This is a genomic window from Pacificispira sp. (genome assembly GCF_965228185.1).
GTDB lineage: Bacteria > Pseudomonadota > Alphaproteobacteria > UBA8366 > Aestuariispiraceae > Pacificispira.
The window spans coordinates 230,687-346,029 of sequence record NZ_CBDDHE010000003.1 but is presented as its reverse complement, the minus strand read 5'-3'; the positions used below and the strand labels follow the sequence as shown (position 1 = coordinate 346,029).

The following is a 115,343-nucleotide window of genomic DNA, read 5'->3' as shown; positions in this document are numbered from 1 at the left end:
GCGACGTCCAGGCGCAGCCCCGCCGCCAGCCCCTTGACCCACAGCAGCAGGTCACTGTCGGCGATCGACACCCAGAACCGGTCTTCGGCCAGTTTCAGGGTGACGGGGTCGTTCAGCATGCCGCCCGTCTCATCCACCATCGGCGTATAGAAACACTGCCCCACCGGCATGTTTGACAGGTCGCGCGGGGTCAGCAGTTGGACCAGGCGCGCGGAATCCGGGCCGCGGATTTCGACCTGGCGTTCACAGGCGACATCCCAGATCTGCACCGCTTCGCGCAGATGCCAATAATCCTCCTCCAGCGACCGGAAGACTGTCGGCAACAGCATATGGTTATAGACCGTGTAAGCCCGGACACCGGCAGCTTCAACGCGTCGGGTAAACGGGGTCGATCGGGTGCGGCGGGAAATGGAAAGCAGCGGTGCGCTCATGAAACCTCCGTGGCGGGACTGGGTTGCCGTCGGGCGGTAATGAACACGGGATCGCGCCGGGATTCCATCCGATAAAATTCACCGAATGGTCAATTCTAGAAACCGGACTCGCGGACCAGTACGGCCCCGACCGCACGCCAGAGACGCGCTGCCAGGCTTTCCGGCGGCGCGTCGATGTGAACCGTTCCCCGCAGGGGCCGATCCAGCGTCACCGCATCTTCCAGTGCCATTTCGATGCGATAGACGGCATTCAGGGGAACCCACCGCTTATCCTGGGCGCCTTGACGCGCCGCGACGCCGCCGCCGTGAGAGGCAGCAAAATGGGGGCTGGAGAGTTGGTCCGCGCCCAGCCCGTCAATCTTGCGGACGGTCCCCTCGACGGCGTCGCGGGTCGGATCCTCCGGAACGAAACGGACCCGCGCGCCTTCATGAATCCGCGGCAGATCGGCCTGGTCGGCATAAGCAAGCATGCGGCGCGTCGGCGCAACGACCCGGCCCACGGGCGTTCCCGCCGCGATCCACTGGCCTGGCGCCAGATCGGGGGGCATGTCCCGCAGAATGCCATCCAGAGGTGCCGCGACGACCAGCCTGTTCATTCGCGCTTCGATCCGCATACGGCTCGACTGCAGACCACGCAGGTCTTCCTCCAGGCGCGCGACATCGCCCCGGTCCAGATCGCTGAGCCGGGCGCGTGCCAGTTTCAGTTCGACCGTTCGTTGTCGCATTGCATTGCCTGCCAGCGCCGACCGCAGCGCAGGCGCATCCAAATGCAGAAGCGGCTGACCGGCGGTGACATCCTGACCCGGTTGGGCGACCACGGCCGTCACGCGTGCCGGCAAGGCGCTCATCACGACCGATTCCGCCTTGGCGTCGATCAGCGCCGGCGCGGTGACCCGGGTCTGCCATGGCGTCAAAAACAACCACACCGACAGGCCGAGCACCGTCAGCGTTACCGCCAAATTGACGGTCGGGCGGGCATGGCGGCGCAATTCACCCCAGGCCCGGATTTCCTTCAGCACCGGCAGCAGGATGAAGTACAGAATTTCAATCACGAACAGCAGGATGCCGAGCGCCTTGAAGAACAGGTGATAGACCAAAAGCGCGATGCCGAGGAACAGGAAGAACCGGTAGATCCAGGTGCCTATGCTGTAGACGATCAACAATCGGCGTGTCGCCGGATCGAAATGTTCCGGTGCCGGAAGGCCGAACCCGAAAAGGGTTTCGCGCATCCACCACCGCGTCAGGGCGAAGGCGCGCGGCTGAAGGTTCGGCATGTCCAACCAGTCGGACAGGATGTAATAGCCGTCGAACCGCAGGAAGGGACTGAGATTGATCAGCAGCGTCGATATCCAGGTCGCGCTGGCCAATAGGAACACCGCTCCGCGCACCGGTCCGTCCGGCAGGAAAGACCACAGAAACGTCGCCAACAGCGCAATCGCCAGTTCGACCCTGATCCCCGCGGTTCCGATCGCCAGACGCGCCCGGCGCGATGTCATGCGCCAGGCGTCCGACGTGTCGGTATAGAGAACCGGATAGAGCACCAGAAAGGCGACCCCCATGGTCGGAACCCGACCGCCATACCGGGTGGTCGTATAGGCATGTCCCAATTCATGCAGGATCTTGGTCAGGGTCAGGGTGATTGCGACCGCAACCGCCCCCTGCCAGTTCAAGTATCCGATGAAGGTCGCGGTAAAGGCGTCCCACTGACGGCTGACCAAAAACAGTCCGATCACGCCCAGGCAAAGAATCATGTACCGGACCGGGGCACTGGCCAGAATGTCCGCAATGGGCTGCGTCGCCCGCAGGAAGGCCGTTGGACGGACCAGAGGAATGCGGATGAACAGGTAATTGTGAACCGCCTGCTTGTACCAGGCTTGCTTCCCGGCGTCCTTGATTCGGCCGAATGACTCCGTTGCCTCCGAATCCGCCCGTTCCAGCAGCGCATTGCTTTGCAGAAATGAAATCAGGCCCGTTATCGCGCCGGGATCGGGCTGATAGACGGATTGCGATCGGACCGCCGCGACCAGCCGCGCGACACTGCCGGCGGACCAGCGAATCAGACACTCGAACGTTTCCGGCCCGATCTGAAAGTACCGGTTCCGGACCGGATCGAAGATCGTCCAGGACGGCTGCCCTGTCCGGTCCGGAGCGGCCGGTAATAGTTTCAGGTCGCGCCGCAATGCCGGCAGCGGCACATCGGTGCCACCCGTCGATCCTGCATTCGCGTCGATCGCCGTCATCGCCTAGATTCCAAGAAACTGCCGCACGGCCGACAAGGGCTTTCGGAACAAGTACAGGCCCAGGGGCACCGGGTCGCCGAATATCCGTGCCGTGCCATGCAGGCCGATGCGGGGCACCGTCTCACCCGGCTCCAAACCTGCCGACGCGCGATAAGCCAGCACCCCGTCGCGGGTTTCCTCCGCCCCATAGGCCGCATGTTCAAGGCGCGCCGAAAGCGGGTTCAGCGGATCAATGTCAAGGAAGACCGCAACTTCCGCCCCGTCCGCCATAGCGACCGCGTCGCCGACCGGGACGTCGATTTCCACCCGTACGGACTGCGGGTCGGCGATCTGCATGATATGCATGCCGGTCTGAACAGGCCGCCCGCGCCAAGCGGACGGATCGCCGAAGATCGCGACTCCCGCCGAGTCGGCCCGCACTTCGACCTGCGATACCAGATAGCGGCCATAGTCGCGTTCGACCTCTTTCAGCGCCAGCTCCGCCTCCTTCAGGGCGACATCGGCCTTGCTGCGCGGGTCTGCGAAGGCCTGCTGCCGGGCGCGCCGCAGATCCGCTTCCGCCGCATCCACGGCACGGTCGGCGATCGCCAGGCTGGCGTCCAACTCCGCCGACACATAGCGCAGCAGTACATCGCCGGGCAGAACCGCCTGATTGGGTTCGACGGTCACCCGTTCGATGACACCGTCCATTGGCGCAGCGATGACGGCCGGATCGCGCGGGACGATCCGGGCCGGCGCGATAACCGATTGCGGGACCGGAATGGCCAGCGCCGCTAAAGCGGCAGCACTCAGGACCCAACCGACGACGCGCCGGATCGAGCGGCCCTTGCCCGCATTGCCGCGTATCCTGCCCAGCACGTCCCACGCATGGGCATGGCAATCGGCAAGGCTGTCCAGCAACAGGCGCTCCGGGTCGGACCAGGTGGGCGACGGCCGGCATACCAGCATGCCGCCGATCCGACGGCCCTCACGGGTCCAAGGCACCCACAAAACCTGACCGGTGAGAAACTCGGTCAATCCGGCCCGGTCCTTGGGATCAAAATCCTCCGCTGACAGCGGCCGGGGATTGTCCCCCGCAGCCTCAGACTCCCGCAGCCGGCGCATCGCCCGCTCGACCCAATCGACGAAAGGGGCATTTCGGTCGATAACAGCGACATTCGAAACCGCTTGAACCCGCATCTTGCGGCCTCCGCCGACCAGCAGAATTGCTTGATCGTAGGCAACGAGCGTACGCGTACGGTTCACCGCAACGAAGGCCAAAGTGTCGTGTTTCGGCGCGGCCCGCGCCTCCTTCTCCAGTTGCAGCAAGAGGGCGGTCGTCCGCGCTGCATTGCTGCCCGCCGCCTGTTTGCTTTCAGTGCCGGATGAGACGCTCATGCCGCCCTAACTACCCTCTTGGTCGATGCTTGTAACCCTCCGCTCGGACGGAAACCGGCGTCCTGGCGCGGTCACTGGCCTTGCGGAAAGATCGCGGTTCCGCTCATCCCCGGCAGCAGATCCTGAGGGGCACTGTCGAATCCCGCGCGGATCGCTACGGTCTGGCTGACCGGGTCTACCTCGGCGCCCAGCTTGGTCACCTTGGCCTCGTAACGATTGCCGGTCTCGTCGATGGCCACCGCGAAAGACAGATCCGGCGCCAGCCACGACAGCCAGGACGACGGCACGATCATTTCGATTTCAAGATTGCCGGCCGCCACGATTTCCACCAGGTCGTCGCCCGGATTGGCGACTTCATGCGGATTGGCATGCCAGGCCACCACCCGCCCATCAAAAGGCGCGCCGATCGTGCAGCGATTGACATCCGATTGGAACAGACGCTGCTGCGCCTCCGTCTTGGCTAATTGCGCGGCTGCGATCTCGACCTCCAATTGGCCGGCCGCGTTCAGGCTGCGCAGTTTCTCAACCGATTGCAGACTTTTCTGCGCGGCCTCGACATCGGCGGCCCCGACGTCGCGTTGGGCGACGAAGCGGCTGCAATCGAAGCGGACCAGCCGGTCGCCCTTAACGAAACGATCGCCCGGACGCGACGGCATCTCTGCGATACGCGCCGCGATTTCGGCCGACAGAACAGCCCGGTCCCGCGATACGACCAGCGCCCGAACCAGGGGGCCGTCGACCACGTCTGTATGAGAATTGTCAGACTGCGCCGCCGCATCCATGCCGGCGGACAGGACCGACAGCGCGACGAAACAGGCGGCGAGGCGCGCCATCAGGACGCCTCATCTTCTCCGGACCAACGGGCGGGCGCCTTGAACTCGCCATTTTCCCATTCCTGCAGCGCCCGTCCGACCGCCCCGGCCAGCACCATCAGACCGTCTTGCTCCGACACGCCATCAAGCTGCGGATCCGCCCCTGACGCCGCGATCAGCCGGCCATAGGCCGCCTGGAGTTCGGCATAGGCCAAATTTCGGCGCAGGTCGGTCAAGGCGGCCAGGACATCGGCCTGAATGACTTCCTGCCCGCTGCCGGTCGCGGCCTGCTGCGAATTGGCGACCTGAGTCTGGATGCTGCCCTGCACGGTGGCAATGTCATTGGCCAGTTCGTAATCGCGCTTGGCCGAAACGAAGCGCAACTGGGCAACATTGACCTGTGCGATCACGGCCATGCTGAGCGCCAGCCGCCGGACCTTGGACATCTCCTGCTTGGTTTCCGCCAGTTCGATATTGGCTGGCCCTTGGAACAGGCTCATCACGTTCCAGGCCAAGGCCATGCTGGCATCGTACCAACGCTGATTGGCCTTATAACTGTCGGAGGTATAGTTGATGCCGGCACTGAAATTCAGACCCGGGATCATCTGCAGCATCGCGACCCGCGCTTCTTGGCGATTGATGCGCAGTTGATACGCTTCCGACCGCAGCTCCGACCGATTGGTCAGTGCCGCCAACTCCAACTCCTCGGGATCGAAGGAGAAAGTCAGGACATGACTGGGCAGTGGCCCTTCGGCGTCGGAAATCGTGAATTCCGAATCCGGATGCACATTCATTAGGACGGCAAGTTCCGCGCGCGCCGCCTGCATATCGTGGCGCAGCCCTTCCAACTGGCGCAGGGTCTCCAGCAAAGTGCGCTTGTAGACCAGCCCTTCCATCAGATTGACCTGCGCGGCGACCTGGGCCTCGACGTCGTCCAGCGCCTTCTGAACCCGCTCCATCAGCGGGCCGAAGGACCGCAGCGCCCGTTCCGCCGCCGCGGCGCGCCAATAGGCCTCGCGCGTGTCCTGTAGGATATTGTGAATGACCTGGCGGCGGCGTTCTTCAACGATCAAGGCCAAATCGGCCTGCTGTTTGGCACGAATATAGCCGATGCCGAAATCCAGGACGTTCCAGGAAATTGACAAATCCGCCGTCTTGACGCGCTTGTCCGACGTCGTCGATGTGGACGTCCGAGCCTCGTTGAAGGTCGTGTCCGCGTGCGACCGTGCGTCATAACCGGCATTGGCCGCGACCGACGGCAGAAGATTCATCCGTGCCACGTCTAGCTCGCGGACACCGACCGCTCGCTCCATCAGCTTCAGGCGATGGTCGAGGTTGTAGGTCAAGGCACGAGCGACTGCCTCTTCCAGCATGATCGGGCCGGAAATCCGTTCCTGATCCGCGAAAAGAGCGTTCAGATCAGATTCGACGCGGGCCGCGTTCTCCTCCTGGGTGAACGGCTTCAGGTCGACAGAACAGCCAGCTACGGCCAAGCTGCATACCAACGCAACCGAACCGACAAATCCATTCGGAACAAAACTCATAAATCCACCCCTGTCGCTCCCATCCGTCGGACCACCCCCACCCGGATGACATCACCGAATTCAACTAAACCGCGATTTTGTATACGCGTACGATTCCCAAGGTTTGGCCAAACTTATGCCGCCGGCGGCAGGTATTCGTCCAGCGCTTTTGCAAAATCGTCCAGCACCGTACCTTCGCCCGCAGCCAGCAACAACTCGCCAAAAAAGTCCGTCACCGCCATTGTCTCTTCCGCGGCGCCTTCGCCTTCCTGGGCACCCCGACCGTCGGCGGCCGCAACGATCAAACCGTCATCCGCGACAGCCCCTTCGTTGCCGGTCGAGGATGCCTGATCGCCCGATCCGGTCCCGCCTTGCGGATCCGCGCCGGGCACACCAAGCCCGCCGTCCAGCCCATTGGAGGGGCCCGTTCCGGGGGTCCCGCCATCGAGGCCACCGCCGAGGCCGCCCCCAGTGCCGCCGCCTAAGCCGCCACCGGCACCTCCGCCAAGGCCGCCTCCGCCGAATCCGCCGCCACCCAGACCACCGCCTAGGCCGCCGCCTGCTCCACCGAATCCACCGGCATTTCCGCCGCCGCCCAGACCGCCATTGGTTCCGCCGCCCAAACCGGCCCCGGCATTGGCGACAAGACCGTTTCCGGTACCGACGACCGAAACACGGACGGGCGTTCCGGTATTCTCAATTGCACTCTGCGACCCCAGGGTTCCGCGGATGGCACTTTCCGCGCCGCCATTGTTTTGCGCCGGACCGCCCGGATTGGATCCGTTGCTCGACCCATCGCGCACCGGCGTGCTCGGCGGCGGCGGGGGCAGCGGCGGGGCCGTCGCGAGAGGCGGCGGGGCCGGCGGCGGGTTCGAATTGGTCGGCGGCGGGACGAAATCGTCGACCGGCGCCGGCGGCCGCAAGGTCGCCGTCAGTGTCTGGGCCGTGCCGCCAACCGTGCCGTCATTGGGGGTCAACTCAATCGTGACCGGCGATGTCGGCGTCGCCGCGTTCGTCGCATAGGTGACGTTCTGCAGCACTTCATTGACCAGCGCCGTTGTCGCCGTGGTCCCGTTACCGCTGGTGAAGGTGATGACCAAACGTCCGGCCGTCGTGGTGTTCAGCGTTGCGATGGTGTTGCCGCCGACCTGCGCATTGCCGCCGACAATGGTCACATTCGCGCTGGACCGCACGGCGAACAGATCGGTCGCGTCGGCCCCGCCGGACCGTTGGATTTGAACCGAGAAGCCATTGTAATTGTTGGCCGCCGTCAGTTCCGGATCCGACACTGTCATGTTGGAATCGAGCACGACCGGCGTGCCCCCCGATGGGTCAAACACAACCGGATTGTCGACGCCGACCAGCCCAGGCGCGTCATTCACGCCGGTGGAGTTGATATTCACCGTTCCCAGGGTCGGGGTCACCGTGCCGTCGCCGGCGGTGATCGTAATCGTCGCCACCGCGTTACCATCGGCATTCGCCGCCGTCGTATAGCGGATATTGGTGGCGGTATCGAGATAGGTGCTGATATCGGCCGCACTGCCGACCAGCGTGATCGTCGTCGCGTTAACCAGGGTCTCGGTAACCCCGGCCCCGACCGCGGCCCCGTCGCCCGGCGTGGCGAAGGTTCCGGCCGATGCCGTCAGGGTCACCGTCAGCGTATCGCCATCGACCTCCGTGAAGGTAATGGCCGACAGGTCGACATTGCTGAGCGTGTCTTCCGTCACCGTGACAGCGGCGGGAATCCCCGTCGCTGCCGGTGCGTCGTTGACCGCCGTCGCGTTGATTTGAACCGTGCCCAGCGTCGGATTGACCGTACCGTCATTCGCGGCAATCGTGATCGTCGCAACGCCGTTCCCCGCCGCGTTCGCCGCGGTGGTGTAGCGAATATTCGTCGTGGTGTCCAAATAGGTGGCGATGTCCGCCGCGCTGCCGACCAGCGTGATCGTCGTCGCATTCACCAGTGTTTCGGTCACCCCGGCCCCGACCGCGGCCCCGTCGCCCGGTGTGGCGAATGTCCCCGCCGACGCGGTCAGCGTGACAGTCAGATTGTTGCCGTCCAAATCGGCGAAACTGACGGCCGACAAGTCGATATTGCTCAATACGTCTTCCGTGACCGTCACCGAGGCCGGAATACCGGACGCCGTCGGCGCATCGTTCACCGGCGTGATCGTCACCGTGACGGAATCGTTGCTGTCCGACCCGGCGCCGCCGGACCCTTGCGCGCCCGAATTGCCGTCGTTGAAAACATAGTTGATCTGAACATTGGCCGGGGGCGTGTCGCTGGTATTCGTATAGGTAATCTGCTGGATCGCGCTGTTGACCAGGGCGGTGGTCGCGTTCGCATTGAAGGTCAGGAGCAGCGTACCGGCCGAATTCGTCGTGACCGTCCCGATCGTCGTCGCCCCGACCGTCAGATTGCCGCCCTGCGTCAGCGCAGCCAGCGTTCCCGTGTGGGCAAATTGGTCTTGTGCATTCGCGCCGCCATTGCGCGACAGGGTCAAGGTCGCCCCGTTATAGTTACCGGCGCCGCCGTTCAGGGCGTCCAGTTCCGCATCCGCGATCGTGGCGTTGGAGTCCAGCACCGTCGCCGTCTGTTCATTGACCGTGGGCGTGCCATCCAGCCCCGTGAAGACCGGCGCGTCATTGACCGCCGAGACCGCGACGGACACGGTGCTGGCCGCACTGGTCAGCCCGTCATTATCGGTCAGGGTTGTCGATACTGTCCGGGTGGCCGTGTTTGGCACCTCGCTGGCATTATCATAGGCAATCGCCTGCACCAAGGTCTGAACCCGGGTCAGGGTCGCATTGGCATTGAAATTGACGACGAGGTTGTTCCCGGCCGCGATATTATTCGCCAGTGTGCCGATGACCGTACCGCCGACGGAGACGTTCGATCCCGCCGTCGTTCCCGCCAGCGCGACGGCCCCTGCCGTGTTGAAAGTCAGGATGTCTTCCGCAGCCGCGGCGTTGGCCGAGACGGTGACTGTCAGATTGCCGCCCCCATAATTGGCCGGGTTGTCCGCATCGGTAACCGTAGCGTTGCCGCCGCTGTCGAGCACGACGGCGCCGCCATTCTCGGTAAAGGTCACACTGTCGCCGCTGAGATTGCTGATCACCGGCAGATTGCCGATGGTCATGGTGAAGTTTGCTGTCGTCGACTGCGCACCGCCATTTGCGGTGCCGTCGGCATCGTTCAATGTCACGGTGAAGGTCTGCGCCCCGGTGCCGGCGGCCGCGCCCCAGCGGATGTTCTGCAGCAGAGTCTGCACCCGAGCATCGGTGGCATTGGAGTTGAAACTGATTTCCAGCGACCGCCCGGCTTGACCGTCATTTGTCGCGCTTACCGTGCCAATATTGACGCCACCGACCGAGATCGACTCGCCCGCCGAAATCGTGCCGTCGCCGCCGGCCGTCACATTGGTGCCGTCGACCGTGAAATTGCCGTTGGCGGTATTGTTGCCGCCATTGTCGGAAATAATCAGCGACCCACCGTTGTAGTCGGCGGCATCCGGGTTGGTGACGGTGACATTGCCGCCATTGTCGATATTGGCGGCGCTGCCCACCTGCAGACTGGTGCTGTCGCCGTTCATATTGCCGATGACCGGCGCATCGTTCACCGCGGTCAGGGACACGGTACTTGTCAGGTTCGGCGCGGCCACGTTACTGCCGCCATTGGCCGTGCCGCCATTATCCGTAATCCCGGTTATGGTGATCACCCGGTTCCCCGCCGTCGTCGGATTGTCCGACGTGTTGCGGTAGGTCATGCCGTCGACCAGAGTCTGGAATTGCGCGGCGGACAGTGTCGCGCCGGAAAAACTGACGGTCGCGGTGCTGCCGGTTACGGAAACCGAAACGCTGAGACCATTGGTCGCCGTCGTGACGTTTGTCCCGTTGGTCAGGGCGACATCCGATCCGTCGAAGCCGAGAATTTCGCTGGCCCCGTCGGATAGGTTGGTGACGGTCAAAGTCATCGACGATATGCGATCGCCTAGTTCGACCGTGCTGGCCGTCACGCCACTGTATAGATCTGCCCCACCGGCGCCCTCGACATAAGTCGGGTTCTGCCCGGTCCCGGTCAGGGTCGGCGCGTCGTTCACATTGGTGATCGACACGGTCGTGGAACCGGTGGCCGTGCCCGGATTGTCGCCTGTCCCCTGGGCATCGGCGCTGTTGCCGTCCGAGAAGGTCCAGTTCAATTGCGCCGTGGCGGGCGGATCGTTCGACGTGGTGGTGTAGCGGATCGCCTGCATCACCTCGTTGACCAGCGCGGTCGTCGGGATCGTGCCGTTGTTCTGGAAGGTGATGGTCACCTGACCGGCCGACGAGGTATCGAAACTGGCGATGACATTGCCGCCGGCAGAGATGTTGCTGCCCGCGACGGTCAGATTGCCGCCGGTCACGATAGAGTAGGTATCGGTCGCATCGGCGCCACCGTTGCGCACGATGACCAGGCTGGCCCCGGCAAAATTGCCGTTCCCGCCGTTCAGAGAACCCAGTTCGACATCCGTGACAGTCACGTTGCTGTCCAATACGACCGCGGCGCCGCCTTCAGTAAAGCTTGGCGTGCCGTCCAGCCCGGCGAGGGCCGGCGCATCGTTCACCGCCGTCACATTGACCTGAACCGTTCCGGCCGCGACATTCCCGCTGCCCTGCCCGTCATTCACCGTAACAGTGATGGTCGCCGCACTGTTGCCGCTGACATTGGACGCCGGTGTGTACCGAATGTTCGACGCCGTATCGAGATAGGTGTTGATGTCCGCCGCCGTGCCGACCAGCGTAATCGTTGTCGCGTTGACCAGGGTCTCCGTAACCCCGCCGCCAACGCCTGCGCCGTCTGCAGGGGTTGCGAAAGTCCCGGCCGAGGCGGTCAGGGTGACAGTGACCGTGTCGCCGTCGACATCGGCGAAGCTTGCGGCCGACAGATCGACATTGCTCAGCGTGTCCTCGGTCACGGTCACGCTGCCCGGGACGGATCCGGTCGGATTGTCGTTCACCGCGGTGATGTTCACATTGACCGTGCCCAGCGCAACGTTACCCGACCCGTCGCCGTCATTCGCCGTGACTGTGATCGTCGCTGCTGCCGCGCCGTTCACATTGGACGCCGGCGTGTAGCGGATGTTCGATGCCGTATCCAGATAGGTGTTGATATCGGCCGGTGAGCCGACCAGCGTGATCGTCGTCGCATTGACCAGGGTTTCGGTCACGCCGCCGCCGACACCGGCCCCGTCCGCCGGGGTCGCGAAGGTTCCCGCCGACGCGGTCAGCGTCACGGTGATCGACGCGCTGTCGACATCCGCGAAACTGGCGGCCGACAGATCGACATTGCTCAACGTGTCCTCGGTCACGGTCACACTGGCCGGAAGCGACCCGGTCGGATTGTCGTTCACGGCGGTGACGTTCACATTGACCGTGCCCAGCGCGACATTGCCCGACCCGTTGCCGTCATTCGCCGTGACCGTAATCGTCGCCGCTGCCGCACCGTTTACGTTGGACGCGGGCGTGTAGCGAATGCTCGACGCCGCATCCAGATAGGTGTTGATATCGGCCGCCGAGCCCACCAGCGTGATCGTCGTCGCATTGACCAGGGTTTCGGTCACACCGCCGCCGACGCCGGCCCCGTTCGCCGGGGTCGCGAAGGTTCCGGCGGATGCCGTTAGGGTGACCGTGATCGTGTCGCCGTCGACATCCGCGAAGCTGGCGTCCGACAGATCGACATTGCTCAACGTGTCCTCGGTCACGGTCACGCTGGCCGGCAGCGACGCGGTCGGATTGTCGTTCGCCGGCGTCACGTTGATTGTCACGGTATCGGCGGTTCCGTTCACGGTCCCGTCGTTCGGTGTAACCGTCAGGGTCGCGGAGGCGGTGCTGTTCAGCGCGGTCGTGTAGCGGATCTTGGTCGTATCGTTCAGATAGGTATTCAGATTGCCGGCCGTACCCTGCAGCGTCATCGACCCGGTGCCGGAATTCGCGATGGTCACCCCGGACGTCGTGCCGTTCCCGTCGATTGACGCGATGGTGCCGGCATCCACCGCCAGCGTGAGGGTGATCGTGTCGCCATCGCCATCCGACACATTGTAGGCGGACAGATCAATCGCCGTCGCGACATCCTCCGTTACCGTCGCGTCAGCAGGCGTTCCGCCGAGGGCTGGCGCCGCATTGGAGACGGCAACAGTGAAGTTGATCGTATCGAAGACCGGTATGAAACTTGTCCCGGAAAGGGAGCCGTTGGCCGTGATCGTAAAACTGGTAACGCCCGTCCAGTTCAGGTCCACATCGGAACCGTTATTGTAGTCTGTGGATGACTGCGTCCGCGTCGCATTCCCCGACCCATCCGACACGGCATAAAGGATATCCAGGGAGGTAGTACCTGAAAGGCGACCAACACGCATTGTGGTCAGATCGACCGCGCTGGAGAAGGTCACAGTGAAAAAACCCTGATAACCGCTATTCTCGAATGCGATAATGCCGTCGGTGCCCTTTAGGCCGCCACCATCCGAGACCGCCAAGCTGCCGCCGGTGATCGTTATCGTAACACCCGAGACAGTCTGGGTCGCAACGCCGTTGTTGGAAGCGCCCGTCGTCCAGTCAAAAACGGCAAGGGTGTGTGCGTAACTTTCCTGGGCCGCGTCGGATATCGCGACGCCGGTTTCAATTGTTCCGATGCTTTCTTCCAGTACCCAGTCGCCACCCAGCGCAGCGGCACCGGTTTCGTCCGACGAAGCGGCGACATCGGCGCCGGTAGCATCCGCGAAGGCGCTAAGAAAATCACCACCGGCACCGTCCGCGCCTATATTGCAGCCATAGAGCAGAATGTCGCCATCCGCCGACAGTGCGTTCCCAATCGTGCGCAGCGCATCGGCATTGGCGTCCAGGGTGTCGAGTGACAGAATCTCACCGCCGAGATTGAGCGAGCCTATGCCGCCATGGCTGATCAGGTGTACGGCATCGATGCCGTTACGGCCTTCAAGCGCCGCGGCGATATCCTCAACCGTCGCGCCTTCCGAAAGAATGATGACCTCAATATTGGGATCCATGCCGGCCAGCAGATCCTGATAGGAAGCGACGCTGGGGTCGACGATCACAACTTCCTTGCGATTCTCTGCGGGGACATGACCGCTGATCGCATCCGCAACCGCGTCGGTATTGGCACCCGCTCCCGCATTTGGGGAATTTTCGGCGGCCGCCTCGGCCTCGGCGGCGGCGTCTTGTGCCGCATCTACGCCCGTTGCCGCACCGGCGGCGTCGAACATGAAGCGCGGCTCCAGCGCCATCGGCGCCTTAAATGCAGGGCGATGCCGAATCTGCGGGCGGGCGGTCGAGGTCATCAATATCTGCCGAATGAATTGCACAACCGCACCTCTAGATTTTCATCGCCATTTCGGGGCTCACGAGCAAAGCACCGCACAACCGGGCGCCGATATTGCTTGCTACATTAAAGCAGCGCAACTCTTCCGCCAGGATCGTACGGAGGTTGATTACAATATACAATGCATTTTAGCTAAATATCTCAAACTTCCCACCCATCGACGCGCAGATACCCTAATTCATTAGTCTCTACATTGGCATAGCAGTGTTAACTTTTCGTAAAAGGTTGATAGAAAATGACCCCTCTAAGCTGCAGCGATAGCGTAACAAAAATTCATGGTCGTTTATCTGAAAACGCTGTTATGCTCGCATTGGGATAAACACTTTCAACACCAAACCGAAACGGTCGCCCGAAAGGAGCAGATCCCGGAGCTCGTTCGGTTTCTTGGAACCAATGCTACAGTTCCGCCGCACCGACCGAGAGTTCGACAACGCATCTTTTCTTCGCAGCCGGCCTCAGAGAACCGAGGCATTCGGGGAGTCACATGGCGACAGAGAAACTATTGAATCCGGCCAACGCCACGGTCGACACCTTAAAGCCCCATATCGGCGGCAACTTCCAGACCACTCTCTTGGCGGGTGCCCGTGAAGATAGGACCGAACCCAATTGGGTAACGGTCGAACTCGAACTGGTCTATTGCGAAAACCAGGGAAAATCCAATGCCCGCAAAGTCAGGATAGCGACGAGATGCCGACCCGCAAGCGGCTTAGCGTGGTGTTTTCCGTACCGGAGAGTTTCCCATCCGTCGATGGTGTCCCTCAGCCGCATCACGACGAGTTGGGGGAAGTTTCCGTCATCGCGCTCAGCCAGGACGCGACAAAGACTGCGGGGTTTACCTTTTTGACCTCGAGTTTTTCCTGATGCCCGGCCGAGTACCTGACTGATTTCAAACCGACGTTATATTTTGGGGGAGAGTAATATGGACGCCTTCACGGGCATGATCGCCGCTTTCGGCTTCGCCTTCGCACCTCAGGACTGGGGCCTCTGCACCGGCCAATTGGTCTCGGTCGAGCAGTACACTGTTCTATACTCCCTGATCGGTACCTTTTTCGGCGGCGATGGGCGGGTGAGTTTTGGCTATCCGGACCTACGTTCCCGCATGGCGGCCGGATCCAGTACGATGGGAGTGGCACCCGGACTCGATTCGTTCCCGCTGGGAAGCATGTACGGCGTGCAGTCCGTCCGGCTGACCGTACTCGAACTGCCGGCGCATTATCATACGGCGACCTTCACTGGGACAGATCAGAACGGTCCGACACTGACTTTCGCCGCCTCGACCAGCGCGGCAGACCTGCGCGCTCCCAACATCGGTGACTATCTCGCCAGCCAACCGACTAGCGGCACATTCTCGGATATGTATGTCGACCACACGTCGCCGGGAACTCTCGTGCCTCTGGGCGGCCTTGAATGGAGCGTGGGCGAACACACCGGTACTGTGTCGCTCCACGAGACCGGCGCGAGCGAGCCCGTTTCAGTTTTGAACCCGTTTCTGGCCGTGAATTTTTGCATCTGCGAGGCTGGAACTTATCCGTCCAGAAACTGATCGAGATAGCGTCCGCCCCCGGGGGCAATGGCACTACTATCCAATAAGGGAGCAGTAAAATGGAAGCCTATTGCGGCATGATTGCCAGCTTTGGATTTAGCTTCGCACCTCATAAATGGGCATTTTGCAGCGGTCAGATCGTTGCCATCTCGCAGAACCCCACGCTGAATTCGTTAATCTCAAACCTCTATGGAGGTGATGGCAGGACGACCTTCGGCTATCCGGATCTTCGCTCACGGGTACCGGTAGGCGCGACTCTAATTGGGACGTTGCCAGGGTTAATGCCCTTTGCGATCGGCACGAAAAACGGCCTCCAGTACCACACGCTGACCGAGGCCCAAATGCCGACACATAGCCACATCGCCAGGTTCACGCCTGGCGAGCCAGCGCCCCTTGACGTAACCGTGAAAGCATCAACCAGTTCCGCGTCCAAACGCGCGCCGTCAGCGGGCGACTATATTGGCAGCCAGCCAGCAATCGGAACCTTCCCGAACATGTATGTTGCCGGTGCAACGCCCGGGACGACCGTCCAGTTGGGCGGCGTGACGGCATCCGGCGGCAAAGGCAGCGGGACGGTAAACGTCGAACCGACCGGCAACAGCGTATCGTTTCCATTGCTGAATCCGTTTCAGGCCATCAACTATTGCATTTGCGAGGATGGCATCTACCCATCCAGAAACTAGCGCCGCTTTCGGCGCGGGCGTACCGGGTTTGGGCGAACGGTGTGGGACAAAAGGGGGGGCCGCGCCGTTCCTTATTCATGATAGCAAGAACATCAGGTTGAGCTGGAACGGAGTGGAACGATGGCGGATAACGAATTGGAAATGGGCGCTGTCCAGGCGCACACTTTCGAACCGCATGTGGGCGAGACCTTCCGGGTCTACAATGACGACGGGGAAATCGAGGCGCGTCTTGTCCAAGTCCGGATTTCAAGCGGGCCAATCCCGGGGCTGCGCGAACGCTCTGCCTTCGCCGCGATCTTCATGACCGACCATGTCCCACCGACGGGCGAATCCATCTGCGTGAATCTGGAGAACGAGAATTTCGGGCTTTTGAAGGGAGTCATGATCACCCCCAACAGCGGCATTCCCGAACCCGAATGGGGTGACGGTCAGCGTTGGTCCGTGATTTTCGCCTGAGCGGCGCGTAGAGCGGCATGCGTTCAGGTGGTTCCATCTGAACGCATGCCGCTCTAAACCGATCCTTCCCCCGAAGAAGACGCCTGCGCCAGCGCGCCCGGCTGTCCGGCCATGGCGTCGCGGCCCGGATACCACACCAGCATGTGATGCGATCCGCTTTCCGGCGCCTGGGTCACCGTAAATCCCTGCGCCAACAGCCACTGATAAAGTGCCGGATTGTTCAGTGCGACGGAAACCGCCAAGGGGCATTTCGACGAACCGCAGGCAGCGATGAGCGCCATCAGGACTGATTGCCCGAAGCCTTTCCCGCGCGCCTTTTTCACGAAGGCCAAATCGACGACGCGGGCCTCTGTACCGCCCCAATCGAGCGTCAGCTTGCCGACGGCATCACCGGTCTTCTCGATCACGAAGTACAGGGCTTCCGGAAACGCTCCGCCATAGCCCAGGGTCTGCGCCCGAAGCTGCATATCCAGAAGTTCTTCGATATAGGCACGGTCGGCGTCGACCATTTTCAGGTCTTCGCGCTGATCGCGATGTAGTTTTTCCAGGAAAGCTTTGTCCCCCGGCCTGGCCGGGCGAATGGACAGGCCGTTCGGCAGATTGGCCAAGCCTTGCAACATCGGGATATTCCTCCGGTAACCGAAAACACTCGCCAGAGTATAAAATCTCCGGAGGCACGATCTCCAGATTATTTTCCCATGCGACGGCGGTTCAGCCGCCCAGCCCTTTCGGACGCCCGACAATGACAAAGAGAAGTCCCTGGGGATCCAGCAAATCGGCTGCCAAGGCGTCGACCGCTTCCTGCGTCACCGCCTCTACCTGGGCATTGCGCGTCTGGAAATAGTCGATCGGAAAACCGTGATACTGCATCGCGTCCAATTGCGACGCGATCTGGGACGAACTGGTGAACCGCAACGGGAACGACCCGGTCAGATAGGTCTTCGCATCCTCGACCTTATCCGCCGCGACGCCATTCTCGCGGATATCCGTCAGAACCTGACGCACGAGGTCGACTGTTTCTCCGGCCCGCGCATTCTGGGTGGCCGCTCCACCGCGCAGCAAAGCCGCATGGTCCATCGGGTGGAGGAAGGAATAGACCGAATAGGCGAGCCCCCGCTTGACCCGGATTTCGTCCGTCAGGACGGAGTTGAACGACCCGCCGCCCAGAACGTAGTTCAAGACCATGCCGGCATAATAGCGCGGGTCGTCAATCGCCATGCCACGCTGTGCGAACAGGATCGTGCTTTGCGGCACGTCCATGTCCAGAACGATGCTGCCGCCGGCGATCCGGGGCTCGATATCGGGTGTCGGGTCGGCACGGCCCGTTTCCGGCAGGTCCCCGAAGACGCGGTCCAACATGGCGCCCAGGGTGTCAGGCTCGATATCGCCGACGACCCCGATGGTCAGACGGTCCTGGGTCAAAGCCTCCTTCACATAGGCGCGCAAATCGTCGACCGTCACCGCCGCCAGACTGGCCTCGGTCCCGTTCACCGGTTCGGCATAAGGATGGTCCCCGAACACCGCCTCGCGCAGGGCTTTCGCGCCGACACTTTCCGGATCGCTTTCCGATTGGCGGATCCCGACCATGATCTGACCGCGGATCCGCTCCACCGGTTCGGAGTCGAAACGCGGTTGCGTCAGAGCCAGCCGCAGAAGTTCCAACGCCTCGTCGCGATAGCGGTTCAGCGTATAGAAACTGCCGGACAGGGCGTCGCGCCCGGCATTGAAGGAAATGCGGATGGACCGGTCCGCCAGTTTCTGCTGGAAGGCCTGACTGTCATAGGGGCCCGCACCTTCGTCGATGGTTGATGCGGCCAGATTGGCGGTGCCTTCGCGCCCATCGGGATCCAGACCAGCCCCACCATCCTTGAAGGTGAATTCAATTGCGGTGACCGGCACGGTTTCGTCGCGCACCAGCCAGGCCTTAATGCCGCCGGGGCTTACGACCTCTTCGACCTCCACTTCCGCCAAGGCGGGCCGTGTCAGCACCAGGGTCAGCGCGACCAGGATCAAAGGCAGCAATCGGGTTCCGCGCGGGATCATTGTCCGGCTCCTTTCTCGCCACCTTCCGGCAACAACCGGCTCACAACCTCGCCCGGCGCCGACAGGTATTTGCGCGCCGCCGCGTTCACCTGATCCACCGTCACCGCCCCAATCCGGTCTGGCCATTCCTCAACATCCTCCAACGTCCGACCGGTCGACAGCGCGCGCCCGATTGTCATCGCCGGGCCGCTCAGACTGTCCCGCGCCGTCGCGGCCGCGTCCTGCAGGCGGATGACCGCACGTTCGACATCGAACTCGGTGACGCCTTTGGTGAGAAGTTTGGCGATTTCCTCGCGCAACGCCGCTTCGGCCTGATCCAGGGAAACACCATCGGCCGGACTGATATAGAAACCGATCGTGCCGGGTCCCCGCCCGTCCCCGTCGTACCAGCCGCCGGCATTGACGGCGACACCCCGGTCGATAACCAAGGACCGATAGAAGGTCGATGTGCTGCCACCGCCGATGATCTGGGACAGCACGTCCAGAGCGTAGGTTTCGGACCGATCCTCTATCGTATTCCAGGACGGGGCCAACTTGCGCACGGTCACGCTAGGCTGGCGGACGCGCGGATCGTAGTAAACGACCTCGGTCTCGACGGTCATCGGCGGCTCACGGTAGTCCGGACGCTCGGGGATTTCACTTGGATCCAGGACACCGAAATACTTCTCGGCCATCGCGAAGACCTCGTTGGCGTCCACATCGCCGGACACCACCAGGATCGCATTGTTCGGCGCGTAGTATGTCCGATAGAAATCCACGGCGTCGTCGATGGACAACGTCTCAATCTCATGCGCCCAGCCGATCACCGGATTGCGGTAGGGATGGTTTCGGTACAAGGACGCCGATACCTGTTCCGACAGGATTGATGCAGGCTCGCTGTCGACGCGTTGGCGCCGTTCTTCCAAGACAACGCGCCGTTCGAGCTCGAACTGTTCCTCGGCGATGTTGAGATTGACCATCCGGTCGGCTTCCAACTCCATCACCAGATCCAGCCGGTCGCTGGAAACGGACTGAAAATACGCCGTATAGTCCTGCGACGTGAAGGCGTTCTCCTGTCCGCCATTGCGCGCGACGATGGCCGAGAACTCTCCCGGTTCCAGCGAATCGGTGCCCTTGAACATCATGTGTTCCAAGAAATGTGCGATGCCGGATCGGCCGGGCGGTTCGTCCATCGCCCCGACCTTGTACCAGACCATCTGCGTCACCACGGGCGCGCGGTGATTTTCCACCACAACGATCCGCATGCCATTGTCCAGAACGGTTTCCTTGGCGCCGAAAACCTCGGCGAGCGCGGGGACAGCCCCGGACATCAGCAAAAAGGTTGCCGCTCCGAGGGCGATGTTCAAGGACCGCATCCCTACCCCTTCTTATCGATGGTCAAAGTTTGACGATAGGCAGATAGGCACAAACGCGGCGGCGTCCAGCGACCGGCACAAATTCTTTTGGAAAAGTGATCGAACGCGATCGATTACCGCGGGACGCTTGAAGGCGAGCCGTCAGAAAGGCCACTCGAACCAGGACTTTTCGCCCTCGCGCGTGATGATCGGCGTTTGGCCTTCGGTGACCGGGACGCCCAGCGCGGAGTTCCCCTGCAGGCGCCGCGTTTCTTCATTGGCGTCGATCACGTCGCCCGCCTTCTCCGAGTCACGCCAGAAAACCAGATCGTCGACGAAGGAGTCCTGCTCCGCCGCCAGCGCCGCGGTTTCTTCATCTACAACCAATCTGATTTCGGGACTGGCCTCGATCGCGCCGGTCCGGTCGAGCAACGTCATCTCACCCTGACTGACCCCCGCGCGGCGCAGTTGGGCTTCCGTATCCAGCCGGCGCTGAATGGCTTCGTCGCCAAACACCGCGCGCTGCGCGTCCAATTGGGGTTTCAGATCCTGATAACGCTGACCGTTGGGATCGGGCGGCCGCAGGCCGTAATCGGGGGGAAGGGACAGGGGCGCGCGCGACACAACGGCGAATTCGTCCGGCGTGGTCTTTTCCAGGCCCAGGATCTTGCCCGTATCGGCCGAACACGCGGCGACAAGCAGCGACCCCGCAAGCATGCCGAAAGTCAGTACTTTTCCACCCAGTTTACGCGGTCCCGTCATTGTCGGTCCCATACCCGTTCGTTTTTGGAACGCCTTGATTGGCCGGCAGTATATCATACTTCCGGGCACCCCTCATCATGTAAGGGGTTTCGCCTTGCCGAACAAGCCGTCAGCGGCGATCAGAACCGCGCCGACCACAATCGCGCAATCGGCAATGTTGAAAGCCGGCCAGTGATATCCGGCGACATGGAAATCCAGGAAATCCACGACGCCGCCATAAAGCAGCCGGTCCAGCGCATTGCCGAACGCGCCGCCGATGATAAGTCCGCAGGCAATCGCCATCAGGCGGGCGCCGGCCTTGCGCAGCAGGAACCACCAGATGCCGAGCGCGATGGCGACCGCCAATCCGGCCAGAATGAACGGTCCGGACGTCGAATCGTTGCTCAACAGGCCGAAACTGACACCGCGATTGTAAACCAGAACCAGGTTGAAGAACGACGTCACCTCAACCGGCCGTGCGCCGCCCTCGAAGACAGACAGAATCCAGGGTTTGGATATCTGATCCGCCGCGAAGACGGCCGCCGCAATCGCAAGTCCCAGACGCTGCATCATTCGGCCGCTTGAACCGTTCCGGCCACGGCGTCGGCGCATCGGCCGCAAGCGCCGGGCGCTTCGGGCCGGCTGCCGACATCCGGCAGGACCTTCCAGCACCGCTCGCATTTCGCGCCCTCCGCCCGGCGGAAGACGACCGCGACACCCGGCACGTCCGACAAGGTGAAAGCCCCGTCCGGCGCCTCGGCCGTCGTGATCTCCGCATCCGACGTGATCAGGATATCCGCCAGGTCCAACCCGTCGAAGGCCGCCTTGATCGCGGCATCCGCGTGGATCACCGGGGCGGCTTCCAGATTGGCGCGGATTTCCTTTTCATTCCGCTTCTGCTCCAGCGCCGTCAGCACGGTGCGGCGCACGCGGCGCACCTTGGTCCAGCGCGCGGCCTCGGCTTCCGGCAGCGTCCAATCGGCAGGCACATCCGGCAGCTGACGCAGATGCACCGAATTCTCCGGCGCGGTTCCGGTTCGGGCCAGCCAGGCCTCTTCCGTCGTGAAGCTCAGGATCGGGGCCAGCCAGGCCGTCAGGCTCTCGAACAGGATGTCGAGTACCGTCAGGGACGCCAAACGGCGCGGGCTGTCCGGTGCGTCGCAATACAGCGCGTCCTTGCGGATATCGAAATAGAAGGCCGACAGATCGACCGCGCAGAACTCATGCAACTCGCGGAAGATCAGGGTGAAATCGTAGGTCTCGATCCCCTTGCGGACGACCTTGTCCAGTTCCGCGATGCGGTGCAGGACCCAGCGCTCCAGTTCCGGCATGTCCTTCGGCTCGACCCGCTTGGACGGATCGTAATGGGCCAGCGACCCCAGCAGCCAGCGCAGCGTGTTACGGAAGCGGCGGTAGTAATCCGTCAATTGCTTCAGCATGCTTTCGCCGATGCGCAGATCGCCGGAATAGTCTTCCGACACGACCCAGAGCCGCAGAATCTCGGCGCCGTACTTCTCGTTCACTTCCGCCGGAACGACGACATTGCCCAGCGACTTCGACATCTTGCGGCCGTCCTCCGCCATGACGAAACCGTGGGTCAGAACGGCGTCATAGGGCGCACGGCCGCGCGTGCCGCAGCTTTCCAACAACGAGGAATGGAACCAGCCGCGATGCTGATCCGATCCTTCCAGATACAGCGATGCCGGCCATTGCAGATCTTCGCGCTGCTCCAGGCAGAAGGCATGGGTCGACCCGCTGTCGAACCAGACATCGACAACATCGCGGACCTGCTCGTAATCGTCGGCCTTGTAATCGTTGCCCAGGAAACGCGACGGATCGCTGGAGAACCAGGCATCGGCCCCTTCCTCGCGGAAGGCCGCGACGATACGGTCGACGACCGCCTGGTCGCGCAGCGGCTCGCCGCTTTCCTTGTGCACGAAGACAGGGATCGGCACGCCCCAGGCGCGCTGACGGCTGATGCACCAGTCCGGGCGCTCCTTGATCATCGAATGCAGGCGCGTCTTGCCCTGTTTCGGATAGAAGGCGGTGTCCTCGATCGCTTGCAGGGCGACGTCGCGCAGGCCGTGGCTTTCCATCGAGATGAACCACTGCGCCGTGTTGCGGAAGATCAGCGGCGCCTTCGACCGCCAGCTATGCGGATACTGGTGGCGCAGCGATCCCTTGGCCAGCAGCTTTCCGGCAATGGCAAGTTCGCGCAGGACCGACGGGTTGGCGTCGCCTTCCTTGCCGTCCTGGGTAATGACGACCTTGCCCGCCATGACGGGCACGAAATCGTAGAAGCTGCCGTCCTCACCGACGGTCTGGGGGATCTCGATCCCGTGCTTGCGGCCCAGATGCCAGTCATCCGCGCCATGGCCCGGCGCGATATGGACGAAGCCCGTGCCGGATTCGTCCGTGACGTAATCGGCATGATAGACGGTGACGTCGAAATCGTAATGGCCGTCCGCCTCGGCATGACCGCGCCAGGGATGGGCACACACCGTGCCCTGCACCGCCGCGCCTTTCAGCTCGGCGACGATCTTGTGGCCGGTGATCTTCGCCTGCTCGCAGGTCGCGTCGACCAGCGCCTTGGCGACCGCCAGTTTTTCACCGACTGCCGCGCCCTTGGCGCCCTCGCCCAGTTCCGTCACTTCCAGGACGACATAGTCGAACTCTTCATGACAGGCGATGGCCCGGTTGCCGGGGATCGTCCAGGGGGTCGTCGTCCAGATGACCACGGACGCGCCGTCCAGCTCCGGACTGGCAGCGGTGACGACCGGGAACTTCACCCAGATCGTCGTCGACTTGTGCTCCATATATTCGGCTTCGGCCTCGGCCAGCGCGGTCTTTTCGACCGCCGACCACCAGACCGGGCGCGCGCCCTTGTAAAGGCTGCCCTGCATCAGGAATTTGCCAATCTCGGCAGCGATCTGCGCCTCTGCGCCATAGGACATGGTCAGATAGGGATTGTCCCAATCGCCCAACACACCCAGCCGCTTGAATTCCTCGCGCTGGATGTCGATCCATTTGTCGGCGAAGTCGCGGCATTCCTTGCGGAATTCGGCAACCGGGACGGCGTCCTTGTCCTGACCTTCGGCGCGGTATTTCTCTTCGATCTTCCATTCGATCGGCAGGCCGTGACAATCCCAGCCCGGCACATAGCAGGCGTCATAGCCGGTCATCTGGCGCGACCGGTTGATGATGTCCTTCAGGATCTTGTTCAGCGCATGACCGATATGCAGATGGCCATTCGCATAGGGCGGACCGTCATGCAGGATGAACTTTTCGCGGCCCTTCGCATCCGCGCGCAGACGGGACCACAGGTCGGTCTCGGCCCAGCGCTGCAGGATTTCCGGCTCGCGCTGCGGAAGGCCCGCGCGCATCGGGAAATCGGTCTGGGGCAGGTTGATCGTGTCTTTGTAATCGACGGATTGCGTCGTATCGGCGCTCATAGGTCAGCTTCCAGTCACATGAAAATCAAGAATCCGGATCGGGGCGGCGCCCAGCACGGCCCAACTGGCCGAACCGACACCGGTCTTATCCCGACACCCGCGCGCCCCGGCCCGCAGGGGTCGGGCCGATAATTCGTATGGGCGCCGCGAAGCACGCCTGGACTTGGGTCATACCGGGTTTCATAGCGGCGCGACTTTATGGTCAGGAAGCGCTTGAATCAAGCTCGCCTTGGCCGGATCGACGGCGGGAACGTCCCGTATCCAAAATTCAGGTCGCGGCGGGATCAGCCAGGTCTTCCGCGACATTCATCGCGGCTCGGATATTGGCCAGGCGGCGGCGCGCCTCCAGACAGACGACGGCGTAGCGTACGGTCAGGTCCGCCCCGGCGATCTTGACCTTTCGCAACCCCGCGTCGCGGCCGAATTCGCTTTCGAAGACCACGCCGACGCCCAGACCGGCGGCAACCGCTTCGCGCACCGCCTCGCGGCTGCCGATTTCCATGCTGGGGCGGAAGATCAGCCGCCGTGCGGCAGCGGCGGTTTCCAGGACGTCGCGGGTGACCGAACCGGTCTCCCGGATGATCAGCGGCCGCTCCAGCAGCAGGGAAAGCGGCACAGGTCCCTCCTCCGCCTCATCGCCGACAGGGACGATGGCGACAAGCCGATCGCGACGAAACGGGACGATCTTCAGGTCCGATGCTTCCGGCGGGTTGGACAGGACCGCGACGTCGCAACGATAGTCCCGCAGATCGCGCAGCACCGACGCCGCACTGCCGACCGAAACGGACAGGGTCAGGCCACCGTGCCCAGCTTTCAATCCTGCCAACAGCGTCATTGCGTGATGCGGGGAATCCGCGCCGATCGTCAACGCACCGCGCGCCGGGTCGCGGATCCCGGCCAGCAGAGCCTCCGCCTCCTCCTCCAACGCAAATATCTGTTCGGTGATTGCCAGAAGATCCTGGCCCAGCGGTGTCAGGGCGATCCGCCGCCCGCGCCGGTCGAACAGCCGGACGCCGAAGCTTTCCTCCAGCGCCTTCACCTGGGCGGACAGGGTCGGCTGAGACACGCGTAGCGCCCGTGCCGCGCGGGTGAAACTGCCCTCGCTGGCGACCCTGTGGAACGCGCGCAACTGGCTGTGGTTCATGACCACCCCCAACTTTCCCCCAAGGCAGTCTGTCACATAATTAAAATCTATCTAGCAGATAATTAGTATGGATTGGACGCCATAAAACGCCCGGCGCTAGAACCACCGCGTCGCATTGCCTACCCGCCTTGGAGGATAACCCATGTCTCTGCCCCGCGCGAAAAGCGAAACCGGCGATCCGTTGCTATTGACGCCCGGTCCGCTGACCACGTCGAAATCCGTCAAACAGGCGATGCTGCATGATTGGGGATCGCGCGATCCGGCCTTTATTGCCCTGAACCGGCGCGTGCTTGAGGGCCTGGCGGAAATCGCAGGCGGCGACGGGCTGGTCACCGTTCCGATGCAGGGCAGCGGCACCTTTGCGGTGGAAGCCATGATCGGCACTTTCGTGCCGCGCGACGGCAAGATTCTGATCCTGATCAACGGCGCCTATGGCCAGCGGGCGGGCAGGATCGCAGACCGCGCGCGGCGCGCCTGGACCGCCCTGGAAACGGCGGAAGACACCCCGCCGGACCTTGCCGCCCTGACCGCCGCGCTGGATGTCGACCCCGCGATAACCCACGTCTTCGCGGTTCATTGCGAGACCACCAGCGGCATCCTGAACCCGATCGCGGACATTGCCGATACCGTCGCGGCGAAGGGCCGCCGCCTGTTGGTCGACAGTATGAGCGCCTTCGGCGCGTTGGAGATCGACGCCGCAGAAGTGCGCTATGACGCCCTGGCCGCATCGTCCAACAAATGCCTGGAAGGGGTGCCCGGACTGGGCTTCGTTCTGTGCAGAGAGGACGCTTTGCGCGCGGCGGAGGGTAATGCCCATGCGTTGAGCCTGGATTTGGCGGACCAGTTCCTGACGTTGGAGAGAACGGGCCAATACCGTTTCACCCCGCCGATCCATGTCATCGCTGCCCTGGCCCAGGCCCTGGACGAACATCGGGACGAGGGCGGGGTCGCGGGGCGCGGGGAACGGTACCGCCGGAATTGCCGGACGCTGATCGACGGACTGCGGGATCTCGGCTTCGAGACATTGCTGCCGGATGCGCTTCAAGCGCCGATCATCGTCACCTTTCGCATGCCGGCCCATCCGAATTTCAGTTTTCAGACCTTCTATGACGCGCTCGCAGAACGCGGTTTCCTGATCTATCCGGGCAAACTGACCGTCGCCGAGAGTTTCCGCATCGGCTGCATCGGGCGCTTGGACGAGCGCGATATGGCCGGCGCGGTCGAGGCCGTGCGCGACGTGATGGCGCAAATGAAAGTGCCGACCGGCGCGGCAGTCTGACCGACGGGTGAAGTGGCCGCCGCCGCAGGCCCCTTCCGATCAATATTTTCGAGGAGCACCGACATGAGTTTTTCCTACATCCGCCGTTATACCGGCCCGGTCGAGGCGGTAATTTTCGACAATGCCGGGACCTTGGTCGACTTCGGCTCGACAGCGCCGGTCATGGCTTTCATTGAGATTTTTCGCCGCCGTGGGGTCGAAGCGACCGTGGCGGAGGCGCGGGTGCCCATGGGCGCGGCAAAGCGCGATCACATCGCCCAGATGTGCGCCATGCCGGGACTGACCGCCCGCTGGGTTCAGGCGCATGGCCAGCCCCCCGGCGACGCGGACATCGACGCGATGTATGCCGAATTTCTGCCGCTGCAGGTCCAGTGCCTGGCCGACTATTCGACTGTCATTCCGGGCGCCCTGGACGTCATCGAAATCCTGCGCGAGGAAGGCCGCAAGATCGGCACGACCACGGGCTATCCGCGCGAGGTGCTGGAGGTCTTGTCCGGCAAGTTGGCGGAACAGGGGCTGGTGCCGGACAACACGGTTTGCGCCTCCGACGTTGCCCATGGCCGGCCGCGGCCGGATATGTGCCTGAAATCGGCGCTCGACCTCGGTGTCGCCTGCGTCCAGGCCTGCGTCAATGTCGACGACAGCGCGCCGGGGATCGAGGCCGGTCTCGCCGCCGGCATGTGGACCGTCGGCCTGGCCTGCTCCGGCAATGAGGTGGGGATCAGCTACGACGAATGGACCGCCCTGCCTGAGGGCGAACAAGATGACCTGCGCGAGAAGGCGGCTGCGAAACTGCGGCATGCGGGCGCGCATTACGTGATCGACACAGTGGCGGACATCGTCGAGGTGATCGACGATATCGACGCGCGTCTGGCGGCCGGCGACGCACCGTAAGTCGGGCCGAGGCAACGGGGTAAACGCAACCGTTTACCCCACTTTAACCATAGCGGCCTTAAACTCCCCCATGCCCTTATCGGCGTTGTGGATATGAGGTCCAATGGAAGCTTATCGAAACGACTTGCCGGACGCCGACCGCCGCGACGCGTTGCGGTTGACTACGGTCCTGCCGACCCTGTCATTGGACGGGCGGCTGCGCGCGCTGCAGGATTTCAGCGGAACCGGCTTTCGCGCCGTTCTGCCGGAAGTCTATCGAAAGATCGGCGCGACCGGCGAAGCGGATTTGCATATGCAGGCGGCGGGCTACCGGTTTCGCAAACACATTGCCTTTGTGGTGCGACATGTCGACGGCGACTCGGTCGGAGTCTCCTATGAGATCCTGGAAACCGTCAATGAGAGCAGCACGGCCCTGTTCTGATCCGTCCCTGCTTGGGATCAATGCCCGACGTGAAACAGGCAGTCACCGCGCAGCACCCGCGCCGGAACGCGGTGTGCCAGGATGTAGCCGTCCCTCGGCGCGATGACGACCAACGGTGCCTTGCCGGGGGTTTCCGGGAAATGGATATATGCGGCCCTCGTGCCCGCATCGACCGAATCCCCGGCATGGCATAAGGGCTCATAGAGCCCCGGTTCCTCAGCAAAGATCAGACTTTCATCCTTGAACTCGCGCGGATGGTCCGGGATCGGTCCCGCCTCTCCTTCATCGTCATATCCCCCGGCAACCCTTAGGGCACGCAGCACACCGTCCCGGGCGCGCCTTCGGATTTCCGGATCGACCGTGCCGCCGCCGCCCAGTTCCAGCGTGAAACCGGCCGCCCCGGCTCGCCATGCCGCGGAACTGGAATACCATCCGTCGCCATCCGGCAGATGATAAAGCGCCGCGTCCAGGCCGAGCGCCGCCATCACAGACCGGCGCAGCGGGTTATGCTCATTGCCTTCGACCCACGACGTCATGCCGAATGGAACGCAATACAGCGAACTGCCGCCGGAATGCAGGTCGATGACAAGATCGGTTTCCGCGACAAGGCGATGTTCGATGAAATGCGCCAGCATTTCCGTCGGCGTCCCACGAGGCTTCCCCGGAAAAGTCCGGTTCAAATTGCCGCCATCGGCGGGCGATGTGCGCATTCCCGCTTCCGCCGCCGGAAAATTCGCCATCGGCAGCAGGGTCAGGCGGCCCGAAATCCGGGCGGGGTCGAGGTCGCGCATCAGGCCAGACAAGACGATCTGCCCTTCATACTCGTCCCCGTGATTGCCGGCCATCAACAGGATGGACGGGCCGTCCCGCGGTCCCACCAGGGAAGCGACGGGAACGTGAATATGACCATAGGCTGATCGGTGGACCGAATGCGGAACCAGCAGATAACCGAGGTTCCGGCCTGGCGTCGTCAGATCCACGGTGCAGGCAATTGGGTTTGTCGTCTCGCTCATCCATGCGTCCAATTGTCGGGGTCTGTGCCGTCGCCGGGTGAAAGACCCAGAACGTCGCCCGCCGTGTCGACGCCCAATCCCAGAACCGTGCGATTGGCATAGGCGAAATAGGCGGTGACCTGATTGATCTCCAGAATCTGGCCGTCTGTAAATCCCGCGTCACGCAGCGTTTGGATGTCCGCCGCCGAGATTTCCTGCGGGGTGCGGGTCAGCTTCTCCGCATAATCCAACGCGCGCGCGGTTTGCCGGTCCAGCGCGTCCGAGGGACGGCCGGCCTCCAGGGCGGACCGGATCCGGTCGGCACGTTCGGCGCCGCGCAACAACCGCTTCAGCCCGGCGAAATGATGATCGACGCAATAGGCGCAGCCGTTCAATAGGCTGACGTAGATCCCGATCGTCTCCAGGACCCATTTCGGCACCTCGTTTCCGAAGTGATGCAAGACCGCCTTATAAAGGGCCATATGCCCTTCCATCGTATGCGGTCGCAGCGAATGCGCCATCATGATGTTGTCGATCTTGCCGCCTGGACCGGAAACGCGATCGTACAACGTCCTCAGCCGATCCGACGCATCGTCATAAGCGACCGTCTTGACCCACGTCATGATTGCTCCTCTGGGCGGGTATCATCCTGCGTGAGTGGATCACGTTCGCATACCCTGTCACAAGCACGACAAACCGCCTTCGCGGATGACATTGGAAGACTTCGTGCTATGTCTAAATTCACAACATGCGGATGACCGAAAGGGCGGCTCGGAACTCGATCATGACAAGTCAGTCCACCGCGCGGAAACAGAACCTTTCAGAACTGCCCGATCCGAATATCCGGATCGTCCAACTGCTTGACGCGTGGAAGGCGGCGCGCGGCGGGCAGTTGGTTCCCAGCAAGCGCGATTTCGACCCGTTGAGCGTTCCCCGACTGCTATCCTCGATCTGGCTCTACCGATGGGAACCGGACAAAAGCGGCTTCGTCTGCCGCCTGGCGGGGGAAGACGTCAACCGGTCCTGGGGTTACAGCATCGCCGGCCACGATGCCCGGCAGGTTCTGGGGGACAAGGATTTCGAAGTTGTCACCGACATTTGGCGGAAAATTCTGACCACGCCCCTGATCCATTACGGCAAGGGGGAGAGGCTGCACGAGAACCGGATGTATAGCGCCGAACGCTTGGTATTGCCTCTGATCGGCGAAGACTCCCCGGATGGTGAGCCGGATCATGTGCTGGGGCTCAGTCTCTACGAGTTGGGCGAAACGGGCGAAACGCGACCGCAAATTATCCTGCAGAACGCCTATCAGGTTCATTGTGCCGACATTGTCTGACAGCCCTCCCTTCGCGACGGTTTACAAAACTTGTAATATAATCGAGATAGTGCTGCCGAACCGCATGTGAGGTCTATCGCGCATGACCAAAATTGCCCCTTTAGGCGCCTCCGTGGAGGCGAGGTTGGCGGGCGCGGATTCTCGAATTTTCGTGTTCCTGCAGGCTTGGCGGATGGCCCGCGGCGATCTGGCTATGCCCTTGCGCAGCGCATTCGATCCGATGACCGTTCGCGGCCTGTTGCCCTATCTTTGGATCTACCGGTTCGATCCGGATCGAGACGACTATGTCGTCCGGCTGGCGGGTGAGGAGATCAACAATGCCTGGGGCCGCAGCATCAAAGGTCTGACGATGCGCGAGATTGTCGGCGATCAAGATTACCCGATCATGCGGGCACGCTGGGACAATATCCTCGGCACGCCCCTGATCCACTACGGCGCCAGTTCAGAGCGCCTGTCTGCCCTGGACACAAGACGGGCGGAACGGATGCTGACGCCCCTGGCTGACAATGACGGCACCCCCAATCATATTCTGGGGATCAGCCTCTATCGTATTTCCCCCACGGATACGTCGCACCCGTCCTTGGAACCGGAAGACATCACGCAGATCCCCTGCAGCGAGGTCTAACCGGTCCATCGGAAGCGTGGTGTTACCGGACCGCGGTCCCTTCACGCTGGCTGGTTTCCCAATTGGGCGCAATCCAGACCGGTGCATTGGATGCAGGCAAGGGGTCCTTGCCGCGAATGATATCGGCGGCCTTTTCCCCCACCATGATCGTCGGGGCGTTCAGATTGCCGTTCGGGATGGTCGGGAAAATGGAACTGTCGACGACCCGCAGATTGCCGATCCCCCGCACCCGGCATTCGGTATCCAGCACCGCCGACGGATCGTCGTCGCCGCCGATCTTGCAGGTGCAGGACGGGTGATAGGCACTTTCGGCATTCTGGCGCACCCAGGCGTCGATCGCGGCGTCTTCATCGATATCTTCGCCGGGCTGGATCTCGGGTCCGCGATACGGGTCCATGGCCGGTTGCGCCATGATCTCTCGCGTCAGACGGACGCAGGCGCGGAAGGCCTCGATGTCCTCCTGTTCGGTCATGTAATTGAACAGGATCGACGGCTTGGCCGCCGGATCGGTGGAATTGATGCGGATATGCCCCCGGCTTTTCGGCTTATTCGGTCCGACATGGACCTGGAAGCCGTGCCCGTCGAAAGCGGCATTGCCGTCGTAACGCATCGCGGCGGGCAGGAAATGGTACTGAATGTCCGGCCACTTCAAGCCGGCCTTCGACCGGATGAAGGCGCAGCTTTCGAAGTGATTGGTCGCACCCAGGCCGGATTTGAAGAAGAACCAGCGCGCACCGATCAGGAATTTGCTGAACGGGTCCAGCTTACCGTTCAGCGTGATCGGCTGGGTGCTGCGGAACTGGAAGTAGACTTCCAGATGGTCCTGAAGATTGCCGCCGACGCCGGGCAGGTCATGCACCACGTCGACCCCCGCCACCTTCAGCGTTTCCGCCGGACCGATACCGGACAGTTGCAGCAATTGCGGCGATCCAACCGACCCGGCGGACAGGATGACCTCCCGGGACGCCTTCACGTCGACGACCTTGCCGCCCGCCTCATACCGGACGCCGACCGCCTTCTTGCCGTCCAGCAGCACTTTATGGGTCAGCGCGCCGGTGACGACCGACAGGTTGGGCCGGTTGCGGGCGGGTTTCAGATAGGCATTCGCGGTCGACCAGCGCACGCCGTCCTTGACGGTCATATGCATCCGCCCGAAACCTTCCTGGCGGTGGCCGTTATAGTCTTCGGTGAAACCGTAACCCGCCTCTTTCCCGGCTTCGATCCAGGCCTTGTAAAGCGGGTTACGCATTTCATTGCCGTTACAGGTACCCAGCGGTCCGTCACCGCCGCGATAGGCGTCGGCGTCGCGGCCGTCCGGATCCTTCCAGGTTTCGGCCCGGCGGAAGTAGGGTAGGCAGTCGCGATAGGCCCAGCCGGCCGCGCCCTGTTCCTCCCATTCGTCGAAATCGCAGGCATGACCGCGCACATAGACCATGCCGTTGATCGACGAGGATCCGCCAAGCACCTTGCCGCGCGGCGTATGCAGACGACGGTTGTCCAGACCCGGCTCCGGCAGGCTTTCAAAGAACCAGTTGAACTTCTTCATGTTCATCGGGATGGACAGTGCCGTCGGCATCTGGATGAAGATGGAGGAATCGCTGCCGCCCGCTTCGATCAGAAGGACCCTGGTGCCCGGATCTTCCGTGAGGCGCGCCGCCAGGACGCAACCCGCCGACCCCGCACCGACAATGATGTAATCGAAAGTCTGATCGCCGCTCATCACGCGCCCTCCCCGTTCAGTCGTGGAAATACCGGGACGAGCCCGTTTGGGATATCATAGGGCCCGCGTCAAGGATGACCGCGCACCAAATGGCATGTCCGTCGCGCAGAGACAAATTCAGGGGGGATTTCGGAAAATGATTGGTTCCATCGACTGGTTGGGCGTGCTGGCGGCGGGTATCGCCGGATACATCTTCGGCGCCGTCTATTATACCGTCCTGGGCACGCAATGGATGGCCGCGCTGGGAACGACGAAGGAGGAGATCGAAAAACGCAAGTCTCCGGCCCCCTTTGTCATTGCGGCTATCGGTCAGTTCGTTCTTGCCGTCACCTTGTCGATCCTTGCTGGTGCGGAAAGCGGCACCGGCCCGATGCTCGCGCTCGCCCTGCTGCTATGGATCGGCATTGTCATGACGACGATGACGATCAATCACAGCTTCCAGGGCAATAAACCCGCGCTGACAATCATCGACGGCCTGCACTGGCTGGGCGTGCTGATGCTGCAGAGCGTGGTTCTGTCCCTGGTCTAGATCAACGGCCCGGATAGAGTTTCTCGATACCGGCCCAGCAATCGGCGTAATCCGTCTGAAGCGGTGTCTCTTCGGCGGCAAAGCGGGTCGGGAATTGCGGGTAACGGGTTTCGAACATGAAGGCCATGGTGTCCGACAGCTTGTGCGGTTTCAGGTCCGCCGTGCTGGCGGCTTTGAACGCCCCAGCATCGGGTCCGTGCGGGATCATGGAATTGTGCAGGCTCATCGCGCCGGGCGGAAAACCGTTCGGCTTCGCGTCATAGGCGCCGCACAGATTGCCCATGAATTCCGACATGACGTTGCGGTGGTACCAAGGCGGACGGAACGTATCCTCGGCTACCAACCAGCGTTCCGGGAAGATCACGAAGTCGATATTGGCCGTACCCGGTACTTCCGACGGCGAGGTCAGAACGGTAAAGATTGACGGATCGGGATGATCGAAAGAAATCGACCCCATCGTGTTGAACCGCGTCAGATCGTATTTCACCGGCACGTAATTGCCATGCCAGGCCACGACATCGAAGGGGCTCTGCGGGATTTCGGCGGCATGCAGCGCCCCGCCCCACTTCATGATCAGTTCCATCGGTTCTTCCCGGTCCTCGAACCAGGCGCGCGGCGATTTGAAATCGCGCGGATTGGCCAGCCCGTTTGCCCCGATCGGTCCACGGTCGGGCAGACGCAGCATCGCGCCGTAATTCTCCAGGACATAGCCGCTGGCAGCACCGTCGGGCAGACGGATCTGAAACGCCATGCCGCGCGGCAGGATCGCGATTTCCAGCGGCGCGATTTCGAACCGCCCCGTCTCGGCGACGATTTCGACCCGACCCTGCCAGGGCGCGATCAGCATTTCCGCGTCGGCGTTGATCAAGCAGCGGTCGGTCATGGACCGAGACGCGCTGAAAACATGGGCCGCCATGCCGGTCAGCATCGGCGCATCGCCCGCGGTCGTCATGGTGCGGATCGCGTCCACGAAATCCATCGCCCCGGCAACGGGTCCGACGGGGTTCCAACGATAAGGTCCCAACGGCAGTTGATGATCCGGTCGATGGGGCGCGGTCTTCCAATAGGGTGCGTCGTACCGGGCGAATTGGCCAGAGTGGCGGACGCTGGGCCGCAGGCGGTACAGCCAGGTCCGGCGGTTCTCCCCATTCGGGGCCGTGAAGGCTGTGCCGGAAAGCTGTTCCGCGTAAAGATCGAAGGGGCAGCGCTGGGGATTGTTGCGTCCCTGCGGCAAGGCCCCCGGCACTGCTTCGGATTCAAACTCGTTCCCGAAACCGCTCAACATTTCCGCTTCGCCGGACATTCGAAAACCCCTTTCATTCCGCAGGTTGACCAACCCGACAGGATCACGGCATAAATTTCATTGCAAATGCAACGACTGTCAAGATTGCCGATGGATCTCAACCTCGATCGTTTCCTGCCCTATCGGCTTTCCGTATTGGCGGACCGGGTGACCCGGGACCTATCGAAAGTCTATGGGCCGCGCGGCATCGGTCAGGCGGAATGGCGCGTTCTGGCGCATTTGGGCGGCGCGGCGGACGGCCTGTCGGTCCGGGACATTCATGACAGGGTCAGCCTGGAGAAATACCGGGTAACGCGCGCGCTTCAGCGTCTGGAAAGCGCCGGGCTGGTCCGCAAGACGCAATCCGATCGCGACCGCCGCCTGATCGCCGTCGCCCTGACCGAGGAAGGCCGCGCGCTGTACGAGCGAATCGTGCCGGACGCTTTAGCGTTCGAAGAATCTCTCCTGACAGTCCTGTCGTCGGAAGATCGCGCGGCACTCGACAGAATTCTGACGCGTCTTTCCGAGTAGCCCACCGCACCGCCGATCCCTTGCCCGCCGACGGAAATCGCTGCACTCTCCCGCCGTCCGCGCCGCGCACAACGGGAGATCCCGATTATGCTGGCACCGCTATACGACCCGCCCTATTTCGCTGTCATATTCACCGCCATCCGAACCGGCCTCGACGAGGCGGAATATGCCCGGACCGCGGCGATGATGGACGAGAAGGCGGCCACCATGCCCGGTTATCTTGGGGTGGAATCGACGCGCGATCTGGCGACCGGTTTGGGCATCACGGTCAGCTACTGGCGCGACGAGGCCTCCTTGTTGGCTTGGAAGCGTGATGTCGAGCATACTGCTGCCCGGGATATGGGCCGCGCGCGCTGGTACACGGCCTATGCCACCAGAATTGCACGGGTGGAACGCGAATACGATTACCGCAATCCCGACCATCCCGCCGGCGAATAAATTTTCTCGGTTCGCCCGGGCCGGTCTTGTAACCCGGTCCGCGCGCCCGATATCGTCGGCGGTCATGCGCGGCAGCGGGCCGCGTCTGCGTCGAAAGACCTTCCATGGATTACATCCTGATTGCCGCCGGGCTTGTCTGCTTGTTCGCAGGCGGCGAGGCTTTGGTGCGCGGCTCCGTCGCCACCGCACACAAACTGGGCGTTTCCCCCTTGCTGATTGGACTGACACTCGTCGGGTTCGGCACATCGGCGCCGGAACTGGTGACCAGTGTCGCCGCGGCCTTCGCAGGCTCGCCCGGCATCGCGGTGGGAAATGTGGTCGGCAGCAACATCGCCAATATCCTGCTGATCCTGGGCCTTACGGCGGTCATCGTGCCCATCGTGACGTCCCGCGACGCGATCTACCGTGACGGATTGGCCCTCATCATCGCCTCCCTGGCGTGTCTGGGGATCGTTTTGACGGGCTTCGCCAACCAGGTGCACGGTATTATCCTGATCGTGCTTTTGGGCGTCTATCTGGCCTACACGATCTATCGGGAACAACGCGTCCAAGATGCGGCGTCGGATCTGCACCGCGCGGAAACCGAAATCGCCGAGCCGGGGCCGCAGCAGCTGCCGACCGCCTTGACCTTGGCGCTGGCCGGACTTGTCCTGACCGTCCTGGGCGCCAAGCTGCTGGTATCCGGCGCCATCGCTTTGGCGGAATCCGCCGGCCTGTCCGAAACCCTCATCGGCCTCACCATCGTCGCGGTCGGTACGTCTCTGCCGGAACTGTCGGCCTCCATCGTTGCCGCTATCCGGCGGCAGACAGACCTGGCGCTCGGCAACATTCTGGGAAGCAACCTTTTCAACACGCTGGGCATTCTGGGTATCACGGCGATCGTCCATCCGCTGGAAATTCCGGTTGAGATCGCCCGGTTCGATATCTGGGTCATGCTTGCCGCCACTGCCGCCATGTTGGCCTTCGCCTTGACCGGCGGCCGTCTGTGCCGATGGGAGGGCGGGGTCTTGCTGGCCGGCTACGGAGCCTATCTGGCCTGGACCTGCCGAGAGGTTTTTGCGGCCTGACCGCGTCTTTGCCGGTTGATCCGCAAAGTTGTGACGTTTCAGGGGCCTCATCTGTCGCGGCGAGGCTTTCAACCGGCGCGGCGATGTCGTAACAGCGGTGTATGATCGCATCACCCTCCCCCTCCCTGCGCGCCTGGGCAGCCTTCCTTCTGGGATGTGCCTGTTTCGGCTATGCCTTCCTGCAGCGCGTTGCGCCCAGCGTCATGACGGACGATCTGATGCGCGCCTTCCAGGTTCAGGCGGGGGCGCTTGGCGCGATGAGCGCATTCTATTTCTACGCCTATGCCGGGATGCAGATGCCGATCGGCGTGCTGATGGACCGGTTTGGGCCGCGGCGGATCCTCAGCAGTGCCATGGCCCTGTGCCTTGTCGGCAGTCTGGTCTTCGCCCTGGCAGAATCGATCACCCCCGCCGCCATCGGCCGAACAATGATCGGCGCGGCGGTCGCCTTCGGCTATGTCGGCACGATGTCGATCGCCGCGACCTGGTTCCCGCCCCAGCGCTTCAGCCTGCTGATCGGCATCCTGCAAAGCGTCGGGATGAGCGGGGCCATCGCCGGACAGGCGCCGCTGAGCCTGGTTGTCGAGGCGACCGGCTGGCGCGAGACGGTGATCGGGATCGGGGTCATCGGCGCCATTCTGGCCGTCCTGATTTTCCTGGTCGTCCAGGAAATCCCCAAGGAACGTAAGGCCGCCGCAAACGGCGCATCCAAAGGCGCCTTCCGGGACGTACTCGCCCGACGGGACAGTTGGTGCTGTGCGATCATAGGCTTCACGTTGACCGCCCCGATGCTGGCCTTCGCCGGCTTGTGGGCCGTGCCGTGGCTGATTCAGGTGCACGGTTTCTCCCCCGCAGATGCGGCGGGATCCGCATCGCTGATCTTCGTCGGATGGGCGGTGGTCGGCCCGATGATCGGGTTGGCGACGGAAAAGATCGGGCGTCGCAAGCCCCTGATCTATGGCGGCTTCGCCCTCAGCGGCACGGCAATGGCCGCGATGATCTTCATGCCGGACCTGCCACCCTGGGCCATACGAACCCTGTTCGTCCTGAACGGCATCGGCGGCTGCACGATGATCCTGACCTTCACCTGCGTGCGCGAGACCAACCGTCCAAGCCGCGCCGGTGCGGGCCTTGGCTTCGTGAACATGTTCGTCGTCGGGTCGGGCGCTCTGTTCCAGCCGCTTTTGGGCGTCATCCTGGACCAGAACTGGGATGGCACCATGCAGAACGGCGCGCCGGTCTATGACGCGGGCGGATATCAATCCGCGTTCAGCGCCTTGCTGGTGGCATACGGCATCGGCCTGATCGCCACATTCCTGCTGCGCGAGACCCATTGCCGGCAGGCGGTCACCGATTGAGTCATACTTGCAAGAATTGGAATGCCCGCTAGTCTGACACCGGCGGGAGCAACCAGATTATCGATGCATTCCCCATGTCCGACAATTTGCAGAGCGGATTGGAACACATGCGTGAGGACTTGGAGCGGACAGGTGCCTTGGCAGCCGTAGAGGCACCGGAACTGGCCGAAATCCTCGATTCCGTACCCGAAGCGATCTGCATCTACGATTCCGACGACCGCATCGTGTTCTGGAATGCCAATTATGTGGAAATGTTCCCATGGCACAGGGACGAGATGTTTGTCGGCCGACGTTATGACGAGGCCTTACGGGTGTTTTTCGAAAGAAATCTGGCGCCGGATGAATTGCCCAATCTGGAGCGGCATCTAGCGGCCGGCCTCGCCCGCCATCGGGAACTCGCCGAGCCCTTTATTTTTCAGACCCGCAACGGCAAATGGGTCACCGTCACGCCGCACCGGCTGAAAAGCGGCAAATACATGAAAGTCTGGGCCGAGCTGACGCCGTCCATGGTCGAGGTCGACGAGTACCGAGACCTTCTGGACACGATCACCGCGATCCATATCGGTTTCTGCTTCTTCGACACCAAAGGGCGTTTCGTTTTCAGCAACAAGCGGATCTCGGAACAGATGCCCGATACGGTCCATCTCTATTCGCCGGGCAGACCATTTGCGGACTTCATCCGGTCCTGCGCCGAGATCAGTTTGAAACCCGAAACGTCCAGCGCCTTGCTGGACATTGCCGACCGCCCCTTTCCGGCCGACAAGACCTTTGGCCCGCTGGCCGTTGAAACTAAGGACGGGACCCATCTGGAATACGAGGAATGCCTGACCGCAAGCGGCGCCTTGATCGCGGTGTGGACCGATGTGACGGATTCCCGGCTCAGCGAGATGCGGCTGCGGGCAAGCGAGGCAAAGGCACAGGCCGCCCGGGCCGCGACCGAAAGGTTGAACTCCGAATTGGAGGAACGCATCCAGGAGCGAACCCGTGAATTGGCGCGGTCCCTGGACATTGCGGAGAAGTCCGACGCCGCCAAGACCCGGCTTCTGGCAAATGTAAGTCACGAATTGCGGACACCGCTGAACGCGATATTGGGCTTTTCCCAGATGATGAGTGGGCAGGCGCCCGGCCGTCTGCCGACCGAAAAGTACCAGGAATACTCAGCCGATATCCTTTCCAGTGCGGAGTACCTGCTGGAACTGATCGACAATCTGCTGCAGATGTCGGCCCTGGAAACAAAGGGTGTCCTGGAGGATATCGGACCGACATCGCTGCAGGACCTGTTCGACAAGACGGAGACCATGCTGACCGCCATGGCGGCCAAGGCGGGCGTCGCCCTGTCCTTCCACGCGCCCCAGAATATCCCACCCGTGCTGGGATCCATGCGGGGGCTGACGCAGGTATTGCTGAATCTGGGATCAAATGCCCTGCGCTACACGGATCCGGGTGGGTCGCTTACCATCACGGCCGAAACGGCACCCGGCCCGCTTGTCGCCATCAAGGTGCGCGATACCGGCCATGGCATGTCGCCGGATCAGCTTGCCAATCTGGGCGATCCGTTCTCCAGCAGTCACGCAACCCGGACGGACACGAAGCGCGGCGCCGGAATCGGCATTCCCCTGTCGAAACTGCTGATCAACGCGATGCGGGGGAAATTGACCTACGAAAGCGCCGTCGGCAAAGGCACGACGGCAACAATCACCCTGCGGATACCTGGCCAGGACGGCTAATTCGTTCAGGAAACCGAGAAGCTCTCGCCGCAGCCGCAGCGGGCGGTTTCGTTCGGGTTTTTGAAGGTGAAGCCGGATTGCAGGCGGCTTTCCTCATAGTCGATTTCGGCGCCGATCAGGAACATGGTCGCCGCCGGGTCAATCAGGATGCGAGCCCCGGCAACGTCGACTTCCTCTTCGAACTGTTTCTTGTCCTTGGCGTATTCGACGACATAGGACAGGCCGGAACAGCCCTTGGAAGACACTCCGATGCGCAGCCCGATCACGCCGTCGCCCGCCTTGCTCATCAGCGCGCGAACGCGATCCGCAGCCGCGTCGGTCAGGCTTACGATGGGTTTGTTCGGATCGAACATCGCTTTCCTCTCAATACCGGTTTCGTCATTCCCGCGAAGGCGGGAATCCAGGACCAACATGCAAGGCCGTGCCTGTCCCCCTGGACCCCCGCCGAAGTTTATCCTCGCGAAAGCGGGGGCGGGGGTGACGGGAAAGGGAAATTGCCCTTCCCTCATTATATCATATCGACCCTAGAACAAATCCAGGGCCAGTTTGGCGTCCTCGGACATCATGTCGGGATGCCAGGGCGGCGACCATGTCAGGGTCACGGTGACCACGCCGATGCCGGCGACCGCGGCGACGGCATCCGCCACCTGTTGCGGCATCTCACCCGCGACCGGACAGGCCGGGGCGGTCAGGGTCATCAGGATGTCGCAATCGCCCTTGGCGTCGACTTCGCAGGAATAGATCAGGCCCAGATCGTAGATGTTCACCGGGATTTCCGGGTCATGAACGGTCCGCAATGCGGCCTCGACCGCGTCCGGCGTGGCGGTACCGACGCCATCGGCCAGCGGTTCGCCCGCCAGCGCCTGCATGCCTTCCTCGGCCGCCGGCCCGTCGCCGAACATGCCCATATAGGGATGCACGATGTCCGATCCGCTCTGCGGCCCATCGGTCTCGTGGGTCAGGTAATCCCTGTCGTCGCGTCCGTCATCCATCTCGGTCTCGTCCTTACCCGAAAATCGCATTCACCTTGTCCAGCGCCTCGCCCAGACGGTCGATTTCGGCGCGGGTGTTATACAGGCCCATGGAGGCGCGGGCCGTTCCGACAACGCCCATCCGGTGCATCAGCGGCTCGGCGCAGTGATGTCCGGCGCGCACCGCCACGCCCTGCTGATCGATGATCGTCGCGATATCGTGGGGATGGGCCTCCCCCATCGCGAAGGAGATCACCGCGGTCTTGTTCGGGGCCGTGCCGATCACGCGCAGATTGTCGACCGCCGCCAGGCGCTGCATGGCATAGGACAGCAGATCGCGCTCATGGGCGGCGATCCGTTCCAGCCCGATGCCGGAAATGTAGTCGATGGCCGCGCCCAGCCCGATCGCCTCGACGATGGGCGGTGTCCCGGCTTCGAATTTGGCGGGCAGTTCCGCCCAGGTCGATTTCTGTAACGTGACGGAGGAAATCATATCCCCGCCCCCCAGGAAGGGCGGCATCGCATCCAGCACCGCTTCCTTGCCGTACAGCACGCCGATCCCGGTCGGGCCATAGATCTTATGGCCGGTGAAGACATAGAAATCGCAATCCAGCGCCTGCACGTCGATCGGCATATGCATGACCGACTGGCTGCCGTCGAACAGCACCTTGGCGCCGACGGCATGGGCCATGTCGACGATCTTCTCGGCCGGCGTGATCGTGCCCAGCACGTTGGAAACATGGGTGATCGCGACCAGCTTCACCTTCTCGTCCAGAAGCTCGGCGAACTTGTCCATCAACAGCTCGCCCTCGTCGGAAATCGGCGCGAAGCGCAGTTCGATCCCCTTCTCGTCGCGCAACATCTGCCAGGGCACAATGTTGGAATGGTGCTCCATTTCAGAAATCACCACGGCGTCGCCGGCTTTCAGCAATCCGCGCCCGAAGGAATGGGCGACCAGATTGATCGCTTCCGTCGTGTTCTTGGCGAAAACGATTTCCCGCTCGCTCTTGGCATTCAGGAAGGCCCGGACGGTCTCGCGGGCGCCCTCATAGGCGGCCGTGGTTCGTTCCGAGAAATCATAGGCGCCGCGATGCACATTGGCATAGCAATGTTCGAAGGCGCCGCGCATCGCGTCGATCACCGCCTTCGGCTTCTGCGCGGACGCGCCATTGTCCAGATAGACCAAAGGCTTGCCGTGCACCGTTTCGGACAGGATCGGAAAGTCCGCGCGATAGGCGTCGACGTCATAGGGAAGTTCGGACGGTTTCAGCACCGCATCGTTCATGCCGTTTCTCCATTCAGGCGCGCGGACAGGACGTTGCGGAAGGTGTCGCGGATCGCGGGACGCGCGATCTTCTCCACCGCCTCGATCAGGAAGGATTCGGTCAGCATCGCCCGGGCGCGGTCCTCCGGGATGCCCCGGGCGCGCATGTAGAACAGCTGATCCGCATCGATCGCACCGACCGTCGCGCCATGGGCGCATTGCACGTCGTCGGCATAGATTTCCAGTTCCGGCTTGGCATCGACCTCGGCATGACGCGACAACAGCAGCGCCTTGTGCTGCTGCTGACCGTCCGTGCCCTGCGCGCCCTCGCGCACCAGGACCTTGCCCTGGAACACGCCGCGCGCATGATCGTCCAGCACGCCGCGGAAGAACTGGCGGCTGGTCGCGTTCTCGGCGCCATGAGTGACGAAGGTCGTGTTATCGATCACCGCATCCCCGGCCCCGAAATAGGACCCTGACAGGGCGGCCTCACCGCGTTCACCGGCCATGGAAAGGCGCGTCTCCCGCCGGGACAGCCCGTCACCGACAGACAGGATGAAGGAATCCAGCACCGCGTTTTCCGCGACGCCGATATCACTGAGCGCCAGTTGCGCCGATTGCGCCCCTTCGCCCAGCAGAGTGTAGAGCCCCAATCGCGCGTCGCGGTCCAGGCTGACGCCCAGACTCGGCACGGAGAACCCGCGCCCTTCGGCGGTAACATGGCTTTCGACGATGCAGGCCTCGGCGCCCGCACCGACCGTGATCGTCACCCGCGCCGCATGGGCGATGGCAGCGTCCTTGTCCGCGCCCCAGGTGACATGGCGGATATGGATCGGTGCCTCAATGGTCCGGCCCGGATCGACCCGGATCGTCAGCTCCTCCTGCGCCAGCGCGTCGCTGAGGCGTTCGGTGAAACCTTCGCCCCAGGCATCGGCTGCCGGACCCGCCTCAACCGACAGGCCTGTGGGCAGATTGTCCAGAGCCGACAAATCGCGGTCCAGGAAACCATTGACCAGCACCAGATCGACCGCGCCGTCCAATTCCAAACCGGTTTCCGGCGGGCGGACAACACCGTGCTCGTCCTCGGCAAGCCAGACGGTCCAGCCGATCTTTTCCAGCCGCTTCAGGTCGGTGTATTTCCACTGCTCCGCCTTGCGGGTCGGCAGCGCGTCGCCGGCATCGAACCGGCCCGGCGCGCCCCGCTGGCGAAGCAGATCCTGAAGGACATTGTCGGTCATGCCGCCTCCCCGGAGAATTCGGCATAGCCGGTCTTTTCCAGTTCCAGCGCCAGGTTCTTGTCGCCGGTCTTCACGATCTTCCCGCCGGACAGGACATGCACCTTGTCAGGCACGATATAGTCCAGCAGGCGCTGATAATGGGTAATGACCAGGAAGGCGCGGTCCGGCTTGCGCAGCGCGTTGACCCCTTCCGACACCAGCTTCAAGGCATCGATGTCCAGGCCGCTATCCGTCTCGTCCAGGATCGCCAGGGTCGGTTCCAGAACCGCCATCTGCAGCGTCTCGTTCCGCTTCTTCTCGCCACCGGAGAAGCCGACATTGACCGGACGTTTCAACATGTCGTCCGGCATGTTCAATTCCTTTGCCTTGCCGCGCACGGCCTTGACGAATTCCAGCGCGTCCAGCTCAGGCTCGCCACGATACTTCCGGCGCGCATTCAGGGCATGCTTCAGGAAGGTCGTATTGGCGACACCCGGCAGTTCGACCGGGTATTGGAAAGCCAGAAAGACGCCTTCGCAGGCACGCTCTTCCGGCGCCATGGCCAGCAGGTCCTTGCCGTCATACGTGACGGAGCCGCCGGTGACCTCATACCCGTCGCGCCCGGCCAGGACATAGGACAAGGTCGACTTGCCGGACCCGTTCGGCCCCATGATGGCATGGACCTCGCCGGCATTCAGTTCCAGGCTCAGGCCCTTCAGGATTTCCTTGCCGTCGACTTCCGCGGTCAGGTTTTCGATCTTCAACAATGACATTTCGAACTCTTTCTTTCTGTCTCCGTCACCCCGGCGAAAGCCGGGGTCCAGGGCCACAATCAACCTTCCCGCCAGTAGCCCTGGATTCCGGCTTTCGCCGGAATGACGGGGGTTGTTCCGTGCCTATCCGACGCTGCCTTCCAGGGAGATACCGATCAGCTTCTGGGCTTCGACGGCGAATTCCATGGGCAGCGTCTGCATGACTTCCTTGCAGAAGCCGTTGACGATCAGGGCCACGGCCTCTTCCTCTCCGATCCCGCGCGACAGGCAATAGAACAGCTGATCCTCGCTGATCCGGCTGGTCGTCGCCTCGTGCTCCAGCTGCGCGGTCGGATTGCGGCTTTCGATATAGGGAATGGTGTGGGCGCCGCATTGATCGCCGATCAGCAGGCTGTCGCACTGGGTGAAGTTCCGCGCGCCCTCCGCATTCGGCATGACCCGGACCAGCCCGCGATAGGTCTGGTCGGCGCGGCCCGCCGAGATCCCCTTGGAGATGATGCGCGAGCGCGTGTTCTTGCCGATATGGATCATCTTGGTTCCGGTATCGGCTTCCTGGCGGTTGTTGGTGATCGCAACCGAATAGAACTCGCCCTGGGAATTGTCGCCCTGCAGGATGCAGCTGGGGTACTTCCAGGTAATCGCCGACCCGGTTTCGACCTGGGTCCAGGACACCTTGGAATTCCGTCCCCGGCAGGCGGCCCGCTTGGTGACGAAATTGTAGATTCCGCCCTTGCCGTTCTCGTCGCCCGGATACCAGTTCTGAACCGTCGAGTATTTGATCTCGGCATCGTCCAGCGTGATCAGCTCGACCACGGCGGCGTGAAGCTGGTTCTCGTCGCGCATCGGCGCGGTGCAGCCCTCCAGATAAGAGACATACGATCCCTCGTCCGCGACGATCAGCGTGCGTTCGAACTGGCCGGTATCCTGCGCGTTGATGCGGAAATAGGTCGACAATTCCATCGGGCAGCGGACGCCCTTCGGAATGTAGACAAAGCTGCCATCGGTGAAGACGGCCGAATTCAGGCAGGCATGCTTGTTGTCCGAATAGGGCACGACGGAGCCGAGATACTTCTTCACCAGGTCCGGATGCGTCTTCACTGCCTCGGAGATGGAGCAGAAAACGATGCCGTGGCTTTCCAGCTCCTTGCGGTAGGTCGTGGCGACGGACACGCTGTCGAAGACCGCGTCGACCGCGACTTTCGGCGCGCCTTCAACACCGGCCAGGACTTCCTGCTCCTTCAGCGGGATACCCAGTTTTTCATAGGTTTCCAGAAGCTTCGGGTCGACCTCGTCCAGGCTCTTCGGGCCGTCCTTCTTTTTCGGCGCGGCGTAATAGTAAAGGTCCTGATAGTCGATCTGCGGCACGTCCGGTTTCTGCCAGGCGGGTTCCGGCATGTCCTGCCACAGGCGAAAGGCCTTAAGGCGCCATTCCAGCAGCCATTCCGGCTCTTCCTTCTTCTGGGAAATCAGGCGCACGATGTCTTCGTTCAGGCCTTTCGGCGCGAAGTCCATCTCGATTTCGGTGGTGAAGCCATAGCGGTACTTCTCCGCCTCCAGCGCGCTCACCTTTTGGACTGTTTCCGTCGTCGCCATATCTTACCGTCCCGCCGACGCGGTTTCGTGCGCCGGTCTTGCCTCGAAACTTGGGATCATCGCGCTGTCCGCGATCAGATCCGCCAGGGTTACGCTGTCCAATGCCGTCTGAACCGCCGTATTGATCCGGTTCCAGCCTCCCGCCATGGGACACAAATTCTCCACCTTGCAATCGTCCGTCGACCCATCGACACAGGCCGTGAGCGCAACCGGCCCGTCCAGGGCGGCCACGATCTCGGACACGGTGACTTGCGTTGCCGGTCGTTGCAGGGCATATCCCCCCTGCGCGCCGCGTTGGGCCGTGATGACCTTGGCCTTGGCCAGGGCCTTCAGGATCTTCGCCACGGTCGGGGCCGGCAGGGTCGTGCGCTCCGCCAGTTCCGGCGCGGTCGACAGAGCATCCGGCCGCCGAGCCATGTAGCTCAACAGCACGACGCCGTAATCCGTCATCCTCGAAATCCGAAACACGTTCCGACCACCCCACGCCTTGCGCAAAGAGTACTAATTTAGTCCTCTTTGTATTTAGCGTTTATGACCGGGATAGCAAGCCCTGAATCTGGAAAGGTTCTAAGTCTATTCGGCCGCATCCGCCCCGGCGCCCAATGCGTCCTGATCGGACAAGGCGTTGGCGACGGCGATCTGATAATCCTCGGTATGCACGATCATGCCATGCGGCGTGGTCAACAGGATGCCGTAAGCCGCCGGTTCGTCGACCGACAGCGACAGATCGTGCGAGTCCAGGTTCATCGGCTGTTGATGACAGGGGCTCTTGAAGACCGAATAAGCGACACCGCGGTGGGCGCCGGAAATTGTCCGGTGCACATGCCCCGCCACAATATGCCGCACATTCCCGAACTGCCCGATCAGGTCATAGAATGCCGCGCCGTTCTTCAGCTTGATCTCATCCATCCCGGGAAAGCCGATATCATGCGGCGGGTGATGCATGAAAATCGCGACCTTCCGGTCACTGGCGGCGGCGAGTTGCGCTTCCAGCCAGGCCATCCGGCTGTCGCACAGATAGCCGCTATAGGCTTCCGGGAAGACATAGGGGGGTGCGTTCAGCGTATCGAGATAGATCATCCGCCAGTCTCCCAGGTCTTCGGCGCTCTGCACGAAGCCTTTCGGATCCAGAGGGGTGTCCGGGAAGCACTGCGCAAAAGTCTCGCGCTCATCGTGATTGCCGATCAGCAGGCGCACCGGCACATGGGATCGGTCAAGAATCTCCTTCAACCGGCCATAGGAATCCGCATCCCCGCGATTGGTCAGATCGCCGGTGCAGACGATCCTGTCGGCATTGGGATGGATGCGCAGCGCATGCTCCACCCCGGCCAGCAGCCGCTCATACGGATCCAGCCCGATGATGGTCTTGCCTTCCGGGACGATATGCAGATCGGTGAAGACGATGATCTTGGCCATGGCACCCTCCGGTCTATGCCCGCAACCTGCCCAAGAACGCCGACGAAGGCGAGTGACATATTTTTGTCGGGCAATCGACGATTTCGAACGCGGTCGGCCCAAAGAGAAAGGGCGGTGCCCGATGGCACCGCCCTTTCCCCAATTCGCCTTGTCGCGGGGCTGTTAGGCCGCGCGCAGGTTCACCGCCTTCGGTCCGCGGCGATCCGGCTCGATGTCGAATTCGACGTTCTGGCCGTCGCTCAGCGTATCCAGCCCAGAGGCCTGAACGGCGGTGATGTGGACGAAAACGTCCTTTTCGCCGCCTTCCGGCGTGATGAAGCCGAAGCCTTTGGTGGTGTTGAAGAATTTAACGGTGCCTTTGGCCATGATCTCGTAGTCCTACTCGTTCTTAGCATCGTGCCGGGGCCGGTCATCGGTCCGCCTGCACGCATTGGTGCCCGACCCGCACATGCGTGGCCGGGGCGCACGTCCCACAAAGCTTAGAGGAAGTCCGTCTCCGGTACGCAATCCAAGGCAAACCCGGAAACGCACCATAGTCATTCGTCACTCATAAACGGCTGCGGGGCCGCCACGCGCGGACCATGCTCCGTAAACATCCGTAACGCAAGGAGATTCTAGCGACAGTCGCGCAGGGAAAACGGATCGCTCAGGATTCATTAACCCAGCGCCGCAGCACGCGCGCCAGGGCGCCGGGGCGCCGGGGCGCCGGGGTCGCGTTCCAATTCGCGGGTGACGGTGTCCAGCGCCTTGTTCAGGCGGCGGTTCTGCATCGCGCCACGGGCCAGGGCACAGTCGATCTCGCGCGGGTCGACCGGTTCCGACGGGCGCGGCGGCCCTAAATCCCTGTCCCTGCCTGTATTCATTCTATCGCTTTCTACATAACCCCGAAGGCCAGCATCGCATCCGCCACTTTGACGAAGCCGCCGATATTGGCGCCTCGGACATAGTCGATACCGCCATCCTTGCCGTGCCCTTCGCCGAACTGGTGACAGGTCTGGTGGATATTCGCCATGGTAGTCTTCAAAAGGTTACGCAATTCCTTATCGGTCCAGCTGACGCGCGCGGAGTTCTGCGACATCTCCATGCCAGAGACAGCCACGCCGCCGGCATTGGCCGCTTTGGCCGGGCCGAACAGAACGCCGGCTGCCTGGAACGCCTTCTGTCCAGCATCGACGGTGGGCATGTTCGCCCCTTCCGAGACCGCCTTGACGCCGTTCTTGATCAGGGCGTTTGCGTCCTCCTCGCCGATCTCGTTCTGCGTCGCGCAGGGCAGCGCATAGTCGCATGGCACGTGCCAGGGGCGTGCCTTGGCGTGGAAGGTCGAGCCGGAGAAATGGTCGGCATACTCCGATATCCGGCCGCCATTCTTCTTCAGTTCCTTGACCCAGTCGATCTTCTCCTGGGTCATGCCGTCCGGGTCGTGCACGAATCCACCGGAATCCGACAGGGTGACCACACGCCCGCCGAGCTGATGCGCCTTTTCCGCCGCATGGGTCGCGACATTGCCGGAACCGGAAACGACGACGGTCTTGCCGTCCATGTCCAGCCCGGCGACGTCCAGCATGTTCTGCAGGAAATAGACGGCACCATAGCCCGTCGCCTCGGTCCGGATCAGCGACCCGCCATATTCCAGCCCCTTGCCGGTCAGCACGCCTTCGAACTTGTTGGTCAGGCGTTTGTACTGACCGAACATATAGCCGATTTCTTTCGCGCCGACGCCGATATCGCCGGCGGGCACATCGACATCCGGCCCGATATGCCGGAACAGTTCGGACATGAAGGCCTGACAGAAGCGCATGATCTCGGCATTCGACCGACCCTTGGGGTCGAAGTCCGACCCGCCCTTGGCACCGCCCATCGGCAGGCCGGTCAGTGAGTTCTTGAATTGCTGTTCGAAGCCCAGGAATTTCAGGACCGACAGATTGACCGACGGATGGAAGCGGCAGCCGCCCTTATAGGGTCCGATGGCGTTGTTGACCTGCACCCGGAAGCCGCGATTGACATGCACGGCCCCGTCATCGGCCTGCCAGCAAACCCGGAACATCACCGTCCTGTCCGGCTCACACATCCGTTCGAAGATCTTCAGATCCTTGTAGATCGGCTTCGTGTCCAGGAACGGAATGATGGTCTGTGCGACCTCATGCACCGCCTGTTGGAATTCCGTTTCCCCAGGATTTTTCGCCTTAAGCGCCGCCATGAAGGCGTCGATGTCCGTCGCGTGACTGCCCATGTTTTTCTCCCCCCGTTTGAGATGAACCGGCCCCACCGGAGAAAGCCTAACAATTGGGTGTTAGGGGACAAAGCAAAAAAGCCCCGCAATGCGGGGCTTGGGGGCCGTCTAATGCCTTGATTAGATAAGGATCAGGTTTCGTCCGGCACGCGAAAACGGATGCCGTCCAGGGCGTCGCTGACACGGATCTGGCAGGACAGACGCGAGGTCTTGGTCAGCCCGAAGGCGAGATCGAGCATGTCTTCCTCGTCCTCGCTGGGCGGGTCCAGACGGTCGAACCAGTCCTGATCCTCGACCACCAGATGGCAGGTCGCGCAGGCCAGCGATCCTTCACAGGCCGCTTCGATCTCGACATCGTTGTCGACGGCCGTTTCCATCACCGAAAGCCCGTTCTTGGCGTCGACGACGGTTTCACTCCCATCACGGTGAACGAAGGTGATTTTCGGCATGAAACGTCCTCTCGTGGCTGACCGGCTTGCGCTAAGACCCGCGCTATTTGGGACAAGCGCCCGGTTAAGTCAATCGGTCAGCTCGGCGGCACAAGCCGGCAAGTCCCGGCCGGGCTTGTCACGGAAACCTCCGATCGTTACCGTTTGTTTTTCAGGAGGACACCAATTTCCGGACGCCAACCGGCGAACCGAAATGTGCTGGACCCGGAAACCGAATCAACGCCATCTATCTATATCTAGTAGGCAACTCTAGATATGGTGGACATGTGGCACAAAGTGGAGGTTTTTATGCACTACGAAGAAGAAGAATAATCAAAACCAACATTCCCAGTTGCGCACATTCACCCCCACGGGCACACTCGTCTGCGGGGGTGATTTTATATGTCTTACCACTATATATCGTCACTCGTTTCCAGGATACTGCGGACGCGGTATCTTGAAATTTCGCTGATCGTCATTCTTTTGCTCATCGCAATGCTTGTCGCATTGTGGTTGGGTTGGTTGATCAACGACGTCCCCGACTATGGCGACTCCCTAAAAATTAACGCAGCCATAACCGCCGGCGTATTGGCCACAATCGGTTGGCTGATCCAATCCGCAATCTCTGTCACCAATCATCGTGCACAACATACGGTGACGACGCTCCAACAGATGCGGAATGATTCGGAGTTCAACCGCCATCGCGACACGATTTTTCGCCGCTTTCCGCCTCGCACGACGATGAGCGAGCAAGAAGCGGCGGAACTGTTCGACATCTGGCGCAGGCCGGATGCACACGCCAACGATCCCGACATAGAGCATAAGCGCGAACTGATCTCGTCCATTCGCTACCTATTGAACTACTATGATTTTATCGCATTATGCATTCGCCTAGGACATATCGATATGGAGTTGTTCGCGGATAGTCAGAGGACCGTCCTGGGACATTTCCATAGGAAAACTCAATACTTCATCGATTGCGCCAGAAACGACTCCGGGTTTGGCGGGGCCCTAAGCTGGCGTCATTTTGTTTGGTTGGTCGACAACCCCAAGTTCAACAAATCCAACCTAAGAAACTAAGTCGACTTTCCATCGCATCCGATCAAATTGGGTGTGCCGCAAACGGCTTAAGACCCGATGGCTGATTTGATCATCTCATGTGCCGCGTCGATATCCGCGCGCGTGGTGAAACGACCGAGACCGATGCGCAAGCCCGCGGCGACCTTTGCCGGGTCGTGGCCCAGCGCCTGCAGCACATGGCTTGCCGCCTGCGCGCCGGAGGAGCAGGCCGATCCGGCCGAAACCGACAATCCGTCCAGCGCCGCCAGCAGTTCCGCGCTTTCCAAGCCTGGCACGGTCAGGTTCAGATTGCCCGGTATGCGCCGGTCGGCATCGCCGTTCAGCGTCACCTGCGGCAGGTCGCGGCGCAGCCTGTCCCAAAGGTCGTCGCGCATCGCGCGAAGCCGCTCGCCTTCCGCCGCCATCTCGTTCGCGGCGATCTCGGCGGCCGCGCCGAGCCCGACACAAAGCGGCGTCGGCAGCGTTCCGGACCGGAGCCCCCTCTCCTGCCCGCCGCCATCCATCAGCGGTTCCAGCGCGACCTTCGGGTTTCGGGCACGGATATAGAGCGCACCGATGCCCTTCGGCCCATAGATCTTATGTCCCGAAATGCTCATCAGATCGATTGAGAGCGCGTCGACATCCAGCGGGATCTTGCCAAAGGCCTGGGCGCAATCGCTGTGAAACCAGGCGCCGGCGGCGCGCGCCAGCCGGCCAATTTCTTCGAGCGGCTGAATCACGCCGATTTCGTTGTTCACGGCCATAACCGACAGGACAGCAACCTTATCGTCCAGGGCCGCCTCCAGCGCCGCCAAATCGATCAGCCCATCCGGACGGACCGGCAGGTAGGTGACGTCGAACCCTTCGCGTTCCAGCCGCGCGGCACTTTCCAGGACGCATTTATGTTCGCTGGCGACGGTCACGACGCGGGTCCGTCCCTCGGTCGCGCGACGGTGACGGGCCGCCCCCTTGATTGCCAGATTGTTCGATTCCGTCGCGCCGGAGGTGAAGACGATTTCCCGAGGCTTCGCGCCGATCAGGGCCGCGACCTGTCCCCGGGCCGCATCCACCGCGGCCTCCGCGTCCCAGCCATGGCGGTGATCGGCGGAATGCGGATTGCCGAAGATCTCGCTGAAAAAGGGCATCATGCGGTCGACGACGCGCGGATCACAGGGCGTCGTCGCCTGATAGTCGAGATAGATCGGTCGGTTTGGCCGGTTGCTGGTCATCCGCAATCCTTCTTCACCCGGCGGTTTTGGCCATGGCGCCGAACCGCCCGGCCATCGCGGCATAGGCGCCGATAAAGGCGTCGACTTCCTGCGCCGTGGTACGCCACCCCATGCTGACACGGATCGACGCGCCGGATACGGCATCCGGCAGGCCCATCGCATTCAAGACGTGGCTGGTCTTGACTTTCCCGGACGAGCATGCGGACCCGGCGCTGACCGCGAATCCCGCGAGGTCCAGCGCGATCACCTGCTTTTCCGACGGCACGCCCGGAAGCGCGGCGCACATCGTATTGGCGACCCGGGGCGATCCGGCCGCAATAACGGTTGCCCCTGCCTCCGCCAGGCCCTGTTCCAGTTGCCCGCGCAATTCGGCCAGGCGCACCTGCTCACGCTCCCGGCTTTCCAGAACGCAAGCGGCCGCCGCGCCGAAGCCGGCTATGCCGGGCGTGTTCTCCGTCCCACCGCGTCGACCCCGCTCCTGGCCGCCGCCCGGCATGATCGCACGCAGGGCGACGCCGCGCCCGAGAATCAATGCCCCGACTCCCGGCGGACCGCCGATCTTATGGGCGCTGACGCTAATGGCCGTCGCACCCAATCCCTCAATATCCAAGGAAATGCGGCCTGCGGCCTGAACAGCGTCAATATGCAGCCTGCCCCCCGCGCCGCGAACGACGTCGGCGATTTCGGCGATCGGTTGGATGACGCCGGTTTCGTTGTTCACCGCCATGACCGACACGAAGTCGCCTTCTGCCACGGTCTCGCGCAGGAAATTCAGGTCCAACCGTCCCTCTGGATCGACCGGCAGCCGAATGGCAGCCGCCTGCGCATTCAGAACGCTGTCATGTTCGATCTCTGAAACCAGAACCCGGCCGGTCGGCAGGGCGCGCAAGGCCAGCATATTGGCCTCGCTGGCCCCTGACGTGAACACGACCTGCGCCGGATCCCCCGCGACCAGCGCCGCCACCCGCCCGCGCGCGGCTTCCACCGCGCCCCTGGCAGCGCGGCCGAAGGCATGGACGGAGGACGGATTCCCACCGGTCGCCAACGCAGACAGCACCGCCCGTTCCGATTCCGGCAGGATCGGACAGGTTGCGTTGTAATCCAGATAGACGGGCGTTTGCGGCATGCCGCTTTGTCTCACGGCAGGGGCGGCGGGAAAAGGTTCTATCCGTTCAATCTTCGCCGACCGCCTGCGCGATGGGTTGCTCGTTGTCCAACGCGTACCGCCCTTCACAGACATCGGCGATACTGACCTGGTCCAGAACCGCCTCGATCTTCGCCGACAGCATGGCCCAAAGCTCGTGCGTTGCGCAGCGGGTATCGCCGGGACGGCAGAGGTTAGGGGACGACGGAACGCAGCGTCCCATTCGGGTTTCATCGTCGACGGAACGCAGGATGTCGGTCACGCTGATCGCGTCGCGGGACTTGGCCAGAATATAGCCGCCGCCCGGCCCCCGGACACTGCGGACGACACCGCCACGCTTCATTTTCGAGAACAATTGTTCCAGATATGACAGGGAGATGTCCTGCCGTTCGGCGATATCGGCCAATGGCACAGGCCGGTCCGCCTTCATGGACGCAAGATCGACGATGGCCATCACCGCATAGCGTCCCTTGGTGCTCAGTTTCACGCGAATCCTCCGCCGTTCGCAGCGTCGCAAACCGCTTGCACGGCCTGGCGCACACGTCCGACCCGATCGCGTCCCCACCCATCCCTGAGCGATATCGGTCGGTCATTCCCAATCGCCAGCCGCAACCAGCGCTTTTAATGTAGAACTTACAATCGCCGTGTAAAGCGCGGCAGGGGGGTTGATTCCCTGCCGCGCTCTTACGTCGCATTTGTTGAATGTTTGGGTTACTTCTTGGCGGCCTGACGGGCGGTTTCGGCATCGTCCTCGACGGCGAAACCGAAGCTCGGACGTTTCTCCGCTTCGGCCAGACGCGATTCCAGATTGCCGATCTGGGCCTTCAGGGTTTCGACCTGCTGCATCAGGCCTTCGATCGCGCGCGCGGCCGGGTCCGGCAAATCGCCAAGCGGCGTTCCATAAGGCGAGAATGCGCCGGTAGCCCGTCCAGCCTTGCCGGTCACCGGTTTGGCAGGGATGCCGACCATGGTCGCACCTTCGGCGACATTCTTGATGACAACCGCATTGGCACCGACACGCGCGCCCTTGCCGACCGTGATCGGACCCAGAATCTGGGCGCCCGATCCGACGATAACGCCGTCGCACAAGGTCGGGTGCCGTTTGGTGCAGCGCTGACCGTCGGAGTCTTCCGCGGGGGAGACGCCGCCCAGGGTCACATCGTGATACAGCGTGACATTGTCGCCGATCTCCGCCGTCTCGCCGATCACGACACCCATGCCGTGGTCGATGAAGAAACCGTGGCCGATCGTGGCGCCGGGGTGGATTTCGATCCCCGTCGTCCAGCGCGCGAATTGTGAGACCATGCGAGCGGTCAGACGCCAATTGCGCCGCCACATCCAACTGGACGCGCGGTACAGCAGAATCGCATGGAAGGCGGGGTAACACAGCGCGACTTCGATCCGGGAGCGGGCCGCGGGATCGCGCGAAATCATCGCGTCGATGTCGGAACGTATCGTCTGGAACATGCTGGTCCGTGCCTTTCCGGCCGCCCGGTCCCATTCCCGGTGCGGCGTGGTCGCGAAGCTCCGTTTGTCAGGAATGCTTGCGCCTGCCCTCAGTCATCGACCGGGATCGGCGCCGCCTTCCTTCCCATCCTGGTTCCGCCCCCTTACCTGCGGAACCGGACTTTCCCGCACCGAAGTGCCCCCTACATATACGGCAGTCAGATTCGGCGTCAAGGAGGCCGCCGAACACTTTGCCGCGATAACGCTTGTGTCCCAAGGCCTTGACGTCTAAAGCGATGGGCCGGACTTGCAGGGGCAAACCGTCCACATTCTCACCGGGGTGATCTGATGCCGGAAGTCATTATCAACGGTCCAGAGGGACGTCTCGAAGGCCGCTATACGCACGGACAGGACGAAAACGCGCCGATCGCGCTGTTCCTGCATCCGCATCCGCAGCATGGCGGCACGATGAACAACCGTGTCGTTTACGAGATGTACCATACCTTTGCGAAGCGCGGCTTTTCCTGTCTGCGGTTCAATTTCCGTGGCGTCGGTCGCTCCCAGGGCGTCTTCTCGCGCGGCGAAGGCGAATTGTCGGATGCGGCGACGGCTTTGGACTGGCTGCAATCTTATAATGAGAACGCCCGCGATTGCTGGATCGCCGGTTTCTCCTTCGGCGCCTGGATCGGTATGCAGCTTCTGATGCGCCGTCCGGAAATCAACGGCTTCATCTCCGTCGCGCCGCCGGCGAACCTGTACGATTTCACCTTCCTGGCCCCCTGCCCGTCTTCGGGCCTGATCGTCCACGGCGATTCCGACGACATCGTGCCGCCGGAACAGGTCAACAAGCTGGTCGACAAGCTGCGCGCGCAGAAGGGCATCACCATCGATTACGATCTGATGGCCGACACCAACCATTTCTTCACCAACAAGGTCGACGACCTGAAGGAAACGGTCAGCGGCTATCTGGATCAGCGCCTGGCCGGCTGACCCCAGGCTCCCGGTTTCAGGATTTCGGGGCGAAGCGGCCGCCGGTCAGCGGCCGCGCGACCCCGGTCGTACCCGGGAAGCTGATCGGTAAACCCATCCGGCTGCGCACCGCCATGAAGGCAAAGGCCTGCGCTTCCAGAACATCGCCGTCCCATCCGGCCTTCTCCACCGGTTCCACAGGCACGCCCAGACGCTGCGCCAAGCCGGACATGAAGGTCGGATTGCGCCGTCCCCCGCCTGTCACCAGAACCTTAACCGGAGGCTTGGGCAGCAATTCGATGCCGCAGGCCACGCTCTCCACCGTGAATGCCGCCAGGGTCGCTGCACCATCCGCCAGCCCCAGATCCTTCACCGGGGCGGGGTCGAACGCGTCGCGATCCAACGATTTGGGATAGGGCTGCGCGAAATAGGGATGGTCCAGCAACGCGGCCAGGGCCGACCGGTCGACCTTGCCCGAACCGGAAATCCGGCCATCCTCGTCGAACGCGCCGGCCCCATGACCGGCGACCCAGTCATCCAGCAACGCGCTGGCGGGACCGGTGTCGAAAGCAACCGGGTCGGCAGCGGCATCCTCCAGAAAGGTGATGTTCGCCACACCGCCCAGATTCAGGACGACCAGGGGCATTACCTGAGCGCCCGCCAAGGCCCGGTGATAGACCGGCGCCAGTGGCGCGCCCTGCCCGCCGGCCGCGACATCGGCGCCGCGTAAGTCGAAGACCACATCGATCCCGACCCGTTTCGCCAGCCTACCGCCCAGCCCCAATTGCCAGGTCCAACCCAGATCGGGCCGATGGTTGATCGTCTGCCCGTGGAAACCGACGATATCGACATCGCCCGCCGACAGCCCGGCCTGTTCCAGAAGGGCCACCACCACTTCCGCATGCCGGTCGGTAATATCCCGTTCCAGCGTGTCGATAGCCGCCGTCCGTGTCTCTGCCCGCAAGACCGCGCGCAGCCGCGCCCGGAACGGCTCGTCATAGGGCCGTGCCAGACTGGCGCCGGTCGACAGAACCGCCTCCCCGTCGGTTTCGATCAGCGCCGCGTCGATCCCGTCGAAGCTCGTCCCGCTCATCAGGCCCAGCGCGGTCATCGTCCTGGCCATTCCTGCCTCCCGAATTCCATTGTACCCGACGCGATCGATGCATGCGGGGCGTCCCACGTTGCCGGGTCCGCAGGTTCATGCTATCCCGCGCCGCGTTCAACCGACAAATCAGAGTTTTGACGACCATGGAACAGCTACGTTCGGATTTCCTGAAAGCCGTCCGCGACCGCGGATTCCTGCATCAGTGCACGGATATGGACGCGCTCGACGCGCGCGCGATGGAAGGTCCGATCCCCGCCTATATCGGCTTCGACGCCACGGCGGATTCGCTGCATGCGGGTTCCCTGGTCCCGATCATGCTGCTGCGCCTGCTGCAGCGGACCGGCCACAAGCCGATCGTCCTGATGGGCGGCGGCACGACCAAGGTCGGCGATCCCAGCGGCAAGGACGAACAGCGCAAGCTGCTGACCGACGACGATATTCAGCGCAATATCGACGGCATCAAGAAGGTGTTCGAAAAATTCCTGACCTTCGGGGACGGGCCTACCGACGCCGTCATGGTGAACAATGACGATTGGCTGTCGCAGCTCGCCTACATCCCCTTCCTGCGCGACTTCGGCCGTCATTTCTCGGTCAACCGGATGCTGAAATTCGACAGCGTCGCCCTGCGCCTGGAACGGGAACAACCGCTGAGTTTCCTGGAATTCAACTACATGATCCTCCAGGCCTACGACTTTGTGGAGTTGCACAAACGCCATGGCGTCTGCCTGCAAATGGGCGGGTCCGATCAGTGGGGGAACATCGTCAACGGGGTCGAACTGGGCCGCCGGACCGACGATGCCTCGCTCTATGGTCTGACCGTGCCGCTGCTGACCACCGCGTCGGGCGCGAAGATGGGCAAGACCGCCAGCGGTGCCGTCTGGCTGAACGCCGAACGGCTGAGCGCCTACGATTACTGGCAGTACTGGCGCAACACGGAAGACGCCGATGTCGGCCGCTTCCTGCGCCTTTTCACCGACCTGCCGCTGGACGAGATCGCGGAATTGGAAAAGGCCGAAGGCGCCGCCATCAATGACGTGAAGATCCGACTTGCCAATGAAGCAACGAAGCTCTGCCACGGTGCGGAAGCGGCCGCCGCCGCAGCCGAGACCGCGCGCAAGACCTTCGAACAGGGCGGATTGGGTGACGATCTGCCGACGGTAGAGATCCCGGCATCGGAACTGGCCGGCGGGATCGGCATTCTGAATGCCCTGACACTGGTCGGCCTGACCCAGTCGAACGGCGACGCCCGCCGCCAGATCAAGGGCGGCGCAATCCGCGTCAACGACCAGAAAGTTGAACACGACGGCCTCACCCTCGGTTCGGATGCAGCCATCGACGGCGTGGTGAAACTGTCCATGGGCAAGAAGAAGCACGCGCTTCTAAAAGTCGTCTGAATTTTCGCCCAGCGTGCTCCTGCGAAAGCAGGAGTCTTCCTTCCCACCGGGTACCGTGCCGGACCATGGAAGATTCCTGCTTTCGCAGGAATACGATAATGCGGCGATCTCCATCGACCGTGCTCCTGCGCAAGCAGGAACACGGCTTTGGGTTGACTGACGGGTTATGCGAATCGCGCGACGACGGCCTCCGCCGTCAGGACTTCCGCATATTCGCCGTCCAGGATCGCCAGGGTCAGATCACGGACCGTCTGTGCATCCCAAAGCCGGCCATCGGCGCCTTTGACTGGCACCGCCGTTGTCGCGTCCGACGGCAACAGGATGCGATAGCCCAAGGCCTTCCCCGCCCGCACTGTCGCGTCCATGCTGTTGTGGATGACGACGCCCGTCAGCACGAAGCCTTCCGCGCCGAGCCCTTTCAGCACCGCGTCCAGATCCGTGCCGATAAAGGCGCAATTCTGGGTCTTCGTCACCACTGTCTCACCGGGCACCGGCGCGACCTCGCGCTTGATCGCGTTCCAGGGCCCGTGCGTGTGATAGGTCGATGTCGGGGTCGCCTCGTCGTGTTTCACATGCACCACCGGCCAGCCCTTCCCCCGCCAATGCGCCAGCAGTCGCTGAATGTCCGACAGGTAATCCGGATTGCTTTTGCCGTTCCAGACGGGCTGATCGATCGCGTCTTGGACATCGAGGATGACGAGAGGCGGCGCGTGCATGGGGGACCTTTCGGGGAAAAGCGTTGCCCCCGAACGGTACGCGTTTTGGTGGAAGGGTAAAGCATTCCAACAAGACGATTATGCTGAGACGAGAAATGCCCCCTGTCGTCATTCCGGCGAACGCCGGAATCCAGGAGCAAGACGCACAAATTATGCCCTTTTCCCTGGACCCCGGCTTCCGCCGGGGCGACGCGTGCATTGCCCTCTTACCGCAGCGCCGCGCGCAACGCCGCGTAGTCCGGCAGTCCGAAGGGCGTTGCCATCATCCGGCGCCACTCGGCATCGAACGCGGCGCGGGTTTCGTCGGACATGATCGGCCTGGCGGCCCCGGCGAGACCGGTGCTGACCTTCGATGCGGAGCCGCCTGGCGGCAGGCCGCAGGCGGCATCGCGGCGTTCGCGCACCAGGTGATCGTCGAACTGCCCGCCATGGGCCTTCATGAAGTCGAAGCCCGCCTGTTTGACGGCGACGTCGAAGGTCGGGCCACTTTCCGGCAGGTCCAGGAATCGCGCCACCTTCCGAACGGCCTTCGGCAGATCGTCTTTCAGATCCTCGAAGCACACCAGCAACACATCGTCCCGGTCCCGCTGCTCCCACCACGAGGCGGTGTGCACCCAGTATCCGTGATCGTCGCCGCGTCCCAGATAGAAGTCCCGGGCGAAGTCTTCGAATTCGATACTGCCGGTCTCGAAGAACCAGCCTTCGAAGAATTTATACAAGGACAGGCAGGCATCCGTCGGATCACGGAAGACGACGATATAGCGCCCGCCCTTCGGTATGTCGCGCCAGGGCAGATGGCTCTTGAAGGCGCGCGGTTCGAAACGCTGCGCCTCCGGATCGAGGCCTAGGTCGTGCGCCATCTCGATCCAGGGCACCGCCTCCGTTATTTCGGCGAAAGCCATGTCTCCACCGCTCCGCAGACCATGGACGATCTGTTGCATCCAGGTCGTGCCGCATTTCGAATAGGGCGAGATGAAGACATCCGTCGGTTTCGGCTGGAAGGCCAGACCCTTTCGGAATCCCTCCCCGGTGTCGAAGCCCGACAGTGCCGCCCGCATGCCGGCCAGTGTCGTGGGGCGGCCCATGGTCACAGACTCGTCGCGCTGCGCGCCGCCTGATCGTAAAGGCCGGACAGGGCGCGTAGGGTCCGGGCGGTGTCGGCGATTTCCTCCGGGTCCAATCCGCCCAGCGCCTCGAACGCGTCGACCAGGCAGGATTCCCGAACTTCACGATAGACCCTGCAGGCCTCCCGGCCGGACTCCGTCGCGGCATAGAAGGCTTCCTTGCCGCGCTTTTCGGATTCGACCAGCCCGGCCTTCAACAGTTTCTTCAGCGCATAGTTGACGGTGTGCGTGTCTTCGACATTCAGCGTGAAACAGATATCGGCCAGGCGCTTGTGCCGGTCGCGATGATTGACCGAATGCAGGACCAGAACATCCAGGGAGCCCAGATCGCCATACCCCGCCGCCGCCATGCAACGGGACACCCAGCGCTGAAAGGCGTGCCAGGCGACGATCAGACCGTATTCGTACTCGCTCAGTTCCGCCGCCTTGTCGGAGACGAGATGCGCCGAGGATACGATGCGGTTTCTGGCCATGCCGATTGCTCCTTCCCAGAATTCCCCTCACCCGGCCCTTCGGGCCACCCTCTCCCCAAGGAGAGGGGGACAAACCATTTCGTCATTCCGGCGGAAGCCGGAATCCAGGGCCGATGGCAGGTTCGTGCCTGCTCCCCTGGACCCCGGCTTCCGCCGGGGTGACGATCCAATCTAACTCCCTCTCCCTCGAGGGAGAGGGCCGGGGTGAGGGGGCCTTCCCCTACTCCGCCGCCTCGGCCTGCCCCTTGCCGAAGCCGCCGCCGCCCGGCGTTTCCAAGACGAAGACGTCGCCAGCCTGCACCGCGCGCATGTCGGTCGCCGTCATGTCCTCGCGGCTGCCGTCGGTGCGTTCGATCCAGTTCCGGCCGACCGCACCGTCCTCACCGCCCGCCATGCCGTAAGGCGGGACGATGCGGTGATTCGCCAGGATGACGACGTCCATATCCTCCAGGAATCGTACGACCCGGCGCACGCCGTCGCCGCCGCGATGCTTGCCATGGCCGCCGGAGCCGCGCCGGATCTCGAACTTCTCCAGCAGGACCGGCAGGCGCCATTCCAGGATTTCCGGATCGGTCAGGCGGCTGTTGGTCATATGGGTATGGACCGCATCCGTCCCGTCGAAATCGGGACCGGCGCCCGAACCGCCGCAGACGGTTTCGTAATACTGATACCGGTCATTGCCCCAGACGAAATTGTTCATCGTCCCCTGGGCCGCCGCCATGACGCCCAGCGCGCCATAGAGCGTGTCGGTCACGATCTGGGAGGTTTCCACATTCCCCGCGATCACCGCGCCGGGATAGCGCGCGTTCAGCATGCAATCTTCCGGCAGGATGATCTCGATCGGCTTCAGACAGCCTTCGTTCATCGGGATGTCGTCCTCGACCAGGGTGCGGAAGACATAGAGCACCGCAGCCCGGCAGACTGCCGCCGGGGCGTTGAAGTTGTTCGGGCCCTGCGGGCTGGTCCCGGTGAAGTCGACGGTGGCGCCGCGCTTCGCCTTGTCGATCGTAATCGCGACCTTGACCTTCTGGCCGTTATCCATCGGGTATTCGAAGGAGCCGTCCTTCAGGACATCGATCACCCGACGCACGGATTCCTCGGCATTGTCCTGGACGTGCCCCATATAGGCCTCGACCGTGTCCAGACCGAAATGGCCAACCATCTTGTTCAGTTCCTGGACGCCCTTCTCGTTCGCCGCCAGCTGCGCCCGCAGATCGGCGACGTTCTGATCGGGGTTGCGGGCCGGGTATTTGGCCGACGCCAGAACCTCGCGCAGGGCCTCTTCGCGATAGGTGCCCTGATCGACCAGTTTGAAATTGTCGATCAGCACGCCTTCCTCGTCGATATGCGCGGAATCCGGCGGGGCGGAGCCCGGGGTGCGCCCGCCGATATCGGAATGATGCCCGCGACTGGCGACGAAGAACAGGATGCGGCTGCCGTCCTCATGGAAGACCGGGGTCACCACGGTAACGTCCGGCAGGTGCGTACCGCCGTTATACGGGTTGTTCAGGACATAGGCGTCGCCCGGCTTGATCGTGCCTTCATTGTTGCGCACGACCGCCCGGACGCTTTCGCCCATGGAGCCCAGATGCACCGGCATATGCGGCGCATTGGCGATCAGATTGCCCTCGGAATCGAAGACCGCGCAGGAGAAGTCCAGACGCTCCTTGATGTTTACCGAATAGGCTGTGTTCTGCAGCGTGTAGCCCATCTGCTCGGCGATGGACATGAACAGGTTGTTGAACACTTCCAGCATCACCGGATCGGCCTGGGTGCCGATGGCGACCTGACGCGGCAGGGCCTCGACACGGGTCAGGACCAAGTTGCCGATGGCGGTCATTTCCGCTTCCCAGCCTGGCTCCACGACATTGGTGCCGGTGCGTTCGATCAGGATCGCCGGACCCTTCACCTTCTGCCCCGCCGACATGCGGTCGCGGTCGAAGACCGGCGTTTCGACGAAATCGCCGGCCATATAGGTGGTGACGGTCTCAACCGGATCCGGCGAGGCGGCGCGCGCCGCCAGATCGTCCGACGCCAGATCGAAAGTCCGGCCGATGCCTTCCACGGACAGGGCGGAGGCAACCAGCCCCTTCCCGCCCATCAGGAACCCGAAACGGGAGCGATAGGAGGTCTCGAACGCCTCCGCCATCTCGTCCAGCGGGCCAAAGGGCACTTCCAACGCGGTGTCCGACCCATCATATCGAATATGCACCTTGCGCAGCAGTTCGATCCGGTTGGACGGCACGTCCTGTTTGCGCAGTTCCGCATCGGCCTCTTTGGCCATATCACCCAGCTCAGTCTCCAAACGCGCCAGCAGGCCGTCGTTCAACGGCTGTTCGACCGACCGTTCGCGCATGGCGCGGATATCGGCCAGCCCCATGCCATAGGCAGACAGAACGCCCGCGAAGGGATGGATCAGCACCTTGGTCATGCCCAGCGTATCGGCGATCAGGCAGGCATGCTGCCCGCCCGCGCCGCCGAAGCATTGCAGGGCGTATTCGGTGACGTCATAGCCGCGCTGAACGGAGATTTTCTTGATCGCGTTCGCCATGTTTTCGACGGCGATCTTCAGGAAACCGTCGGCGATTTCCTCCGGCGAGCGCTTCTGACCTGTGGCGGCCTCGACCTCTTTCGCCAGTGCCTCGAATTTCTCGCGCACCGGGGCGGCGTCCAGCGCCTCGTCCTGGTTCGGGCCGAAGACGGCGGGGAAGAATTGCGGCTGCAGCTTGCCCAGCATGACGTTGCAGTCGGTGACGGCCAGCGGCCCGCCCCGACGATAGGCGGCCGGGCCGGGATTGGCACCGGCGCTTTCCGGACCGACACGGAACCGGGCGCCGTCGAATTGACAGATCGACCCGCCGCCCGCGGCCACGGTGTGGATCAGCATCATCGGCGCGCGCATCCGCACCCCGGCGACCAGGGTTTCGAAGGCGCGTTCGTACTCGCCGTCGTAATGGGCGACATCGGTCGACGTGCCGCCCATGTCGAAGGTAATGACCTTGTCGAATCCGGCCTGTTCCGCCGTCTTCACCGACCCGACAATGCCGCCCGCCGGGCCGGACAGGATCGCGTCCTTGCCCTGGAACAGCTTGGCGTCGGTCAGGCCGCCATTGGATTGCATGAATTGCAGGCGGACATCGCCCAGTTCGCCCGCGACCTGCTGCACATAGCGGCCGAGGATCGGCGACAGATAGGCATCGACCACGGTCGTGTCGCCGCGCCCGACGAATTTGATCAGCGGGCTGGTCTCATGGCTGGTGGATACCTGGGTGAAGCCGATCTCCCGCGCCAGCGCGGCCACCTTCTTCTCATGGTCCGGCACGCGATAGCCGTGCATCAGAACGATGGCAACGGCGCGGATGCCGTCGTCGTAAGCCTTCTGCAGTTTCGGACGCAAATCGTCTATATCCAGCGGCGTCAGGATCTGGTCCTTGGCGTCGACGCGCTCGACCACTTCCTCGACCCGCTCGTACAGCATTTCGGGCAGCAGGATATTTCGGTCGAACAGACGCGGACGGGCCTGATAGGCGATGCGCAACTGATCGCGGAAGCCTTCGGTAACGACCAGCAGCGTCCGGTCGCCCTTGCGCTCCAGCAGCGCGTTGGTCGCAACGGTCGTGCCCATCTTCACGGCGTCGATCTTGTCCGACGGGATCGGGTCGCCCGGCTTCAGGCCCAGCAGATCGCGGATGCCTTGAACGGCCGCATCCTTATAGGCCTCGGGATTCTCGGACAGCAGCTTATGGGTGGTCAGCGCCCCACCCGGTGCGCGCGCGACGACATCGGTGAAGGTGCCGCCCCGGTCGATCCAGAACTGCCATCCCTCTTTGCGCGGTTCCGCTTCGCGTGACGCCGTCATGCCGATATCCTCCGTTGCGTTGGAAGATTATCAAAGACAATTTATCGATAAATTGTCAACGATGATTGGTCGAAAATATATTCCCTCGATGCCGTAACAGGTCTCGTGAATGGCGGGACAAGCGATAGGACGCCGCCAGACGGCGCTGTCAAAACACCAGCCGCAGCGCCACTACGGCGGCGGTGCCGACGATGACCGCGACGATGATCGGCAGGCGCCAGGCGGCGAACAGCGTGACGGCGGCGGCGACCGTCTCTGCCGGACCCGTCGCCAGCGCGGTGGGAACGACCAAAGCCGTCAGCACCGCGACCGGCATCGCCTCCATCGCCGCCGCCGCACGCCCGGTCACGGTGACATAACGGACCAGCAGATAGCCGCCGAACCGCATCGCCAGGGTAACCGCGGCCATGCCCAGAATGGCGGTAAGGTGGATCGGGTCGAAGCTCATGTCCGCGCCTCCAGCTTGGCGTCGCAACTCTCGTCGCGCCCCGACCCCGGGGACCAGAAGGCGGCGGCGGCCAGCATGCCGGAAACCGCGCCGATGAAGATGTACCAATGGCCCGGCAGCAATTGCTGCGCCGCCAGCCCGGCCACCGCCGACGCGCCGACCGCGACCAGCGAGATCCGGCCCTGCCACATGCCCCGGATCAGGCACAGGAACATGGCGACGAACATGAAATCCGCGCCATAGCGCGCCGGGTCGTCGATCAACCCGCCGACCAGCGCCCCGACCAGGCACCAGAACGGCCAGTTCAGATAGAACAGCCCGGTCAGTCCCAGCACATAGCCCGGCGTCAGCGCCGCCGTCTGCGACCGCTTCAGTGCGATCGCCCAGGTCTCGTCGGAATGAATGCCGACGAACCACAGCCGCGCCGGCCAGGACAGGCCCGTCACATGCGGCCGCAACGCCGCCCCCATCAGGAAATAGCGCGCATTGGCCAGCCCTGTCGCCAACACGACGGCCAGGACCGGAACCGGCGTCGCCCAGACATCGATCGATACGAACTGCGCCCCGCCGGCATAGACCGTCGCGCACATCAAAACGATCTCCGCCGGGCTTAACCCTTTCTGGGACGCCAGCGTGCCGAACAGCAGCGCAAACGGCATCACCCCCGCCAGCAACGGCAGAATATCCAAAAAACCGCGCCGAAACTCAGCCCAGAACATCGAACGCTCCCAATCGTCAAAATCTCGTCAGGACGACAGATATGCGGCAGGGGCGACCGAAATGATTGTAGGAAATTGCGGGTTACGCAGACCGGCGACTGCGGCGCCTCCATTCGGTATGCCGACAATGGGAATTTTGCTGCAGGCCACGCAGAAACGGTGCTTACTTCAATCGCGTTGGCGTCTTCGATCCTTGAGGAGGAATCGCGATGAAGATGTCTGTTTCCATGCCAATCTTACTTGCCGTCGCCTGCAACCTTGCCAGTTCCTCCGTTGCCCCGGCCTATACCGTAAAGTTCAGCGTGGGGTGCGAGGCCGTCCTACACGAGGACGCAAACGAACATTATAGAGAATACAACAAGTGGTGGCTGATGGGCTATTTCACCGGACGGAACTATGCGGACGACGCGGAAGTCGGAAACGGCGCAGATGACGATCAAATCTATGCAATCGCCCTGCGATATTGCCATGACGACCCGTCCAAAGACTGGGACGATGCCGCCCTTCACACCTATGATCGCATGCGCTAAGCCAACCGGTGCCAGTTAGAGTTCAGGCTGCGCCGTTCGAAACGGAAACAGCGCCCGCAAGCGTGCGTCGCGCAGCCAGAGCCCGCCCCACATGAACAGTGCCAGATAGACACTGAACAGGGTGTGACTGAACATCGGCATGTCGGCGCGCAGATTGGTCGCGATCGCTCCGCCGAGCAAACCGGTCATCAGGACGGCCCCGAACACGGCGGTACGCGGCACGAGATAGACGACAAGGCAAGCGAGCTCGATGATCCCGATCAACAGCGTGTAACCGGGATTCCATCCGAGGCCGGCCAGAGTGTCGCCCGCGACATCCATACCTGCCAGTTTCGGTGTAACCGACGCCCCGGCAATGAACAGTGCAAACAGGCCCGTCAGGCCCCAGCCGATCCGGCGTTTCAATGTATCGCTCATTGTGCTGTTCCTACTTCCTCTTGTCTTCGGCCAGGGTGTGAGCCACCAGCGCGTTGGCGTGGCCATGACCAAGACCGTGCTCATCCTTCAGCCAACCGACCAATTCCATATGTTTCGCGTCCGGCCGTGTTCGGATCAGTGCCTTCCATTCCGCAATCGGCTTACCGTATTTCTTTTCGATGGATGGGAAGTAGGACGCCGGCCCCTTCACCGGCGCCAGTTTTGCAGCGGTAGTCTTCTCAGTCATTGATGCCCCCAAACAAAAATGCATGCTTAACGCATGCACTCACAAGAATATTCAACCCGTACGATTAATATAGTTTTTTCTTTTGAAAATAGAAAGTGAAAAAGTCGCCACCGAATGGTCGGTAGTCAGATCACAGGAATGCGCCGCGGTACTTCGCCGGGGTCACCCCCGTCACCGCCTTGAAATTGCGGGTCAGGTGGGCCTGGTCGTAGAAACCGCAGGCGGCGGCGGTTTGGGCGGGGGGCGTGCCGGCGGCCATCAATTGCTTCGCCCGGGCGACGCGGCGGTTCATGATCCAGGCATGGGGCGTGATGCCCAATTCGCGGCGGAAGGCGCGGATCAATTGAAAGCGGCTGAAACCGACCAGACCGGCCAGTTCGTCCAGATCCAACTCCTCCTCCAGCCGGTCCTCGGCATAGTCGCAGACCGTGGCGATGGCGCGGACTTCCCTGCCGACCTGGATCGGCGGCAGGTTGGTGTCCGAATGCCGTTCGATCAGCAGGGCGGCGGCTTCCAGAAAGTCGGAATCGCGCTTCAGATTGGTCTCGGCATATTCCATCGACAGATGCGCGCGGGCCAGCAGGGCATAGACATCCGGATCCTTCACCAGGCCCTGGCGGAAATAGACCCGGTCGACGGTCTTGCCCGTCACCTCGGTCGCGATTCGCGCCATCAAGGCCTCGGTCGGATAGAACATGCGGTATTGATAGCCGTCCTCCCCCGGGCAGCCGTCATGCAGTTCCCCCGGATTGACCAAGCCCATATCCCCGGCCCCGGCGGCATAATGGACGCCCTTCAGCGTATAGCGCTCAATCCCGTCCAGTATGACGCCCATGGCATAGGTTTCATGGATATGCGGGCAATAGACATGGTTCAGAAACCGGGCATGCAGGCATTCCAGATCGTCCCAGCGCGGGTCGCGCCAGAAGCACACATGGTCCTGCCGGCTCAACGAATGCCGGTTGACCGCCTGTTCCTGAGTGATGGCGTTCATGATTCCCCCAATGTAGGCGGTCCGGCCGACGCCCGCTTGTACAAAATTGCGGATACCGATCGGAAACCAGAATAACGTTGACAATTTATCGATATATTGTGAACGTTATGTCGCCTTCGTGAAATTCGGACCCAAGATCCGAGGCAGCGGAGGGCAGTGGCGGAAATTGCGGCACTCGCCTAGACTGGCGATCGAAGCCCGCAACCAAAAGGGACGATCGGGCTCCGTTCCCGGCCGAATGGGCGGCCGGCGGCGGTGTGCGACAAGAACAGGGAATACGATACAATGAGCAAGATCACCAAATTCCTGGCCGCGGCGACGCTGGCCATTACCCCCGCCGCGTTCGGCGGCGCCGCCCAGGCGGACAGCATCAACTGGGATATGGCGAACGAATATAACGACACGTCGATCCACGCCGAAGGCGACAAGGTCTTCTCCGAGACGCTGTCGAAGCTGACCGATGGCGGGATCACGATCACGCACCATTTCGGCGGCTCCATCGGCTTCAAGTCGAAGGACCAGTTGGACGCGGTGGGCGATGGCGCGCTACCGATCGCCGATACCTATGTCGGCCCGCTGGGCGGCATTGACCCGATGTTCCTGCTGCCGTCGCTGCCCTTCCTGGCGAAGACGCCGGCCGACGCCCGCAAGCTGTTCAACGCGGCCCGGGACGAGTATGACGCGATCTTCGCCGCCAATAATCAGAAGCTGCTGTGGGCGTCGCCCTGGCCGCCGTCGGGCATCTGGGCCAATAAGCCGGTCGACAGCCTGGATGCGCTGGCCGGTCTGAAAATCCGCACCTATGACGCCAATGGCACGATCACGCTGCAGGAAGCCGGCGGCGCGCCGATCCAGCTGAGCTGGGCCGACGTCGTCCCGCAGCTCTCCACCGGCGGCATCGAAGCCGTCCTGACCTCCGCCGAGGGCGGCACCAACGCCAAGTTCTGGGAACAGCTGAGCCACTTCACCGAAGTGAACTACGCCATGCCCCTGAATATGGTGCATATCAATCTGGACGTCTGGAACGACCTGTCCGACGACCAGAAGGCCGCCGTGACCGAAGCCGCGAAAGCCGCCGAGGATTATGTCTGGGCCGCGGTCGAAAAGCGCGTGTCGGAAAACTATGCCACGATGACGGAAAACGGCCTGACGGTCGTGACCGGCGTCGACGGCGGCTATCTGGACGCCCTGAACGAAGCCGGTGCCAAGGCCCGCGCCGAGTGGCTGGAAAAGACCGGTGCCAAGGGTCAGGCGATCCTGGACGCGTATATGAAGTAAGCGTCCGGATTTCCGGATAGACATCGATCCTAGTACCCTGGAATGGAAATACGCGTGATTAAGAACGGCATTGCAGGTTCGTCGGCTAGGAGAGTGTCGGGTGGCGATGCGGGGCATCGCGAGCGGCGCTCGACGCGGCCCGACGGGGCTGCAATGCCGCCCCTCGGGTCGCCGTCCGGCTTCGTCGGCGGGCGTCAGCGCCGCTTGTCGATACCCGTATCGCCTGCGCGCCGCTTCCTACCCGGCAAAGCCGGACGGCGATTCTTAACCACGCGTATTTTCGTTCCAGGGTACTAGACGAGACTGGGGGCGGTCCCGTGATCCAAGCAATTGACCGGGCGGTAACGGCCGTCAGCCGGCTTGCCGGTGCCGTGGCCGCCCTCCTTCTCGTCTATATCGTCGCGCATATCGCCTACGAAATCGTCCTGCGGACATTCTTCGCCAGTTCGACCTTCGTTCTGGACGAGTTCGTGGGCTATGCGGTGGCGGCGATGACCTTCCTGTCGCTCGGCCACGCGCTGGATCACGGATCGCTGATCCGCGTCGACCTGGCCATCACCCGCATCAAGGGCCGCGCCCGACGCTGGGTCGAACTGTTCTGCATCGCGGTCAGCTTCGCCATGGCCGGGTTCTGCGCCTGGTATGTCGGCAAGAACGCCTTGCGCGAATGGACGCGCGGTTCCGTCTCCGAAAGCATCGCCGAGGTCCCGTTATGGATCCCGGTCGGCGCGGTCTGGCTGGGCCTCGTCCTCTTGATGCTGCAACTCTTCGCCTATTTCCTTCGGATCGCGGCCGGTGGGACGCCGATCGACAGCGTGGAGACCGAATAATGGAAGCGCTGATCTCGGGCCTCGTCGTCCTGGTCCTGATCCTTTTCTTTCTGGGCAGCGGCGTCTGGGTCTTTATCGGCCTATTGCTGGTATCGACCACCGGGCTGGTTCTGATCCTGGACTTTCCGCCCCATCGCATCGGCGCGATCCTGGGCAAGATCCTGTTCCGCAGCGCCAGTTCCTGGGAACTGGCCGCCATCCCCCTGTTCATCTGGATGGGGGAGATGATTCTGCGCACCGATATATCGAACCGGCTGTTCCGGGGACTGACACCGCTGGTCGCCAAGATTCCGGGCGGGCTGATCCATACCAATGTCGCCGGGTCGACCTTGTTTGCGGCCGTTTCCGGCTCCTCGGCCGCGACGACAGCGACGGTCGGCAAGATCACATCGGTCGAATTGAAGCGGCGCGGCTATGACCAGGGCCTGTCCATCGGCTCGTTGGCCGGGGCCGGCAGTCTGGGCCTGCTGATTCCGCCGTCGATCGTGATGATCATCTATGGAGTCCTGGCGGAGGTCTCGATCTCGCGCCTGTTCGCGGCGGGGGTCCTGCCCGGCGTCCTGGTCGCCTTTCTCTATTCCGCCTATATCGCCGTGCGCTGCAGCCTGAAACCGTCCCTGGCACCCAAGGAAAGCGATGGCGAGGCGGTCCCGATGAGCGCCGCCCTGACCGATCTCTGCCCGATCCTGGGCCTGATCGTGGTCGTATTGGGCGCGATCTATTCCGGCCTGGCCACCCCGTCGGAAGCGGCGGCGGTGGGCGTCGTCGGTACGCTGCTCCTGGCCGGCGCGATGCGGCAATTGTCGCTGCCGATGCTGAAAGACAGCCTGATGGGTGCGGTGCGCTCATCCGCGATGGTCTGCTCCATCCTGGTGGCCGCCGCCTTCCTGTCGACGGCGATGGGCTATATGCATGTGCCGCAGGACGTCGCGACGGCCATCGCGGCGATGGATATCGGTCCCTATGGACTGATCATCATCCTGGCGGTGTTCTATGTCGTCCTGGGCCTGTTCCTCGATGGGATTTCCATCGTGGTGATGAGCCTGCCAATCACCCTCGCCCCGGTCGTGGCGATGGGCTTCGATCCGATCTGGTTCGGGGTCTTCCTGGTGCTGATGGTCGAACTGGGCCAGATGACGCCGCCAGTCGGTTTCAACCTGTTCGTCCTGCAGGGCCTTACGGGCATCCCGATCAACCGCATCGCCGTGGCAGCCGCCCCGTTCTTCGTCCTGATGATCGTCGGCGTAGCGCTGATCACGATCTTCCCCGACATCGCCCTTTGGCTGCCGAACGCGCTGTTTGGATAATATGCCGGTCGCGTTCCTGCGGAAGCAGGAACCTTCTTTGCCCAGGCACTGGACGGGCGTTCCGGAAGGCTCCTGCTTTCGCAGGAGCGCGGTCTTCGAATTCCTGAAAATCTATCGCCCGCGACCGACTACACTGGTCGGTTTTCTGACTTGTATTTCCTGCATCAAACCGCATATCCATGAGCCGGGGGAAGGCGTTGGGCACGAGGGGCCCTGGGCGCCGATTAAACACAGCCGGACGGATCGCGGTCCGTCACAAGGTCACAGTCGCGGGGTTTCATCTTGCTGGACATCGTCTACCTGGTCGCCGGGCTCGCAATCCTGTTTGTCGGAGGCGAGCTGACGCTTCGCGGCGCGGTCGGTTTGGCACGGTTCCTGGGGGTTTCCGCTGCGATCATCGGTTTGACGGTCGTCGGGTTCGGCACCTCCGCCCCGGAACTGGTCGTCACGGTTCAGGCGGCACTGGCGAATAAGAACGGCCTCGCCATCGGCAATGTCGTCGGCTCCAACATCTCAAACCTGCTGCTGATCCTGGGGGTCGGCGCCGTCATCGCCCCCCTGACCTGCGGAATCGACGCGGCAAAGCGGGATGCCGGCATGATGGTCGCGGCGGCCATCGTCCTGGTTCTGCTGTCGGTCTACGGTGAAATTACCTGGTACCACGGAATTTTCATGGTCGGCGCCTTGGTCGTCTATCTCGTCCTGACCTATTTGCAGGACAAGAGGGATCGCGCCTCCCGCAATCTGCATGAGCAGGAGGCGGAAGAACTGGAAAACGCGCCGACCAAACTGCCCGTAATTTTGGTTTTCACCCTATTGGGTTTGGCCGGACTGGTTCTGGGCGCCGATCTGATGGTCACGGGCGCGATCGGTATCGCCCAGGATTTCGGCGTCCCGGAAACAGTGATCGGCCTAACGGTCGTCGCCTTGGGCACGTCCCTGCCGGAACTGGCAGCGACCGCCGTCGCGGCGATGCGCAATCACACCGACGTCGCCATCGCCAATGTCATGGGCTCCTGCGTCTTCAACATTCTGTCGATCCTGGGGATCACGTCGATCATCTCGCTGTTGACCTTCGAGCCGGACATTCAGGCGATCGACATCTGGGTCATGCTGGCCGCGACCCTGGTCATCGCCAGCCTGATGTTGTTCCGGGCCGGAATCAGCCGGATCAGCGGCGCAGTCCTCCTGGTCGGCTATGTCGCCTATATCGTCAGCCTGGCGCCGCGCGCGGGGATCTGACCGGCGGCATGGACGCGGCTGGCCAGACAAGGTCATAATTCCGAAACCGTTTCGTGTTGGGGTGGCTTTCTTCCCCTCATCCACACAGCAGAATTCCGGACCCGACCATGGCCGCGATCAAGAACGTCCTGCTTGTCACATTCGATCAATGGCGCTGGGATTGCCTGTCCGCCATGGGCCATCCCCTGCTGCAAACGCCGAAGCTGGATGCGTTTGCGCGGGATGCCGTCCTGTTCCGCAATCATTGGTCGGTGACCTGCCCCTGCGGGCCGGGCCGGACGGCCTTGTTGACCGGGACCTATCTGCACAAGAACCGCGCGCTGCGGAACGGCACGCCGCTGGACCGCCGCTTCACCAATGTCGCGCTGGAAACCCGCAAGCTGAACTACGATCCGGTCCTTTTCGGCTATACCGATATCTCCCCAGACCCGCGTGGGGCCAATCCCCGGGATCCGATCTTCAACAGCTATGAAGGCGTGCTGCCCGGCATGACGCGCATCTGCCGGCTGGACGACGATTTCGGGACCTGGTTCGCCGATCTGACGGCCAAGGGCTACGCATTGCCGGACCACCCCTGGGACATCTTCCGGCCCTCCGCCCAGGTGCCCGGTAAGCGCTACAGTTTCGCGCCCGCCCCCTTCAAGGCAGAGGACAGCAACGCGGCCTTTCTGACGAACCGGCTGATCGACTATCTCGACGCCCGCCAAGGCCAATCCTGGTTCGCCCATGTCACCTATATCAGCCCGCACCCGCCCTTCGTATCGCCGGAACCCTATAACGCGCGGTACGACGCGGCCGACGTGCCGCCGCCGGTCCGGGCGAAGACACCAGAGGCAGAAGGCGCAGCCCATCCCTGGCTGAACTACCGTATCGGCAGCCACGGCAAGGGCGCGAACCAGGGCAGCGGCCTGGTGATCGGCCAGGACATCAATCCTGCCGAGATGGACGATTCGGAAATCGCCCAGATCCGCGCGACCTATTACGGGATGATCAACGAGGTCGAAGACAATTTCCAACGTATCCTGGACCACTTGAAGGCGCAGGGCGTCTATGACGAGACCCTGATCATCCTGACCTCCGATCATGGCGAACAGTTGGGCGATCATTGGCTGTTTTCGAAGACAGGTTTCTTCGACGAGAGCTACCGCATCCCGCTGATCATCCGCGATCCGCGCGCCGAAGCGGATGCCGCGCGCGGCCGGACGATCGACGCCTTCACGGAATCCGTCGACATCATGCCGACCATTCTGGAGCTGTTGGGCGCGCCGATCCCGCGCCAGGTCGACGGTTTCCCGCTGACCAAATGGCTGACCGGCGGCACGCCCGGTGCCTGGCGCGACGCCGCCCATTTCGAATACGATTTCGGCGACCCGACCGCCCGGTCGGCCGAAACGGCGCTGGGCCTGCGGACCGACGAATGCGGCTTGGCCGTGCTGCGCACCGACCGGTACAAATACGTGCATTTCACCGCTCTGCCGCCGCTTCTCTATGATCTGCGGGAAGACCCCGCGCAATTGATCGACCGCGCCGGCGACCCGGCCTACCGCGAGGCCCTGCTGGAAATGACCCAGCGCATGCTGACATGGCGCATGCGCACCGAGGAGCGCGACCTGACTTATTGTCATATCGGCAACGGCGTGTACGAGTTGCCCGATGATCGTTACAGGGACCTTTAAGGTATGACTTCGACCGCCAAACGCACCGACATTCCCCGTATCATCGGCCATCGCGGCGCCGTGGGACATGCGCCCGAAAACACCGTCGCCGGGTTCCGAAAGGCGAAGGAGCTGGGCTGCAGCTGGGTCGAATTCGACTGTATGTTGACCAGGGACGAAGTCGTGATCCTGCATCACGACGATGAGTTGGACCGGACGACGAACGGCACCGGCCTGGTGTCCGAAACCAATCTGGCGGCGATCCGGCGGCTGGATGCAGGCTCCTGGTTCTCATCGGATTTCGCAAAAATACCGGTCCCGACCTTTGACGAGGCCGTCGCGGCTCTGGCTCAACTGGGGCTCGGCGGCAATGTCGAGATCAAACCAGCCTCCGGATACGACCGCATCACCGGCCGCATCGTGGCGGAACGGACCGCCGAATTGTGGCCGGCCACCCTGCCGCCGCCGGTCATGTCGTCCTTCTCCCTAGCAGCGCTGGAAGAAGCCCAAAAGGCCGCCCCGCAGCTCGACCGGGCGATCCTGTGGTGGGAGATTCCGGACGATTGGCAGGCGCATCAGGACCGTCTGGAAGCGTCCGCGGTCCATGTCAGCGTCAAGAAACTGACCGAAGCACGGGCGGCGGAATTCAGGAATGCCGGAATCCCGTTCAGGGTCTATACGGTCAACGACCCGGCAGACGCCGCGCGACTGTTCGACTGGGGCTGCGAAGCAATCTTTACGGACTACCCGGACCGGTTCGCCTGACTGGCCTTCCAATTCGTGATCATGATTCACAGGTAATCCGACGCCCTGCCCTGTACACCGCAGTGCAGCAAGACGGTACAAACGGGTTATGTCTCAATCCGGCCAACTTACCGACACTTCCCCACGAATTGCAGGTTTCGGCGAAGATCAATTCGCCCGAATCCTTCTGTTCGTCGCCCCGGCCCTGTTCTGCACCAATCTTCTGGTCGCGAAGGCAACGGCGGACCTGATCCCGCCGGTCCACCTTTCCTTCTTGCGTTGGGGGGCGACCTTTCTGCTGCTCCTTCCGCTGGTCGGTCCGCGATTGTGGGTCCGGCGCGGTGCCATGCTGCGCGAATGGAAGGATCTGTCGATCCTCGGCGCGCTCGGCATGGGGGTTTGCGGCGCCTTCGTCTATATCGGCGCGGACACGACGTCGGCGACGAATATCGGTCTGATCTATTCCGCTTCCCCGGTCCTGATCATCTTGCTGGCAGCCGCCTTCTATGGCGAGGCCGTCAGCAAGCTGCAGATCGCCGGTATCACACTCAGCCTTTTGGGCGTGATCGTGATCGTTTGCCGGGCCGATCTGGATGTGTTGATCAACCTCGCCTTCACGGTCGGCGATCTGTGGATTCTGGCGGCAATGATCGGTTGGGCGGTCTACAGCGTCCTCTTGCGCCACCGGCCGAGCGAGATGGGTCTTTCAACCCGGTTCGGCGCAACGACCCTTGCCGGCGTTATCATTCTGGCGCCTTTCACGCTGTGGGAGGCATCGACCGGCAATGTTCCGGTCTGGAATTGGGAAACAGCGGGTTGGATCGCGCTTCTGGCCCTCGTCGCCTCCTTCGGCGCCTATCAGGTCTATGCCTATGTGCAGCGGGTTCTGGGCGCCGGTCGGTCCAGCCTTCTGATGTATCTGGTGCCGATCTACAACGCCGTGCTCGCCTGGGCGTTGCTTGGCGAGACGCCGCAGCCCTATCATTGGATCGGCGCGGCGCTGGTTCTGCCCGGCATGATGTTGGCGACCGCGAAGGGTAAAAAGAAGTCCGCTTGAGGGAGCGCCGCCCATGTCGACCGACCTGTTTCCGGGATTTGTCCAGGACCGCATCACCGTAACGCACAGCCACGCCGAAGGATTGGAACTGAACGTCCGCATCGGCGGATCGGGCCGCCCACTCCTTCTGATCCACGGATACCCGCAGACCGGTGCCATGTGGCACAAGCTGGCCCCGGTGCTGGCGGAGAACTTCACGGTCGTCGTTCCCGACCTTCGGGGATATGGCGCGTCGGACAAGCCGCCGACGGACCCGCAGCACTTGCCCTATTCGAAACGCGCCATGGCCGCCGACATGGCCGCGCTGATGGCCGGGCTGGGGCACAAGACCTTCCAGGTCGCGGGGCATGACCGCGGCGGTCGCGTCACCCACCGGCTCTGCCTGGATCATCCGGATGCCGTGGAGCGCGCCGCGGTGCTGGACATCGTCCCGACCCATACCTTGTTCAACACGGCGACCCATGCCGTCGCCCATGCCTATTATCATTGGTATTTCCTGGCCCAGGCCGCGCCGTTGCCGGAAACCCTGATCGGCGCCGACCCGGATTTCTACCTGAACCGGAAATTCGGCGGCTGGAGCGCCGGCGAGACCGGTTTCTTCGATCCCCGCGCGATGGCGGAATACAAGGCGGCCTATGGCTGGCCCGAGACAATCCATGCGACCTGCGAGGATTACCGGGCGGCCGCAACCATCGACCTGGAACATGATACGGCGGATCTGGACCGGCGAGTCGGCTGCCCGTTTCTGGTGCTATGGGGCGCGAAGGCCCCGATGCATGCCAATTACGATGTGCTCGACACCTGGCGAAACAAGGCGGTCGATCCGACCGGCCATGCCGTCGAGGCCGGCCATTTCCTGGCAGAGGAAAACCCGGAACAAACCTTGGCGGCGTTCAACGGACATTTCGTCCCCTGAAGGCTCAACCTTCCGACGCCTCCCGCGCGGCACGGTACCGCGCGGCCGGTTCCGCAATCAACGCAGCATAGTGGGCGGAGACCTTGTCGGCCGCCCGCTCCATCAGCGGCGTCAGTCCGTCGAATGTCTCGACGCCGGCCGTCCTGGCCAGGACGCGCTTCTGACCGTCCGGTGCGGATTGCGCGTCGAACTTGCCAGAGGCCGCCGTCAGCCGGATCGCCGCCTGCATGCCGCGCCAGAGCGCCAGCGCCGACCGCAGATCCTCGAAGGCGGCGGTTTGAAGGAAGCCCGCATCGTGCAGCCTCTCCAGCGCCAGTGCCGTGTTCGGCGACAGGATCGCCGGGTTGTCCGCGGCATGGGTGAGTTGCAAGGCCTGGGCGATGAATTCGACATCCACCAGCCCGCCGCGGCGATACTTGACGTCCCAGGGTGAGTTCGGCGGAAATTCGCGCGCGATCCGCTCGCGCATGTCGTCGACGTCGATGAACAGTTTCGCCGGGTCGCGCCGCTGCACCAAGGCGCCATGGATCGCCGTTTCCAGGCGTTTGCGCAGCTCCGGCGCGCCATAGACGGTCCGGGCGCGGGTCAGGGCCATATGCTCCCAGGTCCAGGCTTCCCCATCAGGCAGGCGATAATATTTGTCGAACCCTTCGAACTGCGTCGCCAGCGGCCCGGCATTGCCCGATGGGCGCAAGCGGCCGTCGACCTCGTACAGCTTCCCCTCCCCGGTCTCGGTCGTGATCGCCGTCACAAGCCGCTGGCAAAGGCGCAGAAAATAGACCTGCGGGCCGATCGGTTTGGGTCCGTCAGACTCCGCCACATCCGGATCGGGATCATAGACGAAGACGAGGTCCAGATCGGACAGCGGCAACAACTCCCCGCCGCCCAACTTGCCGAAGGCGACAACCGCCAGGTCGGCGCCGGGCACCCGGCCATGCATTTCCGCAAATTCGGCCTCGGCCGCCGGCAGGATCGCCGCCAGGGCCGCCTCCGCCACAGCACTGAGCGCCGGGCCGACATGGTCACCATCCGCCAGCCCACGCAGGAAATGAACCCCGACGCGGAATTTGCGGTCGTTTGCCCAGCGCCGCACGGCATCCAGGACGTCCTGGAAATCCTGGGTCAGGCCCAGCGCCGCCGACAGTTCCTCGTCCGGGCCGGTCTCCTTCGGCAGTGGTTCGTAGAAATCTTCACTGATCACGGAATCGAGCAAAATCGGTTTGCGCGCCAGTACCTCGGCGAGGCGCGGCGCGCTGCCCAAGATCTCCGACAGCAGATCCAATAAGGTCGGATGCATCTGGAACAACGAGAAAAGCTGCACCCCGGAAGGCAATCCGGACAGGAAACTGTCGAAGCGCAGGAAGGCATCGTCGGGATTGGCCGTATCCGCGAAAGCCTGCAACAGGCGCGGCATCAGTTCGGTCAAAATCTGGCGGCTGCGTTCGCTGCGCGTCGCCCGGTAGCGCCCATGATGCCAGACCCGGATCCGCCCGGCGATATGGGACGGCTGCGCAAACCCCATATCGGCCAGAGTCTGGAGCGTATCCGGATCGTCTTCCGTGCCGGTGAAAACCAGTGACCCGCCGCCGCCCAGATCCGGGGATTCCTCGAACAGACGCGCGTAATGCCCGGCGACGGTTTCCAGATGGCCGCGCAGGGCCGCCCGGAAGTCGTCCGGGACCGCAAACCCCATGAACCGCGCGATTGCGGCAAGGTCGTCTTCGGTGTCCGGCACCGTCTGCGTCTGCTGGTCCGCGACCATCTGCAACCTGTGCTCAAGGCGGCGGAGAAATTCGTAGGCGATGGTCAGGTCGCGCACGGCGGTCGGATCGGCATGGCCGTGGGCGGCAAGCTGGGCGAGCGCGGCGCAGGTCGCCTTGACCCGCAGGTCCGGCTGCCGGCCGCCCCAGATCAACTGCTGGGTCTGGGCATAGAATTCGATCTCGCGGATACCGCCGCGACCGATCTTGATATTGTGCCCGTCGATCGCGATAGATGCGCCGCCGCGATAGGCATTGATCTGACGCTTGATCGAATGGATGTCCTGAATCGCCGCAAAATCCAGGTACTTCCGCCAGATGAAGGGCCGGATATGGGTCAGAAACTCCATCCCCAGCGCCTGGTCGCCGGCCACGGGCCGCGCCTTGATCATCGCCGCGCGTTCCCAATTCTGACCGACGCTTTCGTAATAACTTTCCGCCGCACGGACGCTGAGCGCCAGCGGGGTCGCGCTGGGATCCGGGCGCAAGCGCAAATCGGTCCGAAAGACGTAACCGTCGCCCGTTCGTTCGTCCATGAACCGCATGATCTGGCGCGTAACCCGCACCATGTCCTGGCGCAGACGGTCCGGATCATCCGCCACCAATCTCTCCGCATCGTACAAAACGATCAGATCGATATCCGACGAGTAGTTCAACTCGCGCGATCCGAACTTGCCCATCCCCAGGATGGTGAACCCGTCCGTGCCCGGCGCGCCGCGCCATTGCCGCAACGCGCGCCGGGCCGACCTTTCCAGCGCGCTTTCCGCCAAATCCGAAAGGGCGCCGGTGATCCGTTCCAGCGGCCAGAGCGACAACAAATCCGCGACAGCGACCGTCAGCGCGACCTTACGTTTGGCCCGGCGCAAACCGCGCATGAATTCCTTCTCGTCCAAATCCTCCCGGTCCAAATCCGGAAGTGCCGACAAGCAATGCGCCATCACCGAATCCGGCCCATCGGTCAGGACCGCCGCCAAAGTCTCGGGCTCACGCCGGAGCAAGGTCGACAGGAACCCGCTGTGACAGCATACAAAGTGCAAAAAATGGACGACGGATTCGTTTTCATGGAACGTCCTTGCGGTGTCGGACGTTCCCTGTGCGTTGAATTCGATCGGTAGATCGGGCGCCGGCGCATCTGCCGGTACGGGAAAGCGGGACGGATCGAAACTGTCTAGAATGGGTAAACTGCGCATCACGGAAATCTTCCCTTGCCGAAGATTTCAAACCTGCGCGAAGCGTCTATGATGGTCAATCCGATCAGATCAGAGCAGAAGAGCGTTCAAGCTTAATGGCCAAGATGAACAGACGCACCTTGCGGATCGTCTTGGAAGCGGTCGCCGCCCTGGTCCTGGGGCTGGTGCTGCTGGTCGGCGCAGGAATCTATGCGCTGTCGACCGGCCCGGTTTCCGTATCGGCACTGACGCCGATTCTGGAAGAGGCGCTGAATGACGGCAGCGGCCCCTATAAAGTGTCCGTCGAAGATACCAGGATCGTTTGGGGCGGATGGGACCGCGCGGTTGACGTCGTCGCCAGCAATGTCCGCGTCCAAGAGCCGGACAAGCCGACTCTCGCGGTCTTGCAGGAAGTTTCCGTCGGACTGTCCTTCAAGGCATTGATGGGCGGCGAGGTTCGTCTGACGACACTGGAATTGTTGCGCCCTTCCCTGACCCTAGTGCGTGATCCGGACGGCCGCATCGCCCTCGCCGTGGGCGATCTGCCCGGCGTGACCGATAGCGAAGGGGATGCGCCCACCCCGGCCGAACGCCCTGACGCGGCATGGATGCCGGTTCCGTCGCCGGACGAAGACGCCCTGCTGCCACAATCGGTTCTGGATGCCCTGACATCGGGCGTCAGCGAAAATTCCCTGCTGGGCGGGCTGCAGCGGTTCAGCATGGTTCAGGCAGAGATCCGCATCATCGACCGCGCATTGGGCGAAACGCTCTGGCTGCATAGCGCGGGTTTGGATTTCGTGCGATCCGACAATGGTCTCGACGCCCGCCTGGTCGGGTCGCTGGAAACCCCGACCGAGAACGCGCTCATAGGCGCCTCTCTCTTCGCCGATCCCGGCGCAGACCGGATCGATGTAACGGTCGCCTTCGATACCTTGGACACGAATCTGCCGATCCGTTACATGCCGGATCTGGTCTTCTATCTGCCGGATCTGACAATCAGCGGCGAAGCCGGCGCGTCCTTCGACCTGCAAGGAAAGCTGAAACGGGTCAGTGCGGACCTGACCAGCGCGGCCGGCGGCATCAAGGCCAGCGCCGAGATCGGAGATGCCCTTCCGGAAGCCAAGATCGAGGCGGAATTCGACGCGTTCGACACGGCGGTTTGGCTGGGCGGTCTCTATGATGCGGAAACGGCGGTATCCTATCTGCCCCGCGTCCCGATCAGCGGTTCCTTGACGGCGGACATCGCGCCGAACGGGACGCCGTTGGCGGCGAGCGCCGATCTGACCTCGACAATCGGGTCTTTCACCCTGACGACGTCGACGCCGGAAGAGACGGAGTTCGCCGAGATTCTATCCGGCAAGCTCACGTTCTCCGATGTCGCCCCTCGCGACGCAGCCCAGACGGCGCCGGCTCTCGGCATGCTGTCCGGGGCGGACGTCACGCTGGACGGTGTTCTGAACTTCAGCCTGACGCCGGACGGTCAATTGCAGTCCAGCACGCTGACGATGACCATCGGCGAAGGTCGGATCGCCATCCCCGACGCATTCGCCCTGCCGCCGCTGAAGCGCGGACGCTTGTCCGCCCGCACCGGCGGCCCCGACGACCCGGTCGTGGTAGAGGAGCTTTTCCTGGATTTCGACAAACCGTCGATCACCGCCAGCGGGATACTAACCCCGACTGAGTCCGGCGCAGACATCTCTATCAACGGGCTGGCCCTGGATCTGGAGATGGGACAATTACCGGAATTCTGGCCGGCGGAACTGGCGCCCAACCCGCGTGAATGGGTTCTGGAGAACATTCCAAAGGGCGACGTGCCCCAAGCAGGTATTGCCCTGACCGCCAGCCTGCCCGGTTACGATCCTGACCAACTGGTTCTGGAAGACCTTTCCGGCAGCATTCGGCTGAATAACGCCGACGTCCATTACCTGCGCCCGCTGGAACCGGTGGTCGGCGTCGACGGATTCGCGACCTTCGGCCCGTCGCGTTTCGATATCGATGTGGAACGCGGCACGGTCAACGATGCCCGTCTGACCGGTGGCCGCATCGAGATCACCGACCTAGACATCGGCAAGGAAAAGATCGACATCGCGTTGAACATCGACACGCCGCTTCAGACGGCACTGACCCTGCTCGACACCGACCCGTTCAACTACATCTCCAAGATTGGCTTGGAGACCGGCGGCATCACCGGTCAGGCCAGAACCCAGGTCCGGTTCCGGTTCCCGCTTCTGGAAGACTTGAATGCGGATGAGGTCGAGTACGAAGCCGACGCCCTGGTCACCGGCCTATCCATGTATCGCGCCGATCTGGATGCGACCATCGCCGCGGAAGAGGCCAATCTGGTGTTGCGGCCCGGTCGAATGGATGTGACCGGCAATGTAACGGTCGATGGCATTCCCGCTTCCGCCGTCTGGAGAGAGAATTTCAGCGACGTCGGCGAACGGCTTCGCTACCTGTCGGTCACAAGCATCACCGATATCGGCGCGTTGGGCCGGTTCGGCCTGACCGTCGGTGATTATGCCAGCGGTCGCGTCGGCATCGGTGTCAATTATGCGGAATACCGGTCCGGCAGCAGCAGTCTCGCCCTGACCGCCAATCTGTCCGAAGCAGTGTTGGCGATACCGCCCCTTGGCTGGACAAAGGAAAGTGGTCTGCCCAGCGACTTGTTCCTGCAGGCGGTTTTCATGCCGGACGGCAGCGCCCGGATCGAGAATGTCATTCTGGACGGCAAGACCGACCATCGGATCGAAGGCAGCGTCGATCTGGTGACAGGATTGGGCGATATCGCGGCAGCACGGATCAAGCGATTGAAACTTGGGGACACCGATGTGTCCGGAACCGTCCAAAATACCGGCGATACCTACCGGATCGATCTGGTGGGGCCGCAGCTCGACGTCGCACCTTTCCTGGCAGAAGAGGAGGATGCAGACACTTCGGAGGAGGAGGTCCTGTCCCCCAAGATCGCGCTGACCGGGCGCTTTCAGCGGATGACGGCGGGACCGGATCGGCATGTGAGCGACGCCACCCTGGCCATCAATGCCAGCGGAGAACGCATCGACCTGCTGTCCCTGTCCGGCTTCGTCGGGGACGGACGCAGGATCGACGTCGACTATGTCCCGAACGAGCGTGGCGGCAAAAATCTCAATGTGCTGGCCGAGGACACCGGCCTAGCCCTGGCGGTGGCTGACCTGACCGGGCGACTGGAAGGCGGCACCCTGCAGATTCAGGGTTTCAGTGACGGCCCCGACGCCCCATTGCGCGGCCGTATCGACATTCGCGACTTCCGGGTTCGTGAAGCGCCCAGATTGGCGAAACTTCTGGAGGTGATCTCCGTGACCGGCATTCTGTCGGCGTTGAGCGGCGATGGGATCGATTTCAATTCGCTGTCCGCGGATTTCAGCGTCTCGGAAGAGACAATCGAAATCTCCGATGGCGCGGCACGGGGCAGTTCCATCGGCATCACCTTTCAGGGCACCGTCGACCGGCTTCAGGACACGTTGAAGCTGAACGGCGATGTCGCCGTCTCCGGCATTTTTTCGCAAACGTTTGGGCAGATTCCGCTGATCGACATGCTGGTGGGCGACGGGTTGATCGGCGCGGCCTATTCGATGAGCGGGCCCATGGAAGACCCGAGCGTGTCGGTCAATCCGTTGTCGGTAATCGCGCCGGGCTTCCTCAGGAAAGTCTTTGAGGGTGGCGGCGTGCCTCAGGAGACCGATAGCGTCAAGGACCCGACCAATGAACAGCACGGCAACTGATCCGCCCTGCCCCGGTTCCGATCCCGGTCCCTTACAGAATACTTGCCACCCAGCCCGTATCGCGGGGCGGATGCCCGCCGAAAACCAGCACGCCCAGAATTTTCCGGCACGCGCCGCTTTCATCCACGAAGGGCAGTAGAATTCGCTGGCACCGCAGATATGCCTTCCCGAGCATGTGGGAAGGACCGTCATAATAGGTCGGAACAGCGAGTTGCGCGACATCCAGGTATTGTTGGATGGAGAGGTTTCGTCCGCGTTCCTGCTGAACCGTAAGGACCCTCACCCCGCGCAAAGACGCGCCACGTGCCGATGTAACGGATTCCCCGGCGATGCGGAATTCGACATCGCCGTCATCCAGAACATCACAGACAACCAGATTGGCGCTGAACCGCAGGAAATGGACCGGGTCGAGCGCTTGCACCCGCGGTATCCGGCCGCCGCTGCGCAGACCGCACCAGATTTCGAAGACCTCCTGAAGCAAAGGCTGCTTCATGTCGGACAGTCCGTAGTCGGAACGAAGGTCCCCCATCACCTCACACAACCTAAGCGGCAAGTTCATGGCTTTTTCTCATTTCTAACAATTTATAAGATAGATTTGCCCCCTTTAGATCGCAAGAAATATTATGATACCTCACCAACTTCCCTATAAACGAGTATCGCAACTTACCTTGTCGGTGTGTGGAACAGCGGCATAAAATGTTCTGAATGGGCCGGAAGCCGAACGGTAGCCTTCGTCGGTTGTTTGCATTCCACCCACCGCGTCATGAAGTGGTTGGCCACCTCCGCGTCAACGGAAAGTCGATACTTTGCCCGGTTCATTGCATCTCAACAGCCATACGGGCCGACCGACACAGCCGGAAGACGCATTTCTGGATACTGTCGCTGAGGCGGCGCGGCGCGACGGCGGGCGTCTGTGCCGGACCCTGATCGACGAAATTGATCGCTTGTCCCCGACTCGCAACCGCTGGCGGCCATCGTTCCAACCAGTGGTGGCGCAACTGGATGGTTGTCTTGCACGGGGACCGAAGGAAACGTCCTATCTGCGCGGCGCGGTGGCGGCAATGAAGCCGCATCTGAACTGGCACCGCGCGCCGCCGAACCCGGCGCTGGGCCGCTTTGATCGCCACCACGCCTTCTGCACCATCGTCGGTCCAACCGACCGCGTGCCGTCCGACAGCCTGATGCTAGGCCTGATGATCGTCGACCGGGCGACCCATTATCCGGGGCATGCGCATGACGCGGATGAGGTCTATCTGCCCTTGTCGGGAGACGCCGTCTATCACGTTGCACCCGCCCGGCCCGGCCGCCCTCGTGACGGACGTTATCTGCCAATTCCGGCCGCCGTGCGCCATGCCCTTTGGACCGGGGATGTCCCGGAATTGATTGTTTGGGCCTGGATGGGGAATATCCGCGGCGGCTACCGGATCGCCGGCGCTGCCCGCTAGGCCGCCGCTTTACCCGTCCGGTCGAAACGCCTATATCGCGCATGGACGAGACAGGAGGCCGGATACGCCATGGCGCGCACGATCGACGATTTGGTGGAGGATTTCGAACTCTTCGAGGATTGGGAAGAGCGCTACCGCTATATCGTCGATCTGGGCAAGAAACTGCCCGATATGCCCGAAGCCGAGAAGACCGAGGACACCAAGGTGCGTGGTTGCATGTCCCAGGTCTGGATGACCTGTCAGGAGGACACATCCGTCAGCCCCGCCGTCCTGACATTTCGCGCCGACAGCGACGCGTTCATCGTCAAAGGGCTGATCGCGATCCTGATGGAACTGTACTCCGGCCGTCCCCCGGCCGAAATCGTTGCGCTTGACGCCACGGAGGCGCTGCGGCGCCTGGGCTTGGAGAGCCATTTGTCGCCGAACCGACGCAACGGATTCGTCGCCATGGTCGGCCGGATCAAGTCCGAGGCCGAATCCCGTCTGTGACAGGCCGCACGGTAGACAAATAACTACAATTCTACCGTGGTCTTTACCGAAGATTAACGGAACCGCATTATGCCGGTAAGCGAAGGTCGTCGCATTTGGCCTTCGAACAGCCCCGAATACCTGAACAGGGAAAGAATAAATGTCCGTAAGCAGCGCAACGGTCGACACGGATTTCGTGCCGGTCCCGGAAAAAAGCTCCAAAGGACTAAGAAGCTACCTCACCATTCGCACGGTTTTGATCGCCGTTGGCATTCTGGTCAGCATCGCCAGCGCCGCCGCGACGCTTTGGAGCACCAATGCGTCCAGCCGGCAGGCCATTGAAATGCTGCGCAACACGTCCGGCGAAACGCTTCGTATCCTGATTTTCGACCGTATCGACGGTGCCTATTCCAAGGAATTATCGTCGATTACCAGCGCCTGGGCGCGCACGCCGACCCTGAACCAGGCTTTCAAGGAAGACGACGTCCCCCGCATGGTCATCGAATCCGACGCCTTCCACAGCGACGCAATGGTCGCCCAGGGTGAGGTGCGGCTGGTTAGCGTCACGATCCTTTCGACCGAAATGCAACCTATCGCTTTCTCCGAAAAGGGAACGCAGGATTCCATCATTTCTCAGGCCCAGATCCGCGACGCCCTCGCAGCCCGCGACAAGGCGGAAATGCGCAAGGTCTCGACATTCCTTTGGACCAACGAGGCCGGCAGGCCATTGCACAGCACCATCGCCCCGATCGGCGGGTTCAAGGCCAGCGCGTTTCTGGAAATCGTGACAGATCCGGTCCTGGCGTTGGAAGGCATCGCCGGTGCCGTCGGCGGGCATGTCCGAATGTTCGACGGCAGCGGCGCGGTCATCCTGGACGATGTCCTCGCAATGCCGGGAGACGAGACGGATTCGGGTGAAGAGGCCGCATCGAGCGACACCCCCGCCGAGGCGAGCGCCGATGCGTCGGCAAAAGATTCAGAGGCGGCCGGGGCCGCTCCGTCCTCCGACATGGCGGACACCTCGAATGAGACGTCCGTGATGGTTGAGATCCCGGATTCCACGGGCGGTGTTTGGGCGCGTGCGGAATTGAGCCGCGATCTGTCGGAGTTCTTCACCGCCGTCGACAAGACACGCATCAATTCGATCATCGTCATCGTCGGCGTTCTATTGGTGCTCTGGGTCGTCGCCTTTCTTCTGTTGAGAATGGTCGTCTTCCGGCCGTTGAAACGCATGGCCGATACGATGGTCCGGATCGGCAATGGCGATACCGATGTCGATATTCCAGCCGCCGGCCGAGACGAGATGGGCGATATGGCCGCCGCCCTCGTTGAACTGCGTGCCAGCCGGAAGGAGTTGGAACATCTGCGGGCGGAGGAAGACGCGAAAGCGGAACAGCGCCGCCGGGAAATCCAGGACCGCCTGCGCAAGATGGCGGACCGCCTGAACTCGGAATCCGACAGCACCGTCGCCGATGTTCAGTCCAGCATGCAGACCTTGCTGGAAGTTGCGGACGATATGGCGCGCTCTGCCGAGGATGCAACCAGCCGGGCGACGCAGGTCGCGAACGCGTCCCGCGCGGCGGCGCAGAGCACGGAGGCCGTGGTCGGTCTGACCGAGGAGGTCGTGCATTCCTTCGAAGAGGTGCGCGAGATGGCCGGCCGGTCGGGACAGGCGACGGACCGCGTGTCCAACGCCGCAAAGGACGCCGCGGATTCGATCCAGTCGCTGGCCGAGGATGCCAAGAAAATCGGCGAGGTCGTGGTCCTGATCCGTGAGATCGCGGATCAGACCAATATGCTGGCGCTCAACGCGACGATTGAGGCCGCGCGGGCGGGAGAGGCCGGCAAGGGCTTTGCCGTGGTCGCCAGCGAGGTCAAATCGCTGGCCACGCGTACCGGTCAGGCCACCGGCGAAATCGCCGACCGGATCGGTCAGGTTCAGTCCCGAACCGAAAAGGCGGTGTCCGAGATCAATGCCGTGACCGAGCAAATTCTGGAAATGGCCGAGATCGCGGACAGTATCTCCTCCACCGTGCGGCAGCGCGCCGAAGCGGCCAGCGATATCATTTCGCATGTCCGAACCGCCGCCGATGGCAACAAGCAGGTCACCGACGAAATTTCGGAAGTGTCCAGTGTGTCGACCCATGTCGGCAGTTTGTCCGCCCGGGTCAAGGAGGGGGCGACACGGGCTGCCTCCGGGGTCGAAGACCTGAACAAGGCCCTGCGCCGCATCGTCGCCGACGCGTAGTTCCGAACCCCACTCCACCCTCTCCCGAGGGAGGGGCTGGAGTGGGCGCCGCTTCTACCGCCGGTCCGGCAACGCCAGATTGACCGCCAGACCGACCAGAACCGACCCGGATAGGATCTGCTGCCATCGCCACACCGACGGGCGTGCCCTCAACCAGGGTCCGACGCGACTGAATGCCAGCGCGATCCCGGACGCGAAGACGAAACCGCCGGCATTGAACAGCGCCCCGAGAAACAGGATCTGAAGCGTCGGGTCACCCCGCGACGGATCCGCGAATTGCGGTAGGAAGGCGAGGAAGAACACCGCGATCTTCGGGTTCAGCAGGTTGACGAAAAGGCCCTGCCGGATCATCGCGGCGGCGGTGTCCGGTCGCTTCGCCTCCACCGCCAGGCCGCTTCGGGCGGTCAGGATGGTCTTAACGCCCAGGTACAGCAGATACGCCGCGCCGATCCAGGTCAGCACCTGAAACAGGTCCGGGTCTGCCGCCAGAAGCGCCGCGAGACCGAAGGCGGCGGCCAGCATATGCACCGTGATCCCGATGCAGATGCCGATATTCGCACAGATCCCGGCCCGGAACCCGCCCCCCATCGATCGCGATGCGATCAGGATCATGTCGGGACCCGGCGCGATATAGAGCGCCAGCGACGCTGCCGCGAAAATCATGAATGTGTGAAGATCCGGCAGCAGCATCGCGATGTCTTTCCTATTGCGCCTTATCCCCGGCCCGGAACCGCCATGCGCGCCAGTTCGTCGGCCCGTTCGTTTTCCGGATGACCGGCATGGCCCTTCACCCAGTCCCATTCCACGCGGTGACGCGCCGCCGCCGCTTCAAGACGCTGCCACAGATCGGCGTTCTTGACGGGCTTCTTCGCGGCGGTCTTCCAGCCATTCCGCTTCCAGCCGTGGATCCATTTGGTGATGCCGTCCCGGACATAGGTGCTGTCCGTCGTGATCCGGACGCCGACCGGCCGCTTGAGCGCCTCCAGCGCCGCGATCGCGGCCATCAGTTCCATTCGATTGTTCGTCGTATCTTCTTCGCCGCCGCTCAATTCGCGCTCGTGATCGCCCCAGCGCATGACCGCGCCCCAGCCGCCCGGACCTGGATTGCCGCTGCAGGCGCCGTCGGTGAAGACCTCCACCGTCTTCGCGTCGCTCATGGTCGGTCCAGACCATAGGCCGCCGGATCCCTGACCGTCCGGTGGAAGCGCAGCTTGTCGAAATATTCCATCGGATCGTGCGGCCGAACCAGGGCGCCGGGCGGACAATTCAGCCAGTCGTAGAGCCGGGTCAACAGGAAGCGAAGCGCCGACCCGCGCGCCAGCACCGGAAGGGCGTCGTACTCCGTCGAGGTCAGCTCCCGGTCAGCCGAGTAGTTCGACAGGAAGGCCCGCGCCTTGGTCACATTGAAACTGCGGTCGCGTTCGAAACACCACGCATTCATGCAGGTCGCGACGTCATAGGCGAGGAAATCCGTACAGGCGAAATAGAAGTCTATGACACCGGACAGCCGGTCGCCGATGAAGAAGACATTGTCTGGAAACAGATCCGCATGGCAGACACCGACCGGCAAGTCGTCCGGCCAGTTCGCTTCCAGAAAATCCAGCTCGTCCCGGATCAGCGCCGCCATGTCATCATGGACTTCGCCCGCCCGTTCTTCCGACAGTTCAAACAACGGGCGCCAATCGCCGATGGTCAGCGCGTTGCGGCGGGTCATGGCGAAATCGGCCCCGGCCTTGTGAAATCCTGCCAGCGCCGTCCCCAATTGTGCGCAATGTTCCCGGCGAATCCGACGGGTCCACATGCCTTCCAGGAAGCTGGTGACCGCTGCTGGGCGTCCGTTCAACTCACGAAGTGCCGTGCCATCCGGCATTTCGATCGGGCGCGGACAGGGTATGCCCTTTTCCGCCAAATGGTTCATCAGCCCGATAAAGAACGGCAGATCCTCGCGCTTCACCCGCTTTTCATAGAGGGTCAGGATGAACGTGTCCTGGGTCGTGCGGATCAAGTAATTGGAGTTCTCGACCCCTTCCGCGATCCCCTTGGCAGAGACCAGGTCGCCGATGCCGTAATCCGCGATAAAGGCCGTCATGTCCTCGTCGGAGACATCCGTATAAACCGCCATTTGCCTGAATGCCCCCGCTTAACTTGCCAGCAGACGCGGCAGTTTGAATTCGACGTCTTCCTCGGCGACGATGATTTCGCCCACCGTGACGTCGAACCGCGCGCGGCAGGCCTCGATCACTTCGTCGACCAGGATCTCAGGCGCGGACGCACCGGCGGAAACACCCAGATTCCGAACCCCGTCCAGCCAGGCCCAATCGATCTCGGACGCGCGCTGGACCAACGTGGCCTTCGGGCATCCCGCGACCCGCGCGACCTCGACCAGCCGGCGCGAGTTGGAAGAATTGGGGGCGCCGATCACCAAGACCGCGTCGGATTCCGCCGCCAACGCACGAACCGCCGCCTGCCGGTTGGTCGTGGCATAGCAGATGTCTTCCCGCTTCGGGCCGGCGATATGAGGATACCGCGCCCGCAGGGCATCGACGATTGCGGCGGTATCGTCCACCGACAGGGTGGTTTGGGTGGCATAGGCCAGCGGCATGTTGTCGGGCAGATTGAGCTTCGCAACATCGTCCACCGTCTCCACCAGCACGATGCTGCCGTCCGGCACCTGACCCATTGTGCCGATCACCTCCGGGTGTCCGGCATGACCGATCAGAACGACGATATGTCCGGCCTTGTGATGACGTTCGACTTCGCGATGCACCTTGCTGACCAGGGGGCAGGTCGCATCGACATAGATCATCTGGCGCGCCTCGGCGTCGGCCGGAACGGATTTCGGGACGCCATGCGCCGAAAATACGATGGGCCGATCGATCGGGGCCTCATCCAGTTCCTCGACGAAGACCGCACCCTTTTCTTGCAGCGATTCGACGACAAAGCGGTTATGGACAATCTCGTGGCGGACATAGACCGGTGCGCCGAACTTCTCCAACGCCTTCTCGACGATCAAAATCGCCCGGTCGACACCGGCGCAAAATCCGCGCGGTCCCGCCAGTCGAATCGTCAATTCCCGCCGTGTCGCCGTCATGTCCGTCAGTCCGGTGTTGCGCTTCCCCTTACGTCGCCCTTTCGACCTGTTCCGTCAACCGGCAAGGCGGTCGCAGCCTTGTCGCAGCGGCACGGGTCGATTAGGTTGCCGGGCATCGAATCGCGTATGACCGACGCGACATTTCCGGGCCGAAGGATGACGGTGTGACGGCGAATGCCATCCCTGCGAAAACGCCGTTTCCGGTGCAGGTCGAACAGGGTCGGACGTATTTGTGGTGTGCCTGCGGCAGATCGTCTAGCCAGCCCTTCTGCGACGGCACGCATGCCGGAACCGGAAAGGCGCCGATCCGCTATACGGCCGAGAAATGCCGGTTGGTCTATTTTTGCGGTTGCAGATTGTCGTCACGCGGACCGTTATGCGACGGCAGCCATTCGAAGATCTAGGAGAGCGCGTTTCATGGGGATCGGTAAGACTGCGGCGCGCGCCGCGTTGCTCGGGGCCGTCGGACTGGCCGTCGCGGCCTGCGGCGGCCCGCCCAGCCAAGTCATCCCCTGTCCTGCTATCCGCATTCCGCTGGATACGGAGCGCGTCACCCGATTCGCCGACGGTCCGGGCCGCGATATCACCGATGTCGTGATGCAGGCGGAAATCAAGTTCCTGTCCGGCGAATGCTCGGTAGACGAGGACGAGATCGAAATGACCTTCCCGGTCGCCATCCGCGGAGTCCGCGGCCCAGCCGACAGGGACGGAATCGAAAAGGTCGATGTGTTCCTGGCCGTGACCACCCGCGACCGCGATGTGCTGCAGCGCCGCGAGCTGCCGATGACACTGCAATTCGTCGGCAATCGGACGTCCATCGTCTCTTCGGACTTCGTGACGATCCAAATTCCGAAGCGCGAGGATCAGTCGTCGAAGGAGTTTCTGGTGTTCCTGGGACTGAAACTGTCCAAGGAAGAGCTGGAATACAATCGCTCGGAAAGCGGCCGATAACGCAGGCTTCGCCTTACATTTTTAGAGATTGGGCGGCAGAGGCCTGCAGCCGCCCAACCGGAATTTCTTCAAACACGCCGATCGGCCCGCCCTGGTGTTTGCTGTCCACGGGCAGGAACCAGGCCCCCGCCAGAATGCTTTCTGCCGGTCCGTCTCGCCCTATGTCCAATGGCAGGCAGAGACAGAGAAGATGTGTGCGGACCTTGGTTTCGGACAAGTATTGCCCGGTAAAGGCTACCGGTACCTTGTCGCTCAGGCATTTGGCGTAGAAGCGGAAGAGCATAACGCGGTCCTCGTCCGGTGCCGCGCCGCCCAGTGCCATGGCGCCCGGCCGCAGCCTCGGTACCGTGTCGCGGACCACTCCCCCAACCAGATCGAAATGCACATCGTCGACGCGCCCCCCCGAACCGACCCGGCGCATGATGTTCAAATGCGGCAGAATGCGCCCGCCGAAGGCCAAGGGATTAAGTGCAGTGCGTGCCTTGGGCGACGGCATGTCCCGCCACAGTCCCAGCAAGGACCGGGCTTGAGCCAATGCAATTGTCTTGGGCCAGGGTGAATCTTCGCCCATGTGATCGGTGCAGGTCGACATGGCGGATGACTCTCCATATCGACATCGAAATGAAAAGAGCGATGTTTTTTGCGGAGCACCACCTATGCGCAACCTTGACAGAAAAGCGGCGTCGTCTAGCATGCGTGCGACATAGTCCGATGACGCCTGTGGGAGAGTGTCGACCCATGGATCGGCCGCCGAAGGAGCAACCGCCCCGGAAACTCTCAGGCACCAGGACCGCGGCGCGGAGGACGATCTGGAAAGTGGAGCGGGTAACCGCTCCCACCGACGGGGTAAGCCCCCGCGCAGCCGCGCGTTGGCGACTCTCTCAGGTTCCGAGACAGAGGGGCGCGTTGTCGAAGCGATTCGACCGCGTCTTTTTTTGTTTGTGAACGGGGGGAAGGCTTTGACCGAAGAATCGCTGAAAACAACACCGTTGAACGCCCTGCATCGCGAATTGGGGGGCAAGATGGTGCCCTTCGCCGGATATGACATGCCGGTGCAATACCCGGCGGGCATCCTGAAGGAACATACCCATACGCGAGAGGCGGCGGGCTTGTTCGATGTATCCCATATGGGCCAGGCTTGGCTGATTTCGGAAGACGGAACCGACCCGGCCATCGCGCTGGAAACCCTTGTCCCCGCCGATGTTCAGGGTCTGACGGCCGGCCAGCAACGCTACTCGCAATTGCTGAATGACCAGGGCGGTATTCTGGACGACCTGATGGTGACCCGTCCGGTCGCCGATTTCGGAACGGACCGCCTCTATCTGGTCGTCAATGCCGCCTGTAAGGATCAGGACCTGACCCTGATCGCCGATGCGCTGAAGGGCCGTGTTCGGGTCGAACGCCTGGAGGACCGCGCGTTGGTCGCGCTGCAGGGCCCAAGAGCCGCCGAGGTCACGGCCAAGCTGTTCGGCGCCGATCTGGCGACCATGCCCTTCATGAGCCAGGCCCGCGTATCCTGGGACGGCGTCGATCTTTGGATCAGCCGCTCCGGCTATACCGGTGAGGACGGGTATGAGATCTCCGTGTCGAATGCCGACGCGGAAAAATTGGCCCGTGCCCTGTTGGCCGAAGACGCGGTTGCCCCGATCGGCCTCGGCGCGCGCGATTCGCTGCGCCTTGAGGCAGGGCTGTGCCTGTACGGCCATGACATCGACGAGACGACGACGCCGGTCGAAGGCGGGTTGACTTGGTCCATCGGCAAACGCCGCCGGGCCGAAGGCGGCTTCCCGGGTGCGGATACCGTGCTGGCCCAGATCGCCGACGGTGCTTCCCGAAAGCGGGTCGGGGTTCAGCCGGAAGGCCGCGCGCCCGCCCGCGAAGGCACGGAAATTCAGAACGCTGCCGGCGATTCCGTCGGCGTGGTCACCAGCGGCGGCTTCGGCCCAACCGTCGGCGGCCCGGTCGCCATGGGCTATGTCCCCAGCGACCTGGCCAAACCCGGCACGGAGATATTCCTGTCGGTCCGCGGCAAGGCCCTGCCGGCCAAAGTCGTGAAACTGCCTTTCGTTCCCCCCGGCTTTTATCGGGGTTAGAGTGCCTCATCATCGACCAAAGATCAGGGAGAAGAAGGATCATGGCCGAGCGTAAATATTCCGAAGAACACGAATGGATTGAAATCGACGGGGATATCGCAACCGTCGGCATCACCAATCACGCCCAGGAGCAGTTGGGCGACATTGTTTTCGTCGAACTGCCGGAAGTCGGCGCGACGCTGAACAAGGATGACGAGGCCGGCGTGGTCGAATCCGTCAAGGCCGCCAGCGAGGTCTACGCCCCGATCGGCGGCGAGATCACCGAAGTCAACGAGGCCCTGACCGACAATCCGGGCACGGTGAACGAGGACGCCGAAGGCGACGGCTGGTTCTTCAAGATGACCATCGCCGATCCGGGCGAGTTGAAGGATCTGATGAGCGAGTCCGAGTACAAGGACTTCATCGAGGACTGACCGGTCCCGGCGGGGCGCGGCCATCCGGCCCTTGCGCCCCGCCCCGGTAACGCGTGAGGCGGTTCCGCGGCGGCAATGCCGTTCGCGGGAAGACAGCGTAATAGAGGAAACAGCGCAATGGCCCAAGAGATCGACGATCGCCTGACACTGGACGATCTGGAAGTGCACCATGACTTCATCCGCCGCCATATCGGCCCCGGAAAACCGCAGATCAAGGATATGCTGGGCCAATTGGGCTACAAGACGCTGGACGAGCTGATCCAGACGGCGGTGCCGCCGTCGATCCGGATCGACGACCCGCTGGATATCCCGCCGTCGATCAGCGAGCGCAAGACCCTGTCGGCCCTGCGCGCCATTGCGGACAAGAACAAGGTCTGCACGACCATGATCGGCATGGGCTATTACGGCACGATCACCCCGCCGGTCATCCTGCGCAACGTGCTGGAAAATCCGGGCTGGTACACCGCCTATACCCCCTATCAGCCGGAGGTCAGCCAGGGCCGCCTGGAAGCCCTGCTAAACTATCAGCAGATGGTCATCGACCTGACCGGCATGGAACTGGCCAATGCCTCGCTGCTGGACGAAGGCACAGCGGCGGCCGAGGCCATGGCCATGGCGCACCGGGTTTCGAAATCCAAATCCAACGCGTTCTTCGTCGATCATGACGTTCATCCGCAGACGCTGGCGGTCATTCAGACGCGCGCCTGGTCGCTGGGCTTCGACATTATCGAAGGCGATGCGGACACCGATCTGGAAGGGGCCGACGTATTCGGCGCTCTGCTGCAATACCCCGGCTCTTCCGGCCGTATCCGCGACATCTCGGAGCCGATCCGAAAGGTCCAGGAGAAAGGCGGCCTTGCCATCGTCGCCAGCGACCTGATGGCCCTGGTCATGTTGAAGCCGCCGGGCGAATACGGCGCGGATGTCGTGGTCGGTTCGGCCCAGCGCTTCGGCGTGCCGATGGGCTATGGCGGGCCGCATGCCGCCTTCTTCGCCACCCGCGAAGCGTATAAGCGCAGTACCCCCGGCCGCATCATCGGCGTGTCGATCGACGCCGAAGGACGCAAGGCCCTGCGCATGGCATTGCAGACCCGCGAGCAGCATATCCGCCGCGAGAAGGCGACCAGCAACATCTGCACGGCGCAGGTTCTGCTGGCAGTCATCGCCGGGTTCTATGCGGTCTATCACGGACCGGACGGCCTGTACCGCATCGCGCGGCGCATCCACCGCAAGGCCCAGATCGTGGCCGAGGCGATGCGTCGCCGGGGTTTCGAGATCGTCCATTCGAAATTCTTCGACACGATCCAGGTCCGTATCCCCGGCCAGGCCCCGCGCCTGCTGGCCAAGGCCAAGGCTGCCGGCATCAACCTGCGTTTCGTCGACAGCGACACGTTGGGCATCTCCCTGGACGAGGCGACCAAGCGACAGGATCTCGACCGGCTGCTGGCCGTTTTCTCCAGCAACAAGGACGAGCCGATGTCCATCGCCGCGCTGGACCGGGAAGTCGCGGACGATGTCATCCCGCATATCCTACGCCGGACGCCGGACGAGTATCTGACCCATCCGGTGTTCAACCTGTATCACGGCGAAACCGAGATGCTGCGCTACATCCGCTGGCTCTGTGCCAAGGATATCGCGCTGGACCGGTCGATGATCCCGCTGGGTTCCTGCACCATGAAGCTGAACGCGACGACGGAAATGATCCCCGTCACCTGGCGCAACTTTGCCCATCTGCATCCCTTCGCGCCGCTGGACCAGGCCCAGGGCTATCAGCAGATGTTCGAGGATCTGGAGAGCTGGCTGTGCGAGATCACCGGCTATGATGCGATCTCGCTGATGCCGAACGCGGGCAGCCAGGGCGAATATGCCGGCCTGCTGACCATCCGGCGCTATCACGAAAGCCGGGGCGACACTCAGCGTGACATCTGCCTGATCCCGTCTTCCGCCCATGGCACCAACCCTGCCAGCGCGATCATGGCCGGCATGCAGGTCGTGGTCGTGAAATGCGACGAAGCCGGCAATATCGACATGGCCGACCTGAAGGAGAAGGCGGAAAAGCATACCGAAAAGCTGGCCGCGATCATGATCACCTATCCGTCGACACACGGCGTGTTCGAGGAGACGGTGGAGGATATCTGCGCCCTGATCCACAAGCATGGCGGTCAGGTCTATGTCGACGGCGCCAATCTGAACGCCATGGTCGGCATCTGCAAACCGGGCAAGTTCGGGGCCGATGTCAGCCATTTGAACCTGCACAAGACCTTCTGCATTCCGCATGGCGGCGGCGGCCCGGGCATGGGCCCGATCGGCGTGCGGCGTCATCTGGCCCCCTTCCTGTCGGAACATCCGATGGTCGACGGGCTGAACCCCTATGTCCATGAGGACGAAGGTCAGGCGGGCCCGGTCGGTCCGGTTTCCGCCGCGCCCTGGGGATCGGCCAGCATCCTTCCGATTGTCTGGGCCTATATCCGGATGATGGGACCGCAAGGCCTGCGTCAGGCGACGGAGGTCGCGATTCTGAACGCGAACTACATCGCCCACCGGCTGAAGGATCATTATCCGATCCTGTATACCGGCCGGAACGGCACGGTCGCGCATGAATGCATCGTCGATTGCCGCGCCTTCAAGGAAACCTGCGGCATCACGGTGGAGGATATCGCCAAGCGCCTGGTCGATTTCGGCTTCCACGCGCCGACCATGTCCTGGCCGGTGCCGGAAACGATGATGATCGAACCGACGGAGAGCGAGGCCAAGCGCGAGCTGGACCGGTTCTGCGACGCCATGATCCGCATCCGCGCCGAAATCCGGGAGGTCGAGGAAGGCAAGGCCGACGCTGAGAACAACGTTCTGGTCAACGCCCCGCATACCCATCACCTGTTGATGGAAACGCCCTGGCCGAAACCCTACACCAAGGAATCGGCCTTCTTCCCGCTGCCGTCCAGCCGCGACGACAAGTACTGGCCGCCCGTCGCCCGCGTCGACAACGTCGCCGGCGACCGCAACCTGGTCTGCACCTGCCCGCCGGTGGAGGCCTATGCCGAGGCGGCGGAGTAGAGACGGCCGCAAACCGCGCCCATACGCCCCGGGGGATTCGGTCCCTTTCGGGGCGTATGTGACGCGAGCGTGTTACATTGACCGGATTTCTATGCTGGCCATGATCTGGGCAGGATAGAGCGTCAGGCCGCCCTTGGCACAGTCCGCCAGCCCATTGGCGCCGGCAATCAGTGCCGAGACATGTGACCGGGTCCCATCCCGCATCTGGAACCGCGTCTCACCATGCACAAGCCGGCCGATCGCCCGCTGTTCGCTGGCGTAATGGGTATCCTTGTAAAGGGTTCGGAAGGCGTCCATATCGGCGATGGCGGCGCCGATTCTCGTCTGGCGGTCCGGTAGAAGCAGGGCAACGTTGAAATGCCGGACACTGGCGCGCGCACGCTCGCTGTCCGACCGGATATAGAGCAGCGCCTCGCCCAGGGCGACATGCGTAAGGACGGTAACAGTCGTACCAGAGCCAGGCTCCTCCGCGCGCTTCAGGGCGCGCACGGCATTGCTGTGCGTCTCCTGGGTCTTGGAGAGCATTTCTTCATTGTGGACGCCAACATGATCGGCGCGGCCGAAGGCGTTTTGCGTTGCGATCGCCCGCACCGCGATATCGCGCTCGTCGACGGATGCCAGGAACCAGTCCCGGCTGCGCAGTTCCCGGACCCCACGGCGCATGATATCCGCATAGTCCGGCACGTTCCACTGAACGCTACCGATCGCCGCCGCCTCCAGAATCAGTGCTACGGCTGGAGCGAGCGCCAACTGAGCCGCCGAGGGAAGTATCTGCTCCGGATCGGTACGATGCGGGCTCCACGCGTTTTTCGCGCGAATCTCGCGCCTGAGCGCAGGGTCGCTGATCAAGTCGCTGCGGGTCAGATGGTCGATACTTCCCCGGATCCAGTTCTGTGTGGCTTCCTCCCGCAATTGGCGATCCGCGAGATATTTGCGTTGCAGGTCTTCAAACATCGCCTACCCTCTTCAGCCATCCGCTTGCCCCGCTGGGCCGGTATCAACGCAGCATGTCGGTCAGTCTAAGCATCTAACCCTATCGGTCGACCGCAAAACCTGGAGACCGGCCATGCCGCCGGAGCATGACGCAGAACTGGTCGGCGCCCCGCGTCGTCGAACAAGAGGCGTGTCCCGCGACCGAAGGAACATGATCAATTGTGATCGCCCTACGCCGTCTTTCCCGCCTTCGCGAGGGTGAACTGCGGAAAGACTGCGGAACCCCCGGCACCGGCCCTGCCTCATTCCCTGGATCCCCGCCTTCGCGGGGATGACGAGTGGGGACGGACTCTTGAGATTTCCCCTCCCCGTCATTCCCGCGGAGGCGGGAATCCAGGGCTACGGGCACGACCCTGCCCATCCCCTCTGAGCTTCCGGCTTTCACGGCGACGAGGCGGCGGTTATCAATAGCCATTGGTATCCCTCCAGCCATAGAAGCGGATCGTTCCCATGATCGTTCTGGACGGCGGCATGAGCCGTGAATTGATCGCCCTCGGCGCCCCCTTTGAACAGCCCGAGTGGTCGGCGCTGTCGCTGATCGAGGCGCCGCATTTCGTGCGACAGGTCCATGACCGCTTCGTCGCGGCCGGGGCGGATGTCATCACGACCAATGCCTATGCGCTGGTGCCCTTCCATCTGGGCGAGGAGCGGTTCCGGCGTGACGGGCGCAGGCTTGCCGACCTGGCCGGCCGGCTGACGCGGGAGGCGGCGGATGCGGCGGGCCACAAGGTCCATGTCGCGGCCTCCGTGCCGCCGCTTTTCGGCTCCTACGAACCCGACAAGTTCGACCCGGCGGGCGCGCGCGAGCTTTGGCCGGACGTGATCGACCCGCAGGCGCCCCATGCCGACCTATTTCTGGCCGAGACGATCTCCTGCATCGACGAGAGCCTGACCGCGCTGGAGCTGTGCGCCAAGCATGGCAAGCCGGTCTGGCTGTCCTGCACATTGGACGATGCGGTCCCGGTTCTGCGCTCCGGCGAGACGATCGGCGACTGGCTGACCCAGGTGAACGCCCATCCGAAAGCGGCGGCGGTCGAGGCGGTCCTGTTCAACTGCTCGCAGCCGGAAGTGATGGAGACCGCCGTGCGGCAGGCCGCGGGTCTGGCGGGAAACCGGGACATCGGCGTCTATGCCAATGCCTTCATTCAGAAGACGGACGAAACCGCCGCCAATGAGGGTATCAGCGACATTCGCCGGGAACTGACCCCCGATCTCTACGCCGATTTCGCCCGCGCCTGGAAAGCGGCCGGTGCCGGTATTATCGGCGGCTGCTGCGGCATCGGCGCAGAGCATATCGCGCGGCTTAAGGCTGTACTCTAGGTCTAAGAGCACCCTGGTGATTGCAGGATGCGTTCCTGAAATGTATGCCGGTTCTGGTTGGGGCAAGGGGATCGGGTATGAGCGCATTGAAATGTATCAAATGCCAACATGACATCGCGACGAGCGACGTCAATGTCGCGGCCGATCTGGCCAAATGTGCGCGGTGCGGATCGGTCTTCAAGGCAAGCGACGCTTTGGATACCGATATTCATTCGGAAGTCGATCTGGCCCATCCGCCGAACGGCGTATGGTTCGCCAAGTCGCCGATGGGGTTCGAGTTGACCGCCACGACCCGCAGTGTCCAAGCCATATTCTTAGTGCCGTTTTCATTTGTATGGATCGGTTTCTCGATGAGCGGCCTTTACATCGCACCCTTGCTCTCCGGCAAGGGCTTCAGCTTCACTTACATTTTCGGACTACCTTTTCTGGTCGCATCAATCTTTCTGGGATGGAAAACCCTGATGACGTTGATCGGGACCGTGCGCGTAAGGGCGAATGGATATGATGGGGAAGTCTTTACCGGCATCGGCCCGATCGGCCGTACCCGTCGGTTTTCCTGGCGGGACGTTAAGCGGGTGACCACTTCAAACAAGAGTCGGTTCTGGGGACGGGGAACGGAAGACGTCATCAGTCTGGAAGGGAAGGAATTCGTGTCCTTTGGAGGGGACATGACCGACGAGCGACGATATTTCGTCGCCATGGCCCTGCAAAAGCTTCTGTTGCAATTGAAGCGTTGACTCCAAACGGATTGATCAGAAGCACGAAAGGTAACGTTTTCAGTCGATCCGTTCCGGCAGACCGCGCCCGTTGTTCCACCAGCGGTGCGGGTTGTCCCGGTTGGGATCGTAGGCGGCGCGGCTGGCCCAAGCCTCTCGGACGAAGATCACCGGCTGTTCGTAGTGGTGAACATGCAGGATCGCCGCCATTACCTTTTCCAACACCGACCGGTTCCGTTCGATCGATATCTTCAGTTCGACCATCGGATAGGCTTCCGTATCGCCCTGCGTGAACGAGCCGACATGCGTATCGGTCGTCGAACCGGCCATGGGCTGCGACGTCTCGTAGCCGGTTGCGGTGACGCTGGCATTGCGGCGGTAGCGGCCGTATCCCAACGGATGCACCGTCATGACCGCATCGAGGATGCGATCCACATCCTCCGCCAGGGTCTGTATCTCAAGTGTCCAGACGGCTTCCAGCGTGCCGGAATCGGTGGAATAGTCGGAAAGGGACATGGCGGCCTCGTTGAATGGCTTCGGGACCAGCACACTAGCATCCGACCTGCTGCCAACAGATTGTCAGTAGCCTAACACCCCCGCCAAAAGTTTCACCGCATAGACCGTGAAACCGACGCCGACGAGTCCGTTCACCGGCCGCGACGCCTTGGCATAGATGCGCGCCGCGTGGCTTGTGGAGAAGACCGTCGCATAGACCGCATGCCCGCCCCCCGCGACGGCAGCACACCCCAGTCCGAAGGCGGCCATGCTGACCCAGGACACGGAAATCTGCGGAAAGATCGACAGCAGCGCGATCCAGGTCGTCAGCGCCTTCGGATTGGTCGCCAGGACCAGAAGGGCCTGGCTGAACGCCCCGCGCGGCGTGACCCCGTCAATGCGCTGAACGGCATCGCTGCGGCCCAGCGCCCGACGCAGATAGCGGTAGGCGAAATAGATCAGGACGAGGGCACCGAGTGCGGTCAGCCCATCCCGCAGTTCCGGAACCGCCGCGAACAGGGCCCCCGCCCCCAGCAGCGCCGCCGCCGCCCATCCGAGCACCCCGATGGCGCAGGCTGCCGCACACCCATAGGCTGCCGCCCTGCCCGATCCCAGGGCCGTGCCGATCGTGTTCAGGACATTCGGTCCCGGTGTCAGAACGTTCAGTGCGAAAAAAATCAACGGTGCGACAAGCAAAAGCGGCTCGAACATGAGGGTTCCATGAGTGAGAGCCCAGCAGATCGACCCTGCGAGGCGATAGGTCCTGTAGGATGATCCATCTGCTTCCGGTTCGTATGTCGAACCTAAAAGAATCTATGGCGATATTCTGTTCGATATTCAGACGAGTGGTGATGGTGGACGTACCAGCCGCAGCCTTAAGTCATTTTAGTTTTCTCGCAGCAGAAGATATTCGCACGATGACACTATGAATTAGTGAAACCCGAAGCGCATCCATCTTGAGATCGTTCCCTGGAATCCTCGCTTGAAAAGTCTAACAGAAACGATCGAACCTATGCGCAAGGTTCCTGAAGACTTCAACGGTGCGATATTGGAGAGGTCGGGACCCTATCTCGGTCAGTGGCGCGCATCATGCTCGGCGCCATCAGCCAAGACGATGCGGCAATCGAGGACGATGTTTCCCCGCGAGAGCACCGCCGGATCGGCGACCGGAACGACAACGGGCCGGGTCGCAAAGGGGCCTGGCCGATCTGCGAAGGCCGTCAGGGCCAAAGGTACAGACAATCCGGCTCTCCCTCTTCATTCGACCGGCCGTCCCGTTCGACGGCCAAACGAAACCCCTGCCTTTCATAGAAGTGCCGCGCGGTCTCGTTCCGCTTGAAGCAGTAGAGGGAAAGACCTTCCGGCCTTACGGCTTTCGCGTGATCGATCAACCGCGTCCCGATCCCGTGCCGGAACCATGCGGGGGCCAGATAGAGTTGGTCGATGAAACTCCCATCGAGCGCCAGCATTCCCGAGACCGTTCCCTCCCCACCCAACTTGGCGAGCCAGACTTCGGTATCGGGAAGAAGGCAAGTGGCAATCCAGTGCCGTACGGCCGAGTCGGAATGGACCCGCCGCAGATCCGGCAGCATGGCCGCCCTTGATGCGAGATAGAGGTCCGCCACGGAATCCGCGTCTGAACGGACGGCCGGGACGATCCGAAGATCGTCGAGCGCCTTATTCGCGGTCAATTCAATTTCAACTCTGTTCCGGGACCGTTCCGTACTGCGGCAGACCATCCGCGATCTCGTAGTAATCGCCCTTATCGTCCACGAAGATGTGGCAATCGGTCCGCAACCCCGTCGGCGTATCCAGGCTGCCCGCGTTGATGCTCATCGCCGGGCCGTCATCGTCCCAGAACATGTTCGATCCGCAGCGCCCGCAGAAGCCTCGCTTGGCAAAATCGGACGATTGGTACCAGACCATCGCGCCTTCCGGGTCGAACAGAGTGAACGCGTCCCGCGCCGTTCCAGTTGCGGCCGTGATATGGCCGCTTTGCCTGCGGCATTGGCCGCAATGGCACATATGGACGGGATCCAGCTCGCCCCGCACTTCATAACGGACTGTGCCGCATAGGCACCTGCCGGTATGGGTTGGTCGCGCGTTCATGGTACTACACCCCTGCAGCTCTCGGTCGGGCCATTCTGCCTGCCAACCGCATCTTCGGACAATCCGCAATTCGCAAGACTTGCGACGCCGCGTTGCCGACAAGGCGCTTTTCTAGGGCTTTTCAGGGCGCTACAACCGCGCGGAAGGAAATCACGAACATCGAGGGAGAGTACCGCCATGGCTTCCAACAAATCGCTTCTCCTGCTGCCCGGCGACGGGATCGGTCCCGAGGTCTGCAACGAGATCCGAAAGGTCGTTGACTGGATGGACAAGCGCCGGGCGGTGACTTTCGACATTACCGAAGATCTGGTCGGCGGTGCCGCCTATGACGCGCACGGCACCCCGTTGACCGACGCAGCCATGGATAAGGCGCAGAACGCGGACGCCGTCCTGTTCGGCGCCGTCGGCGGTCCGCAATACGACAATCTGGGTTGGGACGCGCGGCCGGAAGCCGGCCTGCTGCGCCTGCGCAAGGAAATGGACCTGTTCGCCAACCTGCGGCCCGCCGTCACCTTCGACGCGCTGCTGGACGCCTCCACCCTGAAACCCGAAGTCGTACGCGGCCTGGACATCATGATCGTGCGCGAGCTGACCGCCGGGGTCTATTTCGGCGAACCGCGCGGCATGCAGACCTGGGAAGGTCAGGAGCGCTGCATCGACACCCAGTCCTATACCCGCGACGAAATCGTCCGGGTCGCCGAAGTCGCTTTCGACCTCGCTCGGAAACGCAACAAGAAGGTCGCCTCGTCGGAAAAGGCCAATGTCATGAAGACCGGGGTCTTCTGGCGTCAGACGGTCGCCGAAGTCCACAAGTCCGGCGGTTATGACGATATCGAACTCAGCAACGTCCTGGCCGACAATTGCGCCATGCAGTTGGTCCGAAATCCGAAACAGTTCGACGTCATCGTCACCGACAATCTGTTCGGGGACTTGCTGTCCGACGTGGCCGCCATGCTGACCGGGTCGCTGGGCATGCTGCCTTCCGCGTCGCTTGGTGCCGTCGACGCCACCGGCCGCCGCAAGGCGCTTTACGAACCGGTGCATGGCTCCGCCCCCGACATCGCCGGTCAGGGCAAGGCCAACCCGATGGCGATGCTGCTCAGCTTCGCCATGGCGCTGCGCTACAGTTTCGACCTGGGCGACGACGCCGATCTGGTCGAGAGGGCCGCGCAGGAGGTCCTCAATACCGGCAAGCGCACGCTGGATATCATGACGCCCGGCTGCCAGGCAGTTTCCACCGGTCAGATGGGCGATGCGGTGGTCGCCGAACTGGACAAGCTGGCCGCCTGATCCTTCGCCATTCGGTGAGTTTCGAACGGGCCGTAGCCTTCAGGCTGCGGCCCGTTTCGTTTTGGCACACATGCCGCAACGACGATCTGTAACATTATCCTGATATCCTCCGTCCCGTGAGGACAGGAGTAGATCGTTCATGGCCGATATCGCGGAAAGCCCTTCCGTTCGCCCCCTTCTCCCCATCGGGAAACTAAGCTATGCCCTGCCATCCGACCCCTTGCCGCTACGCGCGGCCGTGCGGGCGATTGAGCGGCTGACCGGCTCCCACAGACTGGAGCGCCTCTACCGGCGCTGGCGGGTTGAGAAATACGCCAAGGGCGCACCCTTCTGGAGTTCCGCCCTGGAGATGCTGGGGGTGGACCTCCGCCTCCACGGAGGCTCCTGGCCGCCCGATCTACGCGCCGACGAGCCGCGAATCATCATCGCCAATCATCCCTATGGCCTGATGGACGGGGTCGCGGCGGCCGCCTTGGCGGAGCGCCTGGGACGGCCGTTCAAGGTTCTGGTGCATGAAGCCCTGCTGCGCGTGCCGGAACCGGTTCCCTATCTGTTGCCGGTCGATTTCTCGGAAACGCGCGAGGCAATGCAAAAGAATCTGCAGCTTCGGCGCGACGCGCTGAAAGCCCTGGCCGAGGGGGAGACCATCGTGATCTTCCCCGCCGGCGGCGTCTCGACCGCGCCGAAGGTACTGGGCGCGGCGGAGGATTTGCCGTGGAAGCGCTTTACCGCCCGCTTGATCCGTGACGCCAAGGCGACCGTTCTGCCGCTCTACTTCCCGGGCCAGAACGGTTTCATGTTCCAGGCCGTCAGCCGGATCAGCATGCGCCTGCGCATTTCCATGATCGTCACTGCGGTGAACCGGCAACTCAACCGGCCATTGGACATCTGCGTCGGCGAACCGCTGCGCTATGAAACCTTGAGCCGCATGGGCAGCGACAGGGACAGCCTGATGGACGCCCTGCGCGCCCATGTCTACGGCCTCGCCCAATTGCAGGGCAGCAACGACCGCTAGGCACCCGACGATTGGGGCGGAGGACGGGTTAATGGGCAAGCCCCTGGATTCCCGCCTGCGCGGGAATGACGAGTATTTTCGACCCATTGAGTTGGCACGAGCGGTCCCGGTAAACCGCTCCCAATTGGCACGGCCCTCCCTATCCCCAAAACCGTCATCCCCGCGAAGGCGGGGATCCAGGGATTAGGGCAAGTCCCTGCCGACGGCCCTGGATTCCCGCCTACGCGGGAATGACGAGCATTATCGATCCATTGAGTTGGAATGAGCGGTCCCGGTAATCCGTTCCCATTTTGCACGCCCCTGCCTAACTCAAAGACCGTCATCCCCGCGAAGGCGGGGATCCAGGGATTAGGGCAAGTCCCTGCCGACGGCCCTGGATTCCCGCCTGCGCGGGGATGACGAGCATAATCGATCCATTGAGTTGGAATGAGCGGTCCCGGTAATCCGTTCCCATTTGGCACGCCCCTGCCTAACTCAAAGACCGTCATCCCCGCGAAGGCGGGGATCCAGGGATTAGGGCAAGTCCCTGCCGACGGCCCTGGATTCCCGCCTACGCGGGAATGACGAGCAATTTCGAGTCATTGAGCTGGCATGAGCGGTCCCGGTAATCCGTTCCCATTTGGCACGCCCCTACCTAACTCAAAGACCGTCATCCCCGCGAAGGCGGGGATCCAGGGAATGAGGCGAAGCGAGTGCCGACGGCGCGGGAAGGACGCATGCAGTCGACCGATCGGGCTGAAACGCGACCGGCGTCATCGCCCACTGTCGGCGAATTGCTCCAACGCCGCGACATCGCCGGCACAGATTAACGGGATCGCCTCGGTGATCCGATCCACCGGCCAATCCCACCAGGCGAGCCGCAGAAGCGTCTCAATGTCCCGGTCGGAAAAGCGTCGCTTGATCGGCTTAGCCGGATTGCCCGCGACGACGGTATAGGGCGGCACGTCGGACGCTACCACCGCGCGCGCGGCGATGATCGCCCCATCCCCGACCTTGACCCCGGGCAGGAAGGTCGCGCCATAGCCAATCCATACGTCATTGCCGATGACCATGTCGCCCCGGCTCGGGAAGTCGGTCTCGCCCTCGAACCGGCCCTGCCAGTCCGCGCCAAAGATCACGAAGGGAAAGGCGGAAATCCCGTCGGTCCGATGATTGGCCCCGTTCATCATAAAGGTCGGCTCGGCGGCGATCTGGCAGAACTTGCCGATGATCAAACGATCGTCCTCGAAGTCGAAATGATAGAGGACCCGATCCTCGAAGTGTTCCGGCCCTGCGGGGTCGTCGTAATAGGTATAGTCGCCGACCAGAATACGGGGGTTTTCGATGAAGTTCTTCAACAGCCCCAGTCTCGGAACGCCCGGCATCGGATAGCGACGGTTTGGGTCCGGGGCGCTCAATTTCGACCCCGGTAACGTTCTGACAAGTCGCGGGCGGTGCTTTCCAGATGCTGCGGGGACTTCTCGACCCGCGCCAGCAGCATTGCCCCTTCCAGAGAGGTGACGACAAACCGCGCCTCGGACGCATCGCCCAGAACGCCTTTCAGCATATTGATATTGGCGTCGAAGAACCCTGCGATCTCCCGCCGTACCGGATCGGACAGATCCGCCGCCTCCGCTGCCAGAATACCGCAGAGGCACATGCGGCCATCTTCGGCAAAGGCGGCCAGGAAAAGGTTCGAATATCCGCGGACCTTCTCCGCCACCGTCTTACCGGATGCGATCACGCTTTCAGCGGTCTCCAGGAACCGTTCGGAATAGCGCTGCGCGAGTACCAACAGGAAATCGTCCTTGGTCGGAAAATGGTAGTGGACGCTGGCGCTCTTTACGCCTACTTGCTCCGCCAAATCCCGGAAGCTGACACCGTTCAGCCCGTGTTGCCGGACAAGCGCCTCGCCCGCCTCCAGAATTCGCTCCCGAACTTCGCCGCGTTTCATCAAGCACCCGTTTCTATCTATCAATCGGTAAAATAATTTTCCCAATCGTCTTGCTCAAGCCCTTCCTTAATTCTATCTATCGATAGATACTTGTGCGATGGAAACGACTAGGCGCCTATCCAGGGTTTGAATCTTCCCCAACCCGAACCCCATCCAAATCGCCCTGGCAGGCTGCGCCTTCAACATCACCATGTTCGCGGCCGTGGGTTTCGCCAAAATATAGGATTTCAGTATCCTCGCGGAGATTGACCATGAAACTGAATGCCGATTTCAGCAAGCCGGTCGTCTCGCGTCCGCAGGACCGGGACTGGATCCGGTCTCCGCAGGCCGGGGTAGACCGCCAGATGCTGGACCGGATCGGCGACGAGGTGGCCCGCGCGACCACGATCGTCCGCTATATTCCCGGCAGCGATTTCAAACCCCATCGCCACGATCTGGGCGAGGAGTTTCTCGTGCTGGCGGGCGTCTTCGCGGACGAGCATGGGCGCTATCCGGCCGGTACCTATATTCGCAATCCACCGGGCACATCGCACCGGCCGCACGTACCGGACGGCTGCACGATCTTCGTTAAACTGCGGCAGTTCGATCCGACGGACCTGATCCCCGTTCAGATCGATCTGTCGAGCGCGAACTGGCAACGGTTAACAGGCGGCCGCAAGTCTCTGCCATTGCATCAATTCGAGTCTGAGATCGTGACGGCGGAGGACTTGGCCGCCGGAGCGGACCTGGCGACCGATCTGCCGGGCGGGGCGGAGATCCTTATCCTTGAAGGGACGCTGACCGTCGACGGCAACCCCCTACCCGCGGGAACCTGGCTGCGCCTGCCGCCTGGGGCGTCATTGAATGTGACGGGCGGTGCAGAAGGGGCGCGATTCTGGATGAAGACCGGTCACCTGCCGCCGAAGAGCGGCGGCTGACGCGCGATCCGGAATAAACTCTTGCGGTGCAATATGACGGGCATTAAGGTTGCGCCGCTTCCACTCGGCGAAGCAAATCTTAAGGACGTAGTCGACATGCGTATGTTCGCCCTGGCCGTCGCACAGACGACCAAAACCACCACGAAGAAAACCACGACCGGTGTCTAGGCGGACCCCGCGCAACCGACTATAGCGAGATCGCTTCATCGGGCCGGGGTCACCCCGGCCCGAAGCGTATGCGGGCTAGGGCGACTCCGACCCAAGGCGACTTGACGACGAGGACCGCCGCCCGCGAGACGCGGCAAGACAGAAAGGACAAGACAATGGGTTACAAGGTTGCGGTCGTCGGTGCCACCGGCAATGTCGGCCAGGAAATGCTGAAGATCATGGCCGAACGGGACTTTCCCGCCGACGAGGTGGTGGCGCTCGCCTCCGAGGCCTCGATCGGCAAGGAAGTCTCCTATGGCGACGACGCGGTGCTGAAGGCGCAGGCGCTGAAGCATTATGACTTCAAGGGCACGGATATCGTCCTGTCCTCGCCGGGCGCCAAGGTCAGCGCCGAATTCTCCCCCAAGGCCGCCGCGGCCGGGGCCGTCGTGATCGACAACACCTCGCATTTCCGCATGGACCCGGACGTGCCGTTGGTCGTGCCGGAGGTGAACCCCCACGCGCTGAAGGAGTTCGGCAAGAAGAACATCATCGCCAACCCGAACTGTTCGACCATTCAGCTGGTCGTGGCGATGAAGCCGATCCACGAGGCCTTCGGGATCAAGCGCTGCGTCGTGTCGACCTATCAGTCGGTCTCCGGTGCCGGCAAGGCGGGCATGGATGAACTGTTCAATCAGACCCGTGCGGTCTATGTGAACGATCCGCTGGAGCGTCACAAATTCACCAAGCAGATCGCCTTCAACGTCATACCCCATATCGACGTCTTCATGGATGACGGGTCGACCAAGGAAGAATGGAAGATGGTGGTCGAGACCAAGAAGATTCTCGATCCGAAGATCAAGCTGCATGCGACCTGTGTGCGCGTCCCGGTCTTCATCGGCCATTCCGAGGCGGTGAACCTGGAACTGGAGAAAGAGGCCGGCGCCGACGAGGTCCGCGAAATCCTGCGCAAGGCCGAGGGCTGCGTCGTCGTCGACCACCGCGCCGACGAAGGCTATGTCACCCCGGACGAATGCGCCGGCGAAGACGCCGTCTACATCTCGCGCATCCGCGAGGACGCGACCATCGATAACGGCATCTCGATGTGGGTCGTCTCCGACAACCTGCGCAAAGGCGCCGCGCTGAACACGGTCCAAATCGCCGAACGCATGATTGCCGACGGCCTGATTTAAGGCCTGTACCGAGGTTCCGAAAAAGGCGCGAAGACGAATGTCTCCGCGCCTTTTTCTTTTTCCACTACCGCTTGCCCGAAATGGCCGTCATCCCCGCGAAGGCGGGGATCCAGGGAACAGGGCAAGCCCGTGCCGACGGCCCTGGATTCCCGCCTGCGCGGGAATGACGTAATATTGCAGGATGAAGCAAGCTTGCGTCTACCTGTTGGCATCCGGTCGGAATGGAACACTGTATATCGGCGTGACGTCCGACCTTGTGAAGCGAATCTCGGAGCACCGGAATGGTGCTGTCGCCGGATTCACGAAGAGCTACGCCGTGCATCGCCTCGTCTTTTTCGAGCAGCATGCGACAATGGAAACAGCGATCACGCGCGAGAAGCAGCTCAAGAAGTGGAACCGGGCCTGGAAAATCCGTCTGATCGAGCAATCGAACCCGCAATGGCGGGACCTTTACGAGGACATCCTCTAACCACCGTCATCCCCGCGAAAGCGGGGATCCAGGGAATAGGGCAAGTCCGCGCCGACGGCCCTGGATTCCCGCCTGCGCGGGAATGACGCGTGATATCGAACCGATAAACAGGAAAGAGCGACACTAATAAGCCGCTGACCGAATAGAACACCCTCCCCACCCCAATGACCGTCATCCCCGCGAAGGCGGGGATCCAGGGAATAGGGCAAACCCGTGCCGACGGCTCTGGATTCCGGCTTTCGCCGGAATGACGGATAGGTCTAGCTGGTCTTACTGCATAGCCGGCGGCGTCACCCCGGCGAACGCCGGGGTCCAGGGGAACAGGCAAGGTCCTGCCTCGTCCGCCGGTTACTCCGCGACCTGAACCGGTTTGAAATCGAGTCCAACAATGACGATCGGACTTAGACCTCGACCACGCCGGCGCCGCGCGCGATGGCGATGACGCCGGAGCGGGCGATTTCGGTGTCGCCCAGGGCGCGCATCAGTTCGATGAAGCTGTCGACCTTGTCGGTCGTGCCTTCGATCTGAAAGACGAAGCTTTCCAGCGTCGTATCCGCCACCTTGGCCTGGAAGACATCGGCGATGCGCAACGACTCGCGGCGGTTATGGTCCTTGGCGCGGACCTTCACCAGCGCGAGTTCGACCTCGACATGGGCGCCTTCCAGCGTCAGGTCGTGGACATTGTGCACCGGGATCAGGCGCTCCAACTGCGCCTTGATCTGCTCGATGATCATTTCCGTCCCGGTCGTGACGATGTTGATACGGCTGACGCTTTCGTCTTCCGTGACGGTCGAGACAGTCAGGCTTTCAATGTTGTAGCCCCGGCCCGAGAACAGGCCGATGACCCGGGCCAGGACGCCCGGTTCGTTATCGACGATGACGGCGAAAGTGTGCCGCCGCACCGACTGATCCGACTTCACGAAGGTGTAGGCCGCCCCCGGCTGCCCCACGGTTCCAGACTTCGCCATACCAAATGTTCCTTCCGGCATAATCCACCCGCCTTCTTTTACTTACACCAGGACCTTGCCGGCCGCACCGATCGCGTCCTTGCCCTCTTCGACCGGGCCCAGAAGCATGTCGTTATGGGCCGCGCCCGACGGGATCATCGGGAAGCAGTTTTCGGCCTTGTCGACACAGATATCGGCGATGACCGGACCGTCATGGGCCAGCATTTCATCGATCACATCGTCGAGTTGGTCCGGCTTCTGCGCCCGCAGGCCCTTCATGCCATAGGCGTCCGCCAGTTTGACGAAATCGGGCAGGGCCTCGGAATAGCTTTCCGAGTAACGGCCGCCATGCAGCAATTCCTGCCACTGCCGGACCATGCCCATATATTCGTTGTTCAGGATGAAGACCTTGACCGGCAAGCGATACTGCACGGCCGTCGACAATTCCTGAATGTTCATCAGGATCGACGCCTCGCCGGCAATGTCGATGACCAGACCGTCGGGGTTGCCCAACTGCGTCCCGACCGCCGCCGGGAGGCCGTAGCCCATGGTCCCCAACCCACCCGACGTCATCCAGCGGTTCGGCTTCTGGAAGTGGAAATGCTGGGCCGCCCACATCTGGTGCTGACCGACCTCGGTCGTGATGAAGGTGTCGCGGCCGTCGGCCAGCGTCTTTTCATACAGGCGCCGGATCGCTTCCTGCGGTTTGATGACGTCCTTGTTGGTCTTGAAATTCAGGCAATCGATGGCGCGCCATTCGTCGATCTTGCCCCACCAGCGGTCCATCGCCGCCGCGTCGTTCTTCTTCTGACGGGCCTTGAAGACCTTGATCAGATCTTCCAGCGCGAAACCGGCATCGCCGATGATCGGCAGGTCGACGCGGACATTCTTGTTGATCGACGACGGGTCGATATCGATATGGATCTTGGTCGATTTCGGCGCGAAAGCGTCCAGCCGCCCGGTGATCCGGTCGTCGAAACGCGACCCGATGGCCAGCATGACGTCGCAGTCATGCATCGCCCAGTTCGCCTCATACGTCCCATGCATGCCCAGCATGCCCAGGAACTGCGGCTCATTCGCCGGAAACGCGCCCAGCCCCATCAAGGTCAAGGTGCAGGGATAGTTGGTCATCCGCACGAACTCGGTCAGCAGCTTCGACGCGTTGGGCCCCGCATTGATGACGCCGCCGCCGGCATAGACGATCGGCCGTTTGGCATTCAGCAGCAGATCCACCGCCGCCTCGATCCGGTCGCGGGCGGGTTTCACCGTCGGCTTGTAGGTCTTGTGCGCCGCGGATTTCGGCATCTCATAGGTGCCGGTCGCGAATTGCACATCCTTCGGCAGGTCGATGACGACCGGACCGGGACGGCCGCTGGTCGCGACATAGAAGGCCTCGTGGACCGTCCGCGACAGCTTGTTCACGTCCTTCACCAAGTAATTGTGTTTGGTGCAGGGCCGGGTGATGCCGGTCGTATCGCATTCCTGAAAGGCGTCGTTGCCGATCAGATGCGTCGGCACCTGGCCGGTCAGACAGACGATCGGAATGGAATCCATCAGCGCGTCGGTCAGGCCGGTCACCGCATTGGTCGCCCCGGGACCCGACGTCACCAGAACAACGCCCGGCTTGCCGGTCGAACGGGCATAGCCCTCGGCGGCGTGAACCGCGCCCTGCTCATGCCGGACCAGGATGTGGCGAATGTGGTTCTGTTTGAACAGCGCGTCGTAAATCGGTAGTACCGCGCCGCCCGGATAGCCGAATACGACATCGACGCCCTGATCCGCCAAAGATTTGATCACCATCTCTGCGCCGGTCATTTGCTTCGTCGACATCGTCTCACGCGTCCTTCATTCGCTCGCTTCGTTTCGATCGCCGCCCGGCAGAACCGGCCGACAGTTTTCCGCCGTCCGCCATATCGGCGGGCGTCGGTAGCATGCTACCCAATGTGCCCTGTTGAGTAAGCCCCTGTTTCAGGGAGTCCAACCAGACAACGCCAGGATTTTCAGACGCCAACGGGCCCGGTCGTTCTACGGCTGGGCCCGTCCGCGTGCGGCGCACAATAGGCAGAGGTCAGAGGCTAATCAACCCGTTTTCTTCAATAAATGAAAAAATTTTTCCCATCAAACTTTCTGAAAATTGCTCGTTCACCTCAAAATCAGCAACATATTGTCCCTTCATCCATGTCATCTGCCGCTTGGCATAGCGCCGGGTCGCTGTCTTCGCATCGGCCACGGCGGCGTCGAGCGGAACCTCGCCCTCCAGATAGGCGATCAATTCAGGGACGCCGACCGCGCGCATGATCGGGCGTTCCGGTGACAGGCCGCGCGCCTTCAGGGCCGCGACTTCGTCCAGCGCCCCCTCTTCCATCATCCGGTCGAACCGGGCGTCGCACCGCGCCACAAGATCGGAACGCGGGGGCCGAAGCGCGATTTTCAGAAAATGCAGATCCGGCGGCGGCCCCTCGGCGGGCAGCGCCTGCCATTCGCTCAACGGACGGCCCGTAGCTTCGAAAATCTCAAGGGCGCGGGAGATCCTTTGGCGGTCCATCGGCTCGATCCGCGCCGCAGCGGCCGGGTCCAAAGCTTCCAGCCGGTCCCAGGCGCTGACGCCCGGCGCCTCCGCAACCTCACGCCGGACCCGGTCGCGCACAGCATCCGGAACCGCCGGCATCGGCGACAGGCCATCGGTCAGCGCCTTGATATAGAAGCCCGTGCCACCGCACAGGATCGGTACCTTGCCGGCCGCGACAGCCGCATCAATCTCCGCCAGCGCCAGGCGCCGCCAGTCTGCGGCCGAACAGGTTTCATCGCCATCCAGGACGCCATAGAGCCGGTGCGGGACAGCCGCCTCTTCCACTTCGGATGGGCGTGCGGTCAGCAGACGCAGATCCCGATAGACCTGCATCGAATCCGCATTCACGACGATCCCGTCCAGCGCCTGCGCCAAGGCTGCCGCCGCCGCCGACTTGCCGGAGGCGGTCGGCCCGAAAATGACGGGACAGCGGATCATTCCAAACCCACGACGACGCGGAAGCCGATGTCATAACCCTTATGCTGAACCTTGGCGCCATAGCGATAGGTGGGTGTGGCGACGGAGGGTTTGAAATACCAGGATCCGCCCTTTCGGGTCCGTTCGGCGCACTCGGCGGACGGCGGGATGAACGGCGCGTCATGCCGGGGGCGCCAGCAATCCATGGTCCATTCCATGACATTTCCCAGCATGTCATAGAGCCCGAAGCCGTTTGGCGGGAACTGGGCGACGGGTTCGGATTTATGGGACCAGCCTTCCCAGCATTTATAGCAGTTCACCCGCCCCTCGACATTGCGCAAGGCGGGGCGGCCGCCCCGGGCGGCGAACTCCCATTCCGCCTCGGTCGGCAGGCGATAAGGCTTACCGGTCTTCTCCGCCAACCAGGCGGCATAATCCATCGCGTCCTGCCAGGTGACGTAGATGACCGGCCGGCTGCCCATGCCCCAACGTCGATCAAACGGCATTTCCGCGCAACCGCCCTCCTCGACGCAAAGGGCATATTCGTCAAAGGTCACCTCGGTCCTTCCAATGGCAATCGGCTCCTCGATCGCGGCCTGAACCGGCGGACCTTCTTCCTCGCGATCCTGAACGTCGCGGCCCATGATGAAATGCCCGACCGGCAGTTCGACCATCTCCGGACAACCGTCACAGTCGTGAAAAGATTCAAGCATCTCCGCATCAGTAGTATTCGGGCCGAGAAACAAGGAAATGCCCAGGATTCCGGCAAAAATTAACGATACGTTTACGGAGCGCTGCATATTACTGATCCAGATGTGACAGGCATCACCGAGGTTTGGAATTTTATATGTAAGTGTACTGCCATGAAGTCCGGGGATCGACCGGAAAGACGGAGGCAGATCAGAACAAGTTGGGATAAGACCGATGAGCGACGACGTCCTATACGATGGTTCCGGCAATCAAATTGCCCAGACCAGCGGTGAGTCAGGCGGCGATCCCATCGGCTTCGTAATGACCTCCACCGGCACGGTGACGGTCGAACGGGCGGACGGGTCGGTCGAGCAACTCAGTGCCGGCGATCCCGTCTTCGAAGACGATATCCTGACGACCGGCGAGGGTTCCACCGTCGGCATCCGATTCCAGGACGAAAGCCGTTTCTCGCTGGGCGAGGAAGGGCGGATGGAGCTGGACACCTTCGTGTACGATGCCGTTGCCGGGACCGGAACGTCGCTGATTGACGTCGCCGAAGGAAGTTTCGCCTTTGTCAGCGGCATGATCGCGAAGACAGGCGATGACGCGATGTCGGTCCAGACGCCGGTCGCCACGATCGGCGTGCGCGGCACCACGGTGGCGGGCGATGTCGGCCCCGACGGCCAGACGGAGGTCACCCTGTTGCCCGATACCGACGGCACGCTGGGCGAGATCGCCGTTTTCAACCAGTCCGGCCTGCAGATCATGTTCGACGCATTCCAGCGTGTCGATATCGGCGGCAGCGACATCGCGCCGACCGCCCCACGCACGATCGAACCGACGGAACTGCGCGGCGATATCGCCGATACGGTTCGTGCTATTGGCGCAGATCCTTCCGGCGGGCGGTCCCGTCCCGGCGAGGATGACGATGGCGGCGGATCGGACACAGTCGACGAAGCCGCCGTTCATCAGGACGGCCCGGTCGACGACATCGATATTGCCGAAGAAATCGATGTTGCCGAGTCGGAAACGCTCGGAGGTGTCGACATCCTTGAGGAAGTCGACATGGCCGAATTGGAGCAGGAGTTCTCCGAAGAAGACCTCGCCGCGATCGACGAAGCTGAAATGGAGCGCGCCGCCGAAGAGGTCGCCGAGATCGATGTATCCGCCGGCGGCGACCGGGCGGTCGTACGCATGGCGGACGGCACCGAAACGGAAATCAACGCGTCCGACCTGGCGGCCGGCAAGTTCGTCGGACCCAGCGGCACTGTGATCGACCTGGACATTTCCTTGGCCGATGCCACCCGGATTCACGAACAATCTCGGAACCGGCAGGAGGAGAGCGAGGAGGAAGAGGACGGAGTCCGCGATGCCCCCAACACCTTCCAGAACGAGATCATTGCCTCGGATCTGGACCCGGGCGCCGTCAATGCACTGGGCAGTACCGAGCAGCCCGCCCCGATCCCTAGCCCGAATCTGCCGCCTCCGCCTCAGAACGCGGCGGAAGGCGATCTGACGGATCCTCTCGACAA

The 115,343-nt window shown here is 62.5% G+C and carries 103 protein-coding genes, 1 pseudogene and 2 riboswitches (2 of these 106 running past the window's edge); of the genes and pseudogenes, 43 read left to right on the top strand and 61 right to left on the bottom strand.

All coding sequences use genetic code 11. The features are described from left to right. The 6 genes from ACO06O_RS05255 to ACO06O_RS05230 all read right to left on the bottom strand — a co-directional run. Positions 1-431, bottom strand: partial view of a dimethylsulfoniopropionate demethylase gene (locus tag ACO06O_RS05255; RefSeq protein ID WP_421877031.1) — the 5' end (the start) only. It extends 679 nt beyond the left edge of the window; the window shows 431 of its 1,110 coding nt (coding positions 1-431); the start codon lies at positions 429-431; the stop codon falls past the left edge of the window. A 95-nt stretch (positions 432-526) separates the two neighbouring features. Next, complete coding sequence (locus tag ACO06O_RS05250) at positions 527-2,671, bottom strand: HlyD family efflux transporter periplasmic adaptor subunit (protein ID WP_421877029.1); 2,145 nt, start codon at positions 2,669-2,671, stop codon at positions 527-529. A 3-nt stretch (positions 2,672-2,674) separates the two neighbouring features. Continuing rightward, on the bottom strand, positions 2,675-4,048 hold the full coding sequence (locus ACO06O_RS05245) for an efflux RND transporter periplasmic adaptor subunit (RefSeq protein WP_421877027.1): 1,374 nt from the start codon (positions 4,046-4,048) through the stop codon (positions 2,675-2,677). Between the two features lie 71 nt (positions 4,049-4,119). Continuing rightward, positions 4,120-4,881: an efflux RND transporter periplasmic adaptor subunit gene (locus tag ACO06O_RS05240; RefSeq protein WP_421877025.1), complete on the bottom strand. Its 762-nt coding sequence runs from the start codon at positions 4,879-4,881 to the stop codon at positions 4,120-4,122. After that, positions 4,881-6,404, bottom strand: a complete 1,524-nt coding sequence (locus tag ACO06O_RS05235) for a TolC family protein (protein ID WP_421877023.1) — start codon at positions 6,402-6,404, stop codon at positions 4,881-4,883. The genes ACO06O_RS05240 and ACO06O_RS05235 overlap by 1 nt, the downstream gene beginning before the upstream one ends. Positions 6,405-6,517: 113 nt before the next feature. Then, entirely contained in the window at positions 6,518-13,636 is a 7,119-nt protein-coding gene (locus ACO06O_RS05230; RefSeq protein WP_421877021.1) for a DUF4347 domain-containing protein, read from the bottom strand. Positions 13,637-14,671: 1,035 nt separating this feature from the next. Between ACO06O_RS05230 and ACO06O_RS05225 the strand changes: the two genes are divergently transcribed. From ACO06O_RS05225 to ACO06O_RS05215, 3 genes are all read left to right on the top strand, one after another. Continuing rightward, positions 14,672-15,295 (top strand): phage tail protein, encoded by a 624-nt coding sequence (locus ACO06O_RS05225; RefSeq protein WP_421877019.1) that lies wholly within the window; start codon positions 14,672-14,674, stop codon positions 15,293-15,295. A 59-nt stretch (positions 15,296-15,354) separates the two neighbouring features. Further along, complete coding sequence (locus tag ACO06O_RS05220) at positions 15,355-15,978, top strand: phage tail protein (RefSeq protein WP_421877017.1); 624 nt, start codon at positions 15,355-15,357, stop codon at positions 15,976-15,978. A 120-nt stretch (positions 15,979-16,098) separates the two neighbouring features. Further along, positions 16,099-16,434: a DUF6916 family protein gene (locus ACO06O_RS05215; RefSeq protein ID WP_421877015.1), complete on the top strand. Its 336-nt coding sequence runs from the start codon at positions 16,099-16,101 to the stop codon at positions 16,432-16,434. 53 nt (positions 16,435-16,487) lie between these two features. Here the strand turns inward: ACO06O_RS05215 and ACO06O_RS05210 are convergent, their stop codons facing one another. From ACO06O_RS05210 to ACO06O_RS05180, 7 genes are all read right to left on the bottom strand, one after another. After that, on the bottom strand, positions 16,488-17,054 hold the full coding sequence (locus ACO06O_RS05210; RefSeq protein WP_421877013.1) for a GNAT family N-acetyltransferase: 567 nt from the start codon (positions 17,052-17,054) through the stop codon (positions 16,488-16,490). 91 nt (positions 17,055-17,145) lie between these two features. Further along, complete coding sequence (locus tag ACO06O_RS05205) at positions 17,146-18,477, bottom strand: M16 family metallopeptidase (protein WP_421877011.1); 1,332 nt, start codon at positions 18,475-18,477, stop codon at positions 17,146-17,148. Continuing rightward, entirely contained in the window at positions 18,474-19,832 is a 1,359-nt protein-coding gene (locus ACO06O_RS05200) for a M16 family metallopeptidase (protein ID WP_421877009.1), read from the bottom strand. Before ACO06O_RS05200 ends, ACO06O_RS05205 begins: the two co-directional genes overlap by 4 nt. Before the next feature lie 141 nt (positions 19,833-19,973). After that, positions 19,974-20,573, bottom strand: a complete 600-nt coding sequence (locus ACO06O_RS05195) for a DUF3035 domain-containing protein (RefSeq protein WP_421877007.1) — start codon at positions 20,571-20,573, stop codon at positions 19,974-19,976. 75 nt (positions 20,574-20,648) lie between these two features. After that, a complete protein-coding gene (gene lspA, locus ACO06O_RS05190; protein WP_421877005.1) occupies positions 20,649-21,125 on the bottom strand; it encodes a signal peptidase II in 477 nt (158 codons plus the stop codon). After that, on the bottom strand, positions 21,122-24,004 hold the full coding sequence (ileS, locus tag ACO06O_RS05185) for an isoleucine--tRNA ligase (RefSeq protein ID WP_421877002.1): 2,883 nt from the start codon (positions 24,002-24,004) through the stop codon (positions 21,122-21,124). Before ileS ends, lspA begins: the two co-directional genes overlap by 4 nt. 268 nt (positions 24,005-24,272) lie before the next feature. Beyond that, positions 24,273-25,148 carry a LysR substrate-binding domain-containing protein gene (locus ACO06O_RS05180; RefSeq protein WP_421877000.1) on the bottom strand — a complete coding sequence of 292 codons (876 nt, stop codon included), beginning with the start codon at positions 25,146-25,148 and terminating at the stop codon, positions 24,273-24,275. 142 nt (positions 25,149-25,290) lie between these two features. On the opposite strand from ACO06O_RS05180, the gene ACO06O_RS05175 reads away from it, so the two are divergent. The 3 genes from ACO06O_RS05175 (at position 25,291) to ACO06O_RS05165 (ending at position 27,742) form a co-directional block, all read left to right on the top strand. Then, positions 25,291-26,427, top strand: coding sequence for a 2-aminoethylphosphonate--pyruvate transaminase (locus ACO06O_RS05175; protein WP_421876998.1), 1,137 nt, complete (start codon positions 25,291-25,293; stop codon positions 26,425-26,427). Positions 26,428-26,490: 63 nt separating this feature from the next. Then, complete coding sequence (gene phnX / locus ACO06O_RS05170) at positions 26,491-27,321, top strand: phosphonoacetaldehyde hydrolase (protein WP_421876996.1); 831 nt, start codon at positions 26,491-26,493, stop codon at positions 27,319-27,321. Positions 27,322-27,424: 103 nt separating this feature from the next. After that, positions 27,425-27,742 (top strand): hypothetical protein, encoded by a 318-nt coding sequence (locus tag ACO06O_RS05165; protein ID WP_421876994.1) that lies wholly within the window; start codon positions 27,425-27,427, stop codon positions 27,740-27,742. Between the two features lie 17 nt (positions 27,743-27,759). Here ACO06O_RS05165 and ACO06O_RS05160 read toward each other — a convergent pair whose 3' ends face one another. After that, the gene (locus tag ACO06O_RS05160) at positions 27,760-28,755 is read right to left on the bottom strand and encodes a succinylglutamate desuccinylase/aspartoacylase family protein (protein ID WP_421876992.1); all 996 of its coding nucleotides are present in this window, start codon (positions 28,753-28,755) and stop codon (positions 27,760-27,762) included. After that, a complete protein-coding gene (locus tag ACO06O_RS05155; protein ID WP_421876990.1) occupies positions 28,752-29,357 on the bottom strand; it encodes a carboxymuconolactone decarboxylase family protein in 606 nt (201 codons plus the stop codon). Before ACO06O_RS05155 ends, ACO06O_RS05160 begins: the two co-directional genes overlap by 4 nt. A gap of 161 nt (positions 29,358-29,518) precedes the next feature. Here ACO06O_RS05155 and ACO06O_RS05150 point away from each other — a divergent pair, with 161 nt between their 5' ends. Next, positions 29,519-30,070, top strand: coding sequence for a PAS domain-containing protein (locus tag ACO06O_RS05150; RefSeq protein ID WP_421876988.1), 552 nt, complete (start codon positions 29,519-29,521; stop codon positions 30,068-30,070). Between the two features lie 82 nt (positions 30,071-30,152). Next, on the top strand, positions 30,153-30,695 hold the full coding sequence (locus ACO06O_RS05145) for a PAS domain-containing protein (protein ID WP_421876986.1): 543 nt from the start codon (positions 30,153-30,155) through the stop codon (positions 30,693-30,695). A 22-nt stretch (positions 30,696-30,717) separates the two neighbouring features. Here the strand turns inward: ACO06O_RS05145 and betA are convergent, their stop codons facing one another. Continuing rightward, a complete protein-coding gene (gene betA / locus ACO06O_RS05140) occupies positions 30,718-32,415 on the bottom strand; it encodes a choline dehydrogenase (RefSeq protein WP_421876983.1) in 1,698 nt (565 codons plus the stop codon). A gap of 136 nt (positions 32,416-32,551) precedes the next feature. Between betA and ACO06O_RS05135 the strand changes: the two genes are divergently transcribed. Continuing rightward, on the top strand, positions 32,552-32,944 hold the full coding sequence (locus tag ACO06O_RS05135) for a DUF1761 domain-containing protein (RefSeq protein ID WP_421876981.1): 393 nt from the start codon (positions 32,552-32,554) through the stop codon (positions 32,942-32,944). 1 nt (position 32,945) lies between these two features. Here ACO06O_RS05135 and hmgA read toward each other — a convergent pair whose 3' ends face one another. Beyond that, positions 32,946-34,247 (bottom strand): homogentisate 1,2-dioxygenase, encoded by a 1,302-nt coding sequence (gene hmgA, locus ACO06O_RS05130; RefSeq protein WP_421876979.1) that lies wholly within the window; start codon positions 34,245-34,247, stop codon positions 32,946-32,948. Positions 34,248-34,337: 90 nt separating this feature from the next. Between hmgA and ACO06O_RS05125 the strand changes: the two genes are divergently transcribed. From ACO06O_RS05125 to ACO06O_RS05105, 5 genes are all read left to right on the top strand, one after another. Next, a complete protein-coding gene (locus ACO06O_RS05125) occupies positions 34,338-34,757 on the top strand; it encodes a MarR family winged helix-turn-helix transcriptional regulator (protein ID WP_421876977.1) in 420 nt (139 codons plus the stop codon). 87 nt (positions 34,758-34,844) lie between these two features. Next, positions 34,845-35,195: an antibiotic biosynthesis monooxygenase family protein gene (locus tag ACO06O_RS05120; protein ID WP_421876975.1), complete on the top strand. Its 351-nt coding sequence runs from the start codon at positions 34,845-34,847 to the stop codon at positions 35,193-35,195. Positions 35,196-35,299: 104 nt separating this feature from the next. Next, positions 35,300-36,262: a calcium/sodium antiporter gene (locus tag ACO06O_RS05115; RefSeq protein ID WP_421876973.1), complete on the top strand. Its 963-nt coding sequence runs from the start codon at positions 35,300-35,302 to the stop codon at positions 36,260-36,262. Between the two features lie 101 nt (positions 36,263-36,363). Then, positions 36,364-37,620, top strand: a complete 1,257-nt coding sequence (locus tag ACO06O_RS05110) for an MFS transporter (RefSeq protein ID WP_421876969.1) — start codon at positions 36,364-36,366, stop codon at positions 37,618-37,620. 74 nt (positions 37,621-37,694) lie between these two features. After that, positions 37,695-39,347: an ATP-binding protein gene (locus ACO06O_RS05105; RefSeq protein WP_421876967.1), complete on the top strand. Its 1,653-nt coding sequence runs from the start codon at positions 37,695-37,697 to the stop codon at positions 39,345-39,347. 5 nt (positions 39,348-39,352) lie between these two features. Here the strand turns inward: ACO06O_RS05105 and ACO06O_RS05100 are convergent, their stop codons facing one another. From ACO06O_RS05100 to ACO06O_RS05045, 12 genes and pseudogenes are all read right to left on the bottom strand, one after another. Further along, complete coding sequence (locus ACO06O_RS05100; RefSeq protein ID WP_420417507.1) at positions 39,353-39,700, bottom strand: HesB/IscA family protein; 348 nt, start codon at positions 39,698-39,700, stop codon at positions 39,353-39,355. Between the two features lie 171 nt (positions 39,701-39,871). Continuing rightward, positions 39,872-40,369, bottom strand: a complete 498-nt coding sequence (locus ACO06O_RS05095; protein ID WP_420417508.1) for an iron-sulfur cluster assembly protein — start codon at positions 40,367-40,369, stop codon at positions 39,872-39,874. Continuing rightward, on the bottom strand, positions 40,353-41,603 hold the full coding sequence (locus tag ACO06O_RS05090; protein WP_421876962.1) for an aminotransferase class V-fold PLP-dependent enzyme: 1,251 nt from the start codon (positions 41,601-41,603) through the stop codon (positions 40,353-40,355). Before ACO06O_RS05090 ends, ACO06O_RS05095 begins: the two co-directional genes overlap by 17 nt. Continuing rightward, positions 41,600-42,820, bottom strand: coding sequence for a Fe-S cluster assembly protein SufD (gene sufD, locus ACO06O_RS05085; protein ID WP_421876960.1), 1,221 nt, complete (start codon positions 42,818-42,820; stop codon positions 41,600-41,602). The genes ACO06O_RS05090 and sufD overlap by 4 nt, the downstream gene beginning before the upstream one ends. After that, a complete protein-coding gene (gene sufC / locus ACO06O_RS05080) occupies positions 42,817-43,572 on the bottom strand; it encodes a Fe-S cluster assembly ATPase SufC (RefSeq protein WP_421876958.1) in 756 nt (251 codons plus the stop codon). Before sufC ends, sufD begins: the two co-directional genes overlap by 4 nt. A gap of 123 nt (positions 43,573-43,695) precedes the next feature. Then, a complete protein-coding gene (sufB, locus tag ACO06O_RS05075) occupies positions 43,696-45,165 on the bottom strand; it encodes a Fe-S cluster assembly protein SufB (RefSeq protein WP_421876956.1) in 1,470 nt (489 codons plus the stop codon). Positions 45,166-45,168: 3 nt separating this feature from the next. After that, positions 45,169-45,633: an SUF system Fe-S cluster assembly regulator gene (locus ACO06O_RS05070; RefSeq protein WP_420417513.1), complete on the bottom strand. Its 465-nt coding sequence runs from the start codon at positions 45,631-45,633 to the stop codon at positions 45,169-45,171. Between the two features lie 357 nt (positions 45,634-45,990). Beyond that, positions 45,991-46,581, bottom strand: a pseudogene (locus ACO06O_RS05065) (phosphodiesterase); the annotation flags it as partial. 162 nt (positions 46,582-46,743) lie between these two features. Beyond that, complete coding sequence (locus tag ACO06O_RS05060; protein ID WP_420417516.1) at positions 46,744-46,947, bottom strand: cold-shock protein; 204 nt, start codon at positions 46,945-46,947, stop codon at positions 46,744-46,746. Positions 46,948-47,237: 290 nt separating this feature from the next. Further along, positions 47,238-47,444, bottom strand: a complete 207-nt coding sequence (locus tag ACO06O_RS05055; protein ID WP_421876953.1) for a hypothetical protein — start codon at positions 47,442-47,444, stop codon at positions 47,238-47,240. Between the two features lie 11 nt (positions 47,445-47,455). Beyond that, complete coding sequence (gene gdhA, locus ACO06O_RS05050) at positions 47,456-48,811, bottom strand: NADP-specific glutamate dehydrogenase (RefSeq protein ID WP_421876950.1); 1,356 nt, start codon at positions 48,809-48,811, stop codon at positions 47,456-47,458. Positions 48,812-48,942: 131 nt separating this feature from the next. Further along, positions 48,943-49,260 carry a ferredoxin family 2Fe-2S iron-sulfur cluster binding protein gene (locus ACO06O_RS05045; RefSeq protein ID WP_420417519.1) on the bottom strand — a complete coding sequence of 106 codons (318 nt, stop codon included), beginning with the start codon at positions 49,258-49,260 and terminating at the stop codon, positions 48,943-48,945. Positions 49,261-49,641: 381 nt separating this feature from the next. Between ACO06O_RS05045 and ACO06O_RS05040 the strand changes: the two genes are divergently transcribed. Continuing rightward, positions 49,642-50,319 (top strand): DUF4760 domain-containing protein, encoded by a 678-nt coding sequence (locus tag ACO06O_RS05040; protein ID WP_421876948.1) that lies wholly within the window; start codon positions 49,642-49,644, stop codon positions 50,317-50,319. 47 nt (positions 50,320-50,366) lie between these two features. Here the strand turns inward: ACO06O_RS05040 and ACO06O_RS05035 are convergent, their stop codons facing one another. The 4 genes from ACO06O_RS05035 to cysE all read right to left on the bottom strand — a co-directional run bounded on the left by ACO06O_RS05035 (position 50,367) and on the right by cysE (position 54,213). Continuing rightward, positions 50,367-51,527, bottom strand: coding sequence for a cysteine desulfurase family protein (locus ACO06O_RS05035; protein WP_421876946.1), 1,161 nt, complete (start codon positions 51,525-51,527; stop codon positions 50,367-50,369). Between the two features lie 13 nt (positions 51,528-51,540). Next, the gene (locus ACO06O_RS05030) at positions 51,541-52,653 is read right to left on the bottom strand and encodes a cysteine desulfurase family protein (RefSeq protein ID WP_421876944.1); all 1,113 of its coding nucleotides are present in this window, start codon (positions 52,651-52,653) and stop codon (positions 51,541-51,543) included. 46 nt (positions 52,654-52,699) lie between these two features. Continuing rightward, entirely contained in the window at positions 52,700-53,158 is a 459-nt protein-coding gene (locus tag ACO06O_RS05025) for an Rrf2 family transcriptional regulator (RefSeq protein WP_421876942.1), read from the bottom strand. A 224-nt stretch (positions 53,159-53,382) separates the two neighbouring features. Next, positions 53,383-54,213: a serine O-acetyltransferase gene (gene cysE / locus ACO06O_RS05020; protein ID WP_421878135.1), complete on the bottom strand. Its 831-nt coding sequence runs from the start codon at positions 54,211-54,213 to the stop codon at positions 53,383-53,385. Positions 54,214-54,465: 252 nt separating this feature from the next. On the opposite strand from cysE, the gene ACO06O_RS05015 reads away from it, so the two are divergent. Continuing rightward, positions 54,466-55,107 carry an alpha/beta hydrolase gene (locus tag ACO06O_RS05015; RefSeq protein WP_421876940.1) on the top strand — a complete coding sequence of 214 codons (642 nt, stop codon included), beginning with the start codon at positions 54,466-54,468 and terminating at the stop codon, positions 55,105-55,107. A 16-nt stretch (positions 55,108-55,123) separates the two neighbouring features. Here the strand turns inward: ACO06O_RS05015 and ACO06O_RS05010 are convergent, their stop codons facing one another. Continuing rightward, the gene (locus tag ACO06O_RS05010; RefSeq protein ID WP_421876938.1) at positions 55,124-56,209 is read right to left on the bottom strand and encodes an anhydro-N-acetylmuramic acid kinase; all 1,086 of its coding nucleotides are present in this window, start codon (positions 56,207-56,209) and stop codon (positions 55,124-55,126) included. Between the two features lie 125 nt (positions 56,210-56,334). Between ACO06O_RS05010 and tyrS the strand changes: the two genes are divergently transcribed. Next, complete coding sequence (gene tyrS, locus ACO06O_RS05005) at positions 56,335-57,585, top strand: tyrosine--tRNA ligase (protein WP_421876936.1); 1,251 nt, start codon at positions 56,335-56,337, stop codon at positions 57,583-57,585. Positions 57,586-57,749: 164 nt separating this feature from the next. On the opposite strand, the gene ACO06O_RS05000 is transcribed toward tyrS, so the two are convergent. From ACO06O_RS05000 to ACO06O_RS04975, 6 genes are all read right to left on the bottom strand, one after another. Beyond that, positions 57,750-58,301, bottom strand: a complete 552-nt coding sequence (locus ACO06O_RS05000) for an isochorismatase family protein (RefSeq protein WP_421876933.1) — start codon at positions 58,299-58,301, stop codon at positions 57,750-57,752. Between the two features lie 206 nt (positions 58,302-58,507). Next, entirely contained in the window at positions 58,508-59,386 is an 879-nt protein-coding gene (locus tag ACO06O_RS04995) for a sulfotransferase domain-containing protein (protein ID WP_421876931.1), read from the bottom strand. Positions 59,387-59,388: 2 nt separating this feature from the next. Then, entirely contained in the window at positions 59,389-59,898 is a 510-nt protein-coding gene (locus tag ACO06O_RS04990) for a winged helix DNA-binding protein (protein ID WP_420417529.1), read from the bottom strand. A gap of 220 nt (positions 59,899-60,118) precedes the next feature. After that, entirely contained in the window at positions 60,119-63,757 is a 3,639-nt protein-coding gene (locus ACO06O_RS04985) for a hydantoinase B/oxoprolinase family protein (RefSeq protein WP_421876929.1), read from the bottom strand. 148 nt (positions 63,758-63,905) lie between these two features. After that, the gene (locus ACO06O_RS04980; protein ID WP_421876927.1) at positions 63,906-64,205 is read right to left on the bottom strand and encodes an AzlD family protein; all 300 of its coding nucleotides are present in this window, start codon (positions 64,203-64,205) and stop codon (positions 63,906-63,908) included. Beyond that, the gene (locus ACO06O_RS04975; protein WP_421876925.1) at positions 64,202-64,924 is read right to left on the bottom strand and encodes an AzlC family ABC transporter permease; all 723 of its coding nucleotides are present in this window, start codon (positions 64,922-64,924) and stop codon (positions 64,202-64,204) included. The genes ACO06O_RS04980 and ACO06O_RS04975 overlap by 4 nt, the downstream gene beginning before the upstream one ends. A gap of 227 nt (positions 64,925-65,151) precedes the next feature. On the opposite strand from ACO06O_RS04975, the gene ACO06O_RS04970 reads away from it, so the two are divergent. After that, a complete protein-coding gene (locus ACO06O_RS04970; protein ID WP_421876923.1) occupies positions 65,152-65,454 on the top strand; it encodes a hypothetical protein in 303 nt (100 codons plus the stop codon). A gap of 15 nt (positions 65,455-65,469) precedes the next feature. Here the strand turns inward: ACO06O_RS04970 and ACO06O_RS04965 are convergent, their stop codons facing one another. The 3 genes from ACO06O_RS04965 to ACO06O_RS04955 form a co-directional block, all read right to left on the bottom strand. After that, entirely contained in the window at positions 65,470-65,871 is a 402-nt protein-coding gene (locus ACO06O_RS04965) for a DoxX family protein (protein WP_421876921.1), read from the bottom strand. 10 nt (positions 65,872-65,881) lie between these two features. Next, positions 65,882-66,118: a DUF4287 domain-containing protein gene (locus ACO06O_RS04960; RefSeq protein WP_421876919.1), complete on the bottom strand. Its 237-nt coding sequence runs from the start codon at positions 66,116-66,118 to the stop codon at positions 65,882-65,884. Positions 66,119-66,248: 130 nt separating this feature from the next. Then, positions 66,249-67,112 carry an AraC family transcriptional regulator gene (locus ACO06O_RS04955; RefSeq protein ID WP_421876917.1) on the bottom strand — a complete coding sequence of 288 codons (864 nt, stop codon included), beginning with the start codon at positions 67,110-67,112 and terminating at the stop codon, positions 66,249-66,251. Positions 67,113-67,397: 285 nt separating this feature from the next. Here ACO06O_RS04955 and ACO06O_RS04950 point away from each other — a divergent pair, with 285 nt between their 5' ends. The 8 genes from ACO06O_RS04950 to ACO06O_RS04915 all read left to right on the top strand — a co-directional run bounded on the left by ACO06O_RS04950 (position 67,398) and on the right by ACO06O_RS04915 (position 76,141). Next, positions 67,398-68,390, top strand: coding sequence for a TRAP transporter substrate-binding protein (locus tag ACO06O_RS04950; protein ID WP_421876915.1), 993 nt, complete (start codon positions 67,398-67,400; stop codon positions 68,388-68,390). 317 nt (positions 68,391-68,707) lie between these two features. After that, positions 68,708-69,220 (top strand): TRAP transporter small permease subunit, encoded by a 513-nt coding sequence (locus ACO06O_RS04945; protein ID WP_421876913.1) that lies wholly within the window; start codon positions 68,708-68,710, stop codon positions 69,218-69,220. Beyond that, positions 69,220-70,527 (top strand): TRAP transporter large permease, encoded by a 1,308-nt coding sequence (locus ACO06O_RS04940; RefSeq protein WP_421876911.1) that lies wholly within the window; start codon positions 69,220-69,222, stop codon positions 70,525-70,527. Before ACO06O_RS04945 ends, ACO06O_RS04940 begins: the two co-directional genes overlap by 1 nt. Before the next feature lie 282 nt (positions 70,528-70,809). After that, positions 70,810-71,769 carry a calcium/sodium antiporter gene (locus ACO06O_RS04935; protein WP_421876909.1) on the top strand — a complete coding sequence of 320 codons (960 nt, stop codon included), beginning with the start codon at positions 70,810-70,812 and terminating at the stop codon, positions 71,767-71,769. Positions 71,770-71,876: 107 nt separating this feature from the next. Further along, on the top strand, positions 71,877-73,445 hold the full coding sequence (locus tag ACO06O_RS04930; RefSeq protein WP_421876907.1) for an alkaline phosphatase family protein: 1,569 nt from the start codon (positions 71,877-71,879) through the stop codon (positions 73,443-73,445). Between the two features lie 3 nt (positions 73,446-73,448). Next, on the top strand, positions 73,449-74,189 hold the full coding sequence (gene ugpQ / locus ACO06O_RS04925; protein WP_421876905.1) for a glycerophosphodiester phosphodiesterase: 741 nt from the start codon (positions 73,449-73,451) through the stop codon (positions 74,187-74,189). 88 nt (positions 74,190-74,277) lie between these two features. After that, a complete protein-coding gene (locus ACO06O_RS04920; protein ID WP_421876903.1) occupies positions 74,278-75,225 on the top strand; it encodes a DMT family transporter in 948 nt (315 codons plus the stop codon). A gap of 13 nt (positions 75,226-75,238) precedes the next feature. Beyond that, positions 75,239-76,141 carry an alpha/beta fold hydrolase gene (locus tag ACO06O_RS04915; RefSeq protein ID WP_421876901.1) on the top strand — a complete coding sequence of 301 codons (903 nt, stop codon included), beginning with the start codon at positions 75,239-75,241 and terminating at the stop codon, positions 76,139-76,141. A gap of 4 nt (positions 76,142-76,145) precedes the next feature. On the opposite strand, the gene ACO06O_RS04910 is transcribed toward ACO06O_RS04915, so the two are convergent. Further along, positions 76,146-79,091, bottom strand: a complete 2,946-nt coding sequence (locus tag ACO06O_RS04910) for a bifunctional [glutamine synthetase] adenylyltransferase/[glutamine synthetase]-adenylyl-L-tyrosine phosphorylase (RefSeq protein ID WP_421876899.1) — start codon at positions 79,089-79,091, stop codon at positions 76,146-76,148. Positions 79,092-79,186: 95 nt separating this feature from the next. Between ACO06O_RS04910 and ACO06O_RS04905 the strand changes: the two genes are divergently transcribed. Continuing rightward, on the top strand, positions 79,187-82,828 hold the full coding sequence (locus ACO06O_RS04905; RefSeq protein WP_421876897.1) for an AsmA-like C-terminal domain-containing protein: 3,642 nt from the start codon (positions 79,187-79,189) through the stop codon (positions 82,826-82,828). A 31-nt stretch (positions 82,829-82,859) separates the two neighbouring features. Here the strand turns inward: ACO06O_RS04905 and ACO06O_RS04900 are convergent, their stop codons facing one another. Then, a complete protein-coding gene (locus tag ACO06O_RS04900; RefSeq protein ID WP_421876895.1) occupies positions 82,860-83,321 on the bottom strand; it encodes a PAS domain-containing protein in 462 nt (153 codons plus the stop codon). Between the two features lie 313 nt (positions 83,322-83,634). On the opposite strand from ACO06O_RS04900, the gene ACO06O_RS04895 reads away from it, so the two are divergent. The 3 genes from ACO06O_RS04895 to ACO06O_RS04885 all read left to right on the top strand — a co-directional run bounded on the left by ACO06O_RS04895 (position 83,635) and on the right by ACO06O_RS04885 (position 86,989). Beyond that, positions 83,635-84,273 (top strand): dimethylsulfonioproprionate lyase family protein, encoded by a 639-nt coding sequence (locus tag ACO06O_RS04895; protein ID WP_421876893.1) that lies wholly within the window; start codon positions 83,635-83,637, stop codon positions 84,271-84,273. Positions 84,274-84,342: 69 nt separating this feature from the next. Then, complete coding sequence (locus ACO06O_RS04890; protein ID WP_420417569.1) at positions 84,343-84,762, top strand: SufE family protein; 420 nt, start codon at positions 84,343-84,345, stop codon at positions 84,760-84,762. 139 nt (positions 84,763-84,901) lie between these two features. Further along, positions 84,902-86,989: a methyl-accepting chemotaxis protein gene (locus ACO06O_RS04885; protein ID WP_421876891.1), complete on the top strand. Its 2,088-nt coding sequence runs from the start codon at positions 84,902-84,904 to the stop codon at positions 86,987-86,989. 54 nt (positions 86,990-87,043) lie between these two features. On the opposite strand, the gene ACO06O_RS04880 is transcribed toward ACO06O_RS04885, so the two are convergent. Genes ACO06O_RS04880 through ispH form a run of 4 tightly spaced genes read right to left on the bottom strand, consistent with a single transcriptional unit; the run spans position 87,044 to position 90,080 of the window. Then, positions 87,044-87,679 (bottom strand): LysE family translocator, encoded by a 636-nt coding sequence (locus tag ACO06O_RS04880; RefSeq protein ID WP_421876889.1) that lies wholly within the window; start codon positions 87,677-87,679, stop codon positions 87,044-87,046. 23 nt (positions 87,680-87,702) lie between these two features. Next, positions 87,703-88,146 carry a ribonuclease HI gene (gene rnhA, locus ACO06O_RS04875; protein ID WP_421876887.1) on the bottom strand — a complete coding sequence of 148 codons (444 nt, stop codon included), beginning with the start codon at positions 88,144-88,146 and terminating at the stop codon, positions 87,703-87,705. Beyond that, positions 88,143-89,111: a homoserine kinase gene (locus tag ACO06O_RS04870; protein WP_421876885.1), complete on the bottom strand. Its 969-nt coding sequence runs from the start codon at positions 89,109-89,111 to the stop codon at positions 88,143-88,145. The genes rnhA and ACO06O_RS04870 overlap by 4 nt, the downstream gene beginning before the upstream one ends. Positions 89,112-89,129: 18 nt before the next feature. Beyond that, positions 89,130-90,080, bottom strand: a complete 951-nt coding sequence (gene ispH, locus ACO06O_RS04865) for a 4-hydroxy-3-methylbut-2-enyl diphosphate reductase (RefSeq protein WP_421876883.1) — start codon at positions 90,078-90,080, stop codon at positions 89,130-89,132. A gap of 164 nt (positions 90,081-90,244) precedes the next feature. On the opposite strand from ispH, the gene ACO06O_RS04860 reads away from it, so the two are divergent. Beyond that, on the top strand, positions 90,245-90,484 hold the full coding sequence (locus ACO06O_RS04860; RefSeq protein WP_421876881.1) for a CDGSH iron-sulfur domain-containing protein: 240 nt from the start codon (positions 90,245-90,247) through the stop codon (positions 90,482-90,484). Positions 90,485-90,497: 13 nt separating this feature from the next. Then, positions 90,498-91,031 carry a hypothetical protein gene (locus ACO06O_RS04855; protein WP_421876879.1) on the top strand — a complete coding sequence of 178 codons (534 nt, stop codon included), beginning with the start codon at positions 90,498-90,500 and terminating at the stop codon, positions 91,029-91,031. Positions 91,032-91,044: 13 nt separating this feature from the next. Here ACO06O_RS04855 and ACO06O_RS04850 read toward each other — a convergent pair whose 3' ends face one another. Continuing rightward, a complete protein-coding gene (locus ACO06O_RS04850) occupies positions 91,045-91,623 on the bottom strand; it encodes a hypothetical protein (RefSeq protein ID WP_421876877.1) in 579 nt (192 codons plus the stop codon). Between the two features lie 119 nt (positions 91,624-91,742). Further along, a riboswitch (glycine riboswitch) is annotated at positions 91,743-91,834 on the top strand. A gap of 5 nt (positions 91,835-91,839) precedes the next feature. Next, positions 91,840-91,929: riboswitch (glycine riboswitch) on the top strand. A 61-nt stretch (positions 91,930-91,990) separates the two neighbouring features. Between ACO06O_RS04850 and gcvT the strand changes: the two genes are divergently transcribed. From gcvT to gcvP, 3 genes are all read left to right on the top strand, one after another. Continuing rightward, entirely contained in the window at positions 91,991-93,124 is a 1,134-nt protein-coding gene (gcvT, locus tag ACO06O_RS04845; RefSeq protein ID WP_421876875.1) for a glycine cleavage system aminomethyltransferase GcvT, read from the top strand. A 41-nt stretch (positions 93,125-93,165) separates the two neighbouring features. Next, a complete protein-coding gene (gene gcvH / locus ACO06O_RS04840; RefSeq protein ID WP_421876873.1) occupies positions 93,166-93,537 on the top strand; it encodes a glycine cleavage system protein GcvH in 372 nt (123 codons plus the stop codon). 117 nt (positions 93,538-93,654) lie between these two features. Next, the gene (gene gcvP, locus ACO06O_RS04835) at positions 93,655-96,591 is read left to right on the top strand and encodes an aminomethyl-transferring glycine dehydrogenase (protein ID WP_421876871.1); all 2,937 of its coding nucleotides are present in this window, start codon (positions 93,655-93,657) and stop codon (positions 96,589-96,591) included. Between the two features lie 72 nt (positions 96,592-96,663). Here the strand turns inward: gcvP and ACO06O_RS04830 are convergent, their stop codons facing one another. Then, a complete protein-coding gene (locus ACO06O_RS04830) occupies positions 96,664-97,545 on the bottom strand; it encodes a hypothetical protein (RefSeq protein WP_421876869.1) in 882 nt (293 codons plus the stop codon). Positions 97,546-98,034: 489 nt separating this feature from the next. Between ACO06O_RS04830 and ACO06O_RS04825 the strand changes: the two genes are divergently transcribed. Both ACO06O_RS04825 and ACO06O_RS04820 read left to right on the top strand, forming a co-directional pair. After that, the gene (locus ACO06O_RS04825; protein WP_421876867.1) at positions 98,035-98,904 is read left to right on the top strand and encodes a homocysteine S-methyltransferase family protein; all 870 of its coding nucleotides are present in this window, start codon (positions 98,035-98,037) and stop codon (positions 98,902-98,904) included. Positions 98,905-98,981: 77 nt separating this feature from the next. After that, positions 98,982-99,641, top strand: coding sequence for a hypothetical protein (locus ACO06O_RS04820; RefSeq protein WP_421876865.1), 660 nt, complete (start codon positions 98,982-98,984; stop codon positions 99,639-99,641). A gap of 39 nt (positions 99,642-99,680) precedes the next feature. On the opposite strand, the gene ACO06O_RS04815 is transcribed toward ACO06O_RS04820, so the two are convergent. The 4 genes from ACO06O_RS04815 to ACO06O_RS04800 all read right to left on the bottom strand — a co-directional run bounded on the left by ACO06O_RS04815 (position 99,681) and on the right by ACO06O_RS04800 (position 102,224). Further along, complete coding sequence (locus ACO06O_RS04815) at positions 99,681-100,136, bottom strand: hypothetical protein (protein WP_421876862.1); 456 nt, start codon at positions 100,134-100,136, stop codon at positions 99,681-99,683. Positions 100,137-100,199: 63 nt separating this feature from the next. Then, positions 100,200-100,826 carry a LysE family translocator gene (locus tag ACO06O_RS04810; RefSeq protein WP_421876860.1) on the bottom strand — a complete coding sequence of 209 codons (627 nt, stop codon included), beginning with the start codon at positions 100,824-100,826 and terminating at the stop codon, positions 100,200-100,202. A gap of 509 nt (positions 100,827-101,335) precedes the next feature. Continuing rightward, positions 101,336-101,806, bottom strand: coding sequence for a GNAT family N-acetyltransferase (locus tag ACO06O_RS04805; protein ID WP_421876858.1), 471 nt, complete (start codon positions 101,804-101,806; stop codon positions 101,336-101,338). 7 nt (positions 101,807-101,813) lie between these two features. Continuing rightward, positions 101,814-102,224, bottom strand: a complete 411-nt coding sequence (locus ACO06O_RS04800; protein ID WP_421876855.1) for a GFA family protein — start codon at positions 102,222-102,224, stop codon at positions 101,814-101,816. Positions 102,225-102,401: 177 nt separating this feature from the next. Between ACO06O_RS04800 and leuB the strand changes: the two genes are divergently transcribed. Together leuB and ACO06O_RS04790 are read left to right on the top strand one after the other, a co-directional pair. Further along, positions 102,402-103,514: a 3-isopropylmalate dehydrogenase gene (gene leuB, locus ACO06O_RS04795; RefSeq protein ID WP_421876853.1), complete on the top strand. Its 1,113-nt coding sequence runs from the start codon at positions 102,402-102,404 to the stop codon at positions 103,512-103,514. Between the two features lie 139 nt (positions 103,515-103,653). After that, positions 103,654-104,529 carry a lysophospholipid acyltransferase family protein gene (locus ACO06O_RS04790; protein WP_421876851.1) on the top strand — a complete coding sequence of 292 codons (876 nt, stop codon included), beginning with the start codon at positions 103,654-103,656 and terminating at the stop codon, positions 104,527-104,529. A 752-nt stretch (positions 104,530-105,281) separates the two neighbouring features. Here the strand turns inward: ACO06O_RS04790 and ACO06O_RS04785 are convergent. Both ACO06O_RS04785 and ACO06O_RS04780 read right to left on the bottom strand, forming a co-directional pair. Further along, positions 105,282-105,893, bottom strand: coding sequence for a CatB-related O-acetyltransferase (locus tag ACO06O_RS04785; protein ID WP_421878133.1), 612 nt, complete (start codon positions 105,891-105,893; stop codon positions 105,282-105,284). A gap of 29 nt (positions 105,894-105,922) precedes the next feature. Next, positions 105,923-106,462: a TetR/AcrR family transcriptional regulator gene (locus ACO06O_RS04780; protein ID WP_421876848.1), complete on the bottom strand. Its 540-nt coding sequence runs from the start codon at positions 106,460-106,462 to the stop codon at positions 105,923-105,925. 251 nt (positions 106,463-106,713) lie between these two features. Between ACO06O_RS04780 and ACO06O_RS04775 the strand changes: the two genes are divergently transcribed. From ACO06O_RS04775 to ACO06O_RS04765, 3 genes are all read left to right on the top strand, one after another. Next, on the top strand, positions 106,714-107,379 hold the full coding sequence (locus ACO06O_RS04775; RefSeq protein ID WP_421876845.1) for a cupin domain-containing protein: 666 nt from the start codon (positions 106,714-106,716) through the stop codon (positions 107,377-107,379). A gap of 323 nt (positions 107,380-107,702) precedes the next feature. Then, positions 107,703-108,719 (top strand): aspartate-semialdehyde dehydrogenase, encoded by a 1,017-nt coding sequence (locus tag ACO06O_RS04770; protein WP_421876843.1) that lies wholly within the window; start codon positions 107,703-107,705, stop codon positions 108,717-108,719. A 181-nt stretch (positions 108,720-108,900) separates the two neighbouring features. Then, positions 108,901-109,188 (top strand): GIY-YIG nuclease family protein, encoded by a 288-nt coding sequence (locus ACO06O_RS04765; protein ID WP_421876840.1) that lies wholly within the window; start codon positions 108,901-108,903, stop codon positions 109,186-109,188. 401 nt (positions 109,189-109,589) lie between these two features. Here ACO06O_RS04765 and ilvN read toward each other — a convergent pair whose 3' ends face one another. The 4 genes from ilvN to ACO06O_RS04745 form a co-directional block, all read right to left on the bottom strand. Next, positions 109,590-110,156: an acetolactate synthase small subunit gene (gene ilvN / locus ACO06O_RS04760; RefSeq protein WP_420417592.1), complete on the bottom strand. Its 567-nt coding sequence runs from the start codon at positions 110,154-110,156 to the stop codon at positions 109,590-109,592. A gap of 42 nt (positions 110,157-110,198) precedes the next feature. After that, positions 110,199-111,965 carry an acetolactate synthase 3 large subunit gene (locus ACO06O_RS04755; RefSeq protein ID WP_421876838.1) on the bottom strand — a complete coding sequence of 589 codons (1,767 nt, stop codon included), beginning with the start codon at positions 111,963-111,965 and terminating at the stop codon, positions 110,199-110,201. Between the two features lie 238 nt (positions 111,966-112,203). Further along, positions 112,204-113,142, bottom strand: coding sequence for a tRNA (adenosine(37)-N6)-dimethylallyltransferase MiaA (miaA, locus tag ACO06O_RS04750; protein ID WP_421876836.1), 939 nt, complete (start codon positions 113,140-113,142; stop codon positions 112,204-112,206). Beyond that, on the bottom strand, positions 113,139-113,834 hold the full coding sequence (locus ACO06O_RS04745; RefSeq protein ID WP_421876834.1) for a formylglycine-generating enzyme family protein: 696 nt from the start codon (positions 113,832-113,834) through the stop codon (positions 113,139-113,141). Before ACO06O_RS04745 ends, miaA begins: the two co-directional genes overlap by 4 nt. A gap of 211 nt (positions 113,835-114,045) precedes the next feature. Between ACO06O_RS04745 and ACO06O_RS04740 the strand changes: the two genes are divergently transcribed. Beyond that, positions 114,046-115,343: the 5' end (the start) of a FecR family protein gene (locus tag ACO06O_RS04740; protein ID WP_421876832.1), read on the top strand. 2,188 nt of this gene lie beyond the right edge of the window; only the first 1,298 of its 3,486 coding nucleotides appear in the window; it begins with the start codon at positions 114,046-114,048; its stop codon lies off the right edge, out of view.

Coding starts and splice junctions, on each gene's coding strand:
- tyrS (WP_421876936.1), top strand. CDS start 56,335: ATGGAACAGCTACGTTCGGATTTCCTGAAAGCCGTCCGCGACCGCGGA.
- ACO06O_RS04755 (WP_421876838.1), bottom strand. CDS start 111,965: ATGTCGACGAAGCAAATGACCGGCGCAGAGATGGTGATCAAATCTTTG.
- ACO06O_RS04940 (WP_421876911.1), top strand. CDS start 69,220: ATGGAAGCGCTGATCTCGGGCCTCGTCGTCCTGGTCCTGATCCTTTTC.
- ACO06O_RS04850 (WP_421876877.1), bottom strand. CDS start 91,623: ATGTCGACCTGCACCGATCACATGGGCGAAGATTCACCCTGGCCCAAG.
- ACO06O_RS05120 (WP_421876975.1), top strand. CDS start 34,845: ATGCTGGCACCGCTATACGACCCGCCCTATTTCGCTGTCATATTCACC.
- ACO06O_RS04960 (WP_421876919.1), bottom strand. CDS start 66,118: ATGACTGAGAAGACTACCGCTGCAAAACTGGCGCCGGTGAAGGGGCCG.
- ACO06O_RS04775 (WP_421876845.1), top strand. CDS start 106,714: ATGAAACTGAATGCCGATTTCAGCAAGCCGGTCGTCTCGCGTCCGCAG.
- ACO06O_RS04970 (WP_421876923.1), top strand. CDS start 65,152: ATGCCAATCTTACTTGCCGTCGCCTGCAACCTTGCCAGTTCCTCCGTT.
- ACO06O_RS05240 (WP_421877025.1), bottom strand. CDS start 4,881: ATGGCGCGCCTCGCCGCCTGTTTCGTCGCGCTGTCGGTCCTGTCCGCC.
- ACO06O_RS04785 (WP_421878133.1), bottom strand. CDS start 105,893: ATGCCGGGCGTTCCGAGACTGGGGCTGTTGAAGAACTTCATCGAAAAC.
- sufB (WP_421876956.1), bottom strand. CDS start 45,165: ATGGCGACGACGGAAACAGTCCAAAAGGTGAGCGCGCTGGAGGCGGAG.
- gdhA (WP_421876950.1), bottom strand. CDS start 48,811: ATGGGCAGTCACGCGACGGACATCGACGCCTTCATGGCGGCGCTTAAG.
- phnX (WP_421876996.1), top strand. CDS start 26,491: ATGAGTTTTTCCTACATCCGCCGTTATACCGGCCCGGTCGAGGCGGTA.
- ugpQ (WP_421876905.1), top strand. CDS start 73,449: ATGACTTCGACCGCCAAACGCACCGACATTCCCCGTATCATCGGCCAT.
- ACO06O_RS05015 (WP_421876940.1), top strand. CDS start 54,466: ATGCCGGAAGTCATTATCAACGGTCCAGAGGGACGTCTCGAAGGCCGC.
- miaA (WP_421876836.1), bottom strand. CDS start 113,142: ATGATCCGCTGTCCCGTCATTTTCGGGCCGACCGCCTCCGGCAAGTCG.
- ACO06O_RS05150 (WP_421876988.1), top strand. CDS start 29,519: ATGACAAGTCAGTCCACCGCGCGGAAACAGAACCTTTCAGAACTGCCC.
- lspA (WP_421877005.1), bottom strand. CDS start 21,125: ATGATGCAGCGTCTGGGACTTGCGATTGCGGCGGCCGTCTTCGCGGCG.
- ACO06O_RS04790 (WP_421876851.1), top strand. CDS start 103,654: ATGGCCGATATCGCGGAAAGCCCTTCCGTTCGCCCCCTTCTCCCCATC.
- ACO06O_RS05200 (WP_421877009.1), bottom strand. CDS start 19,832: ATGCGGTCCTTGAACATCGCCCTCGGAGCGGCAACCTTTTTGCTGATG.
- ACO06O_RS05035 (WP_421876946.1), bottom strand. CDS start 51,527: ATGACCAGCAACCGGCCAAACCGACCGATCTATCTCGACTATCAGGCG.
- ACO06O_RS05135 (WP_421876981.1), top strand. CDS start 32,552: ATGATTGGTTCCATCGACTGGTTGGGCGTGCTGGCGGCGGGTATCGCC.
- ACO06O_RS05205 (WP_421877011.1), bottom strand. CDS start 18,477: ATGATCCCGCGCGGAACCCGATTGCTGCCTTTGATCCTGGTCGCGCTG.
- ACO06O_RS05195 (WP_421877007.1), bottom strand. CDS start 20,573: ATGACGGGACCGCGTAAACTGGGTGGAAAAGTACTGACTTTCGGCATG.
- ACO06O_RS04770 (WP_421876843.1), top strand. CDS start 107,703: ATGGGTTACAAGGTTGCGGTCGTCGGTGCCACCGGCAATGTCGGCCAG.
- ACO06O_RS04900 (WP_421876895.1), bottom strand. CDS start 83,321: ATGAAGCAGCCTTTGCTTCAGGAGGTCTTCGAAATCTGGTGCGGTCTG.
- ACO06O_RS05225 (WP_421877019.1), top strand. CDS start 14,672: ATGGACGCCTTCACGGGCATGATCGCCGCTTTCGGCTTCGCCTTCGCA.
- ACO06O_RS04990 (WP_420417529.1), bottom strand. CDS start 59,898: ATGGCCAGAAACCGCATCGTATCCTCGGCGCATCTCGTCTCCGACAAG.
- ACO06O_RS04815 (WP_421876862.1), bottom strand. CDS start 100,136: ATGTCCCTTTCCGACTATTCCACCGATTCCGGCACGCTGGAAGCCGTC.
- ACO06O_RS04985 (WP_421876929.1), bottom strand. CDS start 63,757: ATGACGGCGTCACGCGAAGCGGAACCGCGCAAAGAGGGATGGCAGTTC.
- ACO06O_RS04780 (WP_421876848.1), bottom strand. CDS start 106,462: ATGAAACGCGGCGAAGTTCGGGAGCGAATTCTGGAGGCGGGCGAGGCG.
- ACO06O_RS05115 (WP_421876973.1), top strand. CDS start 35,300: ATGGATTACATCCTGATTGCCGCCGGGCTTGTCTGCTTGTTCGCAGGC.
- leuB (WP_421876853.1), top strand. CDS start 102,402: ATGGCTTCCAACAAATCGCTTCTCCTGCTGCCCGGCGACGGGATCGGT.
- ACO06O_RS05155 (WP_421876990.1), bottom strand. CDS start 29,357: ATGACGTGGGTCAAGACGGTCGCTTATGACGATGCGTCGGATCGGCTG.
- ACO06O_RS05160 (WP_421876992.1), bottom strand. CDS start 28,755: ATGAGCGAGACGACAAACCCAATTGCCTGCACCGTGGATCTGACGACG.
- ACO06O_RS05180 (WP_421877000.1), bottom strand. CDS start 25,148: ATGAACCACAGCCAGTTGCGCGCGTTCCACAGGGTCGCCAGCGAGGGC.
- ACO06O_RS05045 (WP_420417519.1), bottom strand. CDS start 49,260: ATGCCGAAAATCACCTTCGTTCACCGTGATGGGAGTGAAACCGTCGTC.
- ACO06O_RS05125 (WP_421876977.1), top strand. CDS start 34,338: ATGGATCTCAACCTCGATCGTTTCCTGCCCTATCGGCTTTCCGTATTG.
- ACO06O_RS04905 (WP_421876897.1), top strand. CDS start 79,187: ATGGCCAAGATGAACAGACGCACCTTGCGGATCGTCTTGGAAGCGGTC.
- ACO06O_RS05060 (WP_420417516.1), bottom strand. CDS start 46,947: ATGGCCAAAGGCACCGTTAAATTCTTCAACACCACCAAAGGCTTCGGC.
- ACO06O_RS05010 (WP_421876938.1), bottom strand. CDS start 56,209: ATGGCCAGGACGATGACCGCGCTGGGCCTGATGAGCGGGACGAGCTTC.
- ACO06O_RS04930 (WP_421876907.1), top strand. CDS start 71,877: ATGGCCGCGATCAAGAACGTCCTGCTTGTCACATTCGATCAATGGCGC.
- ACO06O_RS04745 (WP_421876834.1), bottom strand. CDS start 113,834: ATGCTTGAATCTTTTCACGACTGTGACGGTTGTCCGGAGATGGTCGAA.
- ACO06O_RS04950 (WP_421876915.1), top strand. CDS start 67,398: ATGAGCAAGATCACCAAATTCCTGGCCGCGGCGACGCTGGCCATTACC.
- ACO06O_RS04870 (WP_421876885.1), bottom strand. CDS start 89,111: ATGGCGGTTTATACGGATGTCTCCGACGAGGACATGACGGCCTTTATC.
- ACO06O_RS04975 (WP_421876925.1), bottom strand. CDS start 64,924: ATGTTCTGGGCTGAGTTTCGGCGCGGTTTTTTGGATATTCTGCCGTTG.
- hmgA (WP_421876979.1), bottom strand. CDS start 34,247: ATGTCCGGCGAAGCGGAAATGTTGAGCGGTTTCGGGAACGAGTTTGAA.
- ACO06O_RS05215 (WP_421877015.1), top strand. CDS start 16,099: ATGGCGGATAACGAATTGGAAATGGGCGCTGTCCAGGCGCACACTTTC.
- ispH (WP_421876883.1), bottom strand. CDS start 90,080: ATGACGGCGACACGGCGGGAATTGACGATTCGACTGGCGGGACCGCGC.
- sufC (WP_421876958.1), bottom strand. CDS start 43,572: ATGTCATTGTTGAAGATCGAAAACCTGACCGCGGAAGTCGACGGCAAG.
- ACO06O_RS04855 (WP_421876879.1), top strand. CDS start 90,498: ATGGGGATCGGTAAGACTGCGGCGCGCGCCGCGTTGCTCGGGGCCGTC.
- ACO06O_RS04810 (WP_421876860.1), bottom strand. CDS start 100,826: ATGTTCGAGCCGCTTTTGCTTGTCGCACCGTTGATTTTTTTCGCACTG.
- ACO06O_RS05250 (WP_421877029.1), bottom strand. CDS start 2,671: ATGACGGCGATCGACGCGAATGCAGGATCGACGGGTGGCACCGATGTG.
- ACO06O_RS05055 (WP_421876953.1), bottom strand. CDS start 47,444: ATGAATACAGGCAGGGACAGGGATTTAGGGCCGCCGCGCCCGTCGGAA.
- ACO06O_RS05105 (WP_421876967.1), top strand. CDS start 37,695: ATGTCCGACAATTTGCAGAGCGGATTGGAACACATGCGTGAGGACTTG.
- ACO06O_RS04820 (WP_421876865.1), top strand. CDS start 98,982: ATGAGCGCATTGAAATGTATCAAATGCCAACATGACATCGCGACGAGC.
- ACO06O_RS04885 (WP_421876891.1), top strand. CDS start 84,902: ATGTCCGTAAGCAGCGCAACGGTCGACACGGATTTCGTGCCGGTCCCG.
- sufD (WP_421876960.1), bottom strand. CDS start 42,820: ATGACCGACAATGTCCTTCAGGATCTGCTTCGCCAGCGGGGCGCGCCG.
- ilvN (WP_420417592.1), bottom strand. CDS start 110,156: ATGGCGAAGTCTGGAACCGTGGGGCAGCCGGGGGCGGCCTACACCTTC.
- ACO06O_RS04800 (WP_421876855.1), bottom strand. CDS start 102,224: ATGAACGCGCGACCAACCCATACCGGCAGGTGCCTATGCGGCACAGTC.
- ACO06O_RS04995 (WP_421876931.1), bottom strand. CDS start 59,386: ATGGGCCGCCCCACGACACTGGCCGGCATGCGGGCGGCACTGTCGGGC.
- rnhA (WP_421876887.1), bottom strand. CDS start 88,146: ATGAGCGACGCGAAGACGGTGGAGGTCTTCACCGACGGCGCCTGCAGC.
- ACO06O_RS05230 (WP_421877021.1), bottom strand. CDS start 13,636: ATGTTCGACGCCGCCGGTGCGGCAACGGGCGTAGATGCGGCACAAGAC.
- gcvP (WP_421876871.1), top strand. CDS start 93,655: ATGGCCCAAGAGATCGACGATCGCCTGACACTGGACGATCTGGAAGTG.
- ACO06O_RS05030 (WP_421876944.1), bottom strand. CDS start 52,653: ATGCCGCAAACGCCCGTCTATCTGGATTACAACGCAACCTGTCCGATC.
- ACO06O_RS05145 (WP_421876986.1), top strand. CDS start 30,153: ATGACCAAAATTGCCCCTTTAGGCGCCTCCGTGGAGGCGAGGTTGGCG.
- ACO06O_RS04965 (WP_421876921.1), bottom strand. CDS start 65,871: ATGAGCGATACATTGAAACGCCGGATCGGCTGGGGCCTGACGGGCCTG.
- ACO06O_RS05040 (WP_421876948.1), top strand. CDS start 49,642: ATGTCTTACCACTATATATCGTCACTCGTTTCCAGGATACTGCGGACG.
- ACO06O_RS05095 (WP_420417508.1), bottom strand. CDS start 40,369: ATGCGATTTTCGGGTAAGGACGAGACCGAGATGGATGACGGACGCGAC.
- ileS (WP_421877002.1), bottom strand. CDS start 24,004: ATGAGCGCCGATACGACGCAATCCGTCGATTACAAAGACACGATCAAC.
- ACO06O_RS04955 (WP_421876917.1), bottom strand. CDS start 67,112: ATGAACGCCATCACTCAGGAACAGGCGGTCAACCGGCATTCGTTGAGC.
- ACO06O_RS04830 (WP_421876869.1), bottom strand. CDS start 97,545: ATGTTTGAAGACCTGCAACGCAAATATCTCGCGGATCGCCAATTGCGG.
- ACO06O_RS04920 (WP_421876903.1), top strand. CDS start 74,278: ATGTCTCAATCCGGCCAACTTACCGACACTTCCCCACGAATTGCAGGT.
- gcvH (WP_421876873.1), top strand. CDS start 93,166: ATGGCCGAGCGTAAATATTCCGAAGAACACGAATGGATTGAAATCGAC.
- ACO06O_RS05090 (WP_421876962.1), bottom strand. CDS start 41,603: ATGAACGATGCGGTGCTGAAACCGTCCGAACTTCCCTATGACGTCGAC.
- ACO06O_RS05210 (WP_421877013.1), bottom strand. CDS start 17,054: ATGTTGCAAGGCTTGGCCAATCTGCCGAACGGCCTGTCCATTCGCCCG.
- ACO06O_RS04880 (WP_421876889.1), bottom strand. CDS start 87,679: ATGCTGCTGCCGGATCTTCACACATTCATGATTTTCGCGGCAGCGTCG.
- ACO06O_RS05245 (WP_421877027.1), bottom strand. CDS start 4,048: ATGAGCGTCTCATCCGGCACTGAAAGCAAACAGGCGGCGGGCAGCAAT.
- ACO06O_RS05000 (WP_421876933.1), bottom strand. CDS start 58,301: ATGCACGCGCCGCCTCTCGTCATCCTCGATGTCCAAGACGCGATCGAT.
- ACO06O_RS05110 (WP_421876969.1), top strand. CDS start 36,364: ATGATCGCATCACCCTCCCCCTCCCTGCGCGCCTGGGCAGCCTTCCTT.
- ACO06O_RS04765 (WP_421876840.1), top strand. CDS start 108,901: ATGAAGCAAGCTTGCGTCTACCTGTTGGCATCCGGTCGGAATGGAACA.
- ACO06O_RS04825 (WP_421876867.1), top strand. CDS start 98,035: ATGATCGTTCTGGACGGCGGCATGAGCCGTGAATTGATCGCCCTCGGC.
- ACO06O_RS04890 (WP_420417569.1), top strand. CDS start 84,343: ATGGCGCGCACGATCGACGATTTGGTGGAGGATTTCGAACTCTTCGAG.
- ACO06O_RS04910 (WP_421876899.1), bottom strand. CDS start 79,091: ATGCGCAGTTTACCCATTCTAGACAGTTTCGATCCGTCCCGCTTTCCC.
- ACO06O_RS04980 (WP_421876927.1), bottom strand. CDS start 64,205: ATGAGCTTCGACCCGATCCACCTTACCGCCATTCTGGGCATGGCCGCG.
- ACO06O_RS05175 (WP_421876998.1), top strand. CDS start 25,291: ATGTCTCTGCCCCGCGCGAAAAGCGAAACCGGCGATCCGTTGCTATTG.
- ACO06O_RS05220 (WP_421877017.1), top strand. CDS start 15,355: ATGGAAGCCTATTGCGGCATGATTGCCAGCTTTGGATTTAGCTTCGCA.
- ACO06O_RS05165 (WP_421876994.1), top strand. CDS start 27,425: ATGGAAGCTTATCGAAACGACTTGCCGGACGCCGACCGCCGCGACGCG.
- ACO06O_RS05100 (WP_420417507.1), bottom strand. CDS start 39,700: ATGTTCGATCCGAACAAACCCATCGTAAGCCTGACCGACGCGGCTGCG.
- ACO06O_RS05235 (WP_421877023.1), bottom strand. CDS start 6,404: ATGAGTTTTGTTCCGAATGGATTTGTCGGTTCGGTTGCGTTGGTATGC.
- betA (WP_421876983.1), bottom strand. CDS start 32,415: ATGAGCGGCGATCAGACTTTCGATTACATCATTGTCGGTGCGGGGTCG.
- ACO06O_RS04915 (WP_421876901.1), top strand. CDS start 75,239: ATGTCGACCGACCTGTTTCCGGGATTTGTCCAGGACCGCATCACCGTA.